This is a genomic window from Rhodanobacter sp. FW106-PBR-R2A-2-24 (assembly GCF_058789615.1).
This window is the reverse complement of the sequence record NZ_JBYTBV010000002.1, coordinates 2,497,008-2,609,989: the sequence shown is the minus strand read 5'-3', so window position 1 is coordinate 2,609,989 and position 112,982 is coordinate 2,497,008. Positions and strand designations below refer to the sequence as shown.

General features: G+C 68.3%; 104 protein-coding genes (2 of these 104 cut by a window edge). 52 read left to right on the top strand and 52 right to left on the bottom strand.

Annotated elements, in window-relative coordinates:
* The 3 genes in view from AC3WQA_RS13030 to AC3WQA_RS13020 are tightly spaced (at most 58 nt apart) and all read right to left on the bottom strand, a layout consistent with a single transcriptional unit that may run on beyond the window.
* Positions 1-1,199, bottom strand: the 5' portion of a protein-coding gene (locus AC3WQA_RS13030) for an NTP/NDP exchange transporter (protein WP_492675471.1). The gene continues 106 nt to the left of window position 1, outside the view; only the first 1,199 of its 1,305 coding nucleotides appear in the window; its start codon is at positions 1,197-1,199; its stop codon lies beyond the left edge, outside the window.
* Between the two features lie 58 nt (positions 1,200-1,257).
* Positions 1,258-3,168: a M48 family metalloprotease gene (locus AC3WQA_RS13025; RefSeq protein WP_492675470.1), complete on the bottom strand. Its 1,911-nt coding sequence runs from the start codon at positions 3,166-3,168 to the stop codon at positions 1,258-1,260.
* Positions 3,169-3,200: 32 nt separating this feature from the next.
* Entirely contained in the window at positions 3,201-3,788 is a 588-nt protein-coding gene (locus tag AC3WQA_RS13020; RefSeq protein ID WP_492675469.1) for a LemA family protein, read from the bottom strand.
* Between the two features lie 55 nt (positions 3,789-3,843).
* Between AC3WQA_RS13020 and AC3WQA_RS13015 the strand changes: the two genes are divergently transcribed.
* On the top strand, positions 3,844-5,100 hold the full coding sequence (locus AC3WQA_RS13015; RefSeq protein ID WP_492675468.1) for a serine hydrolase domain-containing protein: 1,257 nt from the start codon (positions 3,844-3,846) through the stop codon (positions 5,098-5,100).
* A gap of 66 nt (positions 5,101-5,166) precedes the next feature.
* On the opposite strand, the gene AC3WQA_RS13010 is transcribed toward AC3WQA_RS13015, so the two are convergent.
* From AC3WQA_RS13010 to AC3WQA_RS12975, 8 genes are all read right to left on the bottom strand, one after another.
* On the bottom strand, positions 5,167-6,174 hold the full coding sequence (locus tag AC3WQA_RS13010; RefSeq protein ID WP_492675467.1) for an energy transducer TonB: 1,008 nt from the start codon (positions 6,172-6,174) through the stop codon (positions 5,167-5,169).
* A 314-nt stretch (positions 6,175-6,488) separates the two neighbouring features.
* Complete coding sequence (gene metJ, locus AC3WQA_RS13005) at positions 6,489-7,019, bottom strand: met regulon transcriptional regulator MetJ (RefSeq protein ID WP_492675466.1); 531 nt, start codon at positions 7,017-7,019, stop codon at positions 6,489-6,491.
* Positions 7,020-7,435: 416 nt separating this feature from the next.
* Positions 7,436-7,831 (bottom strand): glycine cleavage system protein GcvH, encoded by a 396-nt coding sequence (gene gcvH / locus AC3WQA_RS13000; protein WP_492675465.1) that lies wholly within the window; start codon positions 7,829-7,831, stop codon positions 7,436-7,438.
* A 70-nt stretch (positions 7,832-7,901) separates the two neighbouring features.
* On the bottom strand, positions 7,902-9,002 hold the full coding sequence (gene gcvT, locus AC3WQA_RS12995) for a glycine cleavage system aminomethyltransferase GcvT (protein ID WP_492675464.1): 1,101 nt from the start codon (positions 9,000-9,002) through the stop codon (positions 7,902-7,904).
* 73 nt (positions 9,003-9,075) lie between these two features.
* Positions 9,076-9,693 carry an alpha-ketoglutarate-dependent dioxygenase AlkB family protein gene (locus tag AC3WQA_RS12990; protein ID WP_492675463.1) on the bottom strand — a complete coding sequence of 206 codons (618 nt, stop codon included), beginning with the start codon at positions 9,691-9,693 and terminating at the stop codon, positions 9,076-9,078.
* Between the two features lie 84 nt (positions 9,694-9,777).
* Entirely contained in the window at positions 9,778-11,661 is a 1,884-nt protein-coding gene (gene cysC / locus AC3WQA_RS12985) for an adenylyl-sulfate kinase (protein ID WP_492675462.1), read from the bottom strand.
* Positions 11,661-12,581 (bottom strand): sulfate adenylyltransferase subunit CysD, encoded by a 921-nt coding sequence (cysD, locus tag AC3WQA_RS12980; RefSeq protein ID WP_492675461.1) that lies wholly within the window; start codon positions 12,579-12,581, stop codon positions 11,661-11,663. The genes cysC and cysD overlap by 1 nt, the downstream gene beginning before the upstream one ends.
* A 214-nt stretch (positions 12,582-12,795) precedes the next feature.
* Complete coding sequence (locus AC3WQA_RS12975) at positions 12,796-14,193, bottom strand: amidase (RefSeq protein WP_492675460.1); 1,398 nt, start codon at positions 14,191-14,193, stop codon at positions 12,796-12,798.
* A 156-nt stretch (positions 14,194-14,349) separates the two neighbouring features.
* Here AC3WQA_RS12975 and AC3WQA_RS12970 point away from each other — a divergent pair, with 156 nt between their 5' ends.
* From AC3WQA_RS12970 to AC3WQA_RS12920, 11 genes are all read left to right on the top strand, one after another.
* Positions 14,350-15,960: an electron transfer flavoprotein-ubiquinone oxidoreductase gene (locus AC3WQA_RS12970; protein WP_492675459.1), complete on the top strand. Its 1,611-nt coding sequence runs from the start codon at positions 14,350-14,352 to the stop codon at positions 15,958-15,960.
* Between the two features lie 41 nt (positions 15,961-16,001).
* Positions 16,002-16,829: a class I SAM-dependent methyltransferase gene (locus AC3WQA_RS12965; RefSeq protein WP_492675458.1), complete on the top strand. Its 828-nt coding sequence runs from the start codon at positions 16,002-16,004 to the stop codon at positions 16,827-16,829.
* A gap of 93 nt (positions 16,830-16,922) precedes the next feature.
* Positions 16,923-18,965: a glycosyltransferase gene (locus AC3WQA_RS12960; RefSeq protein ID WP_492675457.1), complete on the top strand. Its 2,043-nt coding sequence runs from the start codon at positions 16,923-16,925 to the stop codon at positions 18,963-18,965.
* Positions 18,966-19,076: 111 nt separating this feature from the next.
* Positions 19,077-19,823, top strand: coding sequence for an electron transfer flavoprotein subunit beta/FixA family protein (locus AC3WQA_RS12955; protein WP_492675456.1), 747 nt, complete (start codon positions 19,077-19,079; stop codon positions 19,821-19,823).
* 149 nt (positions 19,824-19,972) lie between these two features.
* Positions 19,973-20,914, top strand: a complete 942-nt coding sequence (locus tag AC3WQA_RS12950; protein WP_492675455.1) for an electron transfer flavoprotein subunit alpha/FixB family protein — start codon at positions 19,973-19,975, stop codon at positions 20,912-20,914.
* 111 nt (positions 20,915-21,025) lie between these two features.
* A complete protein-coding gene (locus AC3WQA_RS12945; RefSeq protein WP_492675454.1) occupies positions 21,026-22,000 on the top strand; it encodes a glycosyltransferase family 2 protein in 975 nt (324 codons plus the stop codon).
* Between the two features lies 1 nt (position 22,001).
* On the top strand, positions 22,002-22,766 hold the full coding sequence (locus AC3WQA_RS12940; RefSeq protein ID WP_492675453.1) for a GNAT family N-acetyltransferase: 765 nt from the start codon (positions 22,002-22,004) through the stop codon (positions 22,764-22,766).
* Positions 22,763-23,137 carry a DMT family transporter gene (locus AC3WQA_RS12935; RefSeq protein ID WP_492675452.1) on the top strand — a complete coding sequence of 125 codons (375 nt, stop codon included), beginning with the start codon at positions 22,763-22,765 and terminating at the stop codon, positions 23,135-23,137. The genes AC3WQA_RS12940 and AC3WQA_RS12935 overlap by 4 nt, the downstream gene beginning before the upstream one ends.
* Positions 23,138-23,147: 10 nt before the next feature.
* Positions 23,148-24,278, top strand: coding sequence for a dTDP-4-amino-4,6-dideoxygalactose transaminase (gene rffA / locus AC3WQA_RS12930; protein ID WP_492675451.1), 1,131 nt, complete (start codon positions 23,148-23,150; stop codon positions 24,276-24,278).
* Between the two features lie 33 nt (positions 24,279-24,311).
* On the top strand, positions 24,312-25,454 hold the full coding sequence (locus AC3WQA_RS12925) for a mannosyltransferase family protein (protein ID WP_492675450.1): 1,143 nt from the start codon (positions 24,312-24,314) through the stop codon (positions 25,452-25,454).
* Positions 25,451-25,966, top strand: coding sequence for a hypothetical protein (locus tag AC3WQA_RS12920; protein WP_492675449.1), 516 nt, complete (start codon positions 25,451-25,453; stop codon positions 25,964-25,966). Before AC3WQA_RS12925 ends, AC3WQA_RS12920 begins: the two co-directional genes overlap by 4 nt.
* A 74-nt stretch (positions 25,967-26,040) precedes the next feature.
* Here AC3WQA_RS12920 and AC3WQA_RS12915 read toward each other — a convergent pair whose 3' ends face one another.
* The 10 genes from AC3WQA_RS12915 to AC3WQA_RS12870 all read right to left on the bottom strand — a co-directional run bounded on the left by AC3WQA_RS12915 (position 26,041) and on the right by AC3WQA_RS12870 (position 39,128).
* Entirely contained in the window at positions 26,041-28,161 is a 2,121-nt protein-coding gene (locus AC3WQA_RS12915; RefSeq protein WP_492675448.1) for a reprolysin-like metallopeptidase, read from the bottom strand.
* Between the two features lie 359 nt (positions 28,162-28,520).
* Complete coding sequence (locus tag AC3WQA_RS12910) at positions 28,521-29,279, bottom strand: sulfotransferase domain-containing protein (protein ID WP_492675447.1); 759 nt, start codon at positions 29,277-29,279, stop codon at positions 28,521-28,523.
* Positions 29,272-30,114, bottom strand: coding sequence for a hypothetical protein (locus AC3WQA_RS12905; protein WP_492675446.1), 843 nt, complete (start codon positions 30,112-30,114; stop codon positions 29,272-29,274). Before AC3WQA_RS12905 ends, AC3WQA_RS12910 begins: the two co-directional genes overlap by 8 nt.
* Positions 30,111-31,055 (bottom strand): glycosyltransferase, encoded by a 945-nt coding sequence (locus tag AC3WQA_RS12900; RefSeq protein WP_492675445.1) that lies wholly within the window; start codon positions 31,053-31,055, stop codon positions 30,111-30,113. Before AC3WQA_RS12900 ends, AC3WQA_RS12905 begins: the two co-directional genes overlap by 4 nt.
* 48 nt (positions 31,056-31,103) lie before the next feature.
* Positions 31,104-32,366 carry an ABC transporter ATP-binding protein gene (locus AC3WQA_RS12895; protein ID WP_492675444.1) on the bottom strand — a complete coding sequence of 421 codons (1,263 nt, stop codon included), beginning with the start codon at positions 32,364-32,366 and terminating at the stop codon, positions 31,104-31,106.
* Between the two features lie 92 nt (positions 32,367-32,458).
* The gene (locus AC3WQA_RS12890) at positions 32,459-33,193 is read right to left on the bottom strand and encodes a hypothetical protein (protein WP_492675443.1); all 735 of its coding nucleotides are present in this window, start codon (positions 33,191-33,193) and stop codon (positions 32,459-32,461) included.
* Positions 33,194-33,569: 376 nt separating this feature from the next.
* Positions 33,570-35,165, bottom strand: coding sequence for a hypothetical protein (locus AC3WQA_RS12885; RefSeq protein WP_492675442.1), 1,596 nt, complete (start codon positions 35,163-35,165; stop codon positions 33,570-33,572).
* A 226-nt stretch (positions 35,166-35,391) separates the two neighbouring features.
* Entirely contained in the window at positions 35,392-36,600 is a 1,209-nt protein-coding gene (locus AC3WQA_RS12880; RefSeq protein ID WP_492675441.1) for a type II secretion system F family protein, read from the bottom strand.
* Positions 36,601-36,602: 2 nt separating this feature from the next.
* Positions 36,603-38,309 carry a GspE/PulE family protein gene (locus AC3WQA_RS12875; protein ID WP_492675440.1) on the bottom strand — a complete coding sequence of 569 codons (1,707 nt, stop codon included), beginning with the start codon at positions 38,307-38,309 and terminating at the stop codon, positions 36,603-36,605.
* Between the two features lie 15 nt (positions 38,310-38,324).
* Positions 38,325-39,128, bottom strand: coding sequence for an ABC transporter permease (locus AC3WQA_RS12870; RefSeq protein ID WP_492675439.1), 804 nt, complete (start codon positions 39,126-39,128; stop codon positions 38,325-38,327).
* Between the two features lie 115 nt (positions 39,129-39,243).
* Between AC3WQA_RS12870 and gspG the strand changes: the two genes are divergently transcribed.
* Genes gspG through AC3WQA_RS12820 form a run of 10 tightly spaced genes read left to right on the top strand, consistent with a single transcriptional unit; the run spans position 39,244 to position 47,003 of the window.
* Positions 39,244-39,729: a type II secretion system major pseudopilin GspG gene (gene gspG, locus AC3WQA_RS12865; RefSeq protein WP_492675438.1), complete on the top strand. Its 486-nt coding sequence runs from the start codon at positions 39,244-39,246 to the stop codon at positions 39,727-39,729.
* The gene (locus AC3WQA_RS12860) at positions 39,726-40,106 is read left to right on the top strand and encodes a type II secretion system protein (protein ID WP_492675437.1); all 381 of its coding nucleotides are present in this window, start codon (positions 39,726-39,728) and stop codon (positions 40,104-40,106) included. Before gspG ends, AC3WQA_RS12860 begins: the two co-directional genes overlap by 4 nt.
* On the top strand, positions 40,075-40,593 hold the full coding sequence (locus tag AC3WQA_RS12855; RefSeq protein WP_492675436.1) for a PulJ/GspJ family protein: 519 nt from the start codon (positions 40,075-40,077) through the stop codon (positions 40,591-40,593). The genes AC3WQA_RS12860 and AC3WQA_RS12855 overlap by 32 nt, the downstream gene beginning before the upstream one ends.
* Positions 40,583-41,182 (top strand): prepilin-type N-terminal cleavage/methylation domain-containing protein, encoded by a 600-nt coding sequence (locus AC3WQA_RS12850; protein WP_492675435.1) that lies wholly within the window; start codon positions 40,583-40,585, stop codon positions 41,180-41,182. Before AC3WQA_RS12855 ends, AC3WQA_RS12850 begins: the two co-directional genes overlap by 11 nt.
* The gene (locus AC3WQA_RS12845) at positions 41,172-42,239 is read left to right on the top strand and encodes a hypothetical protein (RefSeq protein ID WP_492675434.1); all 1,068 of its coding nucleotides are present in this window, start codon (positions 41,172-41,174) and stop codon (positions 42,237-42,239) included. Before AC3WQA_RS12850 ends, AC3WQA_RS12845 begins: the two co-directional genes overlap by 11 nt.
* On the top strand, positions 42,145-43,275 hold the full coding sequence (locus AC3WQA_RS12840; protein ID WP_492675433.1) for a hypothetical protein: 1,131 nt from the start codon (positions 42,145-42,147) through the stop codon (positions 43,273-43,275). Before AC3WQA_RS12845 ends, AC3WQA_RS12840 begins: the two co-directional genes overlap by 95 nt.
* Positions 43,272-43,859 carry a hypothetical protein gene (locus AC3WQA_RS12835; RefSeq protein ID WP_492675432.1) on the top strand — a complete coding sequence of 196 codons (588 nt, stop codon included), beginning with the start codon at positions 43,272-43,274 and terminating at the stop codon, positions 43,857-43,859. The genes AC3WQA_RS12840 and AC3WQA_RS12835 overlap by 4 nt, the downstream gene beginning before the upstream one ends.
* Positions 43,856-44,320, top strand: coding sequence for a hypothetical protein (locus tag AC3WQA_RS12830; protein ID WP_492675431.1), 465 nt, complete (start codon positions 43,856-43,858; stop codon positions 44,318-44,320). Before AC3WQA_RS12835 ends, AC3WQA_RS12830 begins: the two co-directional genes overlap by 4 nt.
* A gap of 17 nt (positions 44,321-44,337) precedes the next feature.
* Complete coding sequence (locus AC3WQA_RS12825; protein ID WP_492675430.1) at positions 44,338-46,530, top strand: secretin GspD/PilQ domain-containing protein; 2,193 nt, start codon at positions 44,338-44,340, stop codon at positions 46,528-46,530.
* Positions 46,527-47,003 (top strand): hypothetical protein, encoded by a 477-nt coding sequence (locus AC3WQA_RS12820; RefSeq protein ID WP_492675429.1) that lies wholly within the window; start codon positions 46,527-46,529, stop codon positions 47,001-47,003. Before AC3WQA_RS12825 ends, AC3WQA_RS12820 begins: the two co-directional genes overlap by 4 nt.
* Positions 47,004-47,045: 42 nt before the next feature.
* Here AC3WQA_RS12820 and AC3WQA_RS12815 read toward each other — a convergent pair whose 3' ends face one another.
* Genes AC3WQA_RS12815 through AC3WQA_RS12780 form a run of 8 tightly spaced genes read right to left on the bottom strand, consistent with a single transcriptional unit; the run spans position 47,046 to position 56,708 of the window.
* Positions 47,046-48,227 (bottom strand): acyltransferase family protein, encoded by a 1,182-nt coding sequence (locus tag AC3WQA_RS12815; protein WP_492675428.1) that lies wholly within the window; start codon positions 48,225-48,227, stop codon positions 47,046-47,048.
* Positions 48,124-48,696 (bottom strand): D-glycero-alpha-D-manno-heptose-1,7-bisphosphate 7-phosphatase, encoded by a 573-nt coding sequence (locus AC3WQA_RS12810; protein WP_492675427.1) that lies wholly within the window; start codon positions 48,694-48,696, stop codon positions 48,124-48,126. Before AC3WQA_RS12810 ends, AC3WQA_RS12815 begins: the two co-directional genes overlap by 104 nt.
* A gap of 5 nt (positions 48,697-48,701) precedes the next feature.
* Positions 48,702-49,409 carry a nucleotidyltransferase family protein gene (locus AC3WQA_RS12805; RefSeq protein WP_492675426.1) on the bottom strand — a complete coding sequence of 236 codons (708 nt, stop codon included), beginning with the start codon at positions 49,407-49,409 and terminating at the stop codon, positions 48,702-48,704.
* Entirely contained in the window at positions 49,399-49,995 is a 597-nt protein-coding gene (locus AC3WQA_RS12800; protein ID WP_492675425.1) for a D-sedoheptulose-7-phosphate isomerase, read from the bottom strand. The genes AC3WQA_RS12805 and AC3WQA_RS12800 overlap by 11 nt, the downstream gene beginning before the upstream one ends.
* Positions 49,980-50,987 (bottom strand): GHMP family kinase ATP-binding protein, encoded by a 1,008-nt coding sequence (locus AC3WQA_RS12795; RefSeq protein ID WP_492675424.1) that lies wholly within the window; start codon positions 50,985-50,987, stop codon positions 49,980-49,982. The genes AC3WQA_RS12800 and AC3WQA_RS12795 overlap by 16 nt, the downstream gene beginning before the upstream one ends.
* Before the next feature lie 20 nt (positions 50,988-51,007).
* Positions 51,008-51,973 carry a GDP-mannose 4,6-dehydratase gene (locus AC3WQA_RS12790; protein WP_492675423.1) on the bottom strand — a complete coding sequence of 322 codons (966 nt, stop codon included), beginning with the start codon at positions 51,971-51,973 and terminating at the stop codon, positions 51,008-51,010.
* Positions 51,974-52,009: 36 nt separating this feature from the next.
* Positions 52,010-55,549 (bottom strand): glycosyltransferase, encoded by a 3,540-nt coding sequence (locus AC3WQA_RS12785; RefSeq protein ID WP_492675422.1) that lies wholly within the window; start codon positions 55,547-55,549, stop codon positions 52,010-52,012.
* Positions 55,542-56,708 carry a trans-sulfuration enzyme family protein gene (locus AC3WQA_RS12780; protein ID WP_492675421.1) on the bottom strand — a complete coding sequence of 389 codons (1,167 nt, stop codon included), beginning with the start codon at positions 56,706-56,708 and terminating at the stop codon, positions 55,542-55,544. Before AC3WQA_RS12780 ends, AC3WQA_RS12785 begins: the two co-directional genes overlap by 8 nt.
* A gap of 171 nt (positions 56,709-56,879) precedes the next feature.
* On the opposite strand from AC3WQA_RS12780, the gene rfbB reads away from it, so the two are divergent.
* From rfbB to AC3WQA_RS12755, 5 genes are all read left to right on the top strand, one after another.
* Positions 56,880-57,929: a dTDP-glucose 4,6-dehydratase gene (gene rfbB / locus AC3WQA_RS12775; RefSeq protein ID WP_492675420.1), complete on the top strand. Its 1,050-nt coding sequence runs from the start codon at positions 56,880-56,882 to the stop codon at positions 57,927-57,929.
* Positions 57,926-58,810, top strand: coding sequence for a glucose-1-phosphate thymidylyltransferase RfbA (gene rfbA / locus AC3WQA_RS12770; RefSeq protein WP_492675419.1), 885 nt, complete (start codon positions 57,926-57,928; stop codon positions 58,808-58,810). The genes rfbB and rfbA overlap by 4 nt, the downstream gene beginning before the upstream one ends.
* Positions 58,807-59,364, top strand: coding sequence for a dTDP-4-dehydrorhamnose 3,5-epimerase (gene rfbC, locus AC3WQA_RS12765; protein ID WP_492675418.1), 558 nt, complete (start codon positions 58,807-58,809; stop codon positions 59,362-59,364). Before rfbA ends, rfbC begins: the two co-directional genes overlap by 4 nt.
* Positions 59,361-60,296, top strand: a complete 936-nt coding sequence (gene rfbD / locus AC3WQA_RS12760; RefSeq protein WP_492675417.1) for a dTDP-4-dehydrorhamnose reductase — start codon at positions 59,361-59,363, stop codon at positions 60,294-60,296. Before rfbC ends, rfbD begins: the two co-directional genes overlap by 4 nt.
* 74 nt (positions 60,297-60,370) lie before the next feature.
* Positions 60,371-61,783 (top strand): mannose-1-phosphate guanylyltransferase/mannose-6-phosphate isomerase, encoded by a 1,413-nt coding sequence (locus AC3WQA_RS12755; RefSeq protein ID WP_492675416.1) that lies wholly within the window; start codon positions 60,371-60,373, stop codon positions 61,781-61,783.
* A 70-nt stretch (positions 61,784-61,853) separates the two neighbouring features.
* On the opposite strand, the gene AC3WQA_RS12750 is transcribed toward AC3WQA_RS12755, so the two are convergent.
* From AC3WQA_RS12750 to AC3WQA_RS12720, 7 genes are all read right to left on the bottom strand, one after another.
* The gene (locus AC3WQA_RS12750; protein ID WP_492675415.1) at positions 61,854-62,615 is read right to left on the bottom strand and encodes an SURF1 family protein; all 762 of its coding nucleotides are present in this window, start codon (positions 62,613-62,615) and stop codon (positions 61,854-61,856) included.
* Positions 62,616-62,619: 4 nt separating this feature from the next.
* Complete coding sequence (locus tag AC3WQA_RS12745) at positions 62,620-63,813, bottom strand: ATP-binding protein (RefSeq protein ID WP_492675414.1); 1,194 nt, start codon at positions 63,811-63,813, stop codon at positions 62,620-62,622.
* Between the two features lie 68 nt (positions 63,814-63,881).
* Positions 63,882-65,711 carry a glutamine--fructose-6-phosphate transaminase (isomerizing) gene (gene glmS, locus AC3WQA_RS12740; protein WP_492675413.1) on the bottom strand — a complete coding sequence of 610 codons (1,830 nt, stop codon included), beginning with the start codon at positions 65,709-65,711 and terminating at the stop codon, positions 63,882-63,884.
* 90 nt (positions 65,712-65,801) lie between these two features.
* Positions 65,802-67,172, bottom strand: coding sequence for a pyridoxal-phosphate dependent enzyme (locus AC3WQA_RS12735; protein WP_492675412.1), 1,371 nt, complete (start codon positions 67,170-67,172; stop codon positions 65,802-65,804).
* A gap of 177 nt (positions 67,173-67,349) precedes the next feature.
* Positions 67,350-67,568 carry an HP1242/YdcH family protein gene (locus AC3WQA_RS12730; protein WP_492675411.1) on the bottom strand — a complete coding sequence of 73 codons (219 nt, stop codon included), beginning with the start codon at positions 67,566-67,568 and terminating at the stop codon, positions 67,350-67,352.
* 636 nt (positions 67,569-68,204) lie between these two features.
* Complete coding sequence (locus AC3WQA_RS12725) at positions 68,205-68,813, bottom strand: hypothetical protein (RefSeq protein ID WP_492675410.1); 609 nt, start codon at positions 68,811-68,813, stop codon at positions 68,205-68,207.
* Entirely contained in the window at positions 68,810-69,589 is a 780-nt protein-coding gene (locus AC3WQA_RS12720) for a DUF4398 domain-containing protein (protein WP_492675409.1), read from the bottom strand. The genes AC3WQA_RS12725 and AC3WQA_RS12720 overlap by 4 nt, the downstream gene beginning before the upstream one ends.
* On the opposite strand from AC3WQA_RS12720, the gene AC3WQA_RS12715 reads away from it, so the two are divergent.
* The gene (locus tag AC3WQA_RS12715) at positions 69,537-70,661 is read left to right on the top strand and encodes a PilT/PilU family type 4a pilus ATPase (RefSeq protein WP_492675408.1); all 1,125 of its coding nucleotides are present in this window, start codon (positions 69,537-69,539) and stop codon (positions 70,659-70,661) included. The two genes, AC3WQA_RS12720 and AC3WQA_RS12715, sit on opposite strands and share 53 nt — an antisense overlap.
* Before the next feature lie 81 nt (positions 70,662-70,742).
* Here the strand turns inward: AC3WQA_RS12715 and fdxA are convergent, their stop codons facing one another.
* Positions 70,743-71,066 (bottom strand): ferredoxin FdxA, encoded by a 324-nt coding sequence (gene fdxA, locus AC3WQA_RS12710; RefSeq protein ID WP_492675407.1) that lies wholly within the window; start codon positions 71,064-71,066, stop codon positions 70,743-70,745.
* 178 nt (positions 71,067-71,244) lie between these two features.
* Here fdxA and ccoN point away from each other — a divergent pair, with 178 nt between their 5' ends.
* The 8 genes from ccoN to AC3WQA_RS12670 all read left to right on the top strand — a co-directional run bounded on the left by ccoN (position 71,245) and on the right by AC3WQA_RS12670 (position 77,552).
* A complete protein-coding gene (gene ccoN / locus AC3WQA_RS12705) occupies positions 71,245-72,711 on the top strand; it encodes a cytochrome-c oxidase, cbb3-type subunit I (protein ID WP_492675406.1) in 1,467 nt (488 codons plus the stop codon).
* A gap of 114 nt (positions 72,712-72,825) precedes the next feature.
* Positions 72,826-73,476, top strand: a complete 651-nt coding sequence (gene ccoO / locus AC3WQA_RS12700) for a cytochrome-c oxidase, cbb3-type subunit II (protein ID WP_492675405.1) — start codon at positions 72,826-72,828, stop codon at positions 73,474-73,476.
* Entirely contained in the window at positions 73,473-73,655 is a 183-nt protein-coding gene (locus AC3WQA_RS12695; protein ID WP_492675404.1) for a cbb3-type cytochrome oxidase subunit 3, read from the top strand. The genes ccoO and AC3WQA_RS12695 overlap by 4 nt, the downstream gene beginning before the upstream one ends.
* Positions 73,652-74,563, top strand: coding sequence for a cytochrome-c oxidase, cbb3-type subunit III (ccoP, locus tag AC3WQA_RS12690; RefSeq protein WP_492675403.1), 912 nt, complete (start codon positions 73,652-73,654; stop codon positions 74,561-74,563). The genes AC3WQA_RS12695 and ccoP overlap by 4 nt, the downstream gene beginning before the upstream one ends.
* Positions 74,544-74,747: a hypothetical protein gene (locus AC3WQA_RS12685; protein ID WP_492675402.1), complete on the top strand. Its 204-nt coding sequence runs from the start codon at positions 74,544-74,546 to the stop codon at positions 74,745-74,747. The genes ccoP and AC3WQA_RS12685 overlap by 20 nt, the downstream gene beginning before the upstream one ends.
* The gene (locus AC3WQA_RS12680; RefSeq protein WP_492675401.1) at positions 74,744-76,960 is read left to right on the top strand and encodes a heavy metal translocating P-type ATPase; all 2,217 of its coding nucleotides are present in this window, start codon (positions 74,744-74,746) and stop codon (positions 76,958-76,960) included. Before AC3WQA_RS12685 ends, AC3WQA_RS12680 begins: the two co-directional genes overlap by 4 nt.
* Positions 76,957-77,148: a cbb3-type cytochrome oxidase assembly protein CcoS gene (gene ccoS, locus AC3WQA_RS12675; RefSeq protein WP_492675400.1), complete on the top strand. Its 192-nt coding sequence runs from the start codon at positions 76,957-76,959 to the stop codon at positions 77,146-77,148. The genes AC3WQA_RS12680 and ccoS overlap by 4 nt, the downstream gene beginning before the upstream one ends.
* Positions 77,145-77,552 (top strand): group III truncated hemoglobin, encoded by a 408-nt coding sequence (locus AC3WQA_RS12670; RefSeq protein WP_492675399.1) that lies wholly within the window; start codon positions 77,145-77,147, stop codon positions 77,550-77,552. Before ccoS ends, AC3WQA_RS12670 begins: the two co-directional genes overlap by 4 nt.
* 159 nt (positions 77,553-77,711) lie before the next feature.
* Here AC3WQA_RS12670 and AC3WQA_RS12665 read toward each other — a convergent pair whose 3' ends face one another.
* The 4 genes from AC3WQA_RS12665 to rsgA form a co-directional block, all read right to left on the bottom strand.
* Positions 77,712-79,994, bottom strand: a complete 2,283-nt coding sequence (locus tag AC3WQA_RS12665) for an NADP-dependent malic enzyme (protein ID WP_492675398.1) — start codon at positions 79,992-79,994, stop codon at positions 77,712-77,714.
* 80 nt (positions 79,995-80,074) lie between these two features.
* The gene (locus tag AC3WQA_RS12660; RefSeq protein WP_492675397.1) at positions 80,075-81,334 is read right to left on the bottom strand and encodes a peptidase MATCAP family protein; all 1,260 of its coding nucleotides are present in this window, start codon (positions 81,332-81,334) and stop codon (positions 80,075-80,077) included.
* Positions 81,331-81,519: a hypothetical protein gene (locus tag AC3WQA_RS12655; RefSeq protein ID WP_492675396.1), complete on the bottom strand. Its 189-nt coding sequence runs from the start codon at positions 81,517-81,519 to the stop codon at positions 81,331-81,333. Before AC3WQA_RS12655 ends, AC3WQA_RS12660 begins: the two co-directional genes overlap by 4 nt.
* Before the next feature lie 7 nt (positions 81,520-81,526).
* Positions 81,527-82,582, bottom strand: coding sequence for a ribosome small subunit-dependent GTPase A (rsgA, locus tag AC3WQA_RS12650; RefSeq protein WP_492675395.1), 1,056 nt, complete (start codon positions 82,580-82,582; stop codon positions 81,527-81,529).
* 145 nt (positions 82,583-82,727) lie between these two features.
* Between rsgA and AC3WQA_RS12645 the strand changes: the two genes are divergently transcribed.
* Positions 82,728-83,966: an aminotransferase class I/II-fold pyridoxal phosphate-dependent enzyme gene (locus AC3WQA_RS12645; protein ID WP_492675394.1), complete on the top strand. Its 1,239-nt coding sequence runs from the start codon at positions 82,728-82,730 to the stop codon at positions 83,964-83,966.
* Positions 83,967-84,101: 135 nt separating this feature from the next.
* Positions 84,102-84,722 (top strand): SGNH/GDSL hydrolase family protein, encoded by a 621-nt coding sequence (locus tag AC3WQA_RS12640; protein ID WP_492675393.1) that lies wholly within the window; start codon positions 84,102-84,104, stop codon positions 84,720-84,722.
* 124 nt (positions 84,723-84,846) lie between these two features.
* Here the strand turns inward: AC3WQA_RS12640 and glnE are convergent, their stop codons facing one another.
* Positions 84,847-87,690, bottom strand: coding sequence for a bifunctional [glutamate--ammonia ligase]-adenylyl-L-tyrosine phosphorylase/[glutamate--ammonia-ligase] adenylyltransferase (glnE, locus tag AC3WQA_RS12635; protein ID WP_492675392.1), 2,844 nt, complete (start codon positions 87,688-87,690; stop codon positions 84,847-84,849).
* Between the two features lie 315 nt (positions 87,691-88,005).
* Here glnE and AC3WQA_RS12630 point away from each other — a divergent pair, with 315 nt between their 5' ends.
* On the top strand, positions 88,006-89,904 hold the full coding sequence (locus tag AC3WQA_RS12630) for an LTA synthase family protein (protein WP_492675391.1): 1,899 nt from the start codon (positions 88,006-88,008) through the stop codon (positions 89,902-89,904).
* 373 nt (positions 89,905-90,277) lie between these two features.
* On the opposite strand, the gene groL is transcribed toward AC3WQA_RS12630, so the two are convergent.
* Together groL and AC3WQA_RS12620 are read right to left on the bottom strand one after the other, a co-directional pair.
* Positions 90,278-91,921, bottom strand: a complete 1,644-nt coding sequence (gene groL, locus AC3WQA_RS12625; RefSeq protein ID WP_492675390.1) for a chaperonin GroEL — start codon at positions 91,919-91,921, stop codon at positions 90,278-90,280.
* 104 nt (positions 91,922-92,025) lie between these two features.
* Positions 92,026-92,319 carry a co-chaperone GroES gene (locus tag AC3WQA_RS12620; protein ID WP_492675389.1) on the bottom strand — a complete coding sequence of 98 codons (294 nt, stop codon included), beginning with the start codon at positions 92,317-92,319 and terminating at the stop codon, positions 92,026-92,028.
* Between the two features lie 244 nt (positions 92,320-92,563).
* Between AC3WQA_RS12620 and cutA the strand changes: the two genes are divergently transcribed.
* The 10 genes from cutA (at position 92,564) to purH (ending at position 102,879) form a co-directional block, all read left to right on the top strand.
* Positions 92,564-92,890 carry a divalent-cation tolerance protein CutA gene (gene cutA, locus AC3WQA_RS12615; RefSeq protein ID WP_492675388.1) on the top strand — a complete coding sequence of 109 codons (327 nt, stop codon included), beginning with the start codon at positions 92,564-92,566 and terminating at the stop codon, positions 92,888-92,890.
* Positions 92,891-92,952: 62 nt separating this feature from the next.
* A complete protein-coding gene (locus tag AC3WQA_RS12610; protein ID WP_492675387.1) occupies positions 92,953-95,145 on the top strand; it encodes a protein-disulfide reductase DsbD family protein in 2,193 nt (730 codons plus the stop codon).
* 175 nt (positions 95,146-95,320) lie between these two features.
* The gene (locus AC3WQA_RS12605; RefSeq protein WP_492675386.1) at positions 95,321-95,881 is read left to right on the top strand and encodes a TlpA family protein disulfide reductase; all 561 of its coding nucleotides are present in this window, start codon (positions 95,321-95,323) and stop codon (positions 95,879-95,881) included.
* 165 nt (positions 95,882-96,046) lie between these two features.
* Entirely contained in the window at positions 96,047-96,490 is a 444-nt protein-coding gene (aroQ, locus tag AC3WQA_RS12600) for a type II 3-dehydroquinate dehydratase (RefSeq protein WP_492675385.1), read from the top strand.
* Between the two features lie 60 nt (positions 96,491-96,550).
* Positions 96,551-97,015 (top strand): acetyl-CoA carboxylase biotin carboxyl carrier protein, encoded by a 465-nt coding sequence (accB, locus tag AC3WQA_RS12595; protein ID WP_492675384.1) that lies wholly within the window; start codon positions 96,551-96,553, stop codon positions 97,013-97,015.
* 117 nt (positions 97,016-97,132) lie between these two features.
* Positions 97,133-98,503 (top strand): acetyl-CoA carboxylase biotin carboxylase subunit, encoded by a 1,371-nt coding sequence (accC, locus tag AC3WQA_RS12590; RefSeq protein ID WP_492675383.1) that lies wholly within the window; start codon positions 97,133-97,135, stop codon positions 98,501-98,503.
* 211 nt (positions 98,504-98,714) lie between these two features.
* The gene (gene prmA, locus AC3WQA_RS12585) at positions 98,715-99,614 is read left to right on the top strand and encodes a 50S ribosomal protein L11 methyltransferase (protein ID WP_492676360.1); all 900 of its coding nucleotides are present in this window, start codon (positions 98,715-98,717) and stop codon (positions 99,612-99,614) included.
* A 201-nt stretch (positions 99,615-99,815) separates the two neighbouring features.
* Positions 99,816-100,661, top strand: a complete 846-nt coding sequence (locus tag AC3WQA_RS12580) for a zinc-ribbon and DUF3426 domain-containing protein (RefSeq protein ID WP_492675382.1) — start codon at positions 99,816-99,818, stop codon at positions 100,659-100,661.
* A 211-nt stretch (positions 100,662-100,872) separates the two neighbouring features.
* A complete protein-coding gene (locus AC3WQA_RS12575; protein ID WP_492675381.1) occupies positions 100,873-101,160 on the top strand; it encodes a helix-turn-helix domain-containing protein in 288 nt (95 codons plus the stop codon).
* A gap of 93 nt (positions 101,161-101,253) precedes the next feature.
* Complete coding sequence (gene purH / locus AC3WQA_RS12570) at positions 101,254-102,879, top strand: bifunctional phosphoribosylaminoimidazolecarboxamide formyltransferase/IMP cyclohydrolase (protein WP_492675380.1); 1,626 nt, start codon at positions 101,254-101,256, stop codon at positions 102,877-102,879.
* A 42-nt stretch (positions 102,880-102,921) separates the two neighbouring features.
* Here purH and AC3WQA_RS12565 read toward each other — a convergent pair whose 3' ends face one another.
* Together AC3WQA_RS12565 and AC3WQA_RS12560 are read right to left on the bottom strand one after the other, a co-directional pair.
* Positions 102,922-103,707 (bottom strand): SDR family NAD(P)-dependent oxidoreductase, encoded by a 786-nt coding sequence (locus AC3WQA_RS12565; protein ID WP_492675379.1) that lies wholly within the window; start codon positions 103,705-103,707, stop codon positions 102,922-102,924.
* Positions 103,704-104,387: a TetR/AcrR family transcriptional regulator gene (locus AC3WQA_RS12560; RefSeq protein ID WP_492675378.1), complete on the bottom strand. Its 684-nt coding sequence runs from the start codon at positions 104,385-104,387 to the stop codon at positions 103,704-103,706. Before AC3WQA_RS12560 ends, AC3WQA_RS12565 begins: the two co-directional genes overlap by 4 nt.
* 102 nt (positions 104,388-104,489) lie before the next feature.
* Here AC3WQA_RS12560 and grxD point away from each other — a divergent pair, with 102 nt between their 5' ends.
* Complete coding sequence (gene grxD / locus AC3WQA_RS12555; RefSeq protein ID WP_492675377.1) at positions 104,490-105,395, top strand: Grx4 family monothiol glutaredoxin; 906 nt, start codon at positions 104,490-104,492, stop codon at positions 105,393-105,395.
* A 57-nt stretch (positions 105,396-105,452) separates the two neighbouring features.
* Here grxD and AC3WQA_RS12550 read toward each other — a convergent pair whose 3' ends face one another.
* On the bottom strand, positions 105,453-106,073 hold the full coding sequence (locus tag AC3WQA_RS12550) for a trimeric intracellular cation channel family protein (RefSeq protein ID WP_492675376.1): 621 nt from the start codon (positions 106,071-106,073) through the stop codon (positions 105,453-105,455).
* Positions 106,074-106,326: 253 nt separating this feature from the next.
* Between AC3WQA_RS12550 and AC3WQA_RS12545 the strand changes: the two genes are divergently transcribed.
* Entirely contained in the window at positions 106,327-108,042 is a 1,716-nt protein-coding gene (locus tag AC3WQA_RS12545; RefSeq protein ID WP_492675375.1) for an Eco57I restriction-modification methylase domain-containing protein, read from the top strand.
* 105 nt (positions 108,043-108,147) lie between these two features.
* On the opposite strand, the gene AC3WQA_RS12540 is transcribed toward AC3WQA_RS12545, so the two are convergent.
* Together AC3WQA_RS12540 and hemB are read right to left on the bottom strand one after the other, a co-directional pair.
* Entirely contained in the window at positions 108,148-109,095 is a 948-nt protein-coding gene (locus AC3WQA_RS12540) for an alpha/beta hydrolase (RefSeq protein ID WP_492675374.1), read from the bottom strand.
* A 137-nt stretch (positions 109,096-109,232) separates the two neighbouring features.
* A complete protein-coding gene (gene hemB / locus AC3WQA_RS12535; protein WP_492675373.1) occupies positions 109,233-110,225 on the bottom strand; it encodes a porphobilinogen synthase in 993 nt (330 codons plus the stop codon).
* Positions 110,226-110,388: 163 nt separating this feature from the next.
* Here hemB and glk point away from each other — a divergent pair, with 163 nt between their 5' ends.
* On the top strand, positions 110,389-111,408 hold the full coding sequence (gene glk, locus AC3WQA_RS12530; protein WP_492675372.1) for a glucokinase: 1,020 nt from the start codon (positions 110,389-110,391) through the stop codon (positions 111,406-111,408).
* Positions 111,409-111,417: 9 nt separating this feature from the next.
* Here glk and AC3WQA_RS12525 read toward each other — a convergent pair whose 3' ends face one another.
* The 3 genes in view from AC3WQA_RS12525 to AC3WQA_RS12515 are tightly spaced (at most 57 nt apart) and all read right to left on the bottom strand, a layout consistent with a single transcriptional unit that may run on beyond the window.
* Entirely contained in the window at positions 111,418-111,540 is a 123-nt protein-coding gene (locus AC3WQA_RS12525) for a hypothetical protein (RefSeq protein ID WP_492675371.1), read from the bottom strand.
* 57 nt (positions 111,541-111,597) lie between these two features.
* Entirely contained in the window at positions 111,598-112,830 is a 1,233-nt protein-coding gene (locus tag AC3WQA_RS12520) for an ABC transporter permease (RefSeq protein WP_492675370.1), read from the bottom strand.
* Positions 112,827-112,982, bottom strand: the 3' portion of a protein-coding gene (locus AC3WQA_RS12515; protein ID WP_492675369.1) for an efflux RND transporter periplasmic adaptor subunit. 1,050 nt of this gene lie beyond the right edge of the window; the window shows 156 of its 1,206 coding nt (coding positions 1,051-1,206); the start codon falls outside the window, past its right edge; it ends in the stop codon at positions 112,827-112,829. Before AC3WQA_RS12515 ends, AC3WQA_RS12520 begins: the two co-directional genes overlap by 4 nt.

Genomic DNA, 112,982 nt, shown 5'->3' with positions numbered 1-112,982 from the left:
GCCAGCCCGGTCACGCCCACGCCCAGCGCGCGCAGGCCGCTCACCGCGCTGGTCACCAGCAGGTCGCCGAAGCGCCACACCGTGGTCTCCACGAAGTTCTTGCCCTTGTAGCGCGTCTCGCGCGGCACCCGGGTGTAGAGCGCATCCACCGCGGGCTTGGTCATGCCGTAGGCGAAGCCCCGCGTGGTGGCCACCATGATCGCCAGCAGCGAGATGCCGTAGCCCGAGATCACCACGGCGCCATGCCCGCCGATCGCCACCATCAGCAGCAGCGCCACGTTCACCACCGCCGGCAACACCAGCGCCCAGCCCGCGCCGCGGCGGATCAACAGCCAGCGGGTGAGGGTGAACTGCAGCAGCGCGCCCAGCGTGTTGGTGGCCAGGTCGAGGTTGTTGTAGAACACCGTGCGCGCCACCGCGTCGGTGTAGTGCGCCTTGGCGTAGTCGGCCACCAGCGCATAGGCCAGCGTGCCGATGCCGTCGCCGAACAGCATCAAGAGCGCCATGTAGCGCAGGAACGGCCGCGTCCACAGCTCCTTGACCCCAGCCCACAGCGAGCCGCCGATGGCTTCGCCGCCACATTGCTCGGGCTGCGCCTGCTCGTGCTTCACCGACAGGTGCAGCAGCAGCACCAGCGCGCAGCCCAGCGCCAGCGCCGACACCAGCAGCAACGGCGCCACGCCGATCAGCTGCACCAGCAGCTTGGTCACCAGCGGGCCGAAGATCGCGCCCGCCATGCCACCCAGCGCAATCAGCGAGAACACCCGCCGTGCCCGGCCGCTGGTGAAGATGTCGGCCATGAAGCTCCAGAACAGCGACACCACGAACAGGTTGAATACACTGACCCAGATGAAGAACACCACGCCCAGCTCGCGCGCGCCGATACGCTCCTGCGCCAGGAACACCGGCACGAAGGCCAGCAGGCAGGCAATGAAGAAGCTGTAGCTCCAGCCCAGCAGTTGCCGTCGCGGGAAGCGCGCCACCAGCCAGCCGAACAGCGGCGCCAGCAACAGCATCACGACGAACACCGCGCCGTAGAACAGCGGTAGCGACGCCGAACCCACCGCACCGCTCAACTGGTCGCGCACCGGGCGGATGATGTAGTACGAGGTCATCACGCAGAAGAACGCCAGCGCGGCGAGCGCCGGCGCATGCGTATGCGCGGCCTTGACGGAAACGGGCCTTGCGGACGGATTCACGGACCAGTCCCGCAGCAAGCCGGAACCCCGGCCAGGTAAACACGGCGCGCGAGCGCCATCAGAACGGCAACGGGCAATGCAGGCTGGCGCAGATCACCCGCAGCAGGTCGGTTTCCTCCGCGGTGACCACACCATCGGCGCGCACCACGCCCACGAAACTCTGCACGGCCAGCTCCTTGGCCGCCGGCTGCAGGCCGTCCAGATCGGCCAGCGCCTGCTCGAACGGCGCCTGCCACGCGACAGGCGGCAACGACCACCCCAGGGACTCGCCCGGAAACGCCTGCTGCATCGCCATGATCCACGCGCGCCGCTGCGCGTCTGCGTCATCCTGCCCGTACACGGCCAGCACGGCGCACACCAGCATCAGGCTGGCGCGGCAGGCCGGCAGCTTGCGCAAGCCGTCCACCGGCGTGCGGCGCGGCGCGCGGGCCTCGAGCAAGTGCACCCGCACGAAACGCACCAGGCAGTACTCATCCAACGCAACCTGGCCATCGGCGCGCACCAGCGCATCGAGCGTACCGAGCAAGGTGTCCTGCCGCCCCTCCGGCAGCTGGCGCAGCGCCGGAAAGGCCAGCGCCACCAACGGCAGGCGCAGGCCAGGTTCCAGCGTGGCGGTCAGCGCCGCCTGCTGCTGCACCAGTTGCGCGACATCGTCGCCGAAGGCATTGGCCAGGAGGCGCAGCTGCTGCTGCAACAGTTCCGGCGCAGCGGACAGCGCCAGCGCCAGCACCACCGCAAGCGCGGTTTCGCCCTGCCGCACGGACAACTGCATTTCCGGCGGAATCGACTGCCGGAGCGCCGCGGCACGCTGCCAGTTGCCGCCCGCGGCGGCGGCCGCCGCCAACGGCACCGCCGCCACTCCAGGCATCGCTGGCGGCAGCGGCATCGCTCCGGTGACCGGCGCCGCCGATCGCGGCGATGCCAGCGGCGAGGCGGGTTCCTCCGCCGTCACCTCGGCACGCGCCGCACGCACCGCGAACTCCGTCAGTTCCTCTTCGCGAAAGCCCGGCTCCAGCGCGCGGATGCGTTCGAGCAGGGGCGGATGCGAGGCAAACAACGCGTTGAAGCTGTCCGCCTCGCCGAACAGCATGTGCGACACCTCATGCCGGTTCGCCGCCTGCAGCACCGAGCCCGCATCGGCCAGCGCGATCTTCTTCAGCGCACCGGCGATACCCGTGGTCTGCCGCGTGAACTGCACCGCCGAGGCATCGGCCAGTGACTCGCGCGAACGCGCCACCGCCGCCTGGATCAGCCGCGCGAAGAAATAGCCGATATAGCCCGCCACCATCAGCGCCAGGCCGATCAGCACGGTCTGGTTGCCGCTGTCGCGGCGGCTGCTGCGATAACCGCCCGAATAGACGATTTGCCGGCCGATGATGGCCAGCACCAGGATGCCGAACAGCAGGCCCATCAGGCGGATATTGAGCCGCATGTCGCCGTTCAGCACATGGCTGAACTCGTGCGCCACCACGCCCTGCAACTCGTCGCGGTCGAGGCTGTCCAGGCAACCACGGGTGACACATATCGCCGCGTCGGCCACCGAGTAGCCGGCGGCAAAGGCATTGATGCCATCCTCGCCTTCCATCACGTAGATCTCCGGCACCGGCACGCCCGAGGCGATGGCCACCTCCTCCACCACGTTGCGCAGGCGACGCAGCCCGGGGTCGGTCACCGCAGGCGGCACCAAGGTGCCGCCCATGTCCTCGGCTACCTTGCGCCCCCCGCTGGAGAGGCTGGCAATGCGGTACAGCGAGGCCAGGCCGATGCCGGCCAGCACCACGACGCTGCTGAGCAGCAACAGCGGCAGGTTCGAGCGGGCCGGCTCGCCGTTGATGCCAACGTGATGACCCAGGGTCAGCCACACCGCCGCGTCGATGGCGGCCACGATGGCCGCCACCGCCAGCACGAAGAGCACCACCAGCCGGCGACTGCTGCCGCGCACGCGCGCCTGTTGCGCAAAGAAATCCATGTTGCCTGCTCCGCCGCGCACCCGGCCCGCGATCAGCCGAAGGACACCTTGGGCACTTCGCGCACCTCCGGGTTGTCGATCGCCAGCGGTTCGGCGGCGGCAAAGCCGAAGCTGTTGGCCACGAACGAGGCGGGAAACACTTCGCGCCGGTTGTTGTAGCTCATCACCGAATCGTTGTAGGCCTGCCGCGCGAAGGCCACGCGATTCTCGGTGGAGGTCAGCTCCTCGGAGAGCTGCATCATGGTCTGGTTGGCCTTCAGGTCCGGGTAGGACTCCTGCAGCGCAAACAGATGACCCAGCGTCTGGGTGAGCGCGTTCTCGCTGCCGGCCAGTTGCTGCATGGCCGCGGGGTCGCCGGGGTTGGCCTTGGCGCCGGCCAAGCCGTTCACCGCCGCATTGCGCGCCTGGATCACCGCCTCCAGCGTGCCGCGCTCATGGGCGAGATAGCCCTTGGCGGTTTCCACCAGGTTGGGGATCAGGTCGTGCCGCCGCGTGAGCTGCACGTCGATCTGCGCGAAGGCGTTCTTGTAACCGTTGCGTGCGGTAACCATGCCGTTGTAGATCGCCACGAAGTACATGACAATCGCCACCACGACGACCAGAAACACGATCAGTCCCATCTCGATTCTCCTGTTGCCAAGGCGTGTCCGCACGCCGTCACCGCGCCAGCGTACCATGCCATTTCGCACTCTCGCCGCGGCCGTTGTCTGCGCGCTGGCCGCGGCCAACGCGGCGCCCGCCCGCGCCGCCACGGCGCCCGCGGCCAGCGTCACGGCAGACACGCACGAAGTGCCGCCGGCGCGCGTGGCGCAGACGCTGGCCGACTACCAACGCTGGCTGGATGAACTGGCCGCGCGCGACGGCGCCGCCGGCCTGGCCACCGCCGTGGTGGTGGACGACAAGGTGGTGTTCGAGCGCACCGAGGGCTACGCCGATGCCGCCACCCGTGCGCCGGTGACACCCGCTACCGTGTTCCGCCTCGCCTCGCTTTCCAAGGCCTTCGCCACCGCCGTCACCGGTATCCTGGTGGACGACGGCAAGCTGCGCTGGGACATGAAGCTGGTCGATGTGCTGCCCTACTTCAGGCTCAAGGACATGAGCTACGCCGACCAGGCCACCGTGGCCGATATCCTCGGCCAGCGGCTGGGCCTGCCGCACAACACCTACGACACCCTGCTCGAAGGCGAGGTGTCCTACCAGGAGCTGGTGCGCAAGCTGGACGAGGTCGACAACACGTGTCCGGCGGGCGCGTGCTACGGCTACCAGAACGTGGCCTTCAGCATGATCGGCGACGTGCTGTTCGCGCGCACTGGCACCTTCTTCGATCGTCTGGTGGGGCAGTACGTGTTCCAGCCGCTGGGCATGCGTTACGCCAGCTATGGACGCTCGGGACTGGAGTCGAGCGCGAGCTGGGCGCGCCCGCACCATGCCGGCCCCGACCACAGCTGGGTGCCGTTCGAACCCAGCGAAACCTATTACCGGGTGGCGCCGGCCGCCGGCGTCAACGCCAGCATCCGCGACATGGAAAAGTGGCTGATCGCGCAGATGGGCGGCCGCCCCGACGTACTGCCAGCCGCCCTGCTCGACGCCTTGCACAGCCCGGACGTGGAGACGCCCGGCGAACTGCGCGCCACGCCCTGGCGCCGCGCGCGATTGCGCGACGCCCACTACGCGCTGGGTTGGCGGGTGTACGACTACGGCGGCCACACGCTGATCTACCACGCTGGCGCAGTGGCCGGCTATCGCACCATGATCGGCTTTTTCCCACGCGACCACGTCGGCGTGGTCACGCTGTGGAACTCCACCGGGCCGATGCCCAGCGGCCTGATGCCGATGGTGTTCGACAGCCTGCTCGGCCTGCCGCATGTGGACTGGGCCGACGTGGAGGGCCCGCCACCGTCACCCAGGCCGTCCGCCCACCGACGGCGCTGACGTCGCCACCTGCGCGAACGGCGCGTGCAATGCACGCGCCGTTCGTTCCGTGCCGCGGGCTGCCGATCAGCGACCGTTGTTGAATTCGATCTTCTGCTCGGTATTGCTCGCCACCGCCGCACCATTTTTCATGGCCGGCTTGAAGCGATAGCGGGCCACCGCTTCCATCGCCGCACGGTCGAACACGCGGCGCGGCTGGGCTTCGATCACGTGGATGTCCGCGGTGCGTCCCTCCGGCGTGATGGTGAAGCCCACGCGCACCCAACCCGCCTGCCCGGAACGCAACGCCGCCGTCGGGAAGATGGGCTCGGCCCCCTTCAGCAGCACCGCATCCGCCGTTTCACCTGTCGGTGCGGCCGGCACCGCCGCCGCGGCCTTGGCCGGCGTCGCCGCTTGCGTCCGCTGCTGTTCCAGTTGTTGCTGTTTCGCCTTGGCCTGCTCAGCCGCCAGTTGCCCGGCCTGCTGCGCCGCCTGCTTCTCGGCCGCGGCCTTCTGCGCGGCGAGCTGCGTCGCCTTCTGCTGATCCTGCGCCTGCTGCTGGCTGGCCAGCTTCTGCTGCGCATCGAGCTTGGAACGCAAGATGGTCAACGTGTAGTTGGATGGATCGGCCTTGGCCAGCAGGTCGATCTCACGCCGTGCCTCGTCGTAGTTGTGCGCATTGATCGCCTGCTCGGCGCCGGAGGCCGCGTAGGGGAAGGTTTCGCGCAACGCACTGGTCGCCACCGGATTGCCCGGCTGCTTGGCCAGCACGCGCAGGTAGAACTCGAAGGCATTGTTGCCAACCGGCGCCACCAGGCGTTGCGCCTTCAGCGCCTTGCTGGCTTCGTCCAGCAACTGATTGACGTCCAGTGCCTGCATGTCGACCGGTGCCGCGGCGGCCTTGGGCTTGCCCGCCGCGGTCAGCGCGGCCGGCGCACCGCCCGCATCCAGTTGCCGCTGCTGCAGCACCGGGCGAACGATCAGGAACCAGGCGCCGACGCCCAGCGTGGCGAAGACCGCGACGATGAGAAGGGCGCCGGAGCGAATGGCGCCGCGGGCGCCGCGACGCGTGATGAGTGTATTTCGGGTATCCATGGTCTCTCGCTAGCTGGTCGACAGATACCCGCGCTTCCCCCCTGTGTGTCCAGGTGCGGCAGGTCCTCGACCATGCGCGCGGCGCGGATGGTCGCAACATAACCGCATTGCGGCGGACGGGCAAATCGCGGAAAGCGACGGCGCAAGACGCCGGCGCCGCAGGCATGTCGTCCGCACACACCGCCCTTGGCCGCAGATGGGCAGGCCGTGCCGGAAACGAAACGTCCCGGCATGGCCGGGACGAAGTTTTCGAAGCGCGCTCCCCGCGCTGGGCACCGCAGGGAGGCAAGTCGATGACGCGTATTGTGTGGTGCTTACTTCTTGGCGGTCTTGGTGGCCTTGGCCACCTTGGCAGGCGCAGCTGGCTTCTTGGCGGCAACCTTCTTGGCGGCCGGCTTCTTGGCGGCAACCTTCTTCGCAACGGTCTTCTTGGCGGCGGCCGGCTTCTTGGCGGCAACCTTCTTCACGGCAGCCTTCTTGGCTGCGGGCTTCTTGACTGCGGGCTTCTTGGCAGCCGGCTTCTTGGCGGCGACCTTCTTGGCGGGGGCTTTCTTGGCGGCGGCCTTCTTGGCGGCCGGTTTCTTTGCAGCGGGTTTCTTGGCAGTGGCCATGGTTCGTCTCAGCTCCTCATCGGTTGGCAGTGGTTGCCCAGTAAAAGCATGGAGGAACGCCTCGACCAGCAAATCGCTGTTGGTGGCGTGCCTCAGGTTTTTCACCTGACGCTCGGTGCGCAGGTCGGAAAGCGTTCGCAGAACGTGCAGCGGAATCGAGACGGTGATCTTGCGGACTGCATTCGCCTTCTCACCGTGCTCGACGTAAGGCTTGATGAATTTCGGTGTTGCCATGTTGCCGTTCCCCATGAACTTGGGCGAAAACTATTCCGTAAGATTTCGGCTGTCAATGGATTTTCGCCATTAAATCAATTCATTTCGCCGAGCGCCTGGCGCTCGGCCCGGCGACCACCTGCCCCGAGGCATACACGGGCCGCGATATTTCAGACGTCCAGACGTCCAGACGTATATTTACCGCATGCACTACAAGCAGCAGGCAACGGCCTGAAATCAAGGGTTTTCACGTCAACCACCGCGCGCGCGCAGTCAGCGGGCCACCACCTCGCCTTTCTTCGCGCCGATGGCGCGGCGGTCGCATCGGTGCAGATGAACGGGGCGCGACCGGCGCGACCGCGGCAGCGACCACCAACCGCCCAAACGACGACGGCCGCACTGGGCGGCCGTCGTCGAAGCGCGGATGCAGCGGACGATCAGTGGTCTTCGTGCTCGATGAGTTCCTCGTAGGCGGCGGCGTCGAGCAGCGTCTCCAGCTCGGCGCGGTCGCTCGGGCGCACGGCAAAAATCCAGCCTTCGCCGAAGGCGTCCTCGTTGATCGTCTCGGGCTTGTCGCTCAGGAGTTCGTTCACCTCGACCACTTCGCCGGAGACCGGCGAGTAGATGTCCGAGGCGGCCTTCACCGATTCCACCACGGCAGCGGCGTTGCCGGCGACGACGCTGGCGCCGATTTCCGGCAGCTCCACATAGACCAGGTCGCCCAGCTGGGCCTGGGCATGGTCGGAGATGCCCACGCGCACCAGGCCATCGTCCTCGACGCGGGCCCACTCGTGGGATTTGTTGAACTTCAGGTCGCCGGGAATCTCGCTCATGGTCGGGTCCAATGTCGGAGGGAAGAAGCAGGCGACATTCTAGCCGCCCGAACAACAGAAGGAAGCGCGCTCAAATGCCGTCGCAGGGCTTGCCGTCGCGCACAAAGGGGTATTTGACGATACGCACCGGCAACTCGCGGCCGCGAATGTCCACGCGCACCGCGCCGGGTTCGCCGACGGGAATGCGCGCGAAGGCGACGGCCTTCTCCAGCGTGGGAGCGAAGCTGCCGGAGAGGATTTCGCCTTCGCCGCCCGCGGTGAGCACCTGCTGGCCATGGCGCAACACACCCTTCTCGTCCAGCACCAGGCCCACCATCACGCGCTTCACGCCCTCGGCCTTCTGCTTCTCCAGCGCGGCACGGCCGATGAAGTCGCGACCTTCGTCCAGCGCGATGGTCCAACCGAGGTTGGCCTCCCACGGCGAGACGGTTTCGTCCATGTCCTGGCCGTAGAGGTTCATGCCGGCTTCCAGCCGCAGCGTGTCGCGCGCGCCCAGCCCGGCCGGCGCCACGCCGACGGCAACCAGCGCCTCCCACAGCGCCACGGCGTGCTCGGCCGGCACGACGATCTCGAAGCCGTCTTCGCCGGTGTAACCGGTGCGCGCCACGAACAGCGGCATGCCGTGCGGCCCCTGTGCGGCGGCGGCGGCGAACTTGCCCAGCTTCTCGATGCGCGGGCGATCCACCTCGTGCAACAGGCCCAGCACCTTGGCGCGGGCGTTGGGGCCCTGCACCGCGATCATCGCCAGCTCGGGGCGCTCCTTCACTTCCACCGCGAAGGCCTTGGCCTGCGCCTCGATCCAGGCCAAGTCCTTGGCGCGCGTGGCAGCGTTCACCACCAGCCGGTAGAAGCTGTCGCCGAGGAAGTACACGATGAGGTCGTCGATCACGCCGCCCTGCTCGTTGAGCATGCAGGAGTACAGCGCCTTGCCGTGCACCTTGAGTTTTTCGACGCTGTTGGCAAGCAGGTGGCGCAGGAAGTCCTTCGTGCGCGCGCCGTGCAGGTCGACCACCGTCATGTGCGAAACGTCGAACATGCCGGCATCGCGGCGCACCGCGTGGTGTTCCTCGATCTGCGAGCCGTAGTTGATCGGCATGTCCCAGCCGCCGAAGTCGACCATGCGGGCGCCCAGCGCGCGGTGGGTGGCGTTGAGTACGGTCTTCTCGGTCATCGCAGCAGCGCCTCGTGGGGAATTGGACGGCCATTATCCCCTGCCGGGGCGCGCCTGGCCACGCTGCGCAGCGTCAAACCGGCGGCGTATCGACGTGACGGAAGGTCAGGTTGATGCGTGCTGCGGCCAGTTTGCGCATGCGCGGCAGCGCATGTCGGCACAACTGCTGGGTGGCGCCGGCCATGCGCAGCAGGCTGCCATGCGGCAACTGCAGTTCAAGATCATCGCCCGGCTGCGGCGATTCGCCGCGCGCGCGGCGCCGACGCAGGCAGAAACGCCGCACGGCGCCCAGGCTGAGCGAGGCGATCACCGGCCGCGCGCCCAGCTCCGGCTCGTCGTCGCTGTGCCAGCCCATTGCATCGTTACCGTCGCGATAGAGGTTGGCCAACACGCTGTTGAAGCGCGCGCCGCAAGCCTGTTCGACGCGCCCGCGCAGGGCGACCAACACCGGCGGCCAGGGCCGCGGCTCGAAGCGGCGGCGCGAATAAGTGTAGACGGCGCCAGGATCGCCGATCCACGCGCTCAGGCGCGGTGCGGCGACGTCCCGGCCGAACAGGCGGAGGTGGTGCACTTCCCACGCCATCGACTGCCGCAACTCGGCGAACAGCGCATCGGCTTCAGCGGTCGCCAGCCAAGGCGACCACAGGGCTACGTCGGCATCGGACAGTGGCAAGTGTTGCCAGCCGCTCATGCGTCGCGCTGCCCGTTGCTTTTACGCGGGGCAAGCCGTACTCCCTCGCCCCTCGGAGCTTGGGAAAAACGGCGTGCGCGGGGATCAGCCGGCGTGGCCATCGTCGTGCGCCGGCGGGCCGATGCGTGCAAGGAGCTGCGTGGTGAGCTGCTCGGCCAACTGCTCGGCACGCAGGCCGGCGGTGTGCAGGTGCACCTCGGGTGCCTCGGGCCGCTCGTAGGGCGCGTCGATGCCGGTGAAGTTGCGGATCTCGCCGGCGCGCGCCTTGCGGTACAGGCCCTTGGGGTCGCGCTGTTCGCAGTCGGCCAACGGCGTGTCCACGAACACCTCGACGAACTCGCCCGCACCGAAGCGCTCGCGCACCGAGCGTCGCTCGCCGCGATAGGGCGAGATCGCGCTGACCAGCACGATCAGGCCGGCGTCCACCATCAGGTGCGCCACCTCGCCGATGCGGCGGATGTTTTCCACGCGGTCGGCCGGGGTGAAGCCCAGATCCTTGTTGATGCCGTGGCGCACGTTGTCGCCGTCGAGCAGGTAGGTGTGGTGGCCCAGTGCGTGCAGGCGCTTCTCCACCAGGTTGGCGATGGTGGACTTGCCCGCGCCGGAGAGGCCGGTGAACCACAGGCACAGCGGTCGCTGGCCCAGGCTCTGGCCGCGCACGGTCTTGTCCACGTCCACGTGCTGCCAGTGCACGTTGGTGGAGCGCGTCAGCGCGAAGTCGATCATGCCGCAGGCCACGGTGGCGTTGCTCTGGCGGTCGATCAGGATGAAGCCGCCCAGGGTGCGGTTGACGGCGTAAGGCTCGAAGGCGATGGCCTCGTCCAGGCCCACGGTGCAATAGCCCACCTCGTTGAGCGTGAGGCTGCGCGCGGCCAGCTCGGCCTGCGTGTTCACGTCCACCTTGTGCTTGATCGCCATGATGCGCGCGTTGACCGTGCGCGCGCCGATCTTCAGCCAGTAGGTGCGATTGGGCAGCAGGGCGTTGTCGCCCAGCCATACCACGTGGCAGGCGAACTGGTCGGCCACCGGCGCGGGGCGCAGCGCGTCGGCGATCACGTCGCCGCGGCTGGCGTCCAGCTCGCGATCCAGGCACAGGGTGACGGCCTGACCTTCGCCGGCGCTGTCCAGATCGCCGCCAGCGACAACGATGCGCGCGATGCGCGCGCGCGTGACGCCCGGCTGCACCACCACTTCGTCACCGCGCGACACGCGCCCGCCGCAGATCGTGCCGGCGTAGCCGCGGAAGTTGTGGTCGGGTCGGTTCACCCACTGCACCGGCATGCGGAAATCCTCCGCCCGCGCGGACGTGGCATCGGCCACTTCCAGCAGCTCCAGCAGGGTCGGCCCGTGATACCACGGCAGGCGCGCGGAGCGTGTACCCACGTTGTCGCCGCCCGGCGCGATCACCGGCAGGCAGTCGACCTTCGCAATGCCCAGCGTTTGTGCGAGCTCGCGGTAGGCCTCGGCGATCTCGCGGTAGACGGCTTCGCTGCAATCCACCAGATCCATCTTGTTCACCGCCAGCACCACCTGGCGGATGCCGAGCAGGCTGCAGATATAGGAATGCCGGCGCGTCTGCGGCAGCAGGCCCTTGCGCGCGTCCACCAGCACCACGGCCAGTTCCGCGTTGGAGGCGCCGGTGGCCATGTTGCGGGTGTACTGCTCGTGGCCGGGGCAGTCGGCCACGATGAAGCTGCGTCGCGTGGTGTGGAAGTAGCGGTAGGCCACGTCGATGGTGATGCCCTGCTCGCGCTCGGCGTCGAGGCCGTCGGTGAGCAGGGCGAAGTCGAGCGTGCCGCCCGCGTCGGCGTGCAACCGACGACTGTCGCGCTCGAGCGCGGCGAGCTGGTCGTCCGGCAGCATGCCGGCGTCGTACAGCAGGCGACCGAGCAGGGTGCTCTTGCCGTCGTCCACGCTGCCGCAGGTGATGAAGCGCAACAGGCCGGCGCCGGTGATCGATGCGTCCATCAGAAGTAACCCTCCTGCTTCTTGCGTTCCATCGAAGCCGCGGGGTCCTGGTCGATCACCCGGCCCTGGCGCTCGGAGCTGCGCGAATCCGTCATCTCCTGGATGATCTCGTCCAGCGTGGCCGCGGTGGATTCCACCGCGCCGGTGAGCGGGTAGCAGCCCAGGGTGCGGAAGCGCACCGTGCGCGTCTCCACCGTTTCGCCGGGGCGGAACACGAAGCGCTCGTCGTCCACCATGATGAGCGCGCCGTCGCGCGCCACCACCGGGCGCGGCTTGGCGAAGTACAGCGGCACCACCGGGATGGCTTCGCGGCGGATGTACTGCCATACGTCCATCTCGGTCCAGTTGGAGATGGGGAACACGCGCACGCTCTCGCCCTGGCGGATCTGCGTGTTGTAGGTATGCCAGAACTCGGGGCGCTGGTGCTTGGGGTCCCAGCGGTGCTGCGCGTTGCGGAAGGAGAACACGCGCTCCTTGGCGCGGGATTTCTCCTCGTCGCGCCGCGCGCCGCCGATGGCGGCGTCAAACTGGTACTTGTCCAGCGCCTGCTTCAGCGCCTGGGTCTTCATGATGTCGGTGTGCACGGTGGCGCCGTGGCTGAAGGGCGACACGCCCTGCCGCACGCCATCCTGGTTGGTGTACACCAGCACCTCCACGTCGCCCTCGGCGGCCACGGCGTTGCGGAAGGCGATCATCTCGCGGAACTTCCAGGTGGTGTCCACGTGCAGCAGCGGGATCGGCGACCGGGCCGGATAGAAGGCCTTGCGCAGGAGGTGCAGCAGCACCGAGGAGTCCTTGCCGATCGAATACAGCATCACCGGCTGGCGGAAGCTGGCCGCGACCTCGCGGAAGATCTGGATGCTTTCGGCCTCGAGTTCGTCGAGATGGCCGGTGGTCAGTGGTGCGGGAAGTGCGTTCATGAGGTATCAGTTCAAGGGCGATGCACGGCCCGCCGGGGCCGCGCCGAACCACCATGCTACGCGAGCGCCGCCGACTCCCCAAACAACCAAGCCGGTGGGGATGCGCGCCGGAGGGCATATGGCACCGGGCAGGAGCCCGCTCGCGGGCGATGAGGTTCTTCGCGAAAGACGTCATCGCCCGCGAGCGGGCTCCTGCCTGTGAAAGACGCAGAGCTCAAGCGATCGCGGGATATGCCGGGTCGGCGTCCAGCGTGGCCGCGCAGACCGCGGCCAGTTCCAGCAGGCGCAGATCCGAGCCGCGCGCGCCCACCAGTTGCAGCCCCACCGGCAGGCCACTCGCCAGCGTGCCCATGGGCAGGCTGACCGCCGGGCAGCCGGCAAGGCTGGCGAAGCCGGTGAGGTCGGCCTGGTTGTCCGGCACGTCGCCGCCCAGCGGAAAGGCGCCCTGCGGCGTGGTGGGCAACACCAGCACGTCGATCTGCGCAAACAGGCGGCGCATCTTGAGCGTGGCCGCGTCGAGCACGCGGTCGGCGCAAGCGTAGTCGGCCGCGCTCTTGCGCTGCGCGTAACCGAGCATGGCGCGGAAGTGCGGCGACACCGGATGCGTGGCATCGGCAAGATCCCCGGCGAAGGTGCCCAGCATCTCGGCTTCCATCAGCAGCAGGCCGGCGCGACGGGTGCGCGCGAAATCCCAGTCGGCAAAATCCACCGTGCGCTGCTCACCCAGGGCATGCGTGAGCTTGCCCACCGCCGTCGCGAACAGCGCCGCCACCTCCGCCTGCACGCCCACGGCGGCCAGGTCGGGCAACAGGCCCGTGCGCAGCCGGCCCGGTTCCCAATCGGGCAACGCCAGCGCCACGCGGCGACGGCGCGAGCGCGCATCGTCGGCGTCGTAGCCGGCCAGCACCTGCAGCAGCACGGTGAGGTCGGCCACGCTGCGCGCGATCAGGCCCACCGCATCCAGCCGCCGCGCCGCCGGCACCAGGCCACGCGCGGAAATCTCGCCATGCGTGGGCTTGAGCGCATACACGCCGCAATAGCTGGCCGGAATGCGGATCGAGCCCAGGCTGTCCGAGCCGATGGCCGCCGCCGCCAACCCCGCCGCCACGGCAGCCGCCGCGCCGCCGGAGGAGCCGCCAGCGGTGTACCCATGCCGCCACGGATTGTGCGTGGGGCCGTAGTGCGGGTTGTCGGTCATGGCGCCCAGCGCGCCTTCGTCCATGTTGGTCTTGCCCAGGATCACCGCGCCCGCGGCGCGCAGCCGCGCCACCGCATGGGCGTCGCCGGACACCGGCTGCTCGCGCCCGGGCAGGCCGACCCGGGTGGGCCAGCCGGCGATGTCGAAGTTGTCCTTCAGCGCCACCGGGATGCCGTCCAGCCGTCCGATCACGCCGTCGCGACGGCGGCGCTCGGCGGTACGCGCCTGCTCCTGCACCAGGCCCGGGCTGAGCCCCACATAGGCGCCCAATGCAGGGTCGATGCGCTCGATGGCGCCCTGGTAGGCATCGGCCAGCGCCTGCACCTGGGTACGGCCGATGGCCAGCCAGTGCAGCAACTGGCAAACACTGGCGCGACGCAAGTCGAGATCGGTGATCGGCGGCATCGAGCTCATGGTCGCTCCCTACAAAAAACACGCCCCGATTATCGCCACCGCAGGTGAAACGATTGCAAGCGGTGGCGCAACACGCGTTGCTCAAGGCGACGCTAACCCCGACAATGGCGGCCATACCATCACGCACGGACATCGTGCAGCCTGCCGGGGAAAGCGATGAGCGAACGCGAAACCATGGAATACGACGTCGTCGTGGTTGGCGCCGGCCCGGCCGGGTTGTCCTTCGCGATACGCCTCAAGCAACTGGCGCCCGGCACCAGCGTGTGCGTGATCGAGAAAGCCTCCACCATCGGCGCGCAGATCCTCTCCGGCGCGGTGATCGAGCCGCAGCCGCTGGACGCGCTGCTGCCCGGCTGGCGCGACCGGCCACCACCTGTTTGCGTGCCGGCCACCGACGACGAGTTCTGGCTGCTCAGCAAGACCGGTGGCCGCAAGCTGCCCACCCCGCCGGGCATGAAGAACCACGGCAACTTCATCGTCTCGCTGGGCGCGATGTGCGCGTGGCTGGCGCCGCAGGCCGAGGCGCTGGGCGTGGACGTGTTCCCCGGCTTCGCCGCCGCCGACAACATCTACAACGAGGATGGCTCCGTCGCGGGCGTGCGCATCGGCGACATGGGCGTGGCGAAGGACGGCTCGCACAAGCCCAGCTACACGCAAGGCATCGACATCAAGGCCAAGGTCACCGTGCTGGCCGAGGGCGCGCGCGGCAGCCTCACCAAGCAGCTCGTCGCGCGCTTCAAGCTGGACGCCGACAGCGACCCGCAGGCCTACTCCATCGGCATCAAGGAACTGTGGCAGGTGCCGGCCGGCCGCACCAGCCCCGGCAAGATCGTGCACAGCGTGGGCTGGCCCGCCGACAACCACACCTACGGCGGCAGCTTCCTGTATCACCTGGACCAGGATCGCATCGCGCTGGGCTACGTCAGCGGGCTCGATTACAGCGATCCCGAGTACCAGCCGTGGGAAGCCTTCCAGCAGTGGAAGGCCCACCCGCACGTGAAGGGCCTGCTCGAAGGCGGCAGCATCGTCTCCGCCGGCGCGCGCGCCATCGTCACCGGTGGCTGGCAGTCGCTGCCCAAGTGCGAGATGCCCGGCGCGCTCCTGATCGGCGACACCGCCGGCCTGCTGAACGTACCCAAGATCAAGGGCACCCATCAGGCGATCCGCTCGGGCATGCTCGCCGCCGAACACCTGGTCGGCAACAGCCTGCAGAGCGCCGGCTTCGACGCCAAGCTGCGCGCCTCCGCCGCGATGGCAGAGCTGAAGAAGGTGCGCAACATCAAGCCCGGCTTCAAGCGCGGCCTGTGGTTCGGCATGGCCAACGCCGCGTGGGAAACCGCCATCGGCGGCCGCTCGCCGTGGACGCTGAAGAACAAGCCCGACTGGTCCAGCCTGAAGAAGCTGGGCGAGTTCGAAGCGCCCAAGCGCGACTACGTGCAACGCGAGCTGCCGCCGCGCGACCGCCTCGCCAGCGTCTACTTCGCCGCCACCGCGCACGACGAAGACCAGCCCGTGCACCTGCTGGTGATCGACACCGACATCTGCGCCACCCGCTGCGTGGAGGAATACGACAACCCCTGCACGCGCTTCTGCCCGGCCAACGTCTACGAGATGGTGGAAGACCTCAGCCAGCCCCACGGCAAGCGCCTGCAGGTGAACTCCGCCAACTGCGTGCACTGCAAGACCTGCGACATCAAGGATCCCTACGAAAACATCACCTGGGTCACGCCGGAGGGCGGGTCGGGGCCGAATTACCAGAACCTGTAGACTTTCCACCACCATGGTTCAAGTGGGCAAGCGGGCCAAACATGCGCATCTCCGAGGTCTGCCAGGCATTGGTACCAAACCATGAGGGTATCTACGTAGCCGACGGCTCGGAGCGTGTCTCGTACCCGCAGGACGGCCACGCAGCCTGCCTGCAAGTCGAAGATCACTCGTTCTGGTTCCGACACCGCAACGCATGCATTGCGGCGCTGGTCGAACGCTATCCCTTCGACGGCACGCTGCTCGACCTCGGCGGCGGCAACGGCTTCGTTTCGCAGATGCTCCGCGCCGCCGGCCATGACGTGGTACTGCTGGAGCCCGGCTACGCCGGGGCGCTCAATGCACGCCGCCAGCGCCAGCTCGACCAGGTCGTCTGCGCCACCGTGCAGCAGGCCGCTTTCCCCCCGGCCAGCTTCGGCGCCATCGGCCTGTTCGACGTCATCGAACACGTCGAGGACGATCATGCCTTCCTCGACGAACTGACGCCGCTGCTGCACCCTGGCGGGCGCCTCTACCTCACGGTTCCCTGCCACCAGTGGCTGTGGTCGCAGGCGGACGTCGATGCCGGCCATTTCCGGCGACACACCCTGCGCAGCATGCGCGCGCTACTGGCCGATCATTTCGAGGTCGACTACATCAGCTATTTCTTCCAGCCGCTGGTGCTGCCGCAATGGTTGCTGCGCGCTCTGCCGTGGCGCATCGGCCTGGGCCGCCGGGTCCGGCTCTCCGACAGGGCCGAACACGGCGCGGGCGACGGGCTTGCCGCGCGCCTGCTGGCCCGCCTGCTCGAAGGCGAAGCCGCAACCATTGCACAGGGCGCCCGCATACGCTTCGGCGCCAGCTGCCTGGTCGCCGCGCGGCGGCGCGATTGAGTGCGCCGACAACACGAGGACCACCCCCTGTTCGCTCATTTCCACTGGCGCCTTCGCCACCTGCATGTGCTTGGCACACGCGTATGGCGCAGCATGGCGCAACGCGGCTGGCGTGCCACGGCAACCCGCATCGCCCAGGAGTTCCGGCCACGCCGGGCCACGGCAGCGCTGCCGTGGCGGCTCGAGCCGCTCGACACACCCTTCGCGCCATTCGCGCTGCCTTGCAGCGCCGCGCCGCGCGTCTCGGTGATCGTGCCCATCCACGGCAAGCTGCCCCACACCCTGGCCTGCCTGCGTTCGATCGCCCGCCACGGCACCACCGCACCTTTCGAGGTGATCGTGGTGGACGACGCCTCGCCCGACGAAAGTGCGACGACGCTTGCGCACATCGACGGCCTGCGCCTGCTGCGCAACGAACGCAACCTCGGCTTCATCGGCAGTTGCAACGCCGGCGCGGCGACCGCACGCGGCGAGTATCTGCTGTTCCTCAACAACGACACCCAGGTCACCCCGGGTTGGCTGGATAGCCTGCTCGATGCCTTCGTGGAAGAACCCGGCTGCGGCATCGTCGGCAGCCGTCTCGTCTACCCCGATGGCCGCCTGCAGGAGGCCGGCGGTTTGACCTATGCCGACGGTTCGGCCTGGAACGTGGGCCGCTTCGAGCACCACGACGATCCCCGCTACCTGTACCGCCGGGAAGTCGACTACGTCTCCGGCGCGTCCCTGCTGACGGAGGCCACCCTGTTCCGCGACGTCGGCGGCTTCGACCGCCGCTATGCACCCGCCTACTGCGAAGACATGGATCTCGCCTTCGCCGTGCGCGCCCTCGGACGCAAGGTGATCTACGAACCGCGCAGCATCGTGATCCATGACGAAGGCGCCAGCTCCGGCACCAATCCTTTCGCCGGCGTCAAGCGGCATCAGGAAACCAACCGCATCGTCTTCGTCGAAAAATGGCGCGCCGCCCTCGGCGCGCAACCGGCGCCCGGCACCCCCGTGGCCGCCGCTCTCCGGCGTCACGAACCGCATGTCCTGGTGATGGATGCACTGATGCCCGATCCCCACCGGGATGCCGGCTCAATGCAGACCATGGGCCTCTTGCGCCGACTGCGCGAACTGGGCTGGCGCGTCAGCTTCATGGCCGACAACCGCCGTGCCACCCCGGAAGACATCCTGCGTCTGGGACGATTGGGGGTCGCCACGCTGTGCGCCCCCTGGTCGCCCAACCTGCCCACCTGGCTGCGCCGCGAAGGCGGCGATCTCGATGCCGTGCTGGTGTCGCGCTACTACGTCGCCGCGCCGCACCTGCCCTTGTTCCGCCGACACGCGCCCAAGGCCAAGGTGCTGCTCGAATTGGCGGACATGCACTACCTGCGCGAACAACGCGCGGCGCAGCACACGCACGACGCCGCGCTGGCCCGGCACGCCGAACTCACCCGCCGACGCGAGCTGGCCACCGTCGCGGCCTGCGACGCCACCCTGGTGGTCAGCACCGTCGAACGCGATCTGCTGGCGCACGAGCTGCCACAGGCCGCAGTGCACATCGTGCCGAACATGCACGAAGTACGCAGCCACTGCCCGCCATTCGACGCCCGCAACGGCCTGTTGTTCGTAGGCGGCTTCGGGCACCCGCCCAATGTGGATGCGGTGTACTGGCTGTACAACGAAATCTACCCACGCATCCGGGCGCAACGGCCCGACATCATCCTGCACCTGGTCGGCGACATACCCGAGTCAGCCCGATGCGAACTCGCCGACAACGGCATCCTCGTACACGGGCGAATCGAGGAGATCGCGCCCATGCTCGACGCGCGCCGCATCGCACTGGCACCACTGCGCTATGGCGCCGGCGTCAAGGGCAAGGTGAACATGGCCATGAGCAACGGCCTGCCGGTGGTGGCCACCGCAGTCGCCGCCGAGGCCATGTGGTTGCGCGACGGCGACAATGCCTTGCTGGCCGATGGCGCCGACGCCTTCGCCGCGGCCGTGCTGCGGCTGTACGACGACGCAGCCCTCTGGCAGCGCTTGTCCGAAGGCGGCCGCGCCAATGTGCGCGAGCACTTTTCGGTCGATGCCGCACGTGAAGCCTTGCGCCAGGTCCTGCCCGCGACCACCGGCGCACGCCGCCCGGACTGAGCATTTGCGGCATCCATACGCATCCGCATGGATGCCGCAAACAGGTTAGAATTCGCTCTTGCGTGAACCCTTGGCGCCACCGGTGGCGCCCGCCAGCTTGAGGAAACACTGATGAAGATACTGGTCGGCTACAAGCGCGTCGTGGACTACAACGTGCGCATCCAGGTCAAGCCCGACGGCACCGGCGTGGTGACCGACGGCGTGAAGCTCTCCGCCAACCCCTTCGACGACATCGCGCTGGAAGAAGCCCTGCGCCTGCGCGAGAAGGGCGTGGCCACCGAGGTCGTCGTCGTCGGCATCGGCCCGGCCGACCTCACCGCGCACCTGCGCAACGGCCTGGCGATGGGCGCCAACCGCGCCATCCACGTCACCACCAGCGACGCCGTGCAGCCGCTCACCGCCGCGCGTGCCCTGCTCAAGCTGGTCGAGAAGGAGCAGCCCGGCCTGGTGATCCTCGGCAAGCAGGCGATCGACGACGACGCCAACCAGACCGGCCAGATGCTGGCCGCGCTGTGGGATCGTCCGCAGGCCACCTTCGCCAGCAAGGTCGAGATCGAAGGTGGCAAGGCCACGGTCACGCGCGAAGTGGACGCCGGCCTGGAAACCATCGAAGTCGACCTGCCCGCCGTCGTCACCTCCGACCTGCGCCTGAACGAGCCGCGCTTCATCAAGCTGCCCGACATCATGAAGGCCAAGAGCAAGCCGATCGACGTGGTGGAGCTGACCGCGCTGGGCGTCGACAGCGGCGACCATCTCAAGACCACCCACTACGCGGCGCCCGCCAAGCGCAGCCGCGGCGTGATGGTGAAGGACGCCGCCGAACTGGTCGCGGCGCTGAAGCAGAAAGGCTTGCTGTAAAACCCTCGTCATTCACTCCCTCTCCCATCGGGAGAGGGTGGCCGAAGGCCGGGAGAGGGTACGGGCGAAGCGCGACCCCGCGCAGCACCGAACCCTCTCCCCAACCCCTCTCCCGATGGGAGAGGGGCTCAAGAGAGAGAGAACACCCCATGAGCAAGATCCTCGTCATCGCCGAACACCTGGACGGCAAGCTGAACTCCGCCACCGCGCGCGCCGTGAGCGCCGCCGCCGCCGTGAAACCCGACGCCATCGACGTGCTGGTGCTGGCCGCCAGCACCGCCGGCCTCGCCGCGGAAGCCGCCAGGATCGAAGGCGTGAGCCGCGTGCTCACCGTCGAGCGCACCGAGAACGCGCACCCGCTCGCCGCCGTGCTCGCCCCGCAGATCGCCAAGGCGGCTGCCGGCTACAGCCACGTGTTCGCGCCCTCCACCACCTTCGGCAAGGACGTCGCCCCGCGCGTGGCCGCCCTGCTCGGCGTGGCCCAGGTCAGCGACGTGATGAGCGTGGAAGGCGCGCGCAGCTTCAAGCGCCCGATCTACGCCGGCAACGCCATTGTCACGGTCGAGGCCGACCCGGCGCACACCGTGGTCGCCACCATCCGCACCGCGTCGTGGCCGGTGGCCGCCGGCGGCAACAGCGCGCCGGTCGAAGCACTCGCGCTCGATGTCGCCCTGCCCACGCACACTCGCTACGTCGGCCTGCAATCGGGCAAGAGCGACCGCCCCGACCTGCAGAGCGCGGGCAAGGTCGTCTCCGGCGGCCGCGGCGTGGGCTCGAAGGAAAACTTCGACATCATCTTCAAGCTCGCCGACAAGCTCGGCGCCGCGGTAGGCGCCTCGCGCGCGGCCGTCGACGCCGGCTACGTGCCCAGCGACCTGCAGGTCGGCCAGACCGGCAAGATCATCGCGCCGGAGCTGTACATGGCCATCGGCATCTCCGGGGCCATTCAGCACCTGACGGGTATAAAAGACGCCGGCACCATCGTGGCGATCAACAAGGACGCCGAGGCGCCGATCTTCGAGGTGGCGGATTTCGGCCTGGTGGGGGATTTGTTCAAGCTGATCCCGGAGCTGGAGCAGGCGCTGGGCTGACGCGCAACGGCGTGCCCGACAACGCAAGCCGGGCGCGCCATCCCGTACCGAAAACGCTGCCGCATGACAGGCGCCATCTTTCAGCAGGATCTCTGATTGCCGACACCCGCCATGCCCCACACGCCGCAGCCCATCGTCCCCGCCTCCACCCATCCGGCATCATGCGATGTCTCGGTGATCGTGCCGGTATACGGCTGCCGGGGCTGCCTGGAAGAACTCGTCCAACGTTGCAGCCATGCCTTGGCCGCGGCCGGACGCTCCTGCGAAATCATCCTCGTCGACGACAGCAGCCCCGACGACGCCTGGCCGCGGATCGCCGAGCTCGCGGCGGCCCATCCGTTCGTGCGCGGCCTGCGCCTTTCGCGCAATTTCGGCCAGCACGCCGCCATCTCCGCCGGCCTCGCCCATGCGGCCGGCGAGGTGATCGTGGTCATGGACTGCGATTTGCAGGACGTGCCCGAGGAAATCCCCAAGCTGCTGGCCGCCTTGCAGCCCGGTATCGAGATCGCCCTCGGCCAACGCGTGGATCGCCAGGACAGCTGGCTGAAGCAGCTGGGTTCGCGCGGCTTCTACCGTGCCCTGGGCTGGCTCACCGATACGCGCTACGATCACAGCACGGCCAACTTCGGTGCTTACAGCCGCAAGGTCATCGACACGATCAACCGCATGCCGGAGCAGGATCGCTTCTTCCCGCTGCTGGCTCGCTGGACGGGTTTCGCAACCGTCCGGGTACCCGTCGCCCATGCCCCCCGCAGCCAGGGGCGCAGCAGTTACCGGCTGGGCACCCTGGTTCGGCTGGCGGCACGCATCGCTCTGTCGTTCTCGGACAAGCCGCTGCGACTGGTCATCAAGGGCTCGCTCTGGTTGGCCGTGTTGTCGCTCGCCATCGCCGCCTTCGCCGTGGACCAATACTTCGGCGGCAACGTCAGGGTCGCTGGCTACACCAGCATCATCGCCTCGATCTGGCTGATCGGCAGTGCGATCATGTTCTGTCTTGGCGTCCTGGGCCTCTACGTGGGCAAGTTGCACGCGCAGTCCAAACAGCGCCCGAACTACATCGTCTGGCAAGACACGCAAGGGCCATAACATGGATGGTTCACAACTGTTGTCCGTATCCCCGCTGGACTCCACCCGCTTCGGCATCAAGGTCGTCCGCGGAACCTTGCCCGCCGGCACGCCGCACACGGCGATCGCCACCGCCCTGGAATCCACCCAGGCCGACCTGGCCATCGTGCGCACCGAGGCCGGCGACTGTGCCGCCATGGTGCAGCTGCAACGTGCCGGCTGGCCGCTCATCCACGCCGACACCCTGCTCTACTACGGCATCGACCTGGGCACGGTGGCGCCAGCGCCACCCGCACTGCCGGTGCGCCTGGCCACCACCGGGGATCGCGCCGCCATCGCACATATCGCCGAACGCAGCTTCGACGGATATCGCGCCCACTACGCCGCCAATCCGTTGTTGCCGCCCGCGCTGATCCTGGCCGGTTACATCGAGTGGGCAAACAGCCGCCTCGGCGCGGACGACCCAGGCGCATGCACCTGGGTCATCTGCCAGGACGATGGCGTGGCCGGCTTCGCCACCTGCGATATCGACGCCGGCCGCGGGCTGGTGGACATCGTGCTCAACGCAGTGCATCCGGATCATGCGCGGCAAGGGCTGTATGGCCAGTTGCTCAAGGCCATCCTCGGCCACTACGCCAGCGTCGGCATGCGCCGGCTGACCGTATCCACCCAGGTGTGGAACGTTGCGGTGCAGCGGCGCTGGACGTGGGCGGGGCTGCGCCTGGAACGCGCCATGGACACCTACCATATCGATCGCCGGCTCGCGCAGCCCAAGGCTGCCGCATGAATGGCTTTTTTTCGTGGCTGATGGTGGCCGCTACGGTGCTGCTGACCTGCTACGGCCAGCTCGTCATCAAGTGGCAGGTGGGTGCCTTCAGGCCCCGCACCAGCGGCCTGCTGGCACGACTGCCCGTGCTGGCCCAGATGGTGTTCCAGCCATGGATGCTCAGTGCCTTCGCCGCGGCCTTCGCCGCCTCCCTGTGCTGGATGCTGGCGATGCAACGGCTCGAACTGAGCAAGGCCTATCCGTTCATGGCCTTGAACTTTTTCATCGTCTGCCTGCTTGCCGTCCCCTTGTTCGGGGAATCCCTCAACCCCGCCAAGATCGCCGGCCTGACCACCGTCATCATCGGTCTGGTCATCCTGAGTCAAGGCTGAAAATCGAACCATGATCCCCTTCAACCGCCCCTACATGACCGGCCGGGAACTGGCCAACATCGACCAGGCCCACGACAACGGCCATCTGTCCGGCGATGGCCCGTTCACGAAAACCTGTCACGCCTGGCTGCGCGAGCACACCGACGCGCAACTGGCCCTGCTCACCCATTCCTGCACGGCCGCGCTGGAAATGGCGGCGCTGCTGCTGCGGATCGAACCGGGCGACGAGGTCATCCTGCCCTCGTACACCTTCGTCTCCACCGCCAGCGCCTTCGCCTTGCGCGGCGCCGTGCCCGTCTTCGTCGACATCCGCCCGGACACGCTGAACCTCGACGAGCAACTGATCGAAGCCGCCATCACGCCGCGCACCAAGGCCATCTGCGTGGTGCATTACGCCGGCGTCGCCTGCGAGATGGACGCCATCCTCGCCATCGCCTCGCGGCACGGCCTGCGCGTGGTGGAGGATGCCGCGCAGGGCGTCATGTCCACCTATCGCGGCAAGCCGTTGGGCAGCATCGGCGACCTGGGCGCCTACAGTTTCCACGAAACCAAAAACGTGATCTGCGGCGAAGGCGGCGCGCTGCTCTGCCGCGACGACACCTTCGCCGAAGCCGCGGAAATCGTCCGCGAGAAAGGCACCAACCGCAGTCGTTTTTTCCGTGGTCAGGTGGACAAGTACACCTGGGTCGACCTCGGCTCCTCGTTCCTGCCCGGCGAGATCACCGCGGCCTTCCTTGCGGCCCAGCTCGACCAGGCCGAGGCCATCACCACGCAACGGCTGGCGCTGTGGAACCGCTACCACGCCTGGGCCGAGCGCCACGAGCTGCGCGGCACGCTGCGCCGCCCCATCGTGCCGGCGCACTGCCAGCACAACGCGCACATGTACTACCTTCTGCTGCCCGACCTGGCGGCGCGCACGCACTTCATCGCCTCCATGCGCGAGGATGGCGTCCAGTGCGTGTTCCACTACATTCCGCTGCACTCCTCGCCGGCAGGCACGCGCTGCGGTCGGCGCGGATCGGCGATGCAAGTCACCGACGACATCAGTGAGCGCCTGGTCAGGTTGCCGCTCTGGCTCGGGCTGGACGAGCACATGGAGCACGTGCTGCAAGCCGCCGACCGCGCGCTCGCGCACCTCTGAACCGCCGCCCCATCCACCGAAGTCATGCCCACGATGCCAAGAACCGACCTGTCGAAAACGCGCGGCATCGGCTACTGCCTGCTGCTTGCCCTGGCCGCACTGGCCGTCTTCGCCTGGGCCAAGCTGCAGGTGCTGCCCGGCCTGCAAGGCCCGGTCACCTTTGATGGCGAGCACTACCTGTCCATCGCGCAAGGCGGCTACCACTTCGACGGGATACTCGAACACAAGCAGAACATCTCGTTCCTGCCGCTGATGGCACTGGCCATCAAAGCCGCACTGCTACTGCTGCCAGGGCTGAACGCCATCCTGGCTGTCGTGGTGCTGGGCTTCGTGATCCTGTTCGTCACCTTGCTCGGCATCCATCGCCTGACCCATGCGCTGTACGGCCAGGACGCGGCGCGGATCGCCACCCTGCTCTGGGCCTGCTCGCCGCTCGCCTTCTACAATTTCACCGGCTATGCCGATCCGCTGTACGCCGCGCTGGCGGTATGGACGCTCAAATTCACCCTCGACAAGCGCTACTGGTGGGCCTGCCTGCTGGCCGGCATGGCCGTGTTGGCGCGCCCGCAGGCCGTGGTGCTGGTCGGTATCGTCGCCGTGGCGCTGTGGTGGTCGAGCCGGCATGACGGCTGGCGCATCGTCTTCACCAAGGCGCCCTTGCAGGCGATGACCATGGCGCTGCCGATCTTTGCACTGGCCACCTACTTCGTGTACGCCTTTGGCGACGCCGCGGCCTACGTGAATTCGATGGAAGCCTGGCGGCTGGGCAGTTTCTCCGATGGCAACATCTCCTCGCTTGCGCAGATCGCCGACCTGGTCAAGGGCGCCTCGGCCGCATGGCCGACGCTCACGCTGTGGACCACCCTGCTTACCGGTGTCACCCTCGGTTTCACCCTGGTGTTGATCGCACTCACACCGGGCAACCATCCGCTGGTGACCAGCCTGTTCCTCGGCACGCTGGGCTTCCTGATGCTGATGAACGCCTTCAGCATCATCAACCTTGCCCGCCACGTGTTTTTCGCCGTGCCCTGGGTGATCCTGGCTGGCGTTGCCGGCACCCGCGCCGCACGCACGCCCACACGGCAACTCCTGGCGCTGACGCCATGGCTGGCCTTCTGCCTTGTCATCAACATCGTTGCCGTCGGGCGTTACTACACGGGGCAGTGGGTGTCATGAAGCGCCGTCTTTTCCTCCTCGCCAACCTGGCTGGCGCCGCGGCACTCGCCGGCTGGGCCGCCGTTCTCCTGGCCCACGCACGCACGAAGGTCGACTACCTCAAGGCGCAGGTTCACCAGGACATTCCCCTCTGCCAGCCGGTGGCTGCATCCGACCCGCGCATGAGCTCCATGGGGCTCAGCCACGAACCGGACCACTCGTGGACAGACCGCCGTCGCGCCTACCTGGCCTTCGGCCTCCCCGCCATGCCGAACGGCGGAGAGCTCAGCATCCAGGTCGTGGCGACGACCCACAAGGGCGTGCAACTCTCCCTGTCCGGCGGGCAGCGCGGCGTCACCGTGGACAAGACCGGCCTCTATCCATTGCCGGTATCGGCCGCGAGCACGCCACGCACGCTCGTACTGGCCATGAAGAGCCAAACCATGTCGCCTCCGCACGGCCAGGATAAACGATGGCTGGGGCTGGCCATCGGTTCGATCGCGGTGTGCCCACACGGATCACGCGCCGACTGACCGCGCAACCCGAGTGGTCACGGACGTGCGGGCCGCGGGCACGCCACGGCCACGCTGCGCCACGCCGCATCACGCTACGGCAGCGCCGTATAACCCGCCGGAGGCGGCCCCAGCGAGTAGTAGCTGAAGGTGCTCGGATTCGAGCGGTTGAACAGCCACATGTACAAGGCATTGCCCGACGTTTGCCACACCAGCCCCGCGTTGCTGCCGTCGAAGCTGCCCACCGCGAGCGGCGTCAGGCCGGTGGACGTCCAAATGCTCTGCCAGGACGACACGCTGGCCCCGTTCATCAGCCAATACGTCAGCCGGCCCGTGCCCGGGTTGTACCAAAGCAGGTCGGTGTTGCCGCTTGCATCCAGGCTCTGTGCACCGGCAAACAGCCAGCCCGTCGGATATGCCGCGAGGTAATCGCTCGCGAAGCCACCATTGCCGTCGCTGAGCCACATGTACATCGCGCCATTGGGCAGCTCCCAGAGCAGGTCGCCATGGCCGTTGCCATCGAAATCGCCGGTTGCCAGGAGGCGCAGGCCGGGGTTCGTGTCCTGCTCCTTCCACTGCTTCATCGTCGCGCCATCCATCAGCCAGTACGTCATCTGGCCGGTAGCCGCGTTGTACCAGAGCAGGTCGGCGCGGCCGTCGCCATCGATGTCGACCGCACCCAGCACCTTCCAGCCTGGCATGGACTTGGCGACCTGACTGCTGACGAAGGCGCCATTGCCGTCGGCCGACCACAGGTAGGTGTTGCCCGCCGCGTCCATCCAGACGATGCCAGCGTAACCGTTGCCGTTGAAGTCGCCGGTGGCCACCGGCTGATAGCCCGCCGGCACCGGAAAACTCCGCGTGGCATTCGTGCTGGCGCCATCCATCGCCCAATACACGAATTGGCCAGCCGCCGCGTCGTACCACAGCAGGGCCGAGTGCCCACTGCCGGTAACGTCGTTGTGCACTCCTCCCGCCTTGACCATGCTCGGCTCGAACTGGGCGATCAACGGCGCCGTGTTGTTCATGCTGTGCGCGTTGTCCGCCGAATCGGCGGCGGCATCGGCAATGCCACACGGCGCACCCATGCAGGTGGCAATCGAGGGGTTGGAAAACTTCGCAATCCACGGGTTGGTGGACGTGCTGTAGCCCATGATGGTGGTGAAGCCGCTGGTGCCGGTGCCCAGATAGCCATACGAGTACGGGTACGCACCGCCACTATCGCCCTTGGCCGTGGCGCGGTCATGGTCGTTGCCCATGTTGTGGCCGAGTTCGTGGGCGAAGGTGGTATCGGCGCAGTAGTAGTTGGTGCCGGCCGTATCGCTGCCATCGCTGGACACCGAGTACCCGTACATGGCGTACTGCGCCGGATCGATGGGCACCTGCCCGCCGCCATTCATCCAGCCCTCGCCACAATTGCCCTGGGCGCTGTTCGAGAAGCTGCGAACCAGCGCGACCAGATCCGCGCCGTACTGCGTCCGTGCCGGGGCCACCGCCTGCAGCGCTGCCGGCACGGTGCCGTTGCTGCCGGTGATGTCCGTCAGGGCGCTGTCATTGGTGGATGCGTCGGGGTAATTCACCTCCATGGTGTGCACCAGGCGAATGCGCTGATTGACGCCACTGTCGATGTAGGCCTGGTTGGTGATATCCACCAGATTCTGGATGCGTGTCAACGCGGCGCTCTGGCTGCCATGCTCGGTCACGAAGCCCGGCGTGTAGACCACCATCACGTCGATGGTGACAGGGCCGGTGACCGTGGTTGCCGGCGCGGCGGCGGCCCTGCTCCGCGTCGCCGCGGACGGGACACGGACGGGCACGGGGTTGTCGCGCACGCTGCGCAAGGCGCGCCATTCGCGCGAGCGCGCGAGCAGCGTCGCATCGGTCTGCAACAGGCCCACCTGGCCCCGGTGCGTCACCAGGCGCAGCGGCATGCCGGTATCCTGCGGGATATACCCGTACACCGCATCCTTGCCGAAGGTGAGCACCACGGACTGCTCGCCGTAGCGGGTCGCCACCTTGCCGATCCACGTCCACGAGCCGTCGGAATGCAGCATGTGGCGGACATACTTCGCGTAGATGGACTTGCCGCCGGGGTCGGGCAACCACATGCCGCCCTGAAAGACCGCGGCCATCGCCTTGGCCTGATCCACGCGTACCGACCAGAGCTGCTGCGCCCCACCCGCCAGCTGCTGCGGCGTGGTCGAAACATAGGTCACCGGTGCCGGCGGCTGGGTCGCAGGCGGCTGCGCCAACGAGGGGAAACACGCACCCAACCACAGTGCCAGAGCCGAAACACCCCATCGAACACGCCGCATAACGCCCCCTTGAAACCGCGTTCATTCCATCACGCCGCAACGCCGGACCCGCCTGCCGCGCATGCGTCAAACCGGATCTGTCGCGACCGGCATCAGGGTATCACTCCGGCGTTTGCCCACGCACTGCGGCGCCGATGCCGGATCGGGCAAACTGCCGACAGGGGAAACGATCTGTGGGTACACGCTGCCAGGAGCGCGGCGCGGCAACCGCGACAGACGGGGATTTTTCACGGGCTCCACCCCATCAACGGGCATGCCCCTCAAAAAAACAGGCCATACCGCGCGCGCGCGCGCCGCAATTCGCCGCGCAACAGCCCACGGGCCAGGCGCCAGGTGACACTGGCGCGCGCCGGCCGCGCGTAATCGCCCTCGAACACCCGCCCCACCGGCAGCAGCCGCACCGGCCCGGACAGGCCGAGATGCGCGTAAACCTGGAGCAGGGCCAGCCGCGGGTTGTCCCGCAGCGCGGCGCTATGCAGCAGCAAGACCTGCTCGCGCGGGAAATGCCGATACAAGGCATCGAGTTGCCGCGCGTAGTCGCCGCGCAGGCGATAGGAATGCGTGCGTAGCGGCGAATCGGCGGAGAAATCGTTGCGATGGCCGCGCAGCCGCCAGCGCTCGAACAGCAGCGCGGCCCACAGCGGCCAACGCTCGTTGCCGCGCCCACGCTCCATGAAATAGTGCGAAATCGCGCGCTCCACCGGATCGCGCAGCAGGACCACCCAGCGCATGGCCGGGTTGTAGCGCGCGATCCGCGCCACGAAACGCTCGTGCAGCACGTAGATCGGCGTGGCATCGCCGTAGCGCACGCCGGACTGCGCCAGGCCAAAATGCGGCGCGTAGCACGCATCCACCGCCTCCGTCGACCAGGTCTCGTCGAACCCCGGCGCATCGAACACGTGCGCCTCCTTGGTCAACGGCAGCGCCGTCTCCGGATGCAGCGCGAGGCTGTACGCCAGCGCGGTGGTGCCGCCCTTCTGCACCCCGCCAATCACGAAGCTGACGCGCGGCTCAGCCACGGCCGGCCCCGGTCATCTGCCGTGCCAGCGTCGTCACCGCGGCGCGGCCGTAGAAATCGACCGCTGGCCCACCGTGGGCCAGGAGTGCATCGGCCAGAAGCGCCACGCCGGCACGCGCGTACTGCACGCTGGCATTGCGCTGGCGCAGCCCCGCGCGCGGCACGCCCTGCACCCCGGCCGCCGCATACAAGCCGGCGCCACCATCGGCCACGATGTCCTCGTAGCGCAGCAGGCTGGCTGGCGGCACATGCCGCAGCAAGCGGTCGAAGCACCAGTCCAGCAGCGCCAGCTGGCGCGGCAGCAGCGCGGGCAAGGCGGCGAGCCGCGCGGCGAGCCGCGCATCCAGCCGCTCACCGGCCGGCATGTGGCCATGCGATACCGGCAGCTCCACCGAATGCCACGAGGCCAGCACCGCCAGCGGATGGCGCACCACGCCCACGACCGGCATGCGCGCGACCAGTTCGGGCAGCAAGGCCAGGAAGGCCGCGTTGTGCTTGATGACCAGATGGAAGGCTGGCCCCAGCGGCTTGTCCACCGCGATCTCGCCCAACTCGGCCAGCAGCGGACGCGCACCACCGGCGGCGGCATCGCCGAAGGGGTTGTCGGGCACTTCCCCGCGAAGATGCTTGCTGGGCGCACGCGCCTCGCGCTGCACCTTCGCCCGCACCATGTCGAAATAGGCGATCACCTGCTCGACCGCGCACTCGGCATCGGTCGGCAACGTCTCCACCGGCATCGGCTCGAACAGCGCCAGCGTATCCTCAGCCTCGCCCAGGAGGCGGCAAGCCAGCGTGGTGCCGCCGCGCGGCACGCCAGTCAGGGCCAGCCGGCTCACGCCCCCTCCCACTGCGCGTCGAGCGTATCCAGCAAGGCATGCACGCGGCGGCGCTCCAGCGGCAGGTCGAACGCCTGCGCCGTTTCGGTTCCCGCCAGGCCAAGCCGCGCGCGCAGCTCGGCATCGGCAGCCAGCGCCAGCGCGGCCTGCGCGATGTCCGGCACCGCATAGCGCGGCACCAGCGCATTCACCCCCGCCCGCAGGTAGTCGGCGCTGCCCACGCAATCGCACTGCACCAGCGCCCGCCCCATCGCCATGGCCTCGATGCCGGGCAGATAGAAACCCTCGCACGGCTCGGGCAAGGCCAGCACCACGCGCGCCTGCGCCATGCGCCGCAGGTAGTCCGGGCGCGGCACGCGCTCCAGCAGCACGTCGACATCGGGCACCGCCGGCGCGAGACAGGCCGCCAGCTCGCGGCCCAGTGCCGGCTGCTTCACCGCGTCGACGAACAGCTGGCGTTGCGGCGCGACGCGCCCCATGGCCGCCAGCATCGCGCCATCCACCGCCGCCGGGATCACCTGCACCGGCCCATGCACCTCGCCGGTGGCGCGGATCGCCGCGGCCACCGGCGTGCTCACGCACACGCGCAGCGCGCGCCGCGACAGGAAGCCGCGCAGCGGCGAGCCGGCCTCGGCATGGCGCACGCCCTGCACCAGGTTCAGCACCGGCACGGACGATGGCAGCGGCGCATCGCCCAGCACCGTCCAATCCATGCCGCCCAGCAGCAGCGCATCGTCCGCCGTCGGCTCCCAGCGCTCCGCCAGCGGCGCCGCATGCAGGAAAGGATTGTCGGCCAGCGCGAGCGAACGCGCCGAGAGCAACAAGCGCACCTGCCAGCGCGGATGCGCCTGCACATGCCGGATGTAATCCAGCAACTTGCCATGCCCTCCGGTCCAGTGCGTGTAGTCCCGGTACGCCCACAGCGTGCGTCGGGTCAGCACACCGGCCACCCGGCACACTGGCCGTCGCGCACGGGCATCGTGTCCGCGTCACGCATCGATGGCGATATCCATCGGCACGGGGAACAAACCGGTGAAGCGATGCCGGCTGTCGTCCACCACCTCGAACGAAAGCCAGCCCTCCTGTCGCGCCAGCACGGTGGTCTGCTCCATCGTTGGCGCGTCCACCAGGCGCGTGCGGATGCGATACACCCCTTGCTGAAACGCCGCATCCAGGCCGACGCTTATCGTCACCGTGCCCGCCCCCGGCGGCAGCTCGATGCGCCGCCCGGTCAACTGCAGGCCGCGGCCGTCGAGCACATCGAAAATCAGCGCGGGCGCGACGATGTCCGCGCGTCGCCGCACCGCCAGGCGAAACACCAGGCGCTCGCCATGGCGCACGCTCACATGGCGCACGTCGTTGATCGTGGCCGCCGCCACGCAAGCATCCTGCAAGCCGTAACCGCCATCGAGCTTCTCCAGCTTGCCGGCCTTGGCGTCGCCCTGCGCCAGGAGCGCACGCTTGTGCGTGCGGTGCAGGTATTCGGTAATCACCTCGTCGGGCAAACCCTCCAGCACCACCCGGCCTTTTTCCAGCAACATCGCGCGGTGGCAAAACGCCTTGACCGCGTTCAAATCGTGACCGACAAACAGCAGGGTGGTGCCGCGTGTGAGGATCTCATCGATGCGCGCCATCGCCTTGGCCTGGAACGCCGCGTCGCCCACCGCCAGCGCCTCGTCCACGATCAGGATGTCCGGGTCGGTATGCACCTGCACCGCGAAGGCCAGCCGCAAGGCCATGCCGGAGCTGTAGGTCTTGACCGGCTCGTCGATGAAATTGCCGATGTCGGCGAAGGCCACGATGGCCTCCATGCGCTCGCCGATCTGCCTTGGCGTCAGCCCGAGGATGGTCGCGTTCACCCGCACGTTTTCGCGGCCGGTCAACTCGGGATTGAACCCCGAGCCCAGCTCCAGCAGCGCCGCCACCCGGCCATTCACCACCACCGAGCCGGCGGTGGGCTCCAGCACGCCGGCCACCACCTGCAGCAAGGTGCTCTTGCCACTGCCATTGTGCCCGATGATGCCCAGCGCCTCGCCGCGCTGCAGGCTGAAATCGATGCCGCACAAGGCCTCGTGATAATGCAGCCGCCGATCGGCCGCACGCCGCAGCCGATCCGCCAGCGCAGGCAGCGGCAGGTAGCCGGCCAATCGATACAGCAGGGGCACCCACAGCCGGCTGCCGGGCGTGGCCCACATGCGGTAGGTCTTCGAGATCGAACGAACCACCAGGGCCGGTGGAGATGTTGTTGTCATGCTGCAACTCTGTTGGCTTAACACCTGCCCTGCGCATCCGGGCAAGCCGGCCAGGCCAGACCCGGATCAGGCCTACGAAACCGCTCAGGCCATCACTTGGCGGCGGTCGGTGCCGGCGGCAACTTCACCTTGGCCTTGCTCAGCGCCGCGGCATAAGCCGTTGCCTGATCGACCCAGACGCGGGCATAGCTGCGCTCGACCGTCGCCGGGGCCTCCACCGGGCAGGCATCGGGCCGGTTGGGGCAAGCCTGCGCCAGCGCCAGCATGGGCAAGGCCTGGCTCTCGATGCCCGGCATCGCCTTGACGATGTCGCGCCCATACTTTTGTTTGAGCATGGCATCGACCGTATCGTTGAGCGCCGCGGCGTACGCCTTGACCGGGCTGTGCTTGCCCAGCCACGCCGGACGGCCTTCGGCGGCAAGCATGGCTTGGGCACGCAAGCCCCAGGTCACGCGCATCTGCCAGGCGGCGTAACGCACCGCCAGCGACTTGGAGGCATCGCCGCACTGATCGCCCTTGGCATTCACCTTGGCGGCTGCAACCACCGCCTCAAGGTGCTCTGGCGTAGCCGCCTGTACGTTCTTGACCCAGGCCAGCCGCTCGGCAGCGGTGGCATCGAGTGCCACGCGACTGGTGGCGTCCAGCCAATGGCAGTGGCTGTCGTCCTGCTGCATGCGCACCAGATCCGCGTACTGCCGCACGGTGGCATCGTTCGCGTCGGGTGCCGCCGGGGCAGCCGTGGTCGCCCCCGTCGCCAGGCAGGCGCCGGCAACCAGCGACAAGGTGAGCGTGGCACAGCACGCTGAAAGGGTAGGCAGTAGGCGCATCGTGATGACCTTTGAGTTGAGGGCGTGGCCCGGATTTGTCCGCGCGCGGCGCGTGGGTGTGGGTGTGGCGGCGAGGCTGGCCATGCATGTGACGACATGCATGCATCCGCACCGACGCCGGGCCATCCCGACGAATTCTATCCGCAGGGCACCCGCCGGCGCAGCCCGTTGGATACGCCTGCCGGCCAATAGTTCAGCCGCTGACGCGGTGGTACACGCACCTTGAATGCCCGGCGCCGCGCACTCGATCCGCCACGGTCTGTCATGGATGCGGTACTACGTGCGTATCACAAAAAAACGGCGGGTGGCATCGCTGCCACCCGCCGTGATGTACCGACATCGGCAGCGGCGCACTGCGCCGCTGCCACACACCCTATTACAGGTGGGTCGTCGGGGTCAGCCACTCGTTGCCGACGTACTTCTCAGGCGTCAGGTCGGTGACCGTACCGGTCTGGCTGTTGCGGTTCAGGGCCGAAGCCTTGAAGTTCGAGCACTGAGCCGTCACGCGCACGTACCACTTGCCGGTGCCGTGGCCGAAGCTGCCGGTCACGCCCGTCGCCGTGGAAAGGCCTTCCAGCACGGCCGAGTTCAGCTGCTGCGAGGCGTGGGCCGCCAGCGTCAGCGTCACGTCGTTGGTGTGCTTGCCGGCGTCATCCTTGGCGTCGATCACGACCGGGCAGGCCTGCGCGTTGTTGTTGGTCAGACGCAGGAACGACTGGGCCGTCGGGTTGCCACCCGGGTTGACGTTCTGGAAGACCAGGGTGGTGCCGTTCAGACGCAGCGGCAGCAGGTCAAACGGAGCCGCCGGCGGATTCACGCGCTGGGTGCTCAGCTGGTAATCCACCGCAACGGAGCCGGCCAGCGACTGCGCCGACATCGGCGTGGCGCCATCGGCGCCCACGCACACGAAGGCCTGGGAGGCGCTCGGCGCGGGGTTGGTCACGTTGGTCCACAGGCCGCCGTTGGCGGCGGTGGTGAAGGTGGCGGTGTTGTTGGCCGCACCCGTACCCACCACACCGTCCAGCGAGGTCGCCGCAACGTGGGTGCAGGTACCCACCGCGTCCAGCCAGATCTCGTGGTTGGCGAAGGCGCTGAGGTCGGTGCCGGTCACGGTGACCGTGATGTTCGCGGTACCGACGATGTTGTACTCCGGGCTGGCCGCCACGGCGTTGTAGTTGTTGATGTAGCCCGTACCGCCGCCGATCAGGCCGGCCTTGGCGATGTCCAGCGTGACCGCACCGGCGTTGAAGTAGGACTGGTCAGCCAGGCCAACGGCACCGGTGGAGGAGAACATGGTCAGGCGCGGGTTGGCGGCCACGTCGATGGTGGTGTTCAGGTTGCCGAGCGCCGGGGTGCCGGTGACGGCCAGGCCCCACACGGACTGGGCGATGGTCGCGCCCGAAGCCAGGATCTGCTGACCCAGGTTGTTCTGCACGGTGATCTGGGCGCCGATGCTGGAGCCGGTGAACAGGCCGCCGGTCAGGTTGGTGACCTGCATGCTGTTCAGCACGATGGCGTTATCCGTCGCGGCGAACACGGCGGTACCCGCACCCGGGGACTTGAAGCTGAAATTCAGCTCCTGGCCGCTGGCCGAGTAGTACGGCGTACCCACCAGGCCGGCCGCACCGATGACGGCATTGGTGCCGCCCAGCTGCGTGCCGACCAGGAAGTTTTCGACCAGGGTGGTGGCGTCGGCGGTGGAGTCGAACTTGGCACCATTGGTCAGCGTGACCTTGACGGTCACGGTGCTGCCGGAGGCCACCGTGGTGATGCGCGGGGCATCCGCGGCTTCCGCGGCGAGCGTCAGGCTGTTCGGGGTGTCGATGGTGGTGCCGTCGTTGACAATCAGATCCTTCGCGAACGTGATCTGCTTGCCGGCGGGGTACTGCAAGGTGGCGGCCGAAGCCAGGCTCGGCAGGGCCACCGCGCCGACGATCGCCAGCGCCAGAAGGCTCTTTTTGAACTTCATCATTGGATCAAACTCCGTGTGAGGGTTTTAGTTAACTAAGTCCCGTAAGACATGTAGCCCTACCGGTCACCTGACCTACCCCGGTACCGTCGGGTCGGTCCCGCTGGCATACCGGTCGCCTCGCAAGCAGTGGAAATAGCGCAACCCCTGATGCTCTTGAAGCAAGCTACTCGGGCACGGTACTCAAGCCTTAGTTTTCCGTCAAGGCCTTTAGCGTCATTCGTGCCAATCAGGCCACAATATCATTGGCGGCCGTGATGGCCAGGATAATGCCGGTCATGATGACACCCACCATGCCACCAATCAGCAGGATGGCTATCGGCTCCAACAACGCAAGAAATTGCTTGATGCGCGCACGCCCGGCGTCCTCGCACAAGTGTGCCAGGGATTGCAGCATGGCGGGCAGTTCGCCGGAGCGCTCGCCCACCCGGATCAGGTTGTAGCCGGTGGCGGTGAGGGTCTGCTGTTCCTCCAGCGCATCGGCCAATGCCACGCCGCCGCGCACGCTGCGGGAAACCTCCTCCAGCCGCGCGCGTCGACCCGGCGCCACCACGCTGGCCTGGGCCAACGCCAGCGCGTCCATCAGCGCCACCTTGTTGGAAAGCAACGTGGCCAGCACGCGCGCCCAGGCGGCGGTTTCGGACTCGACCCGCCAAACGCCGAGGATGGGCAGGCGCTCCAGCGCCTCCAGCGCGCGGGCACGGGTGGCCGGGTTGCGCAACGCACGTACCACCAGCGTCACCAGCGCCGCCAGCGCCAGCAGCACCGCCCAGTACCATTGCCGCAGGAACATGCCGGTATCGAGTACGGCCAGCGCCAGCCACGGCAGGCGATCGGCGTGCTTGAGCAGGGAGGCGAACTTGGGCACCACGAAGGTGAACATCATCACCACGGCGCCCAGCCCCGCGCAAACCAGCACGGCGGGGTAGGTCAGGGCCTGCCGCATTTCGGTGCGCACGGCCTGGTCGAACTCCATCTGCCCCACCACGTCGCGCAGCGCCCGCCCGAGCAGGCCGGATTTCTCGCCGCTGCGCACCACGGTGATGACGTAACGCGGCAAGGGCAGCCCGGCGGTTTCGAGCGCCACGGAAAAGGCCTGGCCCTGGCGCAGGCCGGCGGCGATCCCCTGGAAGGCGCCCAGCAGCTGCGGATGGCGCGCCGCGCGCACCTGCGCATCCACCGCCTCGGCCAGGCCCACGCCGGCTTCGAGCAGGGTGGCCAGTTCGTGAAAGGCCAGACTGAGCTCGCGCGGCTGCAGGCGCCTGCCGTGCCGCAGACCCTGCCCGCGCGAGGCCGCGACCACCTCCGCCTGCACCGCCACCACGGTGAGGCCGCGCCGCTCCAGCTGGCGCGCGATGTCGCGCTCGCCCTGACCGGCCAGCACGCCATCGATCATGGCGCCCTCGGCATTGAAAGCCTTGTAGCGATACTGGGGCATGGTTACACCGCCGTCACGCGCAGGACTTCCTCGACACTGGTGAGGCCTTGCCAGGCCTTGAGCAGGCCGTCCTCACGCAGGAAGCGCACCCCGCGCGCACGCGCCATGGCGGTGAGCTCCACATGGGTGGCGCCGGTGACGATGGCCTGGCGCATGGCTTCGTCCACCGGCACCAGCTCGTAGATGCCCACGCGCCCGCGATAACCCACCTGCTGGCACTGCGCGCAACCCACCGGCTCGCGCCAGGCCGGCGGCGCCGCACCCAGCACGGCGGCGGCCAGGCGGGCGGTTTCCTCGGCGATGGCGGGCAGGATGTGCGTGGCCGGACGCGCGCAGTGCGGGCACAGGCGGCGCACCAGGCGCTGCGCCTGCACGCCCTTGACCGGGGTGGCCACCAGGAACGGTTCCACACCCATATCGATCAGGCGCGTGAAAGCGCCGATGGCGTCGTTGGTGTGCACGGTGGACAGCACCAGGTGCCCGGTGAGCGCGGACTGGATGGCGATTTCGGCGGTTTCGCGGTCGCGGATCTCGCCCACCATGATGACGTCCGGGTCCTGCCGCAGGATCGAGCGCAGCGCACTGGCGAAGGTCAACCCGATGTCGGCCTGCATCTGGATCTGGGTGATGCGCGGCAGCTGGAACTCGACGGGGTCCTCGACGGTGATGATCTTTTTCATGCCGTCGTCGACGTCGGCCAGCGTGGCATACAGCGTGGTCGACTTGCCCGAGCCGGTGGGGCCGGTGACCAGGATGATGCCATTGGCCTCGTGGCTCCACTCGCTCAGCATGGCGAGGTGATCCGGCTCCATGCCCAGGAGCTTCAGACCAAGATCCTTGCGCTCCTTGGGCAGCAGGCGCAGCACGATGGATTCGCCGTGCACGCCGGGCAGCGCGGAGACGCGCACGTCCATGGACTGGCCGCTGGCGCGCGCGCTCAGGCGACCATCCTGCGGCAGGCGGCGCTCGGCGATGTCCATGCCGGAGATGAGCTTGAGCCGGGAGGCCACGGCATTGAAGCGCTCACGCGGCAATTGCAGCCGGGTGTAGAGCACGCCGTCGATGCGGAAGCGCACGGCGAACTGGTGCTCGCCCGGCTCGAAATGGATGTCCGAGGCGCGCTGTTCCACCGCCTGCGCCATGAGGCTGTTGACCAGCTCGACCACGGGGGCTTCTTCGGCCAGCTCGCGCAGGTGACGCACGTCGTCGCCACCGCGCCCGGCCACGCCCAGGCCACGGGAGAGCTTGTCGAGCGTGCCTTCCAGCAGCTGCGAGGAGATCAGCGCGCAGCGCGCCCCGCCATTGGGGAACAGGTAGGCCAGGATTTCCTGCAGTACGGGCTCCAACGGATCGCGGCTGGCGCACCAGGCGCCATCGTCGCCCTGCCAGAGCAGCACTTCGCGATCCTGCATCCAGTCGACCGAAACCGCCTCGCCTGCGGGAACCACCCACACGTCCACCTCGGGCAGCAGCAGGTCGCGCCCCACCAGCGGCAGGCCTAGCTGCTCGGACAAGGCCGCCAAAAGCTGCTCTTCGGACAGCGCGCCGGTGCGCATCAAGAGGTTGCCGAGGCGCCCGCCCAGGTTTGCCTGCAGCTCCAGGGCGCGCTCCAGGTCGGCCTGGCCGATCACGCCGCGGGCAATCAGGCGCTGGCCCAGCAACGCCGGGTCGGTTTCGGCGGGCATCGGTTGTTCGACAGGACTGGTCATGCGTGGCTCATCGGCTCAAAGCACATCGGCAAACCCCGGCCGCAGGGTCTTGAACACCCATGCGCCCACCAGCAGCACCAGCGTGGCGACGGCGGTGTAGATCAGCGTGCCGTGCAGCGCCGGCACCTGCCCGAGCAGCACCACCTCGCGCAAGGAATTCACCGGCCAGCTGATGGGGTTGACGTCGACCACGACGGCCAGCTTCGCCGGCACCGCACTGCGCGAAAACAACACGGTGCTGGTGAACAACAACATGGCCACCAGCACGCTGATCAGTTGCCCCAGGTCGCGGATGTAGACACCCAGCGCGGCAAAGCACAGCGACAGTCCGTACAACATGGCCAGGTAGGGCAGCAGCACCAGCGGCATGAGCAGCAGCGTGGGATGCACACCCGGCCCCCAGACGGCCGCGACCGTGCAGACCAGCAGCACGCCGAGAAACATGTGGAACAGCGCGGAGCCCAGCGGCACGCCCACCAGCACGGGCAGCGGAAACACCACCTTGCGCACGAAGTTGCTGTTGCTCTGCATCAGCAGCGGCGATTGCCCCACCGACTCGGCCAGCAGGGTATGCAGCAGCAAGCCGAGGAACAGGTTGAGCGCGTAGCCCAGGTGGTCGTCGGGTGCCAGCCCCGGCCAGCGCGAGCGGAACACCACGCCAAACACGAAGCCGTACATCGCCAGCATGATGAGCGGCATCAGCAGCGGCCAGGCCCGGCCAAGCAAGGTGCCGCGGTAACGCACGGCGAGATCCTGCGCTACCAAGGTGCGCCACAGGATGAAATTTCGGGCGCCTTGAAGCCGGGGAGAGAGATTCATTCCATGCATGCGGGCAACAGACAAGCCGCTAGGTTAGCAGTTCACTTCGCGTCAGACATCGCCCGAATCGATACTGCTAGACTCCCCGTTTACCCGCTTTTGCGCACGTCAAGCCATGTCTCTGTCATCGCATCGCACTGCCCGCCTGCCCCGCCACGCCCGCGCCCACGGCTTCACCTTGCTGGAGATGATCGTGGTGCTGGTCATCATCGGCCTCATCATGGGTCTGGTGGGACCACGCCTGTTCAAGCAGGCGGACAAGGCCAAGGTGCAGACCGCGGAAACCCAGATCAAGATGCTGGGCGGCGCCCTGGGCACCATGCGCCTGGACATCGGCAGCTACCCCACCCAGGAAGAAGGCCTGCAACTGCTGGTGCAAAAACCCACCGACAGCAAACTTGCGCAGCGCTGGCAAGGGCCTTATCTCGAAGACGGCCTGCCCAACGACCCGTGGGGCAATCCCTATCAGTACTCGCCGGCGCCGAGCGGCATCCATCCCTTCACGCTGTATTCCTACGGCGCCGACGGCAAACCCGGCGGCACCGGTTTTGACGCGGACATCGGTCAACTGCCCCAGCAACCGGCGCAACCACAGCAGTGAACGCTCCGGCGTCGGGCTACACCTTGCTGGAGATGGTGGTGGTGCTGGCGATCATCGCCATGGCCACCGCCATGGTGGCGCCCATGGGCTATCGGATGATCGGCTCCTGGCGCGACGCCACCCAGGTGCAGGATGTGCTCGGCCAGCTGGAACGCTTGCCCACGGTGGTGCGCGACAGCGGCAATCCGCTGGACACCAGCCAGCACAACATGGAACTGCCGATCAAGCTGCCGCCGGACTGGCAACTGCACTTCGACCAGCCGCTGCGCGTGCTGGCCAACGGCGCCTGCAACAACGCCGCCGCCACCCTGACCACGCCGCACCAGACCATCACCTTGCATATTGATGCGCCGTTTTGCCGCGTGCAGCGCACCTGAGCGGGGGAGGTTCATGCGCGCTTTCGCCCTGCCCCGCCTGGCCGCATTCCAACGACAACGTCGCCGCGGTCGCGCGCAGGCCGGCTTCACGCTGCTGGAGGCCATCGTCGCCCTGACCATCATGGCAATGTGCCTGCTGGCGCTGTACGCGTGGCTGGCGACCAGCACTTCGGCAATCAGGCACGTGAGCGCCCATGCGCAGGCCTTGCAGGATGCCCGTACCGCCGTGGCACTGATGCAAACGGTCAACCCGATGGCTACGCCGCGGGGCCGGCGCAGCCTGCCGGGGCTGGAGGTGCGCTGGGAAGCCAAGCCGCTATCGATACGCCTGTTCGGCATGAGCGAGGCCTATGGCGCGACCCCGTTCGATTTCCAACTGTTCGACCTCGATGTTTCCGTGCTGCGCGGCCAACGGGTCGTGCGCGAGTTCCATATGCACAAGACCGGCTGGGTGCTGGCCAGGCCGATTCCCCTCAATGACGAATGACGCCCGCCATCGCCTTCAGAGCGGCCTCACCCTGCTGGAGATGCTGGTGGTGCTGCTGGTGGCCAGCATGGCCATCGCCATCGGCTTCCAGTCGCTGGGCCAATGGCGCCGCGCGAACGAGGCCATGACCCGCGTCGGCGGCGCCATCCAGCAGACCACGCTGACCGAGAGCTGGTTCGAAGCTTCGGTGCACAGCCTGATTCCGGTGAACCAGTCGCCGTTCAAGGGCGACCGGGAAGCCTTGCACGGCACCATGACCCAGTCCGTGCAATTCCACCAGGGTGGCGCCACCGATACGCACTGGGCCATCGACAACCCACAGGGTCAGACGCAGCTCACCGTGACCGAAGACGGCAAGTCGCTGACCTTGCCGTTGCTCGATGTCGAAAGCGCGCACTTCACCTACCTCGACAAAGATGGCAAGCCGCACGAACAATGGCCGCCGCGGTTGGGCAAGCACGCCGCGCTGCCGGCGACCGTCGTCCTGCAGCTGCACATGGACGACGGCAGCACGCACCTGTGGGCCGGCACGATCGCCGGCGCGCGCGATCCTTACTTCAACCCGTTCGAGCCCGAGCTTGAAAACTGATCTTCGCCGCCAAGGCAGCTCGGGTTTCGTGCTGCTGATCGTGCTGATGCTGCTGGTGGTGCTGTCCATGCTGGCAGCCGCCACGGCCACCACGTCGGCGCGTGCCATCGCGATGGCACAGGCCGACGAAAACCGCTTCAACAGCGCGTTGGACATGAACGACACACGCGAGATCGTGTTTTTCATGCTGTCCACGCAGCGCGTGACGGTCGCCGGGCTCACCGTCGACCCGGCCGACACCCTGGCCAACGTCAAACAGCTCGACAACCTCGACCCGGACGGCTTTCGCGCCCTGCCGGTGGGCAACGAAATCCACCTGGACAGCACGCCGTACCATGGCCGCGGCAACGCCGATTTCGCGCTCCAGGATGATCGCGGCCTGCTGAGCGTGAACTGGGCGCCGACGATCACGCGCTATGCGATGTTCCGCTCGCTCAAGGTGCCGGGCGACCAGTGGGGGGGGCTGGACGCCAAGCTGCTCGATTACCAGGACGCCGACGATCTGGTGCGCCTGAATGGCGCGGAGAAACCCGCGTATCTCAAGGCCGGGCTGCCACCGCCGACCAACCGCACCTTGACCACGCCACTGGAGCTGCGCCGCGTGCTGGGCTGGCGCGACATGCTCTCCGGGATGGACGACACGCAGCTGCTGTCCACCTTCACGCTGGTGCGCAACGTCACCATGAACATCAACAGCGCGCCGTTGAACGTGCTGGAGCTGCTGCCGGGATTGACACCGGAAAACGCCAAACGCATGGTGGCGATGCGCAGCGCCGTACCCTTCACGTCCACCGACCAGGTGCGGCAAACCTTCGGCATCTTTGGGCTGGAGGATGGACTCACCCTCTTTGCAAGGCCATCGGGCAACCTTATCCTATGGGATCGCCATTCAGGCGCCCGGCATCTGCTGCACTGGACAATGACGCCCTTCGCCACCGACGGGCCGCCATGGCGCATCGACTATGAACTCACCCTCCCTCGTGGCGACGCATCCGCTCAAACCGTTGCTGGCACGCCTGCAACGCCGTTTTTCGCCGCGCCGAACAAGGCTGAGTGAATCGGCAAGCACGCCGCTGGACGGCGGCGAAGCCAATTCGCTGCTGTGCCTGGTCGGGCGGGAGCTGTGCCTGTTCACCACGCTGGATGCCAGCAAGGCACCATCCAGGCAGCGGGAGAGTTTCATCGCCTTGGCCGTGCGGCGCATGGCTCCGTTTCCCGACCCGGATTTCGATATCGCCTGGTCGGACGATGGCACGGCGGCGATCTGGTACTGGTCGCGCTCACGGGCAGCCGCCGCGTTGAGCGGCGAAGCCGCCGTGCGCAAACGCTTCGTGGCTGAAGCCCTGTACGTCGGGCAGCCGCACGAAGACGAGGCCGAATTGCTGGCACTGCATCATGGCGTGGATGCCCGCATCTGGAAGCACGGCAAGCTGGTCGCCAGCCGCTGGTGGCCGCAGCATCCGACCGCCGCCGAATGGAGCGGCTTTCTGCAGGGTGCCGGACTGCCGCACGGCCAGGCCGATGCCCCGACACCGCTGTCCGCGCCGTTGGCATCGACGCCGTGGAACCAGCGTCGATCCCGCGTCGACCGACTCAATCTGTCCGCCTTCGAGCACTACCTGCCCAAGCTGGCCATTGGTTGCGGCATCGCCTTTGCACTGGCTGCCAGCGTCGAGCTGGGCGGTATCGCCCGCGCACAAATCGGTATCTGGCGCGCACGCAGCGCCGCCAGCCAACTGGATGCGCCGCTGCAGCGCATCCTCGACGCACGCCAAGTCAGCGATCAGGCGCGCGGCGAAATTGCCGGCCTGCTTTCACTGCACGACCCGCGCCCCACCACCTCGTTGATGGCCGAACTGACCCGCCTGTTGCCCGGCAAGCAATGGGCTGTGAAGGAGTGGCGGCAACCGTCGCCCGACACCGTCGTCGTCACCGTCATCGTCCCCGGCGGCAATCCAGAACAGCTCGTTTCGACGTTTGAATCGTCCCCCGTATTCAAGGGGGTGAGCACCGAGCTGGGCAGCAACAATGAGCTTACGATCAAGGCATCCATCAAGCCGCCGCCTTTCTTGTCGGGCGCCACGACCCCATGAAGATGTTCGAATCGCAGCTGCAGAGCCTCAAGAAACAGGTCGATACCACCCCGTGGCTGCGCTGGGCGGCACTCGCCATCGCCGTGTTGCTGGCGTTGTTCGTGCTGCAATCGCTCGACAACGTCCGCGTGGCGCGGCGCAAGGCGACCGTCGAGGCGGCCGCCAACCTGGAGCGCATCCTGGCCTTGCAGGGCCAGGATGCATGGCTCACCCGCGCCAAGGACGCGACACAGATGCGCGACTCGCTGCGCGCCCAGTTGCCCGAAGTAGCCACCCCCGGGCTGGCGCAGGCCGCCCTGCAGAATTGGCTGCGCGACCTGACCAAAAACTTCGGCAAGGAACAAAACCTGAGCATCCGGGTCAACCAGTCCGGCCCAGTGGACAAGCTACCAGGGGTGTTGCGTGTGAATGCCTCGCTCAGCGGCAACCTGACGCCGCGCCAGGCGCTGGTCGTACTACGCCGCATCGAGACCACCAACAACCTCATCGTGCTGGAGACCGTGGATATGCAAAGCGACTCCAGCAACACCTTGCAACTCACCCTCAACGCGTACTACCGCGTCCCCGGGATCTCCACCCCATGAAACGGCCGCTGCCATGGCTGTTCGCCGCCGCCGTCGTCGGGGGTGCCACCGTGGGCGCGGCCTGGCCTGCCTTGCCGCTGCCGAAACTGTCCAGGGCTGGCGGTGCGTGGCAGCTGCCGTCAAGCCACGACATCGCCCGCCACATACCCCAGGACATGGCGGTAGTGGCCGCGGACATGCGCTGGAAGGGCGAAGGCAAGAACGGCGGCACGGCCGCAGCCGAAGACCACTCCGACTGGAGCCTGGCCGGTATCCTGCAGCAACAAACGGCGACCATCCTGACCATGTCCCCCGGCAAGGCCGCCGAAGCCTCCCGTGTCGCCATCGGCGAGAATCTCCCCGATGGCAGCCTACTGCTGTCGATCAAGGGCGATCAGGTCATTACCAAGCGCGGCAGTTGCCTGACCACTTACGCCATGTTCCACGCCGCCCCTATCGCGCAATCCGACGGTTGCAAGTGAATGGATATGTTTACCCGATGACCATGCCGACCTCTTTCCCCCGCTACCGCACTGCCGTGGGTGCCACCGCCTTTGCCTGCGCTTTGCTGGCCGGCTGCGCCACCGTCCCCCCGCTGACCCTGCCAACCGCGCTGCCGCCTCCCGCCAAGCCGGCAAACAGCACCAGTCACGAAGTGAACAGCGCCGTGTCGCGCGGCCTGACCCAGGCACCCACGCCCAGCGTCAGCGAGCATGGCCCCGAGATATCCGGCGCCAAGGTACGCGACGACATACCCGCCCTGAGCGGCGGCCCGGCCAGCATCAACCTGCAAAGCGTTCCGGTTCCGGCATTCATCAATGCCGTGTTCGGCAACATGCTGGCGCTGAACGTCAGCATGAGCCCGCAAGTGACCCGCCTGCAGCAGCTGGTGACGCTGCGCACCGAGGCCAAGCAGAGCCCTGCCGATCTTTACCGACTTGCCCGCCAGGTACTCTCCGAATACGGCGTAAGCACGACGGTGGCAGGCAAGCTGGTCAAGTTCGACGTTGCCGCCACGGGCAGCTCGACCGAGCCGCCGCTCATCATCAGCGGCCGCGCGTCACCCGAAGTCCCCATCTCCCACCGCACGGTCTTCCGCCTGCTAAACCTCAACGTGGTGAGCAGCAGCGACGCATCGCGCTGGCTCGGCACGGTTTTCGGCTCGGAAATCAAGGTCGCCGAGGAAACCAACCGCAACGCCGTGCTCATCCGCGGCAATCCGGTGCAAGTGCAGCAGGCGGTGGATGCCCTGCGCGTGTTCGACCAACCACTGATGCGGGGTCGCTTCAGCACGCGCCTCGAACCCGCCTTCATGAGCGCCGATCAGCTGACCGACCGCCTGATCGAAGTGATGAACGCACAGGGTTACAGCACCAACCGCAGTACCGGCTCCCCCTCCAGCGTCATCGTGCTGCCCATTGTCGCGGTCAACTCGGTGCTGGTTTTCGCCAACAATCAGGAAACCTTGAACTACGCCGTGGCGTGGGCCAAGGAACTGGACAAGCCCAGTCCGCAGTCGAGCACCAACTCGCTGTTTTACTACCAGGTGAAAAATACCCAGGCGTCGGATATCGCCACCGTACTCAGCGGCATCGGCTCCGAACACGGCAGCAACACCAAGGACACCAGCAAGGCGGGGAGCGCTGCTGGCAACAGCAATGACGCCAACGTGTCGAGCAGCGCCATGTTCCTGATCGACAAGCCGCGCAATGCGCTGATTTACCGCGGCGATCCCTCGCAGTGGGAGCGCACGCTCAACCTCATCAAGCAGATGGACAAGGCGCCCCGGCAGGTGATGATCGAGGTGACCATCGCCGAGGTCACGCTGGACAAGGACGACGAGCTGGGCGTGAACTGGTTCGCCAAGAACGGGATCGGCCGCTTCGACGGCCAACTCTCGATCGGCCAAGGCGCCGGCGGCACGACCGCGGCGGCCGCCAGTGGCGGCGGCTTGTCCTATCTGCTCAACGTGGCCGGTCAAAACCGCGCGATCCTGACCGCGCTGGCTACCGACAGCCGTGTCAGCATCCTCTCTTCGCCGCACCTGCTGGTGAAGAGCGGCAGCACGGCCAGCATCGACGTCGGCACCGAGGTGCCCACCGTCACCATGTCCACCACTTCCAATCAGCAAACCGCCGGCAGCACGAACCTGCTGCAAGCCATCCAGTACCGCAAGACCGGCGTAATCCTGACCATCAAGCCCACCGTTTATTCGAACGATCGCGTCGACCTCGACGTGGAGCAGGAAGACAGCGAAGCCTTGCCCCTGGCCGCCGGCGCCACCGCCAACTCCCCATCGATCCTGAATCGCTCGCTCTCCACCTCGATCAGCCTGCGCGACGGCGGCTCGGTGGTGATGGCCGGACTGATCTCATCCCAATCCACCCACAGCAACAACGGCGTACCGCTGCTCAAGGACATTCCCGTACTGGGCAACCTGTTCAAGAGCACGAGCGTCAAGAAGAATCGCTCCGAGCTGGTTTTGATGATCGTGCCCTACATCATCGAGAGCGACGACCAGTCCGCCTCCATCAGCCAATCCATCATCGACAACATGCACGACCTCAAGGGCGAGATTCGCGCCACCCGCACGAGTGTCACCCCGACCCCCGCTCCTGCTCCCGCCCACCCGGCCCCCGTGCCTGCCACGGCCATCCCGCTGCCCACCACACCGGAACCCGGGCGCGGATGACCGCAGGCGCCCCCGTTGCAGTCGGTTCGCCAGACCATCGCCTGCGCGATTGCCGCGCCCGCCCCCGTATGGCCACACCCATGAAAAGCTTTTTCGCCGCACTGGCCATCGCCTCGCTCGCCCTGGCAGGCTGCCAACAGGAATCCGCCCCTGCACATCAAAACGACAGCTCCGCGCCGACGGTCGGCGCGGCACCGGCCGGGTTGACGATCACGCCCTCCACGTTGCCCAACTGCAACGGCGCCGTCGTCGACGTGCGCTGGGACGCCGCCAAGGCTGGCGTCAGCACCGCGGGTACCGAGGTCTGGATCGGCGACGCCCTGGACGATGCCAAGCTGTTCGCGGCAGCCGGCGCCCAGGGCGACGCCAGGACCGGCCACTGGGCCAGGCCCGGATCACATTTTTTCCTGAAGAACAAAGCGGACGGCAAGCTGATCGCGCAGGCCGTGGTCGGCGGGCCCGCCTGCCATTGAATCGACGCGGCAGGTGTCCGCCCGGGGCGGATGCACATCGCCTTACTTCAGGCGCAACGCCCAGCGCTCGACGCCATGCCATGAGGCATAGCCCAGCAGGCATGCCAGCAACAGCGCCAAGGCAACGTGCTCCAGCAATCCCGCGCCAGGCAACGCCCAGGCAACCACCTGCTGGCTCGGCCAGCCCCACAGGTAAATGCCGTAGGACGGATCGCCATGCCGATCCAGCCACGTCAACGGCGGCGTGAGATAGGCCAGCGCGAAAACCACGGCGGCCAATGCCAGCGGAAACGTTACGGCATAGGTTGGCAAATGGCACGTCAGCACGGCCAGCAAAACCAGCGCAACCACGCCACCCAAGGTCAGCCGGATCTCATTCCGGTACTGGTAAGCCAGTACGCCGATCGCAAAGAAACCGCCAAGCCGGAACCAGTCCGGGAGTAGCGGAAACCACTCGGGATGCAACCAGCCCCCCAGCAGCAAGGCCGCGCCCGCCACGGCAGTCGCGCGCGCGGATCGCAGCAGGCCCGTGGCGGCCAATGCCCCGAGCAGGATATACATGCGCACTTCGGCAGGCAGGGTCCACTGCGCTCCGTTGATGGTCGAAGCTTTCATGCCATGCTCGAACACGCCGGGCAGCGTCCAGGCCATGGCCGGTGAGTATTTGAGATTTTGCGTGATGTAATGCCAGGTGCCCGGTGCGGCATAGTAGTCGTGCAGGTTCAGGGTGGTGAACGCCGCGCCAAACACCAGGGCAAGCAGCGTCACGTTGAGGAAAAACGCGGGAACGACGCGCAGGAAGCGTGCCTTGATGAAGCGGTAGAAACTTTTCTGCCGCAGCCAGCTGCCGGTCACCAGGAAGCCGCTGATGAGGAAGAAGGCATCGACGGCAATGTCGCCGCTGTAATGCCCCCAGCCCTTGCGCACGAAAAAATCCACGCGGTGGACGGCGGGCGCCAGGTGCGGCGCGTGGCCGTAGACGACCATGGCGGCTGCCAGCATCCTGAGCAGCAGGAAGTTGTCGGCCCGGCGCACAAGGCCGTCGCCGAGCGTCACGCCTGCGCGCGCAGCCCGCCACCAGTCCACCCAGGCGCGAAATCGCGACACCAATGCCTGGCTGCTATTCGTCGGCACCGGATCGCTTCCCTTCATGGAAAAAATGCGAGAGCGCCGGCACGCCCATGAGGTAGCACCCGATACCCGCGGCACGCGCGGCGGCCTCATCGCTGGGCTGGTCGCCCACCATGACGCTGGCGGCCAGGTCGATGGCGAAGGCATCGCGCGCGACCAGCAGCATGCCGGGCTGCGGCTTGCGGCATGCGCACGGCGTGCGCCACTGGCCCAGGCCATGCGCGGGATGATGCGGGCAGTAGCAGGTGGCCAGCAGCGGCGCGCCGCGCTGGGCGAACTGCGCGTGCATCCAGTGCGTATACGCGCGGAAAGTTTCCACGTCGTAGTAACCACGGGCGATGCCGGCCTGGTTGGTCACCACCACGATCAGATAGCCGGCAGCGCGCGCGTGCGCGCAGGCCTCGAAGATGCCCGGCACCCACTCGGTCGCTGCAGGCTCGTGCACGTAGCCATGGTCCACGTTGATGACGCCGTCGCGATCCAGGAACAGTGCCTTGCGCGGCGCGGGGCTCGCGGCCAGTTGCGCCGCGGCCGCGACGTCGCCGATGGGCGCGGCGATCATCGGCGTCATCCCGGGGCTTTCGCGTCGAACAGGTCCTGCGCGCGGCGGTAGTCCGCGGGCACACCGATATCAATGAACCCGCTGGTATCGGTGTATCCCGCCACTCGCCCCGCCTCGACCAGCGGCGCAAGCACCCGCTCCTCGAAGGAATACGCCGCCTGGTCGGGCAAGCCGGCCAGGGCGCGCGCCGTCAGGAAATAGCCGCCGGCGTTGATGTAGCCCGCGCCAAGCTGGCCTTTTTCACGGAAACCCTGCACGCGGCCGGCGGCCAGCACCACGCTGCCGTAACGCGACACGTCGTCGACGCGGGCCAACGCCATGCCCAACTCCGCGGCGGATCGCCGGGTGCTTCGCTCGAACTCCGCCATGTCATAGGCCAGCCAGGTGTCGCCGTTCAACACGTGCGCCGCGTTGCCACGCAGCAGGTGGCTTGCCGCACGCAGCGCCCCGCCGGTGCCCAGCGGGCTGGTTTCCACCGAGTAGTCGAGCAGCATGTCGTTCCAGCGCCCGCCCATCGCGGCGGCCACCTGATCGGCGAGGTAACCGGTGGCCAGGACGACGTGGCGCATGCCTGCCGCCGCCAGGCGGTCGAGCAGCCAGGCGAGGAAGGGCCGCCCGGCGACCGGCGCCAGCGGCTTGGGGACATCGCTGACCACGCTACGCAGGCGGGTGCCGAACCCGCCGGCCAGCACGATGGCCTCGTCAGTCGCCACGCGGGAACATCTCGGCTTCGATCAGGCAACACAGCATGTGCCCAAGCGCCTCATGCCCTTCCTGGATGCGCGGCGTCTCCGCCGATGGCACGCGGAAGCAGATGTCGCACGCCCCGGCCAGCTTGCCACCGCCTTGCCCGGTAAAGCCGAGCACGGCGACCCCGCGCTGGCGTGCGGCCTCGACGGCGCGCAGCACGTTGGCGGAGTTGCCCGAGGTGGAGATGGCGCACAGCACATCGCCTTCGCGCCCGAGCGCTTCGACCTGGCGCGCAAACACGTAGTCGTAGCCGTAATCGTTGCCGATGGCGGTGAGGGCGCTGGTGTCGGTGGTCAGCGCCATCGCGGCCAGCCCGGGGCGGTCGTAGTAGAAGCGACTGACCAGCTCGCCCGCCCAGTGCTGCGCGTCGGCGGCGCTGCCGCCGTTGCCGGCGAACATCAGCTTGTTGCCGCGCCGGAGCGCATCGACGCACCGGGCCACGGCGTGCGCCATCTGCGTATGCAGGGCATCGTCCTGCTGCATGGCCCGCAGCAGATCAATGGTCTTGCCGAACTCGGTGACGATGCATGTTTTCAACGTACTTTCCATGCGGTGGCTCCCTGCGGGGTGAAATGAAAATCGAGCAAGTTGCCGCCTTCGGCAAGCAGTGCCCGGCCCAGCTCAAGCCGTCGCGCCGGATCGCACAGGAACATCATGAAACCGCCGCCGCCTGCGCCCGACACCTTGGCAGCGCGCGCGCCGTGCGCGAAGGCCACCGCCTCGACGCGATCGATGAGCTCATTGCTGACGTTGCTGGCCGTCTGCTTCTTGGCCTCCCAGCCGGCTTGCAGCGTGCGCTCCAGCCGGCGCAGATCCCCTTTCAGCACGCACTCCTTCATCTGGATCGCCTCGTCCTTGAGCCGGTGCATCGCATCCACCGACGCAGCCTTGCGCTCGCCGACGTTGCGCGACTGCTGGGCGATGATGTCGGCCGAAGCACGCGACACCCCGGTGAAATAAAGCACCAGCGAAGTCTCCAGCTCGGCCCATACCCAGTCTTTCACCCGCAGCGGATTCACCACCACGCGGTCGCCGCCGTAGAACTCCATGAAGTTGAAGCCGCCGAAGGTGGCGGCGTATTGATCCTGCTTGCCGCCGGCAAGGCCGAGATCCTTGCGCTCGATGTCGTAGGCCAGTTGCGCGACCTCGTACTCGCCCAAGGGCAGGGAGAAATGCTCCACGAAGGCCTGCAACAGCGCGACCACCATGGTGGACGACGAGCCGAGCCCCGAGCCCGGTGGGGCGTCGGAGAAAGTCTGCACATGCAGCGCCGGCATGCACCCGCCGAGATAGTCGTGCGTCACGCGCGCATAGACTCCCTTCAGCAGTTTGAGCGGGCCGTCCAGCGACAGCCCCCCGTCTGCGGGCACGATCGATTCTTCAGCACCGACATCGATCGCGTGAAAACGGGTCGTCCCGTCCGTCGAGTCCCCCACCAAGGCATAAGCGTAGCGGTCGATGGTCACGTTCATGACGTTGCCGCCATACATGTCGCAATACGGCGAGACGTCGGTTCCGCCGCCTGCGAGGCCCAGCCGCAACGGCGCGCGCGCGCGCGTGGTCATGCGTGAGCCCCCGGGCGCGGGTAGCGCCGACGCCAGTAGGCAAGCATATCGACAATGGTCTTCTCCAGCGACACGCCTTGCGACCATCCGGTGGCCGCCACGAGGCGCGCGGAGTCACCAAAGATGACCGGCTCGTCGCTGGGCCTGAGCAGTGCCGGATCGACCGCCATCTCGACCGGCACGAGCGCATGACGACGCACCAGGTCGACCACTTCCTGGATCTTGTAGGCACGCGAGCCGCTGATGTTGTAGACCTCGCCAGGCAGCCCCCTTGCGGCAAGCAACTCCAGCGCACTGGCCAGGTCGCGCACATCGGTGATGGCGCGATGGGTCTGCAGGTTGCCGACCTTCAATACCGGCGGCAGCAGCCCGGCTTCGATGCGCGCCATACGTTGGGTGAAGTCGGCGCAGACATCACCGGACTTGCGCGGCCCCGTCGTATTGAAGATGCGCGCGCACACCGAGCGGATCTTGTTGTTGTACCAGTACTGCAGGGCCAGCATCTCGGTCGCGGCCTTGCTGACGCCATAGGGATGCATCGGCCGCAGCGGATGGCTTTCCTTGACCGGGACGTCTTGCGCTGACACCTCGCCGTACTGTGCGCTGGAGCATGCGACCACCACCACCGGATCGATCGCCGCAGCCTTGATCGCCTCGTAGACATTGGCGGTACCCACCACGTTGGTCTCAAGCGTCTCGATCGGCGCCTGCCAGGACAAGGCGGGATAGCTCTGGGCCGAAAGCAGGTAAATCACATCGGGCTGCGACTGACCGATGACCCGGTCAAGCTGCTCCCGATAGCGGATGTCACAGTGAGCCAGCTGATCGGCGTACGGGCGCCATTCGCTGGAATCAATCGTGGCGTGGTAATGCGTGCCCACGACCCGATGGCCAGCATCCATCGCCCGCTCCATCAGGTAGGAGCCCACAAAGCCAGTTGCGCCGAGTATCAGTATGTTCATCGAACTGCCTGTCATCAATGAATCGTAGCCGTGCCCTCAACGGGCGCGGCGTTTCGCGGCCTCAACCAGGTTCGGCCAATCCGTATCGCGGGAGACAATGCGCCACAAGGCCTCCTCCGAGAACCGCTCGCGCACGAAGTCCTGCGACATGCGCGACACCTTCTCCCAGAGGGCATCGTCCCGGAGAAGAGTGACGATCTTTGCCGCCATCGCCGCCGGTTCGTCACTCACTTGAAGGAAGGACTGCGCGTCCTGTAGCCCTTGCGCACCGGTGGTGGTCGTGATGCAGGGCAAGCCGAAACGCATCGCCTCGATGACTTTGCCTTTCATGCCACCACCGAAGCGCAACGGAGCAACCGCGACCCGCGACGCGTCATATCGACGCGCGAGCTCCTCGTCGGAAACGAAACCGGTGACGGTCACGAAGTCATTGCCCAGTGCCTTCACTTCGTCCGTGGGACTGGAGCCGACCAGGTAAAGATGCGTACCAGGCGCCGCACGCTGCACCAGCGGAAAGACTTCAGACGCAAACCAGCGAGCGGCATCGACGTTCGGCGCGTGCGCAAATCCTGCCACGAAGACCAGATCGCGGCGCTCCGCCAGGTTGCGTCCGGGATCATCCGGGAAGCTGTCATACGCGTACACCGGGATGGTGTGCGCCTGGGCCTTGTTTCCGCTCTCCCGGAGCCAGTTCGCTACGCGTTCCGTCTCGCCGTCGGCCGGATAGTAGACGGTGTCGACCTTCGACCAGACTTCCTGCTCCATCCGGGCGAAGCGCTCGCGTTCGCGCCGCAATTCCTTGCCGGGCTGGACCTTCATTTGCTCATCGATGCGCAAATGATGGATGTCGTGCCCGTAATAGAGGATATGTGCCGTGGAATGGCGTCGGATGGCGTCGATGAATTCCACGGATACGTGCGGCCGGCTGAGCAGGACACAGTCCACGAAGCGACCGTTCTCGCGCATCCAGTCCTCGAAACCCTTGTGGTATTCAGACCCATAGACAACTTCGATGCCGGCGTCCTGGAGCGGAATCGTGTAGACCGGGTCGTACCAGAGGTTCCCCGGCCAGAACTTCACTTCGATGCCTCGCCTGCGGAACATCTGCATGAACTGCCACATCGTACGCGACCCGGCGTCCCGATCCGGTTGCGGAACGTAGTGGTCGATCACGAGCACAACCGGCCGGCCGGCCGTGCGTCCGCGGGCAATCGCCACCTGCTCCGCATTCGGGAAATGATGTGCCTCGAGCTCCCGCCTCCAACGCTCATGAAACTTGCGTTGGTTCTCGACCTGATAGGCCTTGATGCCGGCGTTGAGGTCGGTGCCGTGCGAAACACCCTCGTGGTGGATCACCACGGAACGCGGCTGGTAATAGACCTTCAATCCATGCGCGCGCACCTTGAACGCCAGGTCGGTGTCCTCGCAATAGGCAGGCACGTATATTTCGTCGAAACGCCCAAGCTCATCGAATAGCGCGCGCAGGATCAGCAGGGAAGCGCCTGAGCAGTAGTCCGCCTCGCGCAGATAGCTGTAGACACTGCGCTCCGGAGCATCCAGCCGGCCATAATTCCAGGCGCTGGCATCACTCCATACAATCCCGCCCGCTTCCTGCAGGCGACCATCCGGATAAACCAGCTTGGAACCGACCATGCCGCAGTCGGGCTGCTGCTCGAATACGTCGAGCATGGCGTCCAGCCAGCCAGCCGTCACCTCGGTGTCGTTGTTGAGGAGATAGAGGTACTCGCCACGGGCCAAACCGGCAGCGCGATTGCACGAGCGCAGGAAACCCAGGTTTTGCGGGTTACGCTCATAGCGCAATCCGGGTACGCCAGCCAGGGCATCGATGTGGCTGTCGCCGGAAGCATCCTCAACCACCAACACCTCAACCGGCGCCTGCGGCATATTGGCCGCGATCGAGCGCAGGCACGCTGCCGTAACCGGAAGATTCCCGTACGCAGGAACGAGGATCGTGACTCGCGGATTCTGGGTCGCCGGGAAAGCAATCCCCGCAAGTAACGCAACACCCGACGATGCGTCATCGACACCCGACGCCACATCCATGGAAGCGACCTGCCTATCTGTCGATGGTTTCGGTCGTCGCCGCGCATATCGCGCCATTCGTGTTGCGACGCCGGCACGAAAAGCGTGGAAATCACCACGCATCAGCATGGCCAGCCCGCGCAGAGGCGCAGTCACCCTCCAGGATCGCGAATTCAGGAGTGTGTTGTAGTTCCCGCTCAAGACGGCAAATTCCCTGTTCAGGGAACCAATGCGGGCGTCGAGTCCCATCAGCTCCTGTCTACGCAACTCCAGTTCACGCTCACGTTCTTCTGAAAGCGATTGCGCAGCAGCCAGCTCCCTCTGCAGGCCCTTCGCCCAGGCCACCGTCTGCTCGTGCTCGGCTACCGTCCGCGCATGTGCCGTGCGCAACTCGCCCAGGTCGTGATCCAAACCCTTCGCCCAGGCCACCGCCTGCTCATGCTCGGCCACCGTCCGCGCATGTGCCGTGCGCAACTCGCCCAGGTCGTGATCCAAACCCTTCGCCCAGGCCACCGCCTGCTCATGCTCGGCCACCGTCCGCGCATGCGCCGTGCGCAACTCGCCGAGTTCACGATCCAGTCCCTCGGCCCACCGACTGCGCGCGTCCAATTCGTTGCTGAGCTGGACACGCGCCGCCGCTTCGCGTTGCGCTGCCCGCGTGCGCTCGGCCGACAGTTCCTCGCATACGCCACGGTAAGCAGCCTGCCCAGGTCGCAGCCGTGCCGACAAGCCTTGTATGGCAGACCAGGCGTCCGCCTGAACCGCCCCCTGCCACTGCAGGTACGCTTCGACGCAGATCGCGGCCCATCCGCCTGTCGGGGCCAGGCCATCAGAGTGCTGATGCCGCCCCTTCCTGTCGAGAAAGGCGCCCACGGCAGACTGGCGATCCTCCCAGCCATCGGGCCCATTCAGGCCAAGTGTCACGGCAAGGTCGCGCAACACACCTTGCCAGTCCGCCAGCAGCGCGGCATAGGTCAACAGGTGACGGCGGCAGCCGCGGCTGGCAACCTCGGCGTCGACCAGATGGTGCAACCACAACAGGTGCGCAGTCTCGGGCATGGCCACGCCGCTGCGCGCCGCAAGCGAGGCGGCCACTTCCTCCGGGTGGCGCACAACCAGGGCAAAAACCGGTTCGATGCCCATATCGCGCAGCACGTCGCGCCATAGCGGCGCGGTGCGGCACAGGCGCGGATCCTTGAGCGCCCATAACACATCGCCGGAGAACTCGCGTTCGACCCAGGCACGTATGGCGTCGCGCGCCGTCTGCGCCGCCGCGCTCGCTTGCCAACCTTCCGGCATCGCGCGCACGTCGTCCCAGCGCCGATCCAGCGCATCCAGCAAGGCGTCGTTGATCGCTACCGCGTCCTCGTTTTCCCAGAAACCCTTCGGGTTGTCGACCGCCGGCGCCATCAGGTGGTTGCCCATAGGCACGCCGAGAGCGTTCAATGCCCCCGCGAACGCCGAGGTGCCGCTGCGATGCATGCCCAGCACCAGCAGCGCCTGCCGCGAGGCAGCTCCGTTCAACTTAGCCAAGCGCGTGCCCCAGCTCGGCGCGCAGGTCGGCCACATCCTCCACCCCCACCGACAAGCGCACCAAGCCATCGCTGATGCCCAGCTTCTTGCGGTTGGCGGCCGGCACCGAAGCGTGGGTCATGATGGCGGGATGCTCGATCAGGCTCTCCACGCCGCCCAGCGACTCGGCCAGCGCGAACAGCTCGCAGCGCTCCAGCATGCGGCGAGCCTTCTTCAGGCCGCCCTTGACCTCGATGGTGACGATGCCGCCGAAGCCGTGCATCTGGCGCTTCGCCAACGCGTGCTGCGGGTGGCTCTTGAGGCCGGGGTAGATCACGCGCTCGATGGCCGGATGCTTTTCCAGCCAACCGGCCAGTTCCAGCGCGCTGGCGCAGTGCTGGCGCATGCGCAGGTGCAGGGTCTTCAGGCCGCGCATGGCGAGGAAGGCATCGAACGGGCCGGCCACGGCGCCCACCGAGTTCTGCAGGAAGGCCATGCGTTCGGCCAGCTCTACGCTACCCGCCACCACGATGCCACCCACCATGTCGGAGTGGCCGTTGATGTATTTGGTAGCCGAGTGGACGACAAGGTCGGCACCGAATTCCAGCGGGCGTTGCACCATCGGCGAGCAGAAGGTGTTGTCCACGGCGAGGATCAGCCCGTGCTTCTTCGCGAAGGCGGCGACCTTGGCCAGGTCGACCAGCTTGAGCATGGGGTTGGTCGGCGTCTCGGCCCAGATCATGCGCGTGTTGGGCTTGAGCGCTGCCTTGAGCGCCGCCGTGTCGTTCAGGTCGACGAAGCTGAAATCCAGCCCCGCGCTGCGCCGGCGCACGCGCTCGAACAGGCGGTAGCTGCCGCCGTAGAGATCGTCCATCGCGATCACGTGGCTGCCGGTATCCAACAGATCGAGCACGGTAGCCGCGCCCGCCAGGCCGGAGCCGAAGGCGAAGCCGGCCACGCCGCCTTCCAGATCCGCCACGCAGCGCTCGTAGGCCATGCGCGTGGGGTTCTGGGTGCGCGAGTATTCGTAGCCCTTGTGCTTGCCCGGGCTCTCCTGCACGTAGGTGGAGGTGGCGTAGATCGGCGTCATGATCGCGCCGGTCGAAGGATCGGGATGCTGGCCGGCGTGGATGGCGCGGGTGCCAAAACCCAGCTTGGCGGAGGAGGTCTTGTTAGGCATGTCGGGCAACCGTGCTGATCGGGGCCATACGGCCGCGGAATGGGTGAACGCATATTGTACCGGCGCAGCCTACGCCTGCCTTAATGAAACGCTTCGCGCGTGCCGCCGGATTTGAGCCGCTTGGCGAGCATGCGAGAATGGACGCCCGTCACCACACGGATCGCGTGCCCCATGCAGACCCTACTCGTCACCGGCGGCGCCGGCTTCATCGGCGCGAATTTCGTGCTGCAGGCGGTGGCCGACGGCCTCGCCGTGGTGAACCTGGACAAGCTCACCTACGCCGGCAATCTCGACACGCTGGCCGCCCTGAACGGTGAAGCGCGTCACACCTTCGTGCAGGGCGACATCGGCGACCGCGCGCTGGTGGCAAGGCTGCTGGCCGAGCACCGGCCCGACGCCATCGTGAACTTCGCCGCCGAATCGCACGTGGATCGCTCCATCGACGGCCCAGCCGAATTCGTGCAGACCAACGTGGTGGGCACGCTGGGCCTCTTGGAATGCGCGCGCGACTACTGGCGCGGCCTGGAGGGTACCGCGCGCGAGGGCTTCCGCTTCCTGCACGTCTCCACCGATGAGGTGTACGGCTCGCTGGGCGAAACCGGCATGTTCACCGAGACGACGCCGTACGCGCCGAACTCGCCCTACTCGGCGTCCAAGGCCGCCTCCGACCACCTGGTGCGCGCCTTCCACCACACCTACGGCCTGCCCACGCTCACCACCAACTGCTCGAACAACTACGGGCCGTTCCAGTTTCCCGAGAAACTCATCCCGCTGGTCACCGCCAAGGCGCTGGCCGGCGAGCCGCTGCCGGTCTACGGCGACGGCCTGAACATCCGCGACTGGCTGTTCGTCGGCGACCATTGCAGCGCGATCCGCCGCGTGCTGGACGCCGGTCGCATGGGCGAAACCTACAACGTCGGCGGCAATGCCGAGCGCACCAACCTGACCGTGGTGAAGACGATCTGCGCGCTGCTGGACGCGCGCCGTCCGCTGGCCGATGGCCGCGCGCGCGAGTCGCTCATCACCTACGTGCGCGACCGCCCAGGCCACGACCGCCGCTACGCGATCGACTCCAGCAAGCTGCAACGCGAGCTGGGCTGGAAGCCGGCGCAGACCTTCGAAAGCGGCATCGCGGCCACGGTGGACTGGTACCTCGACCACCAGCCATGGGTGCAGCGCGTGCTCGATGGCAGCTATCGCATGGAGAGGCTGGGCGCATGAACATGAAAGGCATCATCCTCGCCGGCGGCTCCGGCACCCGGCTGCACCCGATCACCCGCGCGGTGAGCAAGCAGCTGTTGCCGGTGTACGACAAGCCGATGGTCTACTACCCGCTGGCCACCTTGATGCTGGCGGGCATCCGCGAGGTGCTCATCATCAACACGCCGCACGAGCAGGCGATGTTCCAGCGCCTCCTGGGTGACGGCTCGCAGTGGGGTTTGGACATCCATTACGCCGTGCAGCCCTCGCCCGATGGCCTCGCACAGGCCTTCACCATCGGCCGCGATTTCCTCGCCGGGCAGCCGAGCTGCCTGGTGCTGGGCGACAACATTTTCTACGGCGTTGGCTTCACCGAACGCCTGAAGCGCGCCGCCGCGCGCGTTCACGGCGCCACCGTGTTCGGCTACTGGGTGAAAGACCCGGAGCGCTACGGCGTGGCCGAATTCGACGCCTCGGGCCGCGTGATCGGGCTGGAGGAAAAACCCGCGCAGCCAAAGTCACACTACGCCGTCACCGGCCTGTATTTCTACGACGGCCGCGTATGCGACTATGCCGCCTCGCTCAAGCCCTCGCCACGCGGCGAGCTGGAAATCACCGACCTCAACCGCTGCTATCTCGACGACGGCTCGCTGCACCTGGAACAACTCGGCCGCGGCTACGCCTGGCTGGACACCGGCACGCACGAATCCCTGATGGAAGCGGGCAACTACATCCAGACCATCGAGAACCGGCAAGGCCTCAAGGTGTGCTGCCCCGAGGAAATCGCCTATCTCAACGGCTGGATCGACGCCGAGCGGTTGCAGCAGCTGGCCGTGCCGCTGGCCAAGACCGGCTACGGCCAGTACCTGCAACAACTGCCGCAAAAAGGGCTGGCACGATGAAAGTCATCGAAACGCGCTTGCCCGGCGCCCTGGTGATCGAACCGCAGGTGTTTGGCGATGCCCGCGGCTTCTTCTACGAAAGCTACAACCAGGCCAAGTATCGCGAAGCCGGCATCGACCACGTATTCGTGCAGGCCAACGTGTCGCGCTCGGCGCGCGGCGTGCTGCGCGGCCTGCATTACCAGTGGCCGAGCCCGCAGGGCAAGCTGGTCAGCGTGCTCGAAGGCGAGGTGTACGACGTGGCGGTGGACATCCGTCGCGGCTCGCCCACCTTCGGCCAATCGGTGGGCGTGATGCTCACCGCTGACAACCACCGCCATTTCTGGATACCGGAAGGCTTCGCGCACGGCTTCTGCGTGGTCTCCGAATTCGCCACCTTCAGCTACCAGTGCACCGCGCTGTACGACCCCAGGGCCGATGCCGGCATCCGCTGGAACGACGCTCGGCTTGCCATCGACTGGCCGATCAGCGAGCCGTTGCTGTCGGACAAGGACGGCAAGACGCCGCTGCTCGCCGACGTACCCGCCGAACGCCTGCCGACATACACGCCATGAAGTTTCTGCTGCTCGGCGCCAACGGCCAGCTCGGCCGCAGCTTCATCGAGGATGGCGGGCTCGCCGCGCGCGGTGAACTGATCGCCGCCAGCCGCGATGGCCAGCGTTTCGATGGCGAGCGCATCGAAGTAGCCGACCTCGCCGAGCCCGCCGCGCTGGACGCCCTGCTCGACCGTGTGCAGCCCGAGGTGATCGTCAACGCGGCCGCCTATACGGCCGTGGATCGCGCCGAGCAGGAAGAAGCGCTGGCCACCCGCGTCAACAGCGAGGCGGTCGGCGTCGTGGGCCGCTGGGCCGCCGCGCATGGCACGCTGGTGGTGCACTACTCCACCGACTACGTGTTCGATGGCGCGGCCAGCACGCCATATGCCGTCGATGCGCCCACCGCGCCGCTGGGCGCCTATGGGCGCAGCAAGCTCGCCGGCGAACGCGCCCTGCGCGACAGCGGCGCCGCACATTTCATCTTCCGCACCGCCTGGGTGTACGCACCGCACGGCCAGAACTTCCTGCGCACCATGCTGCGCGTGGGCACCGAGCGCGACGCGCTGCGCGTGGTGGCCGACCAGTTCGGCGCGCCCACTTCCGCCGCCCTCATCGTGGCCGGCACGCTGGCCGCGCTGGATGCCTGGCGCAACGCCGGTGCGGCCACGCGCCGCGCGCTGGAAGGTACGCATCACCTGGTCGCCAGCGGCCACACCAGCTGGCACGGCTTCGCCAGCGCGATCTTCGCCGGCGCGGTCGAGCGTCACCTGCTGCCACGCGCGCCGCAGGTGGCGGCGATCACCACCGCCGACTACCCCACGCCCGCGCAGCGCCCGGCCTGGTCGGTGCTGGACAACACCGGCTTCCAGCAGCGCTTCGGCTATGCTTTGCCGGATTGGAAGGCCGGCCTGGCCGACGTACTGGATGCGCTCGCGCGGCAGTGCGTTTGATGCCTCTGTAGGAGCGGCTTCAGCCGCTCCTGTGCAATGCCCGGACAGTCGTCGCAGACAAAGGCAAACCCACCATGCTCATTCCCTTGATCCTCAGTGGCGGCAGCGGCACCCGCCTGTGGCCCGTCTCGCGCAAGAACCTGCCCAAGCAGTTCCTCTCGCTGGCCGGGCAAGGCACGCTGTTCCAGCAGACCATCGCACGCACCCGCAACCTGCCCGAGGTGGCCGCGCCCATCGTGGTGGCCAGCGAGGATCACCGCTTCCTCGCCGCCGAGCAGTTGCGCGAGGCCGGCGTCGACGGCGGCACCGTGGTGCTGGAGCCGCTGGCACGCAACACCGCGCCGGCCATCGCGCTGGGCGCGCTGGAAGCGCTCAAACGCGATACGCAGGCGATGCTGCTGGTGCTGCCCGCCGATCACCTGATCGTCGACACCGCCGCCTTCGTGGCCGCCGTGGAGCGCGCATTGCCGGCGGCGCGCGATGGCTGGCTGGTCACCTTCGGCATCCGCCCCGACCGCGCTGAAACCGGCTTCGGCTATATCCGCCGCGGCGAGGCTATCGGCGACGACGCGTTCCGTGTCGAACGCTTCGTGGAGAAACCCGATCTCGCCACCGCCGAAGGCTACCTCGCCGACGGCGGCTACGACTGGAACTCGGGCATGTTCCTGTTCCGCGCCGACCGTTACCTGGAAGAGCTGGGCACGCATGCGCCGGCGATGCTTGCCGCCGTGCGCGCCGCGCACGCGCAGGCCGCCAGCGACCTCGACTTCGTGCGCGTGGACAGGGAAGCCTTCGCCCAGGTGCCGGAAGACTCCATCGACTACGCGGTGATGGAAAAAACCGCCCGCGCCGCCGTGATCCCGACCAGCTGCGGCTGGAGCGACATCGGCTCCTGGTCGGCGCTGTGGCTGGCTGGCGCGCGCGATGCGGACGGCAACCTGCGCGAGGGCGACACGCTCGCGGTGAACACGCGCAACTCGCTGCTGCGCTCGCACGAGCGCCATCTCATCGCCACCGTGGGCGTGGAGGATCTGGTGGTGGTGACCACGCCCGACGCCACCCTGGTCGCGCACCGCGACGCGGCGCAGGACGTGAAGAAGATCGTCGAGCAGCTCAAGGCCGCCGGCCGCAGCGAGCACTCCTTCCACCGCGTGGTGCACCGCCCGTGGGGCAGCTATGACTCGCTGGAAGCCGGCGAGCGCTTCCAGGTGAAGCGCATCGTGGTGAAGCCCGGCGCGTCCTTGAGCCTGCAAAAGCACCACCATCGCGCCGAGCACTGGATCGTGGTCTCCGGCACCGCCGAAGTCACCTGCGACGACAAGGTGTTCCTGCTCGCCGAGAACCAGAGCACCTATATCCCGCTGGGCAGCACGCACCGCCTGCGCAACCCCGGCAAGCTGGCGCTGGAGCTGATCGAAGTGCAGTCCGGCAGCTACCTCGGCGAGGACGACATCGTGCGCTACGACGACGTCTACGGGCGGGCGTAAAAACCGTGGGCGCGGCAGCGAGTGGTGTCAGCCGCGGCCCCCCCTCACCATGGTCGGGCTGGCGCCGCTGCTACGGCAGCGGCGCCCTCAAGCGCCTGCGCAAGCGCCACTCGTCGCGTACCACGTAGATACCAGCACCCAGCACCATCAGCGCCAGCACATACCAGGTGATGAGGTAGTTGAGGTGGTGGTTGGGAAAGTGCACCACCGTCAGGCCGCCACGTGGCCAAGTCGATGCCGCGCCCGCATCGGCATCCACGAAGTACGGCGCCACATCCTGCAGGCCGCGCGCTCTTGCGATCGCCGGCACGTCGCGGGTGTACCAGGTGTCGGTGGCGGTGTCGTTGTGGCGGAGCAGGCCGGACGGTTCGCTGATGCGCAGCAGTCCAGTGACCGTGGCCTCGCCACTCGGCGGCGCCGGGCAGCGGCCCTGGAGGTCGCACCAGCCCTCCGGGGCGAAACCGCGATTCACCAGCACGACGCTGCCGTCGGCACGGCGCAGCGGGGTGAGTATCCAGTAGCCGCTGCCCAGTTCGGTGGCCGTCCACACGCGCGTCTGCCGGTCGCCCAGCCAGGTGCCATGCAGCCGCACGTGGCGGTATTCGGCGCCGGCGGCGGTAAGGCTTGGCCACTGCGCCGGCCCGGGCGCATCCACCGGCGCGGCATGCACGCGCGCATTGGTGTGCACGATCAAGGCCTCTTTCCATGCCAGCCGATGCACCTGCCAGGTGCCCAGCACCACGAAGCCGGCGAACAGCACCACGCCCAGCATGGCCAGCAGCACGAGCGCCAGCGGGCCACGCACTTCGCGTTCGGTGGCAGTGTGGCTCATGCGTCTACCCCTGTTTCCAATCGTCACCGGGCAGGCTTCGCCGCATGAAGGCATCGAACATCGGCACGGTGAAGGCCGTGTCGCCGTGGCTGGGACTCCAGATCATGCCCTTGGCGATCAGGTGATTGCGCGTGGGTGCCAGCGCGGTGACCTTGCGCCCCAGCACGGCGGCGATGTCGCCGGAGCGGTGCGGCCCGGCGCCCAGCTCGGCCATCGCCCGCAGGTAGATTTTTTCCGTCGTCGTGAGGCGGTCGAAACGCACGCGGAAGAAGCTCTCGTCCAGTGCGGCCGTCGCCTCGATCGCGGCCGTCTCGACGTCCGCCAAGCGGATCGGCGAGGCCATCGCCACGTCCCAGGCATGCTTGCCCCACTCCTGCAGGAAATAGGGATAGCCCTCGGTGGCCGCCACCATGCGTGCGATGGCCGCCGGCTCGATGGCTACGCCCAGCTCACGTGCAGGGATTTCCAGCGCGGCACGCGCCGCCGCCTCATCCAGCGGCCCCACGAACGGAAAATCGAACAGGCGCTCGGCATAGGACTTCGCCCGTCCCATCTGTCCGGGCAACTGCGGCAGGCCGGCGCCCACCAGCATCACCGGCACCTGCTGCTGCGCGCAGCGATGCAGCGCGGTGATGAGCGCGGCCAGTTGCGTTTCCTCCACGTACTGCAGTTCGTCCACGCACAGGATCAGCGCTGTGCCGGCGGCCTTGGCGGCACTCCCGGCAGCCTCCAGCAGCGCCTGCAGGTCGTGCTCCAGATCGCCGTTGTCGGCGAGGCCGGCTTCGGGCTGCAAGTCGATGCCGACCTCGATGTCGGCGTATTTCAGCTTCAAGGACTTGGCAAAGCCGGCCAGGGCGCGCAAGGCGCGGTGGCCCAGCTCGCGCGCCTGTTCGGAGCGCGACAGGCGCAGCAGCGCCTGCCGTAGTTGCGGCGCCAGCATGGCCGGCAACGAGCGGCCTTCCGGCGCTTCCACGCGCAAGGTGTGCATGCCGCGTGCCTCGGCCTGCTCGCGCATGCGGTCGAGCAGCACGGTCTTGCCCGCGCCGCGCAGGCCGATCATCAGCACGCTCTTGGCTTGCCGGCCGACGCGGATGCGCTGGGTGGCGATATCCACGGTGCGCAACAGTTCATCGCGCCCGGCCAGCTCCGGCGGTGGCGTGCCGGCGCCCGGCGCATAGGGGTTATCGACGGGGTTCATGGCGACACCATAGCAAAGTTAGTGAAATTATCAAATGTAGATAACATCGCCAACCTTGCCAACAAGACCTACTCCACCGTCACCGACTTGGCGAGGTTGCGCGGCTGATCGACGTCGGTGCCGCGCAGCACGGCGACGTGGTAGGCGAGCAGCTGCAATGGCACGGTGAACACGGCAGGGGCGATGAAGTTGCCGCCAGCGTCGATGCGCAGCACGTGGCCGCGGGCGGGATTGCCGTCCATCGGCGCCTCGCGGTCGGCGAACACGATCAGCTCGCCACCACGCGCGCGCACTTCCTGCAGGTTGGACTTGAGCTTGTCCAGCAGCGGGCCATTCGGCGCCACCGCCACCACCGGCATGTCCTCGTCCACCAGCGCCAACGGGCCGTGCTTCAGCTCGCCGGCGGGATAGGCCTCGGCATGGATATAGGAGATTTCCTTGAGCTTGAGCGAGCCTTCCAGCGCCACCGGGAACTGCGCGCCGCGGCCGAGGAACAGCGCGTGGTGGCGCGGAATGAAATGCTCGGCCAGCTCGACGATCTGCGGTTCCAGCCGGAGCGCCTGCTCGATCGAACGCGGCAGCGCCTGCAGTTGCGCGCACAGGTCGAGGTAGCGCGCCTCGTCCAGCCCGCGCGCCTTCGCCAGTTGCAGCGACAGCAGCGCCAGCGCGGCGAGCTGGGTGGTGAAGGCCTTGGTGGAGGCCACGCCGATCTCGGGGCCGGCGCGCGTCATCAGCTTGAGGTCGGCCTCGCGCACCACCGAGGACTCGGGCACGTTGCAGATCGCCAGCGTGCCGAGGTAGCCGCGCCGCTTCGATTCGCGCATCGCGGCCAGCGTGTCAGCGGTTTCGCCGGACTGCGAAATGGCCACGAACAGCGTGTCCTCCGGCACCACCGCCTCGCGGTAGCGGTACTCGCTGGCGACCTCCACCATCACCGGCAGGCGCGCGAATTCCTCGATCCAGTATTTCGCCACCAACCCGGCGTGGTAGCTGGTGCCGCAGGCAATGATGTGCACGCCGCGCGCCTTGGCCAGCAGCGCGTCGCCGCCCACGCCGAAGATATTGGGCAGCACGCCATGCGCGCCGAGGCGCGACTCCAGCGTGTCGGCCACCGCGCGCGGCTGCTCGAAGATTTCCTTCTGCATGTAGTGACGGTATTCGCCGCGCTCCACCGCGTCGGTGGACAGCTCGCTCTCGTGCAGCGCACGCACCACCGGCGCACCGTCGAGGCCGAACACCTGCACGCCATCGCGGGTGATTTCGACGACATCGTCCTCGTCCAGGTAGATCATCTTGTTGGTGACCTGGATCAGCGCCTGCGCATCGGAGCCCAGGAAGTGCTCGCCGATGCCCACGCCCACCAGCAGCGGCGCACCGCGGCGCGCGCCCACCACCTTGCCCGGCTCATCGCGGCTGATGACCGCGATGGCGTAGGCGCCTTCCAGCCCGCGCACCACGGCCAGCACCGCCTCGCGCAGATTGGCGCCGCCGGCGCACTGCTGCTCGATCAACGCGGCGATCACCTCGGTATCGGTTTCGGAGGTGAACACATGGCCCTTGGCCTTCAGCGTCTCACGCAGGCTGGCGTAGTTCTCGATGATGCCGTTGTGCACGAGGGCGATACGGCCGGCGACATGCGGATGTGCGTTGGCTTCGTTGGGCACGCCGTGGGTGGCCCAGCGCGTATGCGCGATGCCGGTACCGCCGGGAAACGGCGCGGCCAGATACTGCGCCTCCATCTCGCGCACCTTGCCCTTGGCGCGCACGCGGCGGATCGCGCCATCGTGCAGCACGGCGAGTCCGGCCGAATCGTAGCCGCGGTATTCCAGCGCCTTGAGCCCGGCGATCAAGAGCGGCGCCACGTCGCGCTGGGCGGTGGCGGCAACGATTCCACACATGGCAAGACTCCGTGATCGGGCGACGCTGGCGAAGGCGGCGACTCTGCCGCCCGCGCGTTTCAACCGGCTTTCGACCGCGCAGGCATACCCTCAGTTCACCTTGCGGCGCAGCCAATTCAGCAGATCGATGCGGGTGATGAGGCCGAGGAACTGCTCGCCGTCCATCACGATGGCCACGTGGCCACGCTCGAACACCGGCAGCAGCGATTCGACCGGCGCACGCACGTCGAGCTTCTGCAGATCCGCGATCATCGCCACGGCGACCTTGTCGCGAAAGCGCGTTTCGTCGGCGTGCACGTGCATCAGCACGTCCGACTCGTCGACGATACCCACCAGCTGATTGCCGTCCATCACCGGCAACTGCGAGACGTCGTACAGCTTCATGCGGGTATAGGCGGTGATCAGCAGCTCGTGCGGGCCGACCACCACGGTGTCGCGCTTGGCGAAGGGGCGCAGCAGCAGGTCGCGCAGGTCGCCGTGCTGCTCGCGGTCGAGGAAGCCGTTGTCCAGCATCCAGTAGTCGTTGTAGAGCTTGGAGAGGTACTTGTTGCCGGTGTCGCAGACCAGGGTCACCACCCGCTTGGGCGCGGTCTGCTCGCGGCAATACTTGAGCGCGGCGGCGAGCAGGGTGCCGGTGGAGGAACCACCCAGCACGCCCTCCATCGCCAGCAGCTCGCGCGCGGCGAGGAAGCTCTCCTTGTCGGTGATCGCATAGGCCTGCTTCACCCGGGTGAAGTCGCTGATCGGCGGCAGGAAATCCTCGCCGATGCCTTCCACCAGCCAGCTCGCCGACTTGGTGGAGAGCGTGCCCTCGTTGATGTACTGGGCGAGGATGGAACCCACCGGGTCGGCCAGCACGATCTCGGTGTGCGGCGAGGCCTTGGCGAAGAATTGCGACAGGCCAGTCAGCGTGCCCGACGAACCGCAACCCACCACGATGGCGTCGACGCGGCCGTCCATCTGTTCGAGGATTTCCGGCCCGGTGCTTTCGATGTGCGCGCGCGGGTTGTCGGGGTTGCCGAACTGGTTGATGAAGTATGCCCCCGGGGTTTCCTGCGCGATGCGCGCGGCCATGTCCTGGTAGTACTCGGGGTGGCCCTTGGCCACGTCGGAGCGGGTGAGCACCACCTCGGCACCCATCGCCTTGAGGTTGAAAATCTTCTCGCGGCTCATCTTGTCCGGCACCACGAGGATCAGCCGGTAGCCCTTGGCCTGCGCCACCAGCGCGAGGCCCAGGCCGGTGTTGCCGGCAGTGCCCTCGACCAGGATCGCGCCGGGCGCGATCTTGCCGGCCTTCTCCGCGCCCTCGATCATCGACAGGCCGATGCGATCCTTGATGGAACCGCCCGGGTTCATGTTCTCCAGCTTCAGGTGCAGCTCGCACTTGCCGGTGTCGAGGCGCTGCGTGCGCAGCATCGGAGTGTGGCCGATCAGTTCGAGTACGCTTTGCTGGATCGTCATGGTGGCTTCCGTGGAGTGGGATCGGCGCTCGTGCGCCGAACAGTGCCGCCATTTTAGAGGACGCCGACACGCCGCAGCAGGGCGCGCCTCCGGCCGGCCTGAAACGTCGCGGCCCCGGCAACTTCCTGGAAGCTGCCGGGGCCGGCGGATCGCGGGGATGCGGGGCGCGCTGTACGGCTACGCGCGACGGCCTTCCCACATGCGCTCCAACCTCGCCTTGGCATGCAGTTTTTCCCTCTTCATGCTGCCAAGGGTGACATCGTCGAGCGGCAGCACGCCGATTTCGGCGTCGTGCACCTTGCTGTCGAGTTCCCGGTGGTGCTGGAACAGCCGGCGGAATTCCGCATCGGCCCTCATCAATGCTTCGACGTCATCACGCTGCTGGTTTTCGAACATGATCCAACCTCCTCGTGAGTGAGCAAGCGGGCGCCGGCTGGCGCCCTCCCGCCCGTCCACCTCACACGCGCACCCCCACCCGCCCGCACCGGCAAGCCGGGTAACGGGCGAAGCGTGAACGAAGGGGTGCGGGCATGGGGCTACCGGCGGTCATGGAGCGGAACGGCTCCACGGAAGTTGACCCTACTCCGCCCAGAAAAGTGCCGCAAGCCTCCACGGGAACGGTGGTGGCGAATTGTCACGGCACGGTGAAATTCGCATTAAAAGCTGCCAAAACAGCAAGTTGCATGCCATGCAAAATCACTGCTTCCGCACCGGGCGCAGCCTCCGCCGTGCGCCGGGGCGGCGCCCGTCGTCACGGCAGCGGGGCTGGCTGCGAAAGCCCCGCGCTGCGCGCCGGAGCAAGCAATGGACGACCTGGACGAGTGTCGCGCCCCGGCAATCGTTCGTCCTGAGCGCAGCGGAATCGAAGGACGTTGCCCTTCGACTTCCTCGCTCCGCAGAACGCGACCACCCATGGCCAGCCCTCCGCGTCGGCCCTTCGGGCTGACGCTGCCATGACTTCAATCAGGACGGACGAGGCACAAGCCGGCGCGCCACGGCGGCGCGCATCGGTGCGTGGGGGATGGCCGACCGCTATGGCTTGCCGCCATCCTGCTGCATCTGCTCGCGCATCGCCTTGGCGGCCTTGGCGGCCAGCGCGGCCTCGTGCTTCGCTGCGCGCGCCACCCGCGCCTGCGCCTCGGCCAGTTTTTTGGCCTTGGCGGCTTCGGCCTGGGCCTGCTCGGCGGCTTGCGAATAGGCCTGGCCCTGCGCCTGCAGGCGCTGCGCCTCTTCCTGCGCCATCTGGTATTGCAGACGCTGGCGCTCCAGTTCGCGGTGGGCCGTCTCGGCCTCGCGGCGGGTATTTTCGAGCTGGATCTGGTCGTGCTCGCGATCGAGCTGGGCCAGCTTGGTGCGGGCGTCCTGCAACTGCGCCGAAGCGCGCGCCAGGTCGACCCGTCGCTCGGCCAGGTACAGCGCATGCGGGCGCTCGCGCGAGCCGGACTGCGCCAGTTGGGCGATGGCGTTGCGCGCCAGCGACTGCTCGGCCTGGGCGTAGCCACCCAGCACCGGATCGCCAGCCAGCTGGTTCAGGCTGCCGGTAAGCCGGCTGACGTCGATGTCGTCGCGTTTCGCCTGCGCGGCACTGGCCAGGCCGAGGCCAAGCATCAGGGCAGTCGCCCACACGAATGTACGCTTCATGGCTGTTCTCCCGCGGCATCGGACGCGGAGGAGGCAGCGGCCGGAACCTCGCCCGGCACGCTCTGGAAACCCTGCCCGCCGGGCGGTGCGGTGAGCATGGAGGCCGGCGGCGCCGGCATATCTTCCTGCGGCGCGGCCGCCGGCATCGGCGCCGGACCGGCTGGCGGCGGGGCGGAACTTGCGCCGGCCGGCAGCGGCAGCGGCTTGGCGAATTCCGCCGCCGCGGCTTCGGCCGCTGCGGCGCCCTGCTCGCGCAGGCGGGCATTCTCGGTCATCTTGTCCTGGATCTGCGCGCGCGCGCCGCCCAACCCGGCCTTCACCCGCGCCAACTCGGCATCGGCCCGCGACTCGGCGGCAAGGTCGGCCGCCTGCGCATATTTGCGCGTGGCCATGGCGGCTTGCGCCTGCTGGAACTTGTCCCTGGCAAAGCCGAGGTCGACCGGGTCGTAGTCGGCCGCGCCGGCGTCACTCGCCGCCTGCAACTGCGCCTGCGCCTGATTCATCGCCTCGTTGGGTGGAGGAGCGCTGGCGCAACCGGCCAGAGCCAGCCCGCCAGCCAGCAGGGCCAAAGCCAGCAACGACCTTGTGAACCCCGGAATCCGGGCCAGGTCACGGCGCGGCGAAAGGGATGTGTGCACCATCACGCATTCCTGATTAAGCTTCAGCGCATATTGTGTGCGTGCACAATCGTTCATTGCAACGTGATCCAACAGGGGATTTGACGTGGACATCGGATACTTCCTCAAGCTTATGGTCGACAAGGGCGCTTCGGACATGTTCCTGTCCACCGGCGCCCCGGTGAACATCAAGGTCGAGGGCAAGCTCTACCCGCTGGGCAATACCGGATTGCCCGGCGGCATGGTGAAGAAGATCGCCTACTCGCTGATGGACGAGGGCCAGGTGCCGCAGTTCGAGCGCGACCTCGAACTCAACATGGCGCTGGCGGTGAAGGAAGCCGGGCGCTTCCGCATCAACGTGTTCAAGCAGCGCGGCGAAGTGGGCATGGTGATCCGCGCGATCAAGAGCGAGATCCCCAACGTCGAACAACTGCAGCTGCCGGCCATCTTCCGCAACCTCATCATGGAGCCGCGCGGGCTGATCCTGGTGGTGGGCGCCACCGGCTCGGGCAAGTCGACCACGCTGGCCTCGATGATCGACCACCGCAACACCAACTCCGCGGGCCACATCCTCACCATCGAGGATCCGATCGAATACCTGCACCGGCACAAGCGCTCCATCGTCAACCAGCGCGAGGTGGGGCTGGACACCCACACCTACCACGAGGCGCTGAAGAACGCGATGCGCGAGGCGCCCGACGTCATCATGATCGGCGAGATCCGCGACACCGACACCATGGAGGCGGCGATCTCCTTCTCCGAAACCGGCCACCTCTGCCTGGCCACGCTGCACTCCAACAACGCCGACCAGACGCTGGAGCGCATCCTGAACTTCTTCCCCGAATCGGCGCACAAGAACGTGCTGATGAACCTCGCGCTGAACCTCAAGGCCGTCATCAGCCAGCGCCTGGTGATCGGCAAGGACGGCCGCCGCCTGCCCGCCGCCGAGGTGCTGCTGAACACGCCCCTGATCCGCGACATGATCCGCCGCGGCCAGATCCACGAGATCAAGGAAGCGATGGATCGCAGCCTGCAGGACGGCATGCAGACCTTCGACCAGTCGCTGTACCGCCTCTACAAGGAAGGCCGCATCGAATTGGAGGAGGCACTCAACAAGGCCGACTCGCGCGATGGCCTGGCGCTCAAGATCCGCCTTGCCGAAGGCGGTGGCAGCAGCAACGACACCAACGCGCTGGCCGGCGGCAACGACCCGTATGGCATGGGATTCTGAGCCACACCGTCGGCAGGCCAAGCCGGCGGCAAACCGCCGGCCGGGAGCCCGGGCAAGTGCGCGCCTGACCGGCGGACGGCGTCACCGCTTGAGCAGCGGCAGCTTGTCCGGCACGCCATCCCACTGGTCGGCATCGTCCATGCAGGGAATCTTCTCGGTGATGACCGGCCACTGCTTGGCCAGTTCGGCGTTCAGTGCCAGGTAGCCCTCCTGCCCCGCCGGCACGTCCAGTTCGGGGAAGATCGCGTTGACCGGGCACTCTTCCACGCACAGGGTGCAGTCAATGCACTCGTCGGGGTCGATCACCAGGAAGTTGGGGCCTTCGTGGAAGGCATCCACCGGGCAGACCTCGACGCAATCGGTGTGCTTGCAGTTGATGCAGTTGTCGGTGACGACGTGGGTCATGGGACGGCCATCCCGGCGTTTCGAGGACGCGCACAGCATCGGTCGTCACACCGGCCATGCGCCATGACCTGCATCATGGGGCGCCGGCGGGCGGGCAAATTGCCGCAGCCCCCTGACGCATGTCACCGCGACGCGCTTTAGTACTGCGAAAATACCCTCTTCATCATCGGGGATACGCATGCCCACCACCGAGTATTACAACGACAAGGTCGTTCGCCAGTTCCTGCTGGCTGCTGCCGTCTGGGGCATCATCGGCATGTCGGTGGGCGTGTACATCGCCGCCGAGTTGTACTGGCCGGCGCTGAACTTCGACATCCCCTTCATCACCTTCAGCCGCCTGCGTCCGGACCACACTTTCGGCGTGATCTTTGCCTTCGGCGGCTCGGCGCTGATCGGCACCTGCTACTACGTGGTGCAGCGCACCGGCCACGCGCGGCTGGCCTTCGACCGGTTGGCCGGCTTCACCTTCTGGGGCTGGCAGATCGTCTGCGTGCTGGCGATGGTGTCGATGCCGGCCGGCCTCACCACCAGCAAGGAATACGCCGAACCGGAGTGGTGGATCGCGCTGTTCACCGCGGTGGTGTGGGTGTGCTTTGGCGTGGTGTTCTTCGGCTCGCTGGCGCGCCGCCGCATCAAGCACATCTACGTGGCCAACTGGTATTACGGCGCCTTCATCATCGCGGTAGGCCTGCTGCACATCGTCAACCACCTCTCGTTGCCCGTGTCCTGGACCAAGTCCTACCCGATCTACGCCGGCGTGGTCGATGCGATGGTGCAGTGGTGGTACGGCCACAACGCGGTGGCGTTTTTCCTCACCGCCGGCTTCCTCGGCATGATGTATTACTTCGTGCCGCGCCAGGCCGGGCAGCCGCTGTGGAGCTACCGCTTCTCGATCGTCAATTTCTGGGCGCTGATCTCGGTCTACATGTGGGCCGGCGCGCACCACCTGATGTACACCGCCCTGCCCGACTGGGTGCAGTCGGTGGGCATGGCGTTCTCGCTGGTGCTGCTGATGCCGAGCTGGGGTTCGGCGGCGAACGGCCTGATGACCTTCAACGGCGTCTGGCACAAGCTCAAGGACGACCCGGCGATGAAGTTCATGGTGATGTCGCTGGTGTTCTACGCCGCCGCCACCACCGAGGGCTCGATGATGGCGATCAAGACGGTGAACTCGCTGTCGCATTACACCGACTGGACGATCGCCCACGTGCACTCCGGTTCGCTGGGCTGGGTGGCGATGATCACCATCGGTTCGCTCTACGCGATGGCGCCGCGCGCGCTGGGTCGTCCGGCAATGTACTCGCACAAGGGCATGGAAGTGCACTTCTGGCTGCACATCCTGGGCACCCTGTTCTACGTGGGCGCGATGTGGACCGCCGGCATCACCGAAGGCGAGATGTGGCGCGCCACCCTGCCCGACGGCGCGCTCAAGTACGGCTTCCTGGACAGCCTCATCGCGATCAAGCCGATGTACGTGATCCGCTGGCTGGGCGGCGTGCTCATCCTCTCGGGCATGTGGGTGATGGCGTGGAACCTGTGGCACACCGCTGCCGACGCCCGCGCGCACCTCATCAAGCCGATCCCGGTGCCGATTCCCGAACCCGTCGCGCACCAGATCCCGGCACCGCTGCCGGCGGTCAACTGATGCGCTCGTCCATGAGCGCCGCTTCGGCCGGTTTCCCGCCGCGGGCAGGCGGCGGGCGGCGGCACGTTCAACCGCGGTCATCCGTGACCGCACTTTCCAGGAAGAGCTGATCCCATGGCTTACAAGCATTTCGAGGCGATCGAAAAGCACGCCGGCATGCTCGGCGTGGGCATCGCCATCATGGTGTCGCTGGGCGGCCTGGCCGAAATCACCCCGCTGTTCATGCAGGCACACGAGGTGAAGGCACCGGTGGGCGTGAAACCCTACGACGCACTGCGCCTGGCCGGGCGCGACGTCTACGTGGCGAACGGCTGCTACCTCTGCCACTCGCAGATGATCCGCGCGCTGCGCTTCGAGACGGAACGCTACGGCCACTATTCCACCGCCGTCGAGTCGGTCTACGACCGGCCGTTCCAGTGGGGCTCCAAGCGCACCGGCCCCGACCTCGCCCGCGTCGGCGGCAAGTACTCCGACGACTGGCAGCGCATGCACCTGATGGACCCGCGCAGCGTGGTGCCGCAATCCAACATGCCCGGCTTCCCGTGGCTGGCCAAGAACACCATCGATGGCGCCGACATGCAGGCGCGCATGCGCGTGCTGCGCAAGCTGGGCGAGCCATACACCGACGCGCAGATCGCCGCCGCGCCGGAGGCCGTCAAGGGCAAGACCGAGATGGATGCGCTGATCGCCTACCTGCAGGGCCTGGGCATCGACAACGAGCCCGCCGGCACCGCGCCGCCCGCCAGCGACGGAGGTGAGCCATGAACCCGATCTGGGGCGTCGTGGCCGGCGTGATGATCGTGCTGATGATGGTGTCCTTCATCGGCATCTGGATCTGGGCCTGGCGCAAGCACCACAAGCCGACGTTCGACCAGTTGGCCAGCCTGCCGATGGAAGACGACTACCCGCCCATGGATGGCGCAAGCAAGGAGAAAACGCCATGAGCCTCGGCTGGTCGATCTGGGTGATGTTCCTGGTGGTCTTCAACATGGGCATCACTTTCTTCCTGTTCGTGTGGGGCCCGCGCGCGAAGATTCCGCAGGCGCCCGACGGCACCACCGGCCACTCGTGGGCGCACGGTGCCATCCGCGAGGGCCTGCGTCGGCTGCCCACGTGGTGGATCGTGCTGTCCGCCTCGATGTACGTCTCCGCCTTCATCTACCTGGTGCTCTACCCGGGCTTCGGCAACCACAAGGGCGCCCTGCACTGGACCTCGCACGGCCAGCTGGCGGCCGAACAGGCGGTCAACCAGGACAAGCTCGACCCGCTGCTGCAGCGCTTCATGCTCTACACCCCCGAGCAACTGGCCGGCGACCCTGCCGCGCAGCAGCTCGGCAAGGTGTGGTTCGAGGACAACTGCGCCGCCTGCCACCAGCGCAGCGGCAAGGGCAACATGCAGCTCGGTGCGCCCAACCTCACCGACAGCGACTGGCTCTACGGCGGCAGCGGCAAGGACATCACCACCTCGATCCATGATGGCCGCAACGGCGTGATGCCGGCCTGGGCCAGCCTGGGCGAGGACACCGTGAACAACCTGGTGCAGTACGTGCTGAGCCTCTCGGGCCGCCCGCACGATGCGAAGATGGCAGCCGTGGCCGAACCCATCTTCAAGTCCACCTGCGCGGCCTGCCACGGCGCCGACGGCAAGGGCAACATCGCGATGGGCGCACCCAACCTCACCGACCAAATCTGGCTGCACGGCAGCACCGTGGCCGACATCCACAAGACCATCCACGATGGTCGCCAGGGCCATATGCCGGCGTGGAGTCAGCGCCTCACCGACCAGCAGATCCAGGTGATGGCGGCCTACGTCTATCACCTCTCGCATCCTGATGTCCGCGCCGCCGACTAAACCCGACGGCCGCTGGTACCGCCAGCCGTTCCTGTGGTTCGGCCTGGCGGTGTTCGTGGCCTCCGTCGCCGGCTGCGCGTGGATCATCGTGGCCAGCATCCGCAGCGCCGACACCCCCTTGCAAACCACGCACACCGTGTTCGGCGTGCCCGTCAGCGCACACAGCACGCCGCCACCGCGATGAACGCGCACGCCGTCTGGGCCCACCCGCAGCTGCTTGCGCAGGTGCTGCGCCCACGCCGCGACGGCCGCAATGAAGTGGTGCTGCGCGTCGAGGCGCTGGGCGAGCCGCGCCGCGCGCTCATGCTGGAACAAGCCATCCGCGCCCTGCCCGGCGTGCACCGCGTGGCCATCCTGCCGGCCGCGCGCCGCCTGCGCGTGGTGTGGGACGGCCCGCGCCTCGCGCTGGGCACCCTGCTGGAGCACTGCGCCGCGCTGCAGTGCCCCGCGCAGCCGCTGCCGCAGGACGACGCCGATGAGGCGCGCGCCGCCGAGCTGCACGACGCGCTCAAGCGCCTGCTGGTCGCTGGCATGTGCATGATGCAGGTGATGGCCTATGCCTTCGTGATCTACATCGGCGTGGTCGACTTCGTGGATTTCACCACGCGCGGCCTGTTCCGCTGGCTGGGCTTTCTCACCACCATTCCACTGGTGGCCTACTCGGCACGGCCGTTCTTCGACGGCGCCGTGCGCGAACTGCGCGAACGCCGCCTGGGCATCAATCTTCCGGTGGCGCTGGCGGTGGCGCTGGTATTTCTCGCCAGCGCCTTCAACACGCTGCGCGGCGCGGGCGAAGTCTATTTCGACTCGGTAAGCATGTTCGTGTTCCTGTTGCTCGTCGCGCGCTACGTGGAGCGGCGCGCCCGCGCGCGCGGCGACGCGCAGGGCGATGCCGCGCTCGACGCCGCACCGCTGCTGGCCCAGCGCATCGGCGCCGACGGCGTGCTGGAAACCGTGCCCGCGCTGGCGCTCGTCCCCGGCGACTGCGTGCACCTGGCCGAAGGCGCCAGCGTGCCGGCCGACGGCGTGCTGGAAAGCGCCAGCGCACAGGTGGACGAAGCCCTGCTCAGCGGCGAGTCACGCCCGGTGCTGCGTCATCGCGGCGAGGCGCTGGTGGCTGGCAGCGTGCTGCTGGACGGCCCCGCCCGCCTGCGCGTGGAACGCAGCGGCGAGGCCACCACCCTCGCGCGGCTCGGCGCGCTGGCCACACGTGCGCGCGCCGCGCGCCAGTACGCCACCGGCAGCGACCGCGAGATCACGCGCTTCGTGCTGCGCGTGCTCGTGCTCACCACGCTCACCGCCATCGGCTGGCTGCTGGTCGATCCCGCGCGCGCCTTCGATGCCGCGCTCGCCGTGCTGGTGGTGGCCTGCCCCTGCGCGTTCGCGCTCACCGCGCCGGCCGCCTTCACCCGCGCGTTCGCCGCGCTGGCCCGCCACGGCGTACTGGTGACCGACGGCGGCGCCCTGCTGCGGCTCGCCCGGGTGGACACCGCCCTGTTCGACAAGACCGGCACGCTGGGCGTGCCGCAACTCACCCTGGACGGCGTGCAGTCCCTGCGCGGCGACACCCGCGAAAGCGTGCTCGCGCGGGCCGGCGCGCTGGCCCGCGAAAGCTCGCATCCGCTGGCGCGCGCGGTGGCCGCGGCGGCGGGTGCTGGTGCGCTGCGCGCCGAGGGCGTGATCGCCAGCGCCGGCGCCGGCCTCGCCGGCCGTGTGGACGGCCGCGCGTTGCGGCTGGGCCGCGCCGATTTCGCCTTGCCCGGCGGTCACCGCGAGGCACCTGACGAAGCCCTGCTGCTGGCCGACGCCGACGGCGCCATCGCCACCTTTCGCCTCGCCGAACAGCCGCGCCCCGACGCCCGCGCCACGCTGGATGCGCTGCGCGCCGACGGCATCGCCCTCAGCCTGGCCAGCGGCGACGCCAGCGAGCGCGTGGCCATGCTGGCACAGGCGTTGGCCATCCCGGACTGGCGCGCCCGGCAAACGCCGGAGGCCAAGCTCGGCCGCCTGCACGAGCTGCGCGCGCAGGGCCACGCGGTGCTCGCGGTGGGGGACGGCAGCAACGACGCTCCCCTCCTCGCCGGCGCCGACGTCTCTGCCGCACTGCAGGGCGGCACCGCGTTGGCCCAGGCGCAGGCCGACCTGCTGCTGATGGACGGCCAACTGACCGGGCTCGCGCAGGCGCGCACGCTCGCCCGCGAGGTGCAGGCCGTCATCGCGCAAGGCCGGCGCTGGTCGCTGGCGTACAATCTGTGCGCGGTGCCGTTCGCCGCGCTCGGCGTCGTGCCGCCGTGGCTGGCCGGCATCGGCATGTCGGCCAGCTCGCTGGTGGTGGTGCTGAACGCGCTGCGCGTCGGCCGCGACGCCGGCGCCGCGCCACGGGAGTCGCGTCCATGAACGTCATCCTGATCCTGATTCCGGTCACCGCGCTGGTGGTGCTGATCGGCGTGGCGCTGTTTTTCTGGGCGGTGAACCACCAGCAGTTCGACGACCTGGACAGCCCCGGCACGCTGCCGCTGCTGGACGACGCCACGCCCGAGACCACCGCACCGGCCACCTCCGAATCCGACCCGACCCCCCCATGAGCACGTTGGACGAAACCCGCATCGCCACCCTGGTCGACCGCTTCTACGAGAAGGTGCGCGTCGATCCCGACCTCGGCCCCGTCTTCAACGCCGTGGTGCACGACTGGGACGCGCACAAGGCCCTGCTCACCCGCTTCTGGTGCTCGGTGGCGCTGCGCGCCGGCACCTACCAGGGCAACCCGATGGCCGCGCACCGCGCGCAGCCGTCCATCCGTACCGGGCACTTCGTGCGCTGGCTGGCACTGTGGCAGGAGACCACCGGCGAGGTGCTGGACGCCGACGCCGCCGAGGAGATGCGCGGCTACGCCGGGCGCATCGGCCGCGGCCTCAGCATGGGCATGGGCCTGGCTCCGCCGGCGACCGCGGCGCAGCCGTTCGGCCTCCCCGTCGTGGGCGCAGGCTGAAGGTTAGGGAACTCCTCAAACGCGAAGCCCGGCCACGGCTGGCCGGACGCGCGTCGGTCACACAAGTGACGGGTTCACGCCGGCACGCCCGGATCCGCGCCAGGCACGCCGATGAAAAATTCCGCACGACGCGGAATTTTCATCGGCGCCGAATCCCCCTCACTTCCCCTGCGCTGCCCGGATCTGCGCGTCCACCGCCGCGATGGCGGTCATGTTGACCACGCGGCGCACGCTGGAGGCCGTGGTGATGATGTGGGCGGGCTTGTCCAGACCCATCAGGATCGGGCCGATGGCGACGCCGTCGGTCATCACGCGCACGATGTTGTAGACAATGTTGGCGGCGTCGAGGTTGGGCATCACGAACAGGTTGGCGCGGCCCGAGAGCGTGGTGCCGGGGAAGATGCGCTTGCGCAGCATCTCGTCCCAGGCGGTGTCGGCCTGCATCTCGCCATCCATCTCAAGCTTGGGCACGCGTGCCTGGAGGATCTCGCGCACCTTGCGCATCTTGGCGGCGCTGGCGTTGTCGTGGCTGCCGTAGTTGGAGTGCGACAGCAGCGCCACCTTGGGCTCGATGCCGAACAGCTTGAGCCGGTAGCTGGCCTGCATGGTGGCTTCGGCGATCTGCTCGGCCGTGGGGTCGAGCTGCACGTGGGTGTCGAGGAAGAACCAGGTGCCCTTGTCGTTGATGACGCCGGTCATCGCCGAGGTGCACTGGATGCCGGGCGCGAGGTTGAACACGCTGCGCACGTAGCCGAGTTTCTTGTGGTAGCGGCCCACCAGGCCGCAGATCATCGCGTCGGCCTCACCGCGCTTGACCATCATCGCGGCGATCAAGGTGGGGCGCGAGCGCAGCAGGTTCTTGGCCGCGTCGGGGGTCACCCCGCGCCGCTCGGTCATGGCGTGGTACTGCTGCCAGTAGTCGTTGAAGCGCGGGTCGTCGAGGATGTTGGTGAGCTCGAAATCCACGCCGGGACGCAGGCGCAGGCCCAGCCGCTGGATGCGCTTGTCGATCACCTCGGGGCGACCGATCAGCACCGGCCGCGCCAGCTTGTAGTCGACCACGGTCTGCACCGCGCGCAGCACGGTTTCCTCTTCGCCCTCGGCGTACACCACGCGCTTCAGGTCGGCGCGGGCGCGGTCGTACACCGGCTTCATGATGAGGCCGGTGCGGTAGATGAACTGGCCGAGTTTTTCCTTGTAGGCGTCCATGTCCACGATCGGGCGCGCGGCCACGCCGGAGTCCATCGCCGCCTGCGCCACCGCCGGCGCCAGCATCACCAACAGGCGGCGGTCGAACGGGCGCGGGATGAGGTAGTCGGCGCCGAAGGTGGGCACCTCGCCGCCGTAGGCGCTGCCCAGGTCGGAGGCTTCCATGCGCGCCAGCTCGGCGATGGCGCGCACGCAGGCGGTCTTCATCGCTTCGTTGATGACGGTGGCGCCCACGTCCAGCGCACCACGGAAGATGTAGGGGAAGCACAGCGCGTTGTTGACCTGGTTCGGATAGTCCGAGCGGCCGGTGGCGATGATGCAGTCCGGGCGCACCCGCTTCGCGTCCTCCGGCAGGATCTCCGGGTTGGGGTTGGCCAGCGCGAGGATGATCGGCCGCGCGGCCATGCCGGCCACCATCTCGGGCTTCAGGATGCCGCCGGCAGAGAGGCCGAGGAACACGTCGGCGCCGGCCACGATCTCGGTCAGCGTGCGCTTGTCGGTGGCGCGCGCGTAGCGCGCCTTGTCCGGATCGAGGTTGGCGCGGCCGGCGTGGATCACGCCCTCGCGGTCGAAGGCGAGGATGTTGCCGGGCTGCACGCCCAGCGCCACCAGCATGTCCAGGCAGGCGATGCCGGCCGCGCCGGCGCCGGTGGTGGCCACCTTCACCGTGGCGATGTCCTTGCCGACCACGGCGAGCGCGTTGAGCACGGCGGCGCCGACGATGATGGCGGTGCCGTGCTGGTCGTCGTGGAACACCGGGATCTTCATCCGCTCGCGCAGCTTGCGCTCCACGATGAAGCACTCCGGCGCCTTGATGTCTTCCAGGTTGATGCCGCCGAAGGTGGGCTCCATCGCGGCGATGATCTCCACCAGCTTGTCCGGGTCGCGTTCGTTGAGCTCGATGTCGAACACGTCCACGCCGGCGAACTTCTGGAACAGCACGCCCTTGCCTTCCATCACCGGCTTGCCGGCGAGCGGGCCGATGTCGCCCAGGCCCAGCACGGCGGTGCCGTTGGTGATGACGGCGACGAGGTTACCGCGCGCGGTCATTTCGCTGGCCGCGTTGGCGTCCTCCACGATGGCCTCGCAGGCGTAGGCCACGCCGGGCGAATAGGCCAGCGACAGGTCGCGTTGGGTCAGCAGCGCGGTGGTCGGCGCCACCTTGATCTTGCCTGGACGCGGCAGGCGGTGGTACTCGAGCGCGGCGTGGCGCAGGTCTTCGGAATCGGCCATGGGGATGGGGCTTTTGCAGTGGAAAGGGGCCGCGGGGCGGCTTGCCCGGATGGTATCACCGCGACATGTACGCCAGCCGTTCAAACCAGCTCGTCGGGGTGCACCTTGCCCATGCGGATGCCGTTGATGAACACCGAGAACGCCAGCTTGCCGGCCAGCCCGTGCACCTGCCGCATCCACGGCGGCAGGTAGCGCGGCGGGGCCAGCGCGCCGCTGGCGAAATGCGGCGCGAACGCCACCACATCCTGCAGGGTGAGCTTGCCGGCGAACAGGTAACGCAGCAGTTCCAGCCGGCGTTCCTTCAGCGCCCAGCGGAAGAAGGTGTGCACGTTGAGCAGGCCGGAGAGGTACACGTTGTCCTTGGCGAAGGCCGCGCCGCCGGTGACCGGCACGCCACGGAACACGCGCTGGGTGGAATGGAAACTGTCGGCCACGCTCTGCCCCTGCTCGACAAAGAACCGGTACACCTCGATGAAATCGGCGCCGGCGAGCGCCCTCTCGATGGCGAGGATGCGCAGGCTGATGCGCTTCAGGCGCGCGATGTCGATGGCGCCGCTCATCAGCTCGGCGAACACCGCCAACCCTTCCTGCGTGGCGGTGACCCGCGGCGAGGTGCGCGCCAGCGAGGCCAGCACCGGCTGCGCGCGGCCGTTGAGCGCGGTGAGCGTGTGCACCAGCGCCTCGTGCGCGAGCAACTGGTGGCGATCGTAATCGGTGAAGCTGGCGCCGCCGCGCAGGCGGATGCGGCTGGCGCCGGCAGCGGCCTTGGCGGTGAGTTCGGGATCAACCTCCACCTTCACCTGCCCCGCGCCGAAGAAGGCATCGAGCTTGGCCGTCAGTTCGTCGCGCAAGGCTTCGGCGGTGACGCCCTCCTCGGCGGCATCGCCGTCGAGATCGGCGCCCAGCTCGTCGGCCAGTTCAACGAAATAGCGCGCCGCATCGGTATTGCTGCGCGCGCTGCCGGGGATCGCATCGCCCGGCCGGCCGTACAGCAGGATGGACGGCTCGGTGACGCCGGCGGTGCCCACCGCCTGCAGCATTTCCGCGGCAATGCGCCACGACTGCGCGGTGCAGCCGAGGTAGGCCGCCAGCGCATCGCTGCCCGACTGCGACACCTCGCGTTCGATCTCGTCCAGTTCGCGGCAGGCATCGCCCAGCGCGGGGCGCACGTAATCCAGCTGCGGCAGGCTGAAACGCCCCTGCGTGTATTCGGCGATCAACCGATCTTCCAGCGAGGCGGGCCAGGCCACCGTGGGCAGGATGCGGATGGGCCTGATCGCGGCCAGCAGGCGCCGATCCAGCGCGGCGTAGTGCTTGAGATCGAGGGCGGACGGGTTCATCGCGGCGGCCCGCGCCGCTGTCGCCGCGCCAGCGCCGCCACCACGGCCGGCATCAGCGCCGCCGGTACCACGACCAGCAGCAGGCCATCGCGATGGGCGACCTCGCGCCAGGCGCCGTAGAGCACGAGCCCGGCCAGCAACAGCATCACCAGGCTGATCCCGCCATCGCGGGGCCGCACCGACATGGCCATCTCAATCCCTCTCGCGCGATCCGCGCGGCGCGTGTGGGCGCTCGGCCGGGCGGGCGCCGCGCTGGCGACGCAGCTTCGCCTCCAGCGTGGCGGCCTGTTCCTCGCGCTCATCGCGCAGCTTCAGATAATTGCGCCAGCGCTCGGGCGACAGCTCGCCGCTGTCCAGCGCGGTCTGCACCGCGCAGCCGGGTTCGCTGCCGTGGCCGCAATCGGCGAAGCGGCAGGCGACGGCCAGTTCATCGATGTCGGCGAAGAGATCCAGGTTTTCCTCGCCGGTGAGTTTGAGCTCGCGCATGCCGGGCGTGTCGATCAGGCAGCCGCCGCTGGGCAGCATGAGCAGGGCGCGATGCGTGGTGGTGTGGCGGCCACGGCTGTCGCGACTGCGCACCGCACCGGTGGCCATGCGATCCACCCCCAGCAGGCAGTTGGTGAGGGTGGATTTGCCGGCGCCGGAGGAACCCACCAGCACCGCGCTGTCGCCGGGCTGCAGGTAGGCGGCCAGCTGCGCCACGCTCACCGCATCCTTGCTGTTCAGCGCATGCACCGGGGTGCCGGGCTGCAGCCGCGCGCGCAGCTCGGCCACACGCGCGGCGGCGTCGTCGTGCAGATCGGCCTTGCTCAGCAGCACCACCGGTTGCGCGCCGGAGCCTTCGATCAGCGAGAGGTAGCGCTCGATGCGCGCGGGGTTGTAGTCACCGTCCAGCCCGGTGAGCACCAGCACGTAATCGATGTTGGCGGCGATCAGCTGGCGCGCGTAGCGCTCGCCCGCGGCGGCGCGCGACAGCACGCTGCGGCGCGGCAGCACGGCGACGATATGCGGCGGCTTGCCCGGCTCGATTTCCACGAAGTCGCCCACCGCCGGGCGCTCGCCGGGGTCGAGGCTGCGCTTGAGGAACTGCCCGGCCGGCTGCGCGCCGAAGCTTTCGACCCCGTCGTGCAGCTCGTAGCCGGCACGGTGCTGGGCCACCACGCGCGCCACGCGACGGCCGTCTTCCGGCAAGGCATCGCCGCGCCAGCCGATGCGGCGCAAACGCAGAAGGATCTCGGCTTCGCTCATGGACGGGGATTCCGCGGGGCTGGGGCGGATTATGCCCTGCCCCGAAATTGCCCGCGCAACGCCCGCTGACCGACTCGCGCTGCACCGCACAACGCTGCTAGGATCGACGGCGTGCCGGCGGTGGCGCCGGTTTGAGGATTCCGTGGTGGCTTCGATCAAACCCAGCGCGCACCTGGCCGATGTGCGCTACGAAATCCGTGGTGCCCTGACCCGACGCGCCCGTGAGCTGGAAGCGGCCGGTCGCGACATCATCAAGCTCAACATCGGCAACCCCGGTCGCTACGGCTTCCAGACGCCGGCCCACCTGCGCGAGGCGATCGCCACCCACTTGCCCGAGAGCGAGGCCTACGGCCACGAGCAGGGGCTGGAGGCCGCGCGGGAAGCCATCGCGGCGCAGCAACACGCACGCGGCGCGCGCCACGTGGCGGCGGAGCGCATCTTCATCGGCAACGGCGTCAGCGAGTTGATCGACCTCAGCCTGCGCGCCCTGCTGCAGCCCGGCGACGAGGTGCTGCTGCCCAGCCCCGACTATCCGCTATGGAGCGCCGCCACCATCCTGAATGGCGGCGCGCCGCGCTACTACCGCTGCAGCGCGGACAACGACCATCTGCCCGACCCCGACGAGATCGAGGCACTGGTTACCCCGCGCACCCGCGCGCTGGTGCTCATCAACCCCAACAACCCCACCGGTGCGGTGTACCCGCGTGAGCTCCTGGAGCGCATCGTGTCGGTGGCCGCGCGCCACGGCCTGCTGCTGCTCGCCGACGAGATCTACGACGAAATCCTCTACGGCGAAGCCCGCTTCCAGCCGCTGGCCGAGGTGGCCGGCGAGCTGACCTGCGTGAGCTTCGGCGGCCTCTCCAAGGTGCACCGCGCCTGCGGCTACCGGGTCGGCTGGATGAGCCTGTCCGGCACCCCCGCGCGCAGCACCGAGTACCGCGACGCGCTGCAGTTGCTGGCCGCGCTGCGCCTGTGCGCCAACGTCACCGCGCAGTGGGCGGTGATCCCCGCGCTGGCCGACGCCCCCACCATCACCGCGCTCACCGCGCCGGGCGGCCGCCTGCACGAGGCGCGCCGCGCCGTGCTCGACGGCGTGGCCGCCAGCGACTACCTCGACGTGGTGGCGCCCGGCGGCGCGCTGTACGCCTTCCCGCAGGTGCGCGCCGACCGCATCGCGCGCTTTGACGACGAAGCCTTCGCACTGCGCCTGCTGGAAGAGGAAGCCGTGCTGGTGGTGCCCGGCACCAGCTTCAACGTGCAGGACAGCCGCCACCTGCGCCTCACCCTGCTGCCGCCGCCGGCGCAGCTGCGCGAGGTGTTCGTGCGCATGGAACGCGTACTGGCCGGCCTCGCCGCCGAACAGCCGCGCCGCGCCGTGGCCTGATGCGCAAAGCCCCTCTCCCGCCGGGAGAGGGGCTGGGGTAAGGGTTCGGTTTCCCGTGCACTACGCCCCACCTCGTACCCTCATCCGGCCCGGTGGGCCACCTTCTCCCAATGGGAGAAGGACAAGGAGCCGGCCATGCCATTGACTTACCTCGCCCTGGGCGACTCCTACACCATCGGCGAGGGCGTGCCCGCCGCAGGCCGCTGGCCGGTGCAGCTCGCCGCCCGGCTGCGCGATGAAGGCGTGCCGCTGGCCGCGCCCACGATCCTCGCCACCACCGGCTGGACCACCGACGAGCTGTCCGCGGCGATGGATGCGGCGACCTTCTCACCGCCCTACGCGCTGGTGAGCCTCCTGATCGGCGTGAACAACCAGTACCGCGGCCGCGACGAAGACGAGTACCGGACGACATTCGGCGCCCTGCTCGCGCGCGCCGTCGCGCTGGCCGGCGGACGCGCCGGGCACGTGGTGGTGGTGTCGATTCCCGACTGGGGCGTCACCCGCTTCGCGCACGAAGGCGGCCGCGACCGCGCCGCCATCGCGGCGGCGCTGGATCGCCACAACGCCATCGCCCACGCCGCCACGCGGGCCGCCGGCGCGGCCTTCGTCGACATCACCGACCTGTCGCGCGCATGGCCCGACGAGCTGGCCGCCGACGGTTTGCATCCCGACGCGCGCCAGTACGCACGCTGGGCCGCACGCCTCGCGCCGGCGGTGCGCGCCGCGCTGGCAGACAGGGTGATGCCATCCCCGTAGAACCGGTGAGGCATGCCGCATCCTGCGGGATGCTTTATCCCGGCGTCCGGCACCTGTCCACGCGCACCGGGGCGGATCGGTCACCGGCGTGGCCGGGCTGGGCGCCTGAAAAATTCACTCGCCTTCACTCAAAGGCATAGCCCAGCGCACGCGTCACCGCGGTCACGCGCGCGGCGAGCGCCTCCAGTTCCGTATCGCGCGCGGCCACCCGCGAGCGCGCATCCAGCGTGCAGGTGAGCGCGCGGTGCAGCAGCCCGGCATGCGCGGCGGCCAGCGTCCCGGCCTGCGCGGGGGCGAGCAGGCCGGCTTCGCGGCAGGCGGTGAGCAGGGCCACGTTGGCGGTGGCATCCAGCAGGGCCGGATGCTGGGCGGCATGCGCCAGCGCCAGCCCCTGCAGGGCGAATTCGATATCGAGCAGGCCGCCCACGCCCTGCTTCAGGTCGAACTGGCGCGCGTCGGAGCGGTCACGCTCGGCGCGCCAGCGCCGGCGCATCTGGCTCACCTCGTCGCGCACCCGCGCGACCTCGCGCGGCACGCCGAGAATGTCGCGGCGCACCGCCACCAGCGCTTCGCCCAGCTGCGCATCGCCCGCCACCGGGCGGGCACGCAGCAAGGCCTGGTGCTCCCACGTCCACGCACGGCTGCGCTGGTAGGCGATGAAGGCATCGAGGCTGCCCACCAGGAGCCCCTTGGAGCCATCCGGGCGCAGCCGCGTATCCACCTCGTACAGGTGCCCGGCGCGGGTGGGCACGGTGAGCCAGTTCATCACCCGCTGGGCGAGGCGCTGGTACCAGCGCACGCCTTCGATGGGGCGCGCGCCGTCGCTCATTTGCCGCGCGCGCTCGCCGTCGTAGACGAACACCAGGTCGACGTCGGAGCTGAAACCCAGCTCGGCGCCGCCCAGGCTGCCATAGCCCAGCACCGCGAAGCCCGAGCCCTCGCCCGGCAGCCGTCCGTGCTGCGCGGCCAGCTCGCGTTCGGCAAGCTGGGTCACCGCGCCCACCACCGACTCGGCCAGCGCGGCCAGCCGGCGCGCAGTGGCCGCGGCATCGGCGCGGCCGTCGTTGAAGGCCAGCCCCAGCCGGAACGCGGTGGAGGACTGGAACTCGTTGATGCGCTCCAGCTCGGCCTCGGCGCCGCGTTCGTCCAGCGCGGCCAGCACGCGCGCGATCTCGGCGGCGATGTCCGCGCGCTTGAGCGGCAATTGGTCGATACGCGGATCGAGCACGTCGTCCAGCAGCAGCGGCTGCGCGATCACCCGCGCGGCCAGCAACGCGCTGCCGGCGAACAACGCGGCCAGGCGCTTGCGCGCGGCGGGCTGCTCTTCCAGCAGGGCCAGGTAGGATGAACGCCGCGCCACTGCCTGCACCAGCTGGCACAACCGCAACAGGCACGGCTGCGGCGCCGCGCTGCCGCGCGCGGCGGCGATCAGTTGCGGCACCAGGCGATCCAGCCGCTCGCGCGAGCGCGCCGACATCGCGCGCACCGCGCCGCCCTGCGGCAGCTTGACCAGCGCGTCGCGCGCCGCTTCGCCGGGGCGGAAGCCGCTGGCCTCCAGCGTACCGGCCTCCAGCGTCTGCGCGCAGGCCGCCTGCCACAGCGCCGCGTCGGCCGCCGGCACCTGCGCGCCGCGCCCGCCATGCGGCATCAGCACGGCGGCAAATTCAGCCGCAACGATTTCGCGATGCCGCGCCAGCGCCTCGCCCAGCGGCTCCCACGCCGCCCAGCCCAGTCCCACCGCGAGGCGCTCGCGGCTGAGCGCATCGTCGGGGATGTCGTGTGTCTGTGCATCGCGCAGCATCTGCACGCGGTTCTCCAGCCGGCGCAGGAACACGTAGGCCTCGCGCAGCGCCTTGCCGCGCACGGCCGGGATGTGGCCGCGCGCCTCGCAGGCGGTGAGCGCGGCCAGCAAGCCGCGCACGCGCAAGCTGGGCTCGCGCCCGCCGCGGATCAGCTGCACCAGCTGCACGATGAACTCGATCTCGCGGATGCCGCCGGAGCCCAGCTTGAGGTTGTCCGAAAGATCCTTGCGCGCCACTTCCGCATCGATCAGAGCCTTCATCTCGCGCAACCCGGCGAAGGCGGTGTAGTCGAGATACTTGCGATAGACGAAGGGCCGCAGCAGCTCCGACAGCTGCTTGCCGGCGCCGCGATCACCGGCCACCGGGCGCGCCTTGATCCACGCATAACGCTCCCAATCGCGGCCCTCGTGCTGGTAGTACTGCTCCATCGCGGCGAACGACAGCGCAAGGCGCCCGGCGTTGCCGAACGGGCGCAGGCGCAGGTCGACGCGCGCGCAGATGCCGTCCACCGTGGGCTCGTGCAGCAGGCGCACCAGTTGCCGACCCAGCCGCACGAAGTATTCGCCGTTGTCGAGGCTGCGCGCGACGTCGCTCTGCCCGCCCTGCGGGTAGGCCAGCACCAGGTCGATATCGGAGGAAAAATTGAGCTCCGCGCCGCCCAGCTTGCCGAAGCCCACCACCACCAGGTGCTGCGGCTCGCCCTCCGCGCTGCGCGCCACGCCATAGCGCGCCGCCAGCGCGCGTTCGCTCCAGCCCAGCGCAGACTCCAGCAGCACCTCGTACAGCACGCTGGTGGCGGAGAGGGTTTCGGGCAACTCGTCCAGCCCGTTCACATCGCGAAACACCAGCCGCAGCGCCTCGGCATGGCGAAAACGACGCAACGCCGCCAGCGCCAGCGCCTCGTCCCCGGGCAGCTTGAGCGCCTCGACGCGAGCGGCGGCATCGGCGTTGGAACGCAGCCGCTCCAGACCCGCAGGCGACAACAGCGCCGGTTGCGCGCGCCAGGCCTCGAAGGCGAAATCGCTGGCCAGCAGCGTGCGGCGGATGCGCTCAGCCACGCCGGCGTCGTCGTGCAGCGGCACGCCGGCGGCACGGCAGCGCTTGGCTAGCTCGGCATAGCGGTCGTCGACCAGGGCGCGCAGCGCGGGGGATTCGTGGACAGGCATCGCCGCATTGTGCCGCATCGCGGTGGGCGGGCTGCCATACGAATGCCCGCGGTTCATGTCGGCCCGGTTAGCTTGGTTGACGTTGTCATGACCGTGGCATGACTCTTTAGTGTCGCGTCCCGGTCGCGCATCTGCGTTCGTCCCGAGCGTGGCCTGCGTTGGCAGGCGGGGCGAAGCGCCGTGGCGTGGTGCTCCTCGACTCTGGCGCGGCGCACCTTCGCCCAGGGTGCGCGGGAAATGCCAAGCCGAGGCCCGACGCCCATCAAGTTCAAAGAAGCACCACCACCGAGCCTTGCCCTTACGACTCCGCACGCCATGCCCCACGAACCCGCCGCCCCGCCTCGCCGCCATCCCGCCCTGCGTCCGGCCCTGATCGCCGTGGCGACGCTCGTCTTCGTGCTCGCCACCGGCCTCATCGACGGGGGCGAGGGCGTGCTGCCGCTGCGCCTCATCGACCAGGCGCGCTTCCCGCTCGCCAACGCGCTGCCTGGCCTGCTGCTGGCCGGCTTGCTGCTGGTGGCCACGCGGCGGCTGGCGCTGTCTGCCGGCATCGCCCTGCTGTTCGAGGGGCTGATCTACGGCGTCAACACGCTCAAGGTGGCCAACCTCGGCACGCCGTTGCTGCCGGCGGATTTCCGCATGGTGGGGCAGCTGCGGCGCGGCGGCTTCCATCTGCTGGCCGGCTACCTGCCCGCCAGCCCATGGCCGTACTTCGCCATGCTGGCCGGCGTGATCGTGCTAATCGTGGCGTGGCGGCTTGAGCCGCCGCTGCTGCCCCGCCGCACGCGCGGCAAGCGGCTGGCCGCCGGCACCGCGCTGGCCCTGCTGCTGGGCAGCCTGATCGGCGGCGTCAGCTTCTGGGGCGCGCTCTACAACGGCCGGGTGCTGTGGCTGGAGCCGTGGTCGGCCGCCGCCACCCGCCTGCACGCCGGCCTCCTCAGCGAGCTGGTGATGTTCCGCCTGCAGAGCGCGCAAGCCAGACCCAAACCCGACCGTATCGCCGTCGAGCGCCTGCTGGCCAGCCAGGCGCCCGCTTTGCGGCAGGCGCTGCAGCGGCCCAATGCCAGCACTCTGCCCGACATCGTGGTGGTGCAGAGCGAATCCTTCTTCGACCCCCGCATCATGCGCGGCTACGCGCACAGCGAGCTCACCCCCAACCTGCACCAGCTCGCGCAGCATGGGGTCAGCGGAGCGCTGCACGTGCCTACCTTCGGCGGCGGCACCATCCGCACCGAGTTCGAGGTGCTCACCGGACTGTCGCTGCGCTACTTCGACAACCTGCAGTTCCCCTACCTGCAGATGAACCACAAGGAAGTGCCCAGCCTCGTGCACACGCTGGCCGCGCACGGTTACGACACCATCGCCCTGCACGGCAACGACCCCGCCTTCTGGAACCGCACCACCGCCTTCAAGGCGCTGGGCTTCCGGCACTTCGTGTCGCGCGCCGCCTTCCCGCCCGATGCCGCCATCGACGGCAAATACATGACCGACAGCGCCATGACCGACGCCATCATGGCCCAGCTGAAGGACGGTGGCCCGCCGCAATTCCTCTTCGCCATCAGCATCGAGGCGCACGGCCCCTACGACGTGGAGCCGAAGGACAGCGCCGCGCGCGACGCCATCGCCGTGCCGGCCGGCATCGAAGGCAAGGACAAGCAGGAGCTGCAGAACTACCTCTACCACATGCAACACGCCGATCAGGAACTCGGCCGCCTCGCCGCCCTGCTCGCCAAACGCGCGCGGCCCACCCTGCTGCTGTTCTACGGCGACCACCTGCCCGGGCTCGCCGACAGCTACCGCATCGATGGCTTCGTCGATGGACAGGACATGCTGGCGCAGGCCGGCACCTGGCTGCTGGTCGATCCGCGCGCCACCGGCCACGCCGTGCATGAAGACACCGCCGCCTGGCTGCTGCCCGGCCAACTGCTCGATGCCGCCGGCATCCACGACGATCCCTATTTCGCACTCACCGAGCTGGTCGGCCCGCAGCTCGCGGCGCTCACCCGCGCCCCCGGCGCCCCCCGCCCCGTCGACTACCCCGCGCTGCACCCGCTCGACCAGAGCATGGCCAGCGCCAGCCAGTTGCGCATAGCGCGCAAGCTGGAGCCGCTGCTGGCGAAGGCCACGGAAACCGCCGCCAACGCGCACCTGGCACATGTGGCACCGGCACCAGCGGCAGCGCCTGGCGCGACAGGGGCAATGCGGGCGCAGTGACGGCACGGTTGCGAAGTGCCGGCGCGCGGGCTTGCCGCCTCGGGTGCCGCCGATGCCATTTGGCCGCGCCGCGACAGTTTCCTTGGGGCGGGTGTAGTTGGAACTTGCCGTCCCACCGCCCCTGCAAGTCGACCGGACATCGGACGAGCCGCTTCTGTGGTCACCCGACGGCAGCCGTTTTCCCGGCTGCCCACCATGACGGCAAAGCACGCGATTGCGGTGCGTGCTGACCCTCGCGCCGTCAACATGGCTGGCAAAGAAAAACCCCGCCGTAGCGGGGTTTTTCGTGTTGCGCTGCTCTTGGCGAGCAGTGCGGCCATGGCTGGCCGCCGCTTGGTTCACGCCATCAGGGACGATGGCGCGGATGAGGGCATCAGAAATCCATGCCGCCCATGCCGCCCATGCCACCGGGGGCGCCGCCGTGGTTGTGCTCTTCCTTCTTCGGCAGCTCGGCCACCACCGCTTCGGTGGTGATCGCGAGGCCGGCCACGGAAGAGGCGTACTGCAGCGCCGAGCGGGTGACCTTGGTCGGGTCCAGGATGCCGAAGGCGATCATGTCGCCGAACTCGCCGGTGGCGGCGTTGTAGCCGAAGTTGCCCTGGCCTTCCTTCACCTTGTTGAGGATCACGGAGGGCTCTTCGCCGGCGTTCGACACGATCTCGCGCAGCGGCGCTTCCAGCGCGCGGCGGGTGATCGCGATGCCGAGGTTCTGATCCTGGTTGTCGCCCTTCAGGTTCTCGATGGCCTTGAGCGCGCGGATCAGCGCCACGCCGCCGCCGGGCACCACGCCTTCTTCCACCGCCGCACGGGTGGCGTGCAGGGCGTCTTCCACGCGGGCCTTCTTTTCCTTCATCTCGACTTCGGTGGCCGCGCCGACCTTGATGACGGCCACGCCGCCGGCCAGCTTGGCCACGCGCTCCTGCAGCTTCTCGCGGTCGTAGTCGGAGGAGGTCTCCTCGATCTGCGCCTTGATCTGCTTGATGCGGGCTTCGATCTTGGCCGCTTCGCCGGCGCCGTCGATGAGGGTGGTGTTTTCCTTGGTGATGACGACCTTCTTGGCGCGACCGAGGTCGGCGATGGTGGCCTTCTCCAGCTGCAGACCCACTTCCTCGGAAATGACTTGGCCATTGGTGAGGATGGCCATGTCTTCCAGCATCGCCTTGCGGCGGTCGCCGAAGCCCGGCGCCTTCACGGCGGCGACCTTGACGATGCCGCGGATGGTGTTGACCACCAGGGTGGCCAGCGCCTCGCCCTCGACCTCTTCCGCCACGATCAGCAGCGGCTTGCCGGCCTTGGCCACGCCTTCGAGGATCGGCAGCAGCTCACGGACGTTGGACACCTTCTTGTCGTGCAGCAGGATGAAGGGATCGTCCAGCTCGACCTGCTGGCTCTGCTGGTTGTTGATGAAGTACGGCGACAGGTAGCCGCGGTCGAACTGCATGCCCTCGACCACGTCGAGTTCATTGTCCAGGCCCGAGCCTTCCTCGACGGTGATCACGCCTTCCTTGCCGACCTTCTTCATCGCAGTGGCGATGATGTCGCCGATGGCGCTGTCGGAGTTGGCGGAGATGGTGCCGACCTGGGCGATCGCCTTGTCGTCGGCGGTGGGCTTGCTGAGGTTCTTCAGCTCGCCGACGGCGGCGACCACGGCCTTGTCGATGCCGCGCTTCAGGTCCATCGGGTTGATGCCGGCGGCGACGGCCTTCAGGCCCTCGCGGATGAAGGCCTGCGCCAGCACGGTGGCGGTGGTGGTGCCGTCACCGGCGTTGTCGGAGGTCTTGGAGGCGGCTTCCTTGACGATCTGCGCGCCCATGTTCTCGTAGGCGTCGGCCAGCTCGATTTCCTTGGCGACGGAAACGCCGTCCTTGGTGATCGTGGGAGCGCCGAAGCTCTTCTGCAGCACGACGTTGCGGCCCTTCGGGCCGAGTGTGACCTTGACGGCGTTGGCGAGCGTGTTCACGCCCTTGAGGATGCGCGAGCGGGCGTCTTCGCCGAAGCGGACTTCTTTAGCGGCCATAAAATTTTTCCTTGAAAAATTTTGAAATTAAGTAAAGGGAGTTCGTCGCTTCGAAAGCCTTGCCAAAGCAGGCTTCCAGCGACGGGCGAGCGCGATCAGCGCGCTCAGCCCTCGAGCACCGCCACGATGTCGTCTTCCTTCAGGAAGACCAGCTCTTCGCCGTCGATCTTGATTTCCTGGCCGGCGTACTTGCCGAACAGGACGATGTCGCCGGCCTTCAGGCTCATCGGACGCACCTTGCCGTCCGACTGGATCAGGCCGGTGCCGGCGGCGATCACCTTGCCGCGGGTCGGCTTCTCGGTGGCGCTGTCGGGGATGACGATACCGCCGGCGGAGACGCGCTCCTCTTCCAGGCGCTTGACGATGACGCGGTCGTGCAACGGACGCAGTTTGCTCATGGGTGGCTCCCAAGCTTGAGTGGCTGAAAAAGTGAGTGACCGACGAACCAGCCACAAGGGCGGGTTGTTAGCACTCTCCGTAGATGAGTGCCAATTCTAGCTTTGCAAGGGCCCGCTGCAAGAGGCCGGCCACCGTTTTTTTGCATCGACAGATCTGTTCAGCAAGCGATGGGATGACGAACGAGCGCTTTCAAGCGTCGGTCCCGCGTTCTACCGTGGGCCACCCACCCCAGCCACCGCCGCCATGTCCGACGACACCGTCCTGCTCTGCCTGGGCACCTGCCCCGACGCCGAAACCGCCGCGCGGCTGGCCGAAACACTGGTGGACGAAGGCCTGGCCGCCTGCGTCAACCGCCTGCCCGGCGTGCGCTCCACCTACCGCTGGCAGGGCGAGGTGCATACCGACGCCGAGGAACTGCTGCTCATCAAGACCACCGCCGCCCGCTTCGAGGCCATGCAGGCCCGCTGGCTGGCGCTGCACCCCTACGCGCTGCCCGAGCTGATCGCGCTGCCGGTGGTGCGCGGCCACGCGGCGTATCTGGACTGGGTGCGGGAAAGCGTCGCGCCGTGAACCCCATCCCGCGGCTGCCGTCATAATGGGCGCCGCCCATGGGCGGCCCTGTCGGAGTCGTGATGTCCTCGTTGCTCACCCGTATCCTGCTGTCCGGCTGGCTGCTTGGCCTCCTGGCCGTCGCCACCGTCAGCCGCGCCCAGGATGGCATCCTGCCGGTCACCGCGGCCTACCGGCTCAGCGCCGACGCCGGCACGCCCGGCGTGCTCAGGCTGCACTGGACGATCGCGCCGGATTACTACCTCTACCGCGGCCGCATGAAGTTCACCGCCGGCGACGGCGTGACGCTGGGCGAGGCGCAGTTGCCGCCGGGTGAGAAAGAAGTCGACCCCTACATCGGCGCGGTGGAGCTGTACCACCACGGCGTGGATGCCACGATCCCCTACACCATGGCGCCGGGCGCCACGCGCCTCACGCTGGCCGTGCGCTACCAGGGCTGCCACGAAGTGGAGCCCAAGATCTGCTACCCGCCGCACACCGAACAGCTCGACCTGCCGTTGCCCAGCGCGGCCGCCGCGCCGGCCGGCGTCACGCTGGGCGCCGCGTTGCAGTCCCTGGGCGGCAACGCGCCGGACAGCCTGCCTGGCACACAAACCACCCCGCTACCCGCGGAGCAGGCCTTCCGCTTCAGCGCACTGGCGCAGGATGGCCGGCACCTGCTGCTGCGCTGGATGCTGCCCAAGGACTACTACCTCTACCGCGACCACATCGCGCTCACGCTGAAAGACGCCGGCGCGCTGAAACTCGCCGCGCCCGCCTGGCCGGCCGGCAGCGTGGCGCATGAGGACGCGCAATTCGGCAAGGTCACCGTGTACTTCGGCGGACTGGAGCTGCCGGTCGCGATCGAAGGCGACACCGCGGGCCGCCGCCAGCTCACCGTGCAGGCCAGCTTCCAGGGTTGCCAGGATGGCGGCATCTGCTACCCGGTGATGACACGCACGGCCACGGTGGATCTCGCCAGCGGCGCGGTGGCCGATGGCCAACCCGTCCCACCTCCTGCCACCACGGCGCCAGGCACTGCCGCACCCGCCACCGCCGGCGGGCCACTGTCCACCGGACTCGTCGCCGCCCTGCTGCTCGCGCTCGGCGGCGGTTTGATCCTGAACCTGATGCCCTGCGTGCTGCCGGTGCTGTCGCTGAAGGCGGTCAGCCTGCTGGAAAGCGGCGAACAGCCGGCGCGCCGGCGCCGCCACGCGCTGGCCTACACCGCCGGCGTGCTGTCGAGTTTCGCCGCGCTGGGCGCGGGCATCCTCGCGCTGCGCGCGGCCGGCCGCGCGCTGGGCTGGGGCACGCAGTTGCAGCAACCACTGGTGGTGGCCGCGCTGGCCTGCGTGATCTTCGCACTGGGACTCATGATGTCCGGCGTACTGCAGTTCGGTGCCGGCCTCGGCCATGCCGGCGACGCATTGGCCCGCCAACGCGGCCTGGCCGGGGATTTCTTCACCGGCGTACTGGCCGTGGTGGTGGCCAGCCCCTGCACCGCGCCGTTCATGGGCAGCGCGCTGGCCTACGCCTTCGTGGCACCGCCGCCGTACGCCATGGCCGTGTTCCTCGCGCTGGGGCTGGGGCTGGCGTCACCCTTCCTCGCCATCGCCTACGTGCCCGCGCTGGCGCGCAAGATGCCGCGCCCGGGCCGCTGGATGGAGACGCTCAAGCAGGTGCTGGCCTTCCCGATGTACCTCACCGCCGCATGGCTGGCCTGGGTACTGGCCAACCAGCGCGGCGCCGATGAGGTGGGCCTGCTGCTGGTGGCCATGGTGCTGCTGGCGATGGCGCTGTGGGGCTTCGAGCGCAGCCGTGCCGGCGGCATGACCGGCAAGCTCGCCGCCACCCTCCTGGCGCTGTCCGTGCTGGCACCGCTTTATCTGCTGGCGCAGCTGCCGGCCACGACGGCAACGACCATGCCGGCCGGCAGCCTGCCTTACAGCGCGACCAGGCTCGCCGAACTGCGCGCCGCCGGCACCCCGGTGCTGGTGGACATGACCGCCGACTGGTGCATCACCTGCAAGGCCAACGAGCACACCGTGCTCGACACCGCCGCCTTCCGCGCCGCGCTCAAGCGCTACGGCGCGGTGTACATGAAAGGCGACTGGACCAACGAAGACCCGGCCATCACCGCTTTCCTGCAGCAGTACCACTCGCCCGGCGTGCCGCTGTACGTGGTGTTCCCCAAGGGGGGCGGCGAAGGCCGACAGCTACCCACCGTGCTGACCACGGCGCTGGTGCAGCGGGCGCTGGCCGAGGCGGCAAGGTGAGTCTGCTCCGCCTTCCTCTCCCCCTGGCTCTGCCTGGGGGAGAGGGCAGCGTGAGGGGGGCTTTTCGCCCACCACACCCCCTCGCCCCAGCCCTCACCCCCGAAAGTGCCCGGGGCCGAGGGGGCATCCACCACCCCTGCAATAGCCGGAACGTCGGCCATCAGGCAACTTCGCCATGCTGAGCCGCGCGAACACCGTCATCCTGGCCGTGGCCGTGCTGGCCGCCGCCCTGGGCGGCTGGCTGCAGTACGCGAGCCGGCGGGCGCATGTGCCGGCGGGCGTGGTGGTGGCGCGGGTCGGCCAGCCCGCACCTGCGCTGGTTTTGCCGGATCTGCACGGCAGCCCCCATGCGCTGGCCGATTACCGTGGCCGCCGCGTGCTGCTCAATTTCTGGGCCAGCTGGTGCGGGCCGTGCCTGGACGAGCTGCCGGCGCTGGATCAAGCCCAGGCAAAGTTCGGCGAAAGCGGAGCTATCGTGCTCGGTATAGCGATGGATGATCCCGCACGCGTTCGTGCCTTTCTCAGCCAACATCCGGTGCGTTACCCGATCTTGCTGGGTCGCCTGACCCCGCCAAGCACCACGCTGATTTTCGACGATGCCGACGAAGTGCTGCCATATAGCGTATTGATCGATACAGATGGCCACGTGGTCGCGACCCATCGTGGCCCACTGGACGCCGCCTTGCTCGACGACTGGCTTGTGAGAGGTGCGGTCAAGGATGACCACCCATCTTGATCTCCGCGACCGGGGGCGATCGCAAAAGCATCGCATACGCCAGCGCACGGAGAGTGACTCGCTTCTCCGTTGAACATCGCCGAACAGCGCCGAACTGGACAACATTCGGAACTGCGCGCACACTGCGCCCGTTCCGGGGCTACCGGACGCCGTCAAGAGTATGGTGTGGCGAAGATCCTGGTCCTGCATGGGCCCAACCTCAACTTGCTGGGCAGCCGCGAACCGGGCGTCTACGGCCACGACACGCTGGCTGACATCGACGCCCGGCTGATCGCCCAGGCCAAGGCGGCCGGGCATGCGCTCGCCTGCTTCCAGTCCAACGCCGAGCACGCGCTGATCGAGCGCGTGCACGCTGCGCGCGACGAGCAGGTCGCGATGATCCTGTGCAATGCCGGCGCGTTCACCCACACCAGCCTCGCGCTGCGCGATGCGTTCGCGGCGGCGGCCGTGCCCTTCATCGAGGTGCACCTGTCCAACGTGCACGCCCGCGAAGCATTCCGGCATCACTCGTACCTGTCCGCCATCGCGGTGGGCGTGATCTGCGGCTTCGGCGCAGACAGCTACCGCCTGGCGCTGGACGCCGCGCTCGCCCGACTGGCGCGCGGCTGACCCCACCCTTTTTTCCCTTTCCCGTCGCTCGGGGCGACGTCACGTCATGAAGGCCATCCCATGGATCTGCGCAAGATCAAGAAGCTGATCGACCTGCTCGAGGAATCCAACCTCGCCGAACTGGAAATCAAGGAGGGCGAGGAAGTAGTGCGCCTGTCGCGCGTGCCCAAGAGCGGCGTGGTCGCCGCCGCGCCCGCCCCGGTCATGATGGCTCCCGCCCCCGCCGCGGCGCCGGCCGTCGCCGCACCTGCGGCAGCGGTCGCCGCTCCCGCCGCCGATGCCCTGCCGGCCGGCACCGTGGTGAAGGCGCCGATGGTGGGCACTTTCTACGCCGCCGCCACCCCCGGCGCTCCGGCGCTGGTGAAGGTGGGCCAGCAGGTCAAGGTGGGCGACACGCTGGGCATCATCGAGGCGATGAAGATGTTCAACCAGATCGAGGCCGAGATCGCCGGCACGGTCAAGGCAATCCTGATCGAGAACAGCCAGCCGGTGGAATTCGACCAGCCGATGTTCGTCATTGCGTAATCCTGCGGGACGCGGGACGCAGGCCTCAGGCCTCGGCAAAGCAGGGGCTGCGCATCGCGCTCCTGCTCCGCCGAGTCCCGAGTCCCGCGTCCCGAGCCCCGGCTCCCGGAGCCTTCCATGCTAGAAAAAGTCCTCATCGCCAACCGCGGCGAAATCGCCCTGCGCGTGCTGCGCGCCTGCCAGAGTCTGGGCATCCGCACCGTGGCGGTGCACTCCACCGCCGACCGCAACTCCAAACACGTGGGCCTCGCCGACGAAGCCATCTGCATCGGCCCGGCACCGTCGGCGGAGAGCTATCTCAACATCCCGCGCATCATCGCGGCGGCGGAGATCACCGACGCCCAGGCCATCCATCCCGGCTACGGCTTCCTCTCCGAGCGCGCGGATTTTGCCGAGCAGGTGGAACAATCCGGCTTCATCTTCATCGGGCCGACCGCCGACGTGATCCGCCTGATGGGCGACAAGGTCGAGGCCATCCGGGCCATGAAGGCCGCCGGCGTGCCGTGCGTACCCGGCTCCGGCGGCCCGCTGGGCGAGGACATCGAGGAGAACATGCGCATCGCGCGTGAGATCGGCTACCCCGTCATCATCAAGGCGGCCGGTGGCGGCGGCGGGCGCGGCATGCGCGTGGTGCGCACCGAGGCGCATCTGGGCAACTCCATCGTGATGACCAAGCAGGAGGCCAAGGCAGCCTTCGGCAACGACATGGTCTACATGGAGAAATTCCTGGAGAACCCGCGCCACGTGGAAATCCAGGTGCTGGCCGACGGCCAGGGCCACGCCATCTATCTCGGCGAGCGCGACTGCTCCATGCAGCGTCGCCACCAGAAGGTGGTGGAAGAGGCTCCCGCGCCCGGCATCACGCCCGAGTTGCGTGCGCAGATCGGCAAGGTCTGCGTCGATGCCTGCCTGCGCATCAACTACCGCGGCGCCGGCACCTTCGAGTTCCTGTTCGAGGACGGCCGCTTCTACTTCATCGAGATGAACACGCGCATCCAGGTCGAGCACCCGGTGACCGAATTCATCACCGGCGTGGATCTGGTGCGCGAGCAACTGCTGATCGCCGGCGGCCAGCCGCTGTCGATCCGGCAGGAGGACGTCAAGATCACCGGCCATGCCATCGAATGCCGCATCAACGCCGAGGATCCGGACACCTTCATGCCCTGCCCCGGCACGGTGAAGCGCTTCGAGGCGCCCGGCGGCCCCGGCGTGCGCGTGGATACCCACCTCTACGACGGCTACAAGATCCCGCCGAACTACGACTCGATGATCGGCAAGCTGATCGTGCACGGCCCGGATCGCAAGACCGCCATCGCCCGCATGCAGCTGGCGCTCGCCGAAACAGTGATCGAAGGCGTCAAGTGCAACATCCCGCTGCAGCAGCGGATCATGGCCGACGTGGGCTTCCAGCATGGTGGGCAGAACATCCACTACCTGGAAAAACGCATCGCGGAGCAGAAGGAAAAAGCCACGCCCGCTTCAACATAAACAGCGCGCCTCTTGCGTTTGCCTCCTCTCCCCTCCGGGATGCAGGGAAGGGTCATGGATGGCCCTGCCCTGAGGAGCGAGGAAGAGGATTGAGATGAGGGGTCGGGGCTCGCGAGAATCCTGATCGAAGCTCGCCCGAACCCACTTCTCCGTGAGCGCAGCCCCTCACCCCAGCCCTCTCCCCTAAAAGGGGGAGGGAGTGAACTCCACCATGCCCTTCCTCGAACTCTCCCTCACCACCCGCCTCGAACAGCAGCCCCGCGTGGAAGCAGCGCTGGAGGATCTCGGCGCACTCGCGGTCACGCTGCGCGATGCCGATGCGGAGACGCCGGACGAGCAGGCGATCTTCGAGCCTGGCGTGGGCGAGCTGCCGCTGTGGCCCACGATCACGCTGAACGCGCTGTTCGACGCGCACACCGACCGCCGCGGCCTCGCCGCCGCGCTCGGCGGGTTGCTGCCGTGGCTGACGCCCGACCAACTGGATTTCCGCGAGGTGGCGGATCAGGACTGGGAGCGTGTGTGGATGGATCAGTACCAGCCGATGCACTTCGGCCAGCGGTTGTGGATCTATCCGTGGAACATCGAGCCGCCGGCCGACGACGCCGCCGTGGTGGTGCGCCTCGACCCCGGCCTCGCCTTCGGCAGCGGCACTCACCCCACCACCGCGCTGTGCCTGGACTGGCTGGACAGCCTCGAGCTCGCCGGCAAGTCGGTCACCGATTACGGTTGCGGCTCGGGCATCCTCGCCATCGCGGCGCTCAAGCTGGGCGCGGCCAGCGCGATCGGCGTGGACAACGATCCGCAGGCGCTCATCGCCACGCACGACAACGCCCAGCGCAACGGCGTGGCCACGCAACTGGCGGCCTACCTGCCCGACGACGCACCGCCAGCCACCGCCGACGTCTTCGTGGCCAACATCCTCGCCGGCCCGCTGGGCGAGCTCGCACCCGCCTTCGCGCGCGCCGCCAAACCCGGCGCGCCGTTCGCCATCTCCGGCATCCTGGACGGCCAGCAGGAGGAACTGCTCGCGCGCTATGCCGCGTGGTTCGACCAGCTTCGCGTGGACAAGCGGGACGGCTGGGTGCGCATCAGCGGGCGCCGCCATGGCTGAGCGGCTGTGATTTTTTCAGCCTCGAAGCCCGGCCATGGAGAGCCGGACGAGGATCGGGCGCGCAAGCGACTGATCCTCGGAGCGGCGTCCGGACATGCGCCGGACGCGCCGATGAGGATTTCCGCAGGAAGCGGAAATCCCCACAGGCTCTGGGCGATGGCCGTTTGCTAAGCTGGCGGCCATTTTCCCATCCCCGTTCGCATGTACACGCAATGTCCTGAATGCCTCTCGGTGTTTTCGCTCGGCGCGCAAGCGCTGGTGCAGGCGCATGGCTACGTGGAGTGCGGGCACTGCGGCGCCCACTTCGACAGCCTCGCCACGCTGACCGATCAACTGCCGTCCAGGCTCATCCACGGGCTGCCCTTGAACACCCAGGCGCTCGCTCCGCCCTGCGTTGATCTGGTGGTGTATCGCCCGCGCCCACCCGAACCCACGCCGCCCGTGGTCGCCGAAACCAGCCCGAACACGCCCGCCACGCCATCGGCGTCGGAAGACTTCTCGACGCTGACCTTCGCGCCGCACTTCGCCAAGGCGCGCCGCGCGCACAAGCCGCCGCGCACCCGCCGTGCCAGGCGCGGCGCACGCCGCTGGCCGTGGGCAGCGACCTGCGCGGTGCTGGTGTTGCTGCTCGCCGCGCAGTTGGGCTGGGTGGGGCGCGACGGCCTGATCCGCAACCCGCTCACCGGCAGTTGGCTGCGCGGTCTCTGCGCCACGGTCGCCTGCCGCCTGCCGCTGGTCGCTGCGCCGCGCCAATTGCACCTGCTGGCCAGCAATGTCGAAACCCATCCCAACGCCGCCCACGCGCTGATGATCAGCCTCAGCCTGCGCAACGACGCCCGCTTCGCCCAACCGTGGCCGACCGTCGTGGTCAGCCTGGAAGACGCACAGGGCCGCAAGGTGGCGATGCGCCGCCTGTCGCCCACCGATTACCTCGACGACGACACCATCCTGCAACGCGGCCTCGCCCCCGGCGCCACCACCGCCTTGCTGCTGGAAGTCGAAGACCCGGGCAAGCAAGCCGTGGCCTACGAATTCGCTTTCCAGTAGAGCCGCCTGGCGGCACACCCTGGCGCAGCGTTCCACCTTCTCGCGCCGGCCGGTGACGACACAGCACTTAAATTTCCCCGTCGCCCCGGGTAGACTCACCCACTCCCAGCGCCATCGTCACGCAACCCGCAAAGGCTGCGCTTCAAGGCCGTGGTCGCCGGGCATCATCAGAAACCGCGGCCCAAGCAGCCGCGCCTGCCGTACCGAGGGAATGCCTGTGAACGTCGTGAGATTGCCAGCCACCGAAGCCACCCGTCCGGGCGCTTCGCAGAGTGCGCTAGGCGAGTGCGTGGCCCGCACCGTGCGCCGCTATCTCGCCGACCTCGGTGACGCGGACAGCGGCGAAGGCCTGCACGCGCTGGTGATCCACGAGGTGGAAGGCCCGCTCTTGCGCGAAGTGCTGGCCTACCACGACGGCAACCAGAGCCGCGCCGCCGCCGCGCTGGGCATCAACCGCGCCACGCTGCGCAAGAAGCTGGCGGTGCACGGACTGCTTTGAGGCCGGCCGCAGGCACGTCGTCGTTTGGCCGTCCAAACGACGGACTTGGCGCAATTCCGCTATAATTGCCGGCTTTCCCGCCTGGAAACCGCCATGTCCGCCCCCGCCGTCGTTCCCGTCCGCCGCGCCCTGGTCAGCGTTTCCGACAAGACCGGCCTGATCGAACTCGGCCGCCGGCTCGCCGCCAGGGGCGTGGCACTGCTCTCCACCGGCGGCTCGGCGCGCGCGCTGCGCGAGGCCGGCATCGCGGTACAGGATGTCAGCGAGCTCACCGGCTTTCCCGAGATCATGGACGGCCGCGTCAAGACCCTGCACCCCAAGGTGCACGGCGGCCTGCTCGGCCGGCGTGGCGTGGACGACGCGGTGATGGCCGAACTGGGCATCGCACTCATCGACCTGCTGGTGCTGAACCTCTACCCGTTCGAGGCCACCGTGGCCAAGCCCGGCTGCACGCTGGAAGACGCCATCGAGAACATCGACATCGGCGGCCCGGCGATGCTGCGTTCGGCAGCCAAGAACTGGAACGACGTGGGCGTGGTCACCGCGCCCGACCAGTACGAAGCCGTGCTGGCCGAGATCGAAAGCGCCGGCGGCCTGTCGCGCGCCACGCGCTTCAAGCTCGCCGTGACCGCGTTCAACCGCGTGGCCAACTACGGCGGCGCGATCAGCGATTACCTCTCGGGCCTGCAGCTCGACGAGGCGCACGAAGCCATCACCGGCCATGACGCCTTCCCCGCGCAGGCCAATGGCCGCTTCGAGAAGGTGATGGATCTGCGCTACGGCGAGAACCCGCACCAGAGCGCCGCGTTCTACCGCGACCTGTATCCCGCGCCCGGCACGCTGGCCACCTTCGAGCAATTGCAGGGCAAGGAACTCTCCTTCAACAACATCGCCGACGCCGACGCGGCGTGGGAGTGCGTGCGCAGCTTCCACAAGCCCGCCTGCGTGATCGTCAAGCACGCCAACCCCTGCGGCGTGGCGGTGAGCCTGGACGGCACCGGCAAGGCCTACGACCTCGCCTGGCAGACCGATCCCACCTCGGCCTTCGGCGGCATCATCGCCTTCAACCGCGTGCTCGACGGCGCCACCGCGGCCGCCATCGTGGCGCGCCAGTTCGTGGAAGTGGTGCTGGCGCCGGGCTACGAGCCGGCCGCGCTGGAGGCGTTCAAGAAGAAGGGCAACGTGCGCGTGCTCGTGATCCCGCCGCCCGCCGGCGCCGACCTCGAACACGGTGGCCTGGCCGCCGCGCACCCCGGCAACAACGTCAAGCGCGTGGGCTCGGGCCTCTTGATCCAGACTGCCGACACCGGCATGGTCACCGCCGCCGACCTGAAGGTGGTCACCAAGCTGGCGCCCACGCCCGCGCAGATCGACGACCTGATCTTCGCGTGGAAGGTGGCCAAGTTCGTCAAGTCCAACGCCATCGTCTACGCCAAGAACCGCCAGACCATCGGTGTGGGCGCCGGCCAGATGAGCCGCGTCTACAGCGCGAAGATCGCCGGCATCAAGGCGGCCGACGAGAAGCTCGAAGTGCGCGGCTCGGTGATGGCCTCGGACGCCTTCTTCCCGTTCCGCGACGGCATCGACGCCGCCGCCGAAGCGGGCATCGCCGCGGTGATCCAGCCCGGCGGCTCGATACGCGACGCCGAGGTGATCGCCGCCGCCGACGAGCACGGCATCGCCATGGTGTTCACCGGCATGCGGCACTTCCGCCACTGAGCCGCGCGCGACGGCCAACCCTCGCAGGGTTGGCCCCGACCCTTAATTGCGCATCAACCGCCCCGCCACGGCCGTGGCAAGCCGGCGCGGCATGAAGCGCGTGCCCTGCGCCATCAGCGCATTGAACCAGCCGGCGATCACGCCGCCACGGCCGCGCAGCATCGCCGCCACGCCCTGTCGCGCCACGGCGGCGGCCGACATCTGGGTGAGCCGCTGATACCAGGTGGCGGTTTGCCCGGACACCGCGAAGAAGCCGGTGGCGGTCACGCCCGGCGACAGCACGGTGCAGCGCACGCCGCTGCCACGCAGCTCGGCATCCAGCGCGTAGCCGAAAGCGAGCACATAGCTCTTCGCCGCCGCATAGGCCGCGTAGTGCGGGGTGGGCTGGAACGCGCCGGTGGAGGCCACCTGCAGCACGTAGCCGTAGCCACGCGCGCGCATCGCCGGCAGCACCAGATGAGTGAGATGCGTGAGCGCCACGACATCCACCACCAGCATGCCGTCCAGCCGCTGCCAGTCCGCCTCGGCAAAGTGGCCGAATACGCCCAGCCCGGCGTTGTTCGCCAGCACGTCGATGGCGATGCCCTCGGCGGCCAGGCCGGCCACCAACGCCGCGCGCGCGCCGGCATCGGCAAGGTCGCAGGGCCAGACTCGCACCTGGCGGCCGCTGGTGCGCAACTCCTGCGCCAGCGCCTGCATCGGCGCCTGGCTGCGCGCCACCAGCACGAGGTCGGCGCCACGGCGCGCCAGCTCCCGGGCAAGCTCCACGCCCAGTCCGCTGGAGGCACCGGTCACCAGCGCGGTGCGGCCCTTGAGTGATGCGTTCATCGCTTGATCTCCTTTGTGGGTGCAAGGCCCTGCAGCCAGGCCAGCAGCAGGGCGCGCAATTCGGTGGAAAAGTCGAGCTGGAACGCCGCCAGCACCGCGTCCTCGCACAGCGCCTGGCGCAGCGCCGGCGGCGGTGCAGCCATCTGCGCCAGACTCGGCACCACGGCCTGCAGCCACAGCAGCAACCGCGCCCCCTGCCCGGCCGACAGCTTCAGCGTGCGCTCCAGCGCGGCGCCGCTGCGCTCCACCCGCGCGGCCAGCGTGCGCTTGAAGGCCAGCACCTCGGCGAGCGGCACGTTTGCCTCCAGCACCACGTGCAGCAGGCCGCCCAGGCGCAGGAACAGCGGCCGCGCGGCCAGCGTCTCGGCCGCCCAGCCGGCCCAGGCCACCGGCGCGGCGGCGCCCTCGACAAGGCGCGCATCCAGTGCGTCGAACCAGGCCGCGTAGTGCTCGGCCAGCAGGGCCAGGAACAACGCCTCGCGGGTGGGGAAGTAGAGGTAAGTGGTGCCCTTGGCCACACCGGCGGCGGCGGCCACCGCGCTCATCGTGATCGCCTCGTAGGGCTGCCGCTCGAACAGGCGCAAGGCCGCGGCAAGCAGATCGCGGCGACGGCGCGCTTTCAGTTCGGCATCGACCGCGCGCCGACCGCGACCCAGGGGATTTCCTACTTTGTTGACCATGGGTCATTTATAAATGACCCATGGTCATCTGTCAAAAGCGAGCCGCTGCCGCGCATGCGCGTTACCATATGCCGTCTGAATGCCCCAACGGAAACCCGCCCCATGTCTCTCGAACCCGCCACCCGCGAACGCATCGAAACCCTGCTCAAGGCACACCCCGTGGTGCTGTTCATGAAGGGCACGCGTTTCGCGCCAGCCTGCGGCTTCTCCGCCGCCGCCGCCAATACGCTCAACGACGTGCTGCCCGAGTACCACACGGTGAACGTGCTGGAAGACCCGGAGATCCGCGAGGGCATCAAGCTCTTCGGCGACTGGCCCACCATCCCGCAGCTCTACGTGGGCGGCGAGCTGGTCGGCGGCGCCGACATCATTCGCCAGATGTACGGCTCAGGCGAGCTGCACGGCCTGTTCGGCCTGGCCGCGCCGGATCGCACGGCGCCGGAAATCACCATCACCGATGCCGCCGCCAAGGCCATCCGCGAAGGCACCGCCAACGCCGGCGAGCTTGCCCTGCATCTGGAAATCGGCCCTGACCACAGCGCCGGCTTCCAGCTCGCCCCCGGCGGCGAGCACGACATCGTGGCGACCGCCAACGGCCTGCAAGTGCACTTCGACCCCGCCAGCGCCCAGCGCGCCAACGGCATCGTGATCGACTGGGTGTCCACCGCGCAGGGCGAAGGCCTGAGCCTGAAGTTCCCCGGCGCGCACGACATCAAGACGCTCACCGTGCAGGCCTTGCAGCAGCGCCTCGCCGCCGGCGACGTCACCCTCGTCGACGTGCGCCCGGCCCACGTACGCAGCCAGCTGGCCGCACTGCCGCAGGCGCGCATCCTGGACGACGAAGGCTTCGACGCCATCGGCAAGCTGCCCAAGGACACCGCGCTCGCCTTCATCTGCCAGCACGGGATCACCAGCGTGGACGTGGCCAAGCGCTTCGCCGCCCACGGCTTCAGCCAGGTGCACAGCGTGCAAGGCGGCATGGAGGCCTGGGCCAGCGAGATCGGCTGACGCTTGCCGGCAACATCCCGCCACAGGAAAGGGGCTCATCGAGCCCCTTTCTCTTGCCTAAACCCTGCGTCCAAAACGCGGCAGGTTCCAGCCACGGCGCAGCGACACGAAGCGCAACGCGAAGCACAGCGCGATCGGCAGCCAGGTAGCCCACAGCGCAGGCCAGCCGGCGCGCTCGCCCCACACCGCCAACGCAGCGCCGAGGAAGGCGGCAGAGGCGTAGATCTCCTTCTGCAGCACGATGGAAACGCGCGCCAGCAGCATGTCGCGCGCCAGCCCGCCGCCGATGGCGGTAAGCATGCCGAGAATGATCGCCACCTCGGCGTTATGCGTGTAAAGCAGCGCCTTGTGCGCGCCGTACACCGCGAACAGGCCCAGCCCCATCGCATCGAACAGGCGCACCGGATAAGTGAGCCGCTCCACCTGCCGATAGGCCACGACGGTGACCAGCGCGGCGACCACGGCGGTGACAAGGTAACGCCAATCGGCCAGTCCGGCCGGCGGGATCGCGCCGATGCACAGGTCGCGGGCAATGCCGCCGCCGCAGGCGGTGACATAGGCGATCATCAGGATGCCGAACAGGTCGAGGTTGCAGCGCCGCGCCGCCGTGGCGCCGCTGATGGCAAACGCAAAGGTCCCCGCCAGATCGACCAGGTTGAACAGCAGTTGTTCGTTCATGCAGCCTCCCTCGAGCGATGTTAGCCGTGTCACGCCATCGATGCGCCGACATCCGCCGGGGCACCTGCAGACGCCTGCCCGCGGAGATGCCAGAATGACCCGGCATCATGTCGCATGGCCTATCGACGATGCGCACAAGGGCATCGCGCGCGACTCGTCGCAGGATCGCCGGGCGCCGCCGCCCAGAGCTGACCGGGAATCCATTCCAGACCACGCTGGCCGCGCCGAAGCGTGCGCGCCGACACCGCACGCGATGAACCACGACACGCCACAGCACGCACGCCGCTACAGCCGCAGCACCACCCGCAAGGCCAGCGGCGCGACCTATACGCCGCCCGCGCTGGCCGACTTCGTGGCGCGCCAGCTGCTGCACGCCGCCACCTTGCCCGCACACGGCGCCATCCGCATCCTCGACCCGGCGGCAGGCGACGGCGCACTGCTCGCCGCACTCATCGCGCAACTGCCAGCCCGCGTGCACGCGCGGCTCGAAGTGACCGGCTTCGACACCGACGAAGCCGCGCTCGCCATCGCGCGGCAACGTCTCGCCAACGTCTTTCCCAAGCTCGCCTGCCGGCTTGAAGCACGCAACTTCCTCGACCACGCGCTGCGCCAGCGCGAGCACGGCGACCAGCTCGACGCGCCCGCACACCGCTGGCACCTGGTGATCGCCAACCCGCCCTACGTGCGCACCCAGGTCATCGGCGCGACACGCGCACGCCAACTGGCGCGCGACTTCGGCCTGACCGGGCGCATCGACCTGTACCACGCTTTCCTGATCGCGATGGCCGGCGTGCTCGCTGCCGACGGCAGCGCCGGCATCATCGCGTCCAACCGCTTCATGACCACCAGGTCGGGCCAGACGCTGCGCCGCGAACTGCTGGCTCGCTATCGGCTGGTGCATGCCTGGGATCTGGGCGACAGCAAGCTGTTCGACGCCGCCGTGCTGCCTGCCGTACTGGTGGCGCATGGCTGCGGCGACGCGCCGGCATCCACACCCGCCGCCTTCTCCTCGCTCTACGCCAGCACGGACGCGCCGCAAGGCACGGCGAGCGACCCGCTGGCCGCGCTCGCTGCGGCGGATGGCGCGGTGCTGGCCGTGCCCGATGGCCGACGCTTCCGCGTCCGCCATGGTGTGCTGGATCACGGCGACGACGCGCAGGGCGTATGGCGCGTGGCCACCACCGACACCGACCAGTGGCTGGCCACCGTGGCGGCACACACCTGGGCCAGCTTCGCGCGCATCGGCAAGGTGCGCGTGGGCGTGAAATCCACCGCCGACAAGGTGTTCGTGCGCAGCGACTGGGACACGCTGCCAGGCGGTCGTCCCGAGCTGTTGCGTCCGCTGACCACGCGCCACGTCGCGCGCCGTTTCCGCGCCGAGGCACCGACGCGCGAAATCCTCTACCCACACGTCGCCACGGCGGAGGGCCGCGAAGCCGTGGCGCTCGAATGCTTCCCGCGCGCTGCACGCTACCTGCGCCGGCATCGCGCCCAGCTTGAAGCACGCAACTACCTCATCCAGGCCGGCCGCCGCTGGTATGAGCTGTGGGTGCCGCAGCAGCCCGACGCCTGGCGTCATCCCAAACTGGTGTTCCCCGACATCGCCGCCGAACCGGTGTGCTGGATGGATCTGGACGGCAGCGTGGTGAACGGCGAGTGCTACTGGATCAAGGCCGACCACGAAGGCGAGGAGGAACTGCTCTGGCTGGCGCTGGCCGTGGCCAACTCCAGCTTCATCGGCCACTACTACGACCACCGCTTCAACAACAAGCTCTACGCCGGCCGCCGCCGCTTCATCACCCAGTACGTCGAAGCCTTCCCGCTGCCTGACCCGGCCGGCGAAAGCGCACGGTCGCTGGTGGCGCTGGCGAAGGCGATCCACGCCGGCACACCCTCGCGCGAGGCCGAGCGCCTGGCCGCGACGCTGGACACCAAGGTCTGGCAGGCCTTCGGCCTGAGCGGCCCTTGATGGGAACTCCGAAAGCCGGCTTCTGCCGGTTTTCGAGCCGCCGATCCAACCCTGGCGTGCCTGCTCGCGCACGACACCTTCATGTGCCGCAGCATCGCGAAATTTTCAGCGTTGACCCGGAAGCATCCCGATACGGCGCAGCCACGCCTCGGCCAACGCCGGCCAGTGCGTGATCGGCTGCGCAGTGGGACGCAGGCCGAAGGCGTGGCCGCCATGCGCGTAGATGTGCAGCTCCGCCGGCACGCGCGCCTTCGCCAGCGCGGCGTAGTAGACCAGCGACTGATTCACGCCATCCACGTAATCGTCTTCCGCCTGCACGAGGAAGGTGGGTGGCGTATCACGGGTGACCGGCACGTTCCGGTTGAGCGTGCCGTCGTCGTGCGCGAGGTGGCCCGGATAGATCGCCAGCGCGAAATCCGGGCGCGCGCTTTCCTTGTCGGCCGCGTCCACCGGCTGGTACAGGCGCTTGTCGAAGTGCGTGCTGATCTCCGCCACCAGGAAGCCGCCAGCGGAGAAGCCGACCACGCCGACCTTGTGCGGATCGAGGCGCCATGCCCTGGCGTGCAGGCGCACCAGCCCCATCGTGCGCTGCACATCCTCCAGCGCCATGGTGGGCACCACGTAGTCGTCGGGGCGGCACTTGCAGTGCCAGTCGTAGGGCGCGCCGGGCACGCGGTACTTCAGCAGCACGCAGGTGATGCCGCGCGACGTGAGCCAGTCGCAGATTTCGGTGCCCTCCAGATCCATGGCCAGCACCTCGAAGCCACCACCCGGGATCACCACCATCGCCGCGCCCGTGTTCCTTCCCCGTGGCGCGTAGACCGTCATCGTTGGTTGCGACACGTCGGCCACTTCCAGCCACGGTTTGCCCGCGATCAGGTGCTCCGTGCGCAACGCCGCGTGCTCCGGCCCCGGCATCGCCTGCATGTCCGGCGGCGTGCCTGGCCACAGCGGCACCTGCACGTGGCCGGCGGAAGGTTGCCAGGTGGTATCCGCGGCACGCGCGCCCACGCACGCGAACAGCAACGCGAGAAACACGAACCACGTTTTCATGATGCCCCTTATGCCCTGGCACGCGGCCGGGGCTGCACGGTCTGGATGGAAAATCAGGCGACTCCCTGCACCATCCTGCGCCGCGCCTCGGGCCTGCTGCGGCCGCTGTCGTGGAGTTTTTCGGGCAGGCGTTGCTGCTATTCGCCGCGCAGCCAGCGCGCCGCATCCACCGCGTAGTAGCTGAGGATGGCATCCGCTCCCGCGCGCTTCATCGCGGTGAGGGCTTCGAGCACCACGGCTTTTTCGTCCAGCCAGCCATTCTGCGCGGCGGCCTTGAGCATCGCGTACTCGCCGCTCACCTGATACACGAAGGTGGGCATGCCGAAGGCGTCCTTCACCCGGCGCAGCACGTCGAGGTAGGGCAGGCCGGGCTTCACCATCACCATGTCGGCGCCCTCGTCGATGTCGAGTTCGACCTCGCGCAGCGCCTCGTCGCTGTTGGCGACGTCCATCTGGTAGGTGTGCTTGTTGCCCTTGCCGAGATTGGCCGACGAACCCACCGCGTCGCGGAACGGGCCATAGAACGCCGACGCGTATTTCGCCGAGTAGGCGAGGATGCGGGTGTGGATGTGGCCGGCATCTTCCAGCGCGTCGCGGATCGCGCCGATGCGGCCGTCCATCATGTCCGAGGGCGCCACGATGTCCATGCCGGCCTCAGCCTGCGCCAGCGACATCTTCACCAGCGCTTCCACGGTGGGCTCGTTCATCACGTAGCCCGACGCATCGATCAGTCCGTCCTGGCCGTGGGTGGTGTAGGGGTCGAGCGCGACGTCGCCGATCAGGCCGAGCTCGGGGTACGCCGCCTTCAGCGCGCGCGTGGCGCGATGCATGAGGTTGTCCGGGTTCCACGCCTCGCGCGCGTCCTCGCTCTTCACCGCCTGCCCCGGTGCGGGAAACAGCGCCAGCGCGGGGATGCCCAGGCGCACGCATTCGCCGGCGAGCTTCACCAGCTCGTCGATGGAGAGCCGATCCACGCCCGGCATCGATGGCACGCTCTCGCGCCGGCCCTCGCCCTCGATCACGAACGCGACCATGATGAGGTCGCTGGGCAAGAGGGTGTGCTCGCGCATCAGCGCGCGGGAGAACGCGTCGCGACGCATGCGGCGGGGACGGCTGGCGGGAAAGCTCATGGCGAAACCTCATGGGAAGCCTCGCGATTTTAGCGCCGCATGGCCACCCGCACGGCCCAAGCGCGCGTTTTGCCGCAGTCGATGGCGAACCATACGTATGCAAACAGTGGACGCGCACCCGCCCGGCGTTGCACCCTTGGCGTTTTGGCGACAGGCAGCAACGATGCCCCCCGCAAGCAGTTCCACCCTGCTGGCCGACCTTGGCGGCACCAACGTGCGCTTTGCGCTGGCCGGCGATGGCCCGGACGCGCCGCTCGCCATGGCCAGCATCCGCCGTTACCGGGTGAAGGACTTTCCCTCGCTCGCCGACGCCGCGCGGCAATACTTCGCCGACACCGGTGAACGCGCCGGCAGCGCGGTGATCGCCGCCGCCGGGCGCATCGCCGACGGCGAGACGGTGCAGGTCACCAACAATCCGTGGGCGATCTCGGCACAGGCACTCGAGGCCAAGCTGGGCATGACGCGCGTGCACCTGGTCAACGACTTCGCCGCGCAAAGCATGGCGGTGCCGCTACTGGCCACCGCCGCGCTCGCGCCGGTGGGGCGTCTGCCAGCGCCGGCCCTGCACCAGCCACGCGCGCAGACCTTCGTGGTGATGGGCCCGGGCACCGGCCTTGGCGTGGCCGGCCTGTTGTGGCGCGACGGGGCGTGGATCGTGCTGGAAACCGAAGGCGGCCACGCCGGCTTCGCCGCGCACACCACCGAGGACGTGGCGATCCTGCATCGGCTCAATGCGCGCTTCGGACGCGTCTCCAACGAGCGCATGATTTGCGGCAACGGCCTGGTGAACCTCTACCTCGCGCTGGCCGACATCGCCGGCGAGCCCGCCGAGGAATACACCCCCGAGGACATCACCTCCCGCGCCGAGGCCGGCAGCGATGCGCTGTGCGTGCGCACGCTGGAAACCCTGGCCGGCATCTTCGGCAGCGTGGCCGGCGACCTGGTGCTGAGCCTGGGCGGCTGGGATGGCGTCTACCTCACCGGCGGTGTGCTGCCCTTCCTGCTGCCGTGGCTGCACCACGGCGGCTTCCGCGAACGCTTCGAGGCCAAGGGGCGCTTCCGCGAGACGATGGAACGCGTGCCGACGCTGGCCATCACCCACCCCGAGCCTGGCCTGCTCGGCGCCGCGGCGATCGCGCTGCTGGACGCGGGGCACAAGCTGCAGACACCGGGCGGCGGATGATCGCAGCCGCTACGCGGCCACCGTCGAAAAGAACCCCGTATCTTCCTTCTGCAGGCGCTCGTGCAGGGCTTTCAACGCGCTGTTCGCGCTACGCCGAAAGCCAACCGGATCGGCGTTGATGCGTTCGGGCACGCGCCGCTACCTGACGACCGCCCGGCGGAAAGCTGGAACCTGCACGCGCCCGGCGGCTCACTCCTCGCGGATCGCTGCGATCGGGTCGAGCGCGGCGGCCTGGCGCGCGGGGTAGATGCTGAAGCCCAGGCCGATCAGTACGCAGGCCAGCACCGAGGCGAGTACGCCCAGTGGCGCCCAGGCCACATGCCAGCCGGCGAAGGCGGCGATGGCGTAGGCCAACGCGGCGCCGAAGCCCAGCCCGGTCAGCGCGCCGACCACGCAGATCACCAGCGCCTCGCGCAGGAAGCGCTGCACGATGTCCTGCCGGCGCGCGCCCAGCGCACGCAGCAGGCCGATTTCGCGGCGACGCTCCAGCACGCTGGCCAGCATGATGTTCATGATGCCGATGCCGCCCACCAGCAGGCTGACGCCGGCGATGGAGCCCATCACGATGCTGAAGATGCGTTGGGTCTGCTGGTTCTGCCGGTACAGCTGCTGCGGCACCACCAGGCGGTAATCGGCGGCGCCGGCATGGCGTTGGTCGAGCAGGGCGCCGAGTACGCGCGCGCCCGCGGTGAGCCCGGCGGGGTTCTTGAGTTGCAGCAGAAAGCGATCGATCTCGTCCGCCATCGGCGCGAAGCGGAAGCGCGCCCGCGCGCTGGCCAGCGGCACGAAGATACGGTTGCTGTCCGCGTCCAGCGCCACGCCCTCGAACTGGTCCTTGCCGAGGTCGCGGTCGGCCAGCACACCGACCACGCGCAGCCAGACCTGGTTGACCTTGAGCAGCTTGCCCAGCGCCTTGCCGTCGGGGAACAGCTCATGCGCGGCCTGATGCCCCAGCACGGCCACCGCGGCCAGCGCATCTCCATCGTGCGCGTCCAGCCCGCGGCCGGCTGCCACGCGCAGCGAGGCGAGCGCGAAGTAGTCCGGGCTGACGCCACTGACTTCAGCCGCGGCCCGTCCCTCGTCGCTGAACACGGCCCAGTGCTTGACGCGCTTTTCAGCGGCGTAGCGCGCGGCTGCGGGCACCACGTCCAGCGCGGCGCGCGCGTCGGCCACGGTGAGGCCGAGGCTGCGCTGGCGGATTTCCTTCAGCGCATCGCCCTCCGGCGGCTTCGCTTCCACGATCAGGTTGTGCAGGCCCAGGCTCTGCACCAGCTTCAACGCCTCGCGCCGGCTGCCCTCGCCCACGCCCTGCATGGCGACGATGGCGCCCACGCCGAAGATCATGCCGAGCAGGGTGAGCAGGGTGCGCAGCTTGCGCCGCGACAGTTCATCGATGGCTTCGCGCCAGCTGGCGGCAATCATTTCGCGTCCTTGGCGGCGCTGGCGCCGAGCAGCACCCGGTCGCCCGGTTCGAGGCCTGCCAGCACCTGGGTGCGGCTGGCGCCGCGCACACCCAGGGTGAGCTGGCGCGCCACGCGCTTGCCGTCGGCCAGCACCCGCACCACGCTCGCCGC

What these genes read in the sequence shown, in the direction of transcription:
- AC3WQA_RS12935 (WP_492675452.1), top strand. Translation starts at nt 22,763, where the DNA reads ATGAATGGCTTTTTTTCGTGGCTGATGGTGGCCGCTACGGTGCTGCTG.
- grxD (WP_492675377.1), top strand. Translation starts at nt 104,490, where the DNA reads ATGTCTCTCGAACCCGCCACCCGCGAACGCATCGAAACCCTGCTCAAG.
- AC3WQA_RS12810 (WP_492675427.1), bottom strand. Translation starts at nt 48,696, where the DNA reads ATGATCGCCGCGCCCATCGGCGACGTCGCGGCCGCGGCGCAACTGGCC.
- AC3WQA_RS12565 (WP_492675379.1), bottom strand. Translation starts at nt 103,707, where the DNA reads ATGAACGCATCACTCAAGGGCCGCACCGCGCTGGTGACCGGTGCCTCC.
- glk (WP_492675372.1), top strand. Translation starts at nt 110,389, where the DNA reads ATGCCCCCCGCAAGCAGTTCCACCCTGCTGGCCGACCTTGGCGGCACC.
- AC3WQA_RS12620 (WP_492675389.1), bottom strand. Translation starts at nt 92,319, where the DNA reads ATGAGCAAACTGCGTCCGTTGCACGACCGCGTCATCGTCAAGCGCCTG.
- AC3WQA_RS12750 (WP_492675415.1), bottom strand. Translation starts at nt 62,615, where the DNA reads ATGAGCCACACTGCCACCGAACGCGAAGTGCGTGGCCCGCTGGCGCTC.
- AC3WQA_RS12975 (WP_492675460.1), bottom strand. Translation starts at nt 14,193, where the DNA reads ATGAGCTCGATGCCGCCGATCACCGATCTCGACTTGCGTCGCGCCAGT.
- gcvH (WP_492675465.1), bottom strand. Translation starts at nt 7,831, where the DNA reads ATGAGCGAGATTCCCGGCGACCTGAAGTTCAACAAATCCCACGAGTGG.
- AC3WQA_RS12920 (WP_492675449.1), top strand. Translation starts at nt 25,451, where the DNA reads ATGAAGCGCCGTCTTTTCCTCCTCGCCAACCTGGCTGGCGCCGCGGCA.
- cysC (WP_492675462.1), bottom strand. Translation starts at nt 11,661, where the DNA reads ATGGACGCATCGATCACCGGCGCCGGCCTGTTGCGCTTCATCACCTGC.
- AC3WQA_RS12790 (WP_492675423.1), bottom strand. Translation starts at nt 51,973, where the DNA reads ATGAACATACTGATACTCGGCGCAACTGGCTTTGTGGGCTCCTACCTG.
- AC3WQA_RS12665 (WP_492675398.1), bottom strand. Translation starts at nt 79,994, where the DNA reads ATGGCCGATTCCGAAGACCTGCGCCACGCCGCGCTCGAGTACCACCGC.
- glnE (WP_492675392.1), bottom strand. Translation starts at nt 87,690, where the DNA reads ATGCCTGTCCACGAATCCCCCGCGCTGCGCGCCCTGGTCGACGACCGC.
- AC3WQA_RS12850 (WP_492675435.1), top strand. Translation starts at nt 40,583, where the DNA reads ATGACGAATGACGCCCGCCATCGCCTTCAGAGCGGCCTCACCCTGCTG.
- metJ (WP_492675466.1), bottom strand. Translation starts at nt 7,019, where the DNA reads ATGGCAACACCGAAATTCATCAAGCCTTACGTCGAGCACGGTGAGAAG.
- hemB (WP_492675373.1), bottom strand. Translation starts at nt 110,225, where the DNA reads ATGAGCTTTCCCGCCAGCCGTCCCCGCCGCATGCGTCGCGACGCGTTC.
- rsgA (WP_492675395.1), bottom strand. Translation starts at nt 82,582, where the DNA reads ATGAGCGAAGCCGAGATCCTTCTGCGTTTGCGCCGCATCGGCTGGCGC.
- accC (WP_492675383.1), top strand. Translation starts at nt 97,133, where the DNA reads ATGCTAGAAAAAGTCCTCATCGCCAACCGCGGCGAAATCGCCCTGCGC.
- ccoO (WP_492675405.1), top strand. Translation starts at nt 72,826, where the DNA reads ATGGCTTACAAGCATTTCGAGGCGATCGAAAAGCACGCCGGCATGCTC.
- AC3WQA_RS12520 (WP_492675370.1), bottom strand. Translation starts at nt 112,830, where the DNA reads ATGATTGCCGCCAGCTGGCGCGAAGCCATCGATGAACTGTCGCGGCGC.
- cysD (WP_492675461.1), bottom strand. Translation starts at nt 12,581, where the DNA reads ATGAACGCACTTCCCGCACCACTGACCACCGGCCATCTCGACGAACTC.
- AC3WQA_RS12960 (WP_492675457.1), top strand. Translation starts at nt 16,923, where the DNA reads ATGGCGCAACGCGGCTGGCGTGCCACGGCAACCCGCATCGCCCAGGAG.
- ccoP (WP_492675403.1), top strand. Translation starts at nt 73,652, where the DNA reads ATGAGCCTCGGCTGGTCGATCTGGGTGATGTTCCTGGTGGTCTTCAAC.
- AC3WQA_RS12545 (WP_492675375.1), top strand. Translation starts at nt 106,327, where the DNA reads ATGAACCACGACACGCCACAGCACGCACGCCGCTACAGCCGCAGCACC.
- AC3WQA_RS12955 (WP_492675456.1), top strand. Translation starts at nt 19,077, where the DNA reads ATGAAGATACTGGTCGGCTACAAGCGCGTCGTGGACTACAACGTGCGC.
- purH (WP_492675380.1), top strand. Translation starts at nt 101,254, where the DNA reads ATGTCCGCCCCCGCCGTCGTTCCCGTCCGCCGCGCCCTGGTCAGCGTT.
- AC3WQA_RS13025 (WP_492675470.1), bottom strand. Translation starts at nt 3,168, where the DNA reads ATGGATTTCTTTGCGCAACAGGCGCGCGTGCGCGGCAGCAGTCGCCGG.
- ccoN (WP_492675406.1), top strand. Translation starts at nt 71,245, where the DNA reads ATGCCCACCACCGAGTATTACAACGACAAGGTCGTTCGCCAGTTCCTG.
- AC3WQA_RS12815 (WP_492675428.1), bottom strand. Translation starts at nt 48,227, where the DNA reads ATGAGGCCGCCGCGCGTGCCGCGGGTATCGGGTGCTACCTCATGGGCG.
- AC3WQA_RS12950 (WP_492675455.1), top strand. Translation starts at nt 19,973, where the DNA reads ATGAGCAAGATCCTCGTCATCGCCGAACACCTGGACGGCAAGCTGAAC.
- AC3WQA_RS12830 (WP_492675431.1), top strand. Translation starts at nt 43,856, where the DNA reads ATGAAACGGCCGCTGCCATGGCTGTTCGCCGCCGCCGTCGTCGGGGGT.
- rffA (WP_492675451.1), top strand. Translation starts at nt 23,148, where the DNA reads ATGATCCCCTTCAACCGCCCCTACATGACCGGCCGGGAACTGGCCAAC.
- AC3WQA_RS12695 (WP_492675404.1), top strand. Translation starts at nt 73,473, where the DNA reads ATGAACCCGATCTGGGGCGTCGTGGCCGGCGTGATGATCGTGCTGATG.
- AC3WQA_RS12610 (WP_492675387.1), top strand. Translation starts at nt 92,953, where the DNA reads ATGTCCTCGTTGCTCACCCGTATCCTGCTGTCCGGCTGGCTGCTTGGC.
- AC3WQA_RS12640 (WP_492675393.1), top strand. Translation starts at nt 84,102, where the DNA reads ATGCCATTGACTTACCTCGCCCTGGGCGACTCCTACACCATCGGCGAG.
- AC3WQA_RS12655 (WP_492675396.1), bottom strand. Translation starts at nt 81,519, where the DNA reads ATGTCGGTGCGGCCCCGCGATGGCGGGATCAGCCTGGTGATGCTGTTG.
- AC3WQA_RS12580 (WP_492675382.1), top strand. Translation starts at nt 99,816, where the DNA reads ATGTACACGCAATGTCCTGAATGCCTCTCGGTGTTTTCGCTCGGCGCG.
- AC3WQA_RS12945 (WP_492675454.1), top strand. Translation starts at nt 21,026, where the DNA reads ATGCCCCACACGCCGCAGCCCATCGTCCCCGCCTCCACCCATCCGGCA.
- AC3WQA_RS12725 (WP_492675410.1), bottom strand. Translation starts at nt 68,813, where the DNA reads ATGAAGCGTACATTCGTGTGGGCGACTGCCCTGATGCTTGGCCTCGGC.
- AC3WQA_RS12780 (WP_492675421.1), bottom strand. Translation starts at nt 56,708, where the DNA reads ATGCCTAACAAGACCTCCTCCGCCAAGCTGGGTTTTGGCACCCGCGCC.
- fdxA (WP_492675407.1), bottom strand. Translation starts at nt 71,066, where the DNA reads ATGACCCACGTCGTCACCGACAACTGCATCAACTGCAAGCACACCGAT.
- AC3WQA_RS12755 (WP_492675416.1), top strand. Translation starts at nt 60,371, where the DNA reads ATGCTCATTCCCTTGATCCTCAGTGGCGGCAGCGGCACCCGCCTGTGG.
- AC3WQA_RS12685 (WP_492675402.1), top strand. Translation starts at nt 74,544, where the DNA reads ATGTCCGCGCCGCCGACTAAACCCGACGGCCGCTGGTACCGCCAGCCG.
- AC3WQA_RS13010 (WP_492675467.1), bottom strand. Translation starts at nt 6,174, where the DNA reads ATGGATACCCGAAATACACTCATCACGCGTCGCGGCGCCCGCGGCGCC.
- AC3WQA_RS12560 (WP_492675378.1), bottom strand. Translation starts at nt 104,387, where the DNA reads ATGGTCAACAAAGTAGGAAATCCCCTGGGTCGCGGTCGGCGCGCGGTC.
- ccoS (WP_492675400.1), top strand. Translation starts at nt 76,957, where the DNA reads ATGAACGTCATCCTGATCCTGATTCCGGTCACCGCGCTGGTGGTGCTG.
- AC3WQA_RS12605 (WP_492675386.1), top strand. Translation starts at nt 95,321, where the DNA reads ATGCTGAGCCGCGCGAACACCGTCATCCTGGCCGTGGCCGTGCTGGCC.
- rfbA (WP_492675419.1), top strand. Translation starts at nt 57,926, where the DNA reads ATGAACATGAAAGGCATCATCCTCGCCGGCGGCTCCGGCACCCGGCTG.
- AC3WQA_RS12630 (WP_492675391.1), top strand. Translation starts at nt 88,006, where the DNA reads ATGCCCCACGAACCCGCCGCCCCGCCTCGCCGCCATCCCGCCCTGCGT.
- AC3WQA_RS12670 (WP_492675399.1), top strand. Translation starts at nt 77,145, where the DNA reads ATGAGCACGTTGGACGAAACCCGCATCGCCACCCTGGTCGACCGCTTC.
- AC3WQA_RS12735 (WP_492675412.1), bottom strand. Translation starts at nt 67,172, where the DNA reads ATGACGATCCAGCAAAGCGTACTCGAACTGATCGGCCACACTCCGATG.
- AC3WQA_RS12575 (WP_492675381.1), top strand. Translation starts at nt 100,873, where the DNA reads ATGCCTGTGAACGTCGTGAGATTGCCAGCCACCGAAGCCACCCGTCCG.
- AC3WQA_RS12540 (WP_492675374.1), bottom strand. Translation starts at nt 109,095, where the DNA reads ATGAAAACGTGGTTCGTGTTTCTCGCGTTGCTGTTCGCGTGCGTGGGC.
- groL (WP_492675390.1), bottom strand. Translation starts at nt 91,921, where the DNA reads ATGGCCGCTAAAGAAGTCCGCTTCGGCGAAGACGCCCGCTCGCGCATC.
- rfbD (WP_492675417.1), top strand. Translation starts at nt 59,361, where the DNA reads ATGAAGTTTCTGCTGCTCGGCGCCAACGGCCAGCTCGGCCGCAGCTTC.
- AC3WQA_RS12840 (WP_492675433.1), top strand. Translation starts at nt 42,145, where the DNA reads ATGAACTCACCCTCCCTCGTGGCGACGCATCCGCTCAAACCGTTGCTG.
- cutA (WP_492675388.1), top strand. Translation starts at nt 92,564, where the DNA reads ATGTCCGACGACACCGTCCTGCTCTGCCTGGGCACCTGCCCCGACGCC.
- AC3WQA_RS12965 (WP_492675458.1), top strand. Translation starts at nt 16,002, where the DNA reads ATGCGCATCTCCGAGGTCTGCCAGGCATTGGTACCAAACCATGAGGGT.
- AC3WQA_RS12895 (WP_492675444.1), bottom strand. Translation starts at nt 32,366, where the DNA reads ATGACAACAACATCTCCACCGGCCCTGGTGGTTCGTTCGATCTCGAAG.
- gspG (WP_492675438.1), top strand. Translation starts at nt 39,244, where the DNA reads ATGTCTCTGTCATCGCATCGCACTGCCCGCCTGCCCCGCCACGCCCGC.
- AC3WQA_RS12800 (WP_492675425.1), bottom strand. Translation starts at nt 49,995, where the DNA reads ATGGAAAGTACGTTGAAAACATGCATCGTCACCGAGTTCGGCAAGACC.
- AC3WQA_RS12745 (WP_492675414.1), bottom strand. Translation starts at nt 63,813, where the DNA reads ATGAACCCCGTCGATAACCCCTATGCGCCGGGCGCCGGCACGCCACCG.
- AC3WQA_RS12990 (WP_492675463.1), bottom strand. Translation starts at nt 9,693, where the DNA reads ATGAGCGGCTGGCAACACTTGCCACTGTCCGATGCCGACGTAGCCCTG.
- AC3WQA_RS12940 (WP_492675453.1), top strand. Translation starts at nt 22,002, where the DNA reads ATGGATGGTTCACAACTGTTGTCCGTATCCCCGCTGGACTCCACCCGC.
- AC3WQA_RS12835 (WP_492675432.1), top strand. Translation starts at nt 43,272, where the DNA reads ATGAAGATGTTCGAATCGCAGCTGCAGAGCCTCAAGAAACAGGTCGAT.
- AC3WQA_RS12720 (WP_492675409.1), bottom strand. Translation starts at nt 69,589, where the DNA reads ATGTCCGAAGCGCCCTTGTCGACCATAAGCTTGAGGAAGTATCCGATG.
- AC3WQA_RS12890 (WP_492675443.1), bottom strand. Translation starts at nt 33,193, where the DNA reads ATGCGCCTACTGCCTACCCTTTCAGCGTGCTGTGCCACGCTCACCTTG.
- AC3WQA_RS12820 (WP_492675429.1), top strand. Translation starts at nt 46,527, where the DNA reads ATGACCGCAGGCGCCCCCGTTGCAGTCGGTTCGCCAGACCATCGCCTG.
- AC3WQA_RS12550 (WP_492675376.1), bottom strand. Translation starts at nt 106,073, where the DNA reads ATGAACGAACAACTGCTGTTCAACCTGGTCGATCTGGCGGGGACCTTT.
- AC3WQA_RS12885 (WP_492675442.1), bottom strand. Translation starts at nt 35,165, where the DNA reads ATGATGAAGTTCAAAAAGAGCCTTCTGGCGCTGGCGATCGTCGGCGCG.
- AC3WQA_RS13015 (WP_492675468.1), top strand. Translation starts at nt 3,844, where the DNA reads ATGCCATTTCGCACTCTCGCCGCGGCCGTTGTCTGCGCGCTGGCCGCG.
- AC3WQA_RS12855 (WP_492675436.1), top strand. Translation starts at nt 40,075, where the DNA reads ATGCGCCGTTTTGCCGCGTGCAGCGCACCTGAGCGGGGGAGGTTCATG.
- AC3WQA_RS12825 (WP_492675430.1), top strand. Translation starts at nt 44,338, where the DNA reads ATGACCATGCCGACCTCTTTCCCCCGCTACCGCACTGCCGTGGGTGCC.
- rfbC (WP_492675418.1), top strand. Translation starts at nt 58,807, where the DNA reads ATGAAAGTCATCGAAACGCGCTTGCCCGGCGCCCTGGTGATCGAACCG.
- AC3WQA_RS12925 (WP_492675450.1), top strand. Translation starts at nt 24,312, where the DNA reads ATGCCAAGAACCGACCTGTCGAAAACGCGCGGCATCGGCTACTGCCTG.
- glmS (WP_492675413.1), bottom strand. Translation starts at nt 65,711, where the DNA reads ATGTGTGGAATCGTTGCCGCCACCGCCCAGCGCGACGTGGCGCCGCTC.
- AC3WQA_RS13020 (WP_492675469.1), bottom strand. Translation starts at nt 3,788, where the DNA reads ATGGGACTGATCGTGTTTCTGGTCGTCGTGGTGGCGATTGTCATGTAC.
- AC3WQA_RS12970 (WP_492675459.1), top strand. Translation starts at nt 14,350, where the DNA reads ATGAGCGAACGCGAAACCATGGAATACGACGTCGTCGTGGTTGGCGCC.
- AC3WQA_RS12730 (WP_492675411.1), bottom strand. Translation starts at nt 67,568, where the DNA reads ATGTTCGAAAACCAGCAGCGTGATGACGTCGAAGCATTGATGAGGGCC.
- AC3WQA_RS12660 (WP_492675397.1), bottom strand. Translation starts at nt 81,334, where the DNA reads ATGAACCCGTCCGCCCTCGATCTCAAGCACTACGCCGCGCTGGATCGG.
- AC3WQA_RS12680 (WP_492675401.1), top strand. Translation starts at nt 74,744, where the DNA reads ATGAACGCGCACGCCGTCTGGGCCCACCCGCAGCTGCTTGCGCAGGTG.
- rfbB (WP_492675420.1), top strand. Translation starts at nt 56,880, where the DNA reads ATGCAGACCCTACTCGTCACCGGCGGCGCCGGCTTCATCGGCGCGAAT.
- AC3WQA_RS12870 (WP_492675439.1), bottom strand. Translation starts at nt 39,128, where the DNA reads ATGAATCTCTCTCCCCGGCTTCAAGGCGCCCGAAATTTCATCCTGTGG.
- AC3WQA_RS12880 (WP_492675441.1), bottom strand. Translation starts at nt 36,600, where the DNA reads ATGCCCCAGTATCGCTACAAGGCTTTCAATGCCGAGGGCGCCATGATC.
- accB (WP_492675384.1), top strand. Translation starts at nt 96,551, where the DNA reads ATGGATCTGCGCAAGATCAAGAAGCTGATCGACCTGCTCGAGGAATCC.
- prmA (WP_492676360.1), top strand. Translation starts at nt 98,715, where the DNA reads ATGCCCTTCCTCGAACTCTCCCTCACCACCCGCCTCGAACAGCAGCCC.
- AC3WQA_RS12875 (WP_492675440.1), bottom strand. Translation starts at nt 38,309, where the DNA reads ATGACCAGTCCTGTCGAACAACCGATGCCCGCCGAAACCGACCCGGCG.
- gcvT (WP_492675464.1), bottom strand. Translation starts at nt 9,002, where the DNA reads ATGACCGAGAAGACCGTACTCAACGCCACCCACCGCGCGCTGGGCGCC.